Source organism: Streptomyces sp. NPDC006339 (assembly GCF_040612775.1).
Taxonomy (GTDB): Bacteria; Actinomycetota; Actinomycetes; order Streptomycetales; family Streptomycetaceae; genus Streptomyces.
Genome location: NZ_JBEXQW010000017.1, coordinates 55,567 through 144,950, shown reverse-complemented (window position 1 = coordinate 144,950; position 89,384 = coordinate 55,567). Strand labels below are relative to the sequence as shown.

71 protein-coding genes, 2 pseudogenes and 1 riboswitch (1 of these 74 running past the window's edge) are annotated in these 89,384 nt (G+C 73.1%); of the genes and pseudogenes, 21 read left to right on the top strand and 52 right to left on the bottom strand.

From position 1 onward, the window contains the following. Positions 1-116 precede the first annotated feature (116 nt). The 13 genes from gatB to ABZ135_RS16355 form a co-directional block, all read right to left on the bottom strand. Positions 117-1,628 carry an Asp-tRNA(Asn)/Glu-tRNA(Gln) amidotransferase subunit GatB gene (gatB, locus tag ABZ135_RS16415; protein ID WP_356696169.1) on the bottom strand — a complete coding sequence of 504 codons (1,512 nt, stop codon included), beginning with the start codon at positions 1,626-1,628 and terminating at the stop codon, positions 117-119. 16 nt (positions 1,629-1,644) lie between these two features. Next, positions 1,645-1,878 (bottom strand): hypothetical protein, encoded by a 234-nt coding sequence (locus ABZ135_RS16410; RefSeq protein WP_356696183.1) that lies wholly within the window; start codon positions 1,876-1,878, stop codon positions 1,645-1,647. A gap of 5 nt (positions 1,879-1,883) precedes the next feature. After that, positions 1,884-3,386 carry an Asp-tRNA(Asn)/Glu-tRNA(Gln) amidotransferase subunit GatA gene (gene gatA / locus ABZ135_RS16405; RefSeq protein WP_356696167.1) on the bottom strand — a complete coding sequence of 501 codons (1,503 nt, stop codon included), beginning with the start codon at positions 3,384-3,386 and terminating at the stop codon, positions 1,884-1,886. A gap of 7 nt (positions 3,387-3,393) precedes the next feature. Further along, positions 3,394-3,690 carry an Asp-tRNA(Asn)/Glu-tRNA(Gln) amidotransferase subunit GatC gene (gene gatC, locus ABZ135_RS16400; RefSeq protein ID WP_010984178.1) on the bottom strand — a complete coding sequence of 99 codons (297 nt, stop codon included), beginning with the start codon at positions 3,688-3,690 and terminating at the stop codon, positions 3,394-3,396. 166 nt (positions 3,691-3,856) lie between these two features. Continuing rightward, positions 3,857-6,028 carry a bifunctional diguanylate cyclase/phosphodiesterase gene (locus ABZ135_RS16395; protein ID WP_356696165.1) on the bottom strand — a complete coding sequence of 724 codons (2,172 nt, stop codon included), beginning with the start codon at positions 6,026-6,028 and terminating at the stop codon, positions 3,857-3,859. Between the two features lie 273 nt (positions 6,029-6,301). Next, on the bottom strand, positions 6,302-8,479 hold the full coding sequence (gene ligA, locus ABZ135_RS16390) for an NAD-dependent DNA ligase LigA (protein WP_356696163.1): 2,178 nt from the start codon (positions 8,477-8,479) through the stop codon (positions 6,302-6,304). Between the two features lie 43 nt (positions 8,480-8,522). Then, a complete protein-coding gene (locus ABZ135_RS16385) occupies positions 8,523-9,563 on the bottom strand; it encodes a methionine synthase (RefSeq protein WP_356696161.1) in 1,041 nt (346 codons plus the stop codon). Beyond that, positions 9,560-11,605 (bottom strand): tetratricopeptide repeat protein, encoded by a 2,046-nt coding sequence (locus ABZ135_RS16380; RefSeq protein WP_356696159.1) that lies wholly within the window; start codon positions 11,603-11,605, stop codon positions 9,560-9,562. Before ABZ135_RS16380 ends, ABZ135_RS16385 begins: the two co-directional genes overlap by 4 nt. 7 nt (positions 11,606-11,612) lie before the next feature. Further along, positions 11,613-12,311, bottom strand: coding sequence for an SDR family oxidoreductase (locus ABZ135_RS16375; protein WP_356696157.1), 699 nt, complete (start codon positions 12,309-12,311; stop codon positions 11,613-11,615). Positions 12,312-12,315: 4 nt separating this feature from the next. Continuing rightward, positions 12,316-12,774: a hypothetical protein gene (locus tag ABZ135_RS16370; RefSeq protein WP_356696155.1), complete on the bottom strand. Its 459-nt coding sequence runs from the start codon at positions 12,772-12,774 to the stop codon at positions 12,316-12,318. A 101-nt stretch (positions 12,775-12,875) separates the two neighbouring features. Then, positions 12,876-14,651, bottom strand: a complete 1,776-nt coding sequence (locus ABZ135_RS16365) for an alpha/beta hydrolase (protein ID WP_356696153.1) — start codon at positions 14,649-14,651, stop codon at positions 12,876-12,878. Further along, the gene (locus ABZ135_RS16360) at positions 14,648-15,013 is read right to left on the bottom strand and encodes a hypothetical protein (RefSeq protein WP_356696151.1); all 366 of its coding nucleotides are present in this window, start codon (positions 15,011-15,013) and stop codon (positions 14,648-14,650) included. The genes ABZ135_RS16365 and ABZ135_RS16360 overlap by 4 nt, the downstream gene beginning before the upstream one ends. 154 nt (positions 15,014-15,167) lie before the next feature. Further along, positions 15,168-15,704 carry a TIGR00730 family Rossman fold protein gene (locus ABZ135_RS16355; RefSeq protein WP_356696149.1) on the bottom strand — a complete coding sequence of 179 codons (537 nt, stop codon included), beginning with the start codon at positions 15,702-15,704 and terminating at the stop codon, positions 15,168-15,170. A 97-nt stretch (positions 15,705-15,801) separates the two neighbouring features. On the opposite strand from ABZ135_RS16355, the gene ABZ135_RS16350 reads away from it, so the two are divergent. Beyond that, positions 15,802-16,398, top strand: a complete 597-nt coding sequence (locus ABZ135_RS16350; RefSeq protein ID WP_356696147.1) for an alpha/beta fold hydrolase — start codon at positions 15,802-15,804, stop codon at positions 16,396-16,398. A 99-nt stretch (positions 16,399-16,497) separates the two neighbouring features. Here ABZ135_RS16350 and mnmA read toward each other — a convergent pair whose 3' ends face one another. Further along, positions 16,498-17,643, bottom strand: a complete 1,146-nt coding sequence (gene mnmA / locus ABZ135_RS16345) for a tRNA 2-thiouridine(34) synthase MnmA (RefSeq protein WP_356696145.1) — start codon at positions 17,641-17,643, stop codon at positions 16,498-16,500. Between the two features lie 61 nt (positions 17,644-17,704). Here mnmA and ABZ135_RS16340 point away from each other — a divergent pair, with 61 nt between their 5' ends. Further along, positions 17,705-18,400 carry an N-acetylmuramoyl-L-alanine amidase gene (locus ABZ135_RS16340; protein WP_356696181.1) on the top strand — a complete coding sequence of 232 codons (696 nt, stop codon included), beginning with the start codon at positions 17,705-17,707 and terminating at the stop codon, positions 18,398-18,400. On the opposite strand, the gene ABZ135_RS16335 is transcribed toward ABZ135_RS16340, so the two are convergent. The 12 genes from ABZ135_RS16335 to ABZ135_RS16280 all read right to left on the bottom strand — a co-directional run bounded on the left by ABZ135_RS16335 (position 18,393) and on the right by ABZ135_RS16280 (position 31,211). Further along, entirely contained in the window at positions 18,393-19,556 is a 1,164-nt protein-coding gene (locus tag ABZ135_RS16335) for a cysteine desulfurase family protein (protein ID WP_356696143.1), read from the bottom strand. The two genes, ABZ135_RS16340 and ABZ135_RS16335, sit on opposite strands and share 8 nt — an antisense overlap. Positions 19,557-19,755: 199 nt before the next feature. Then, positions 19,756-20,742, bottom strand: coding sequence for a YafY family protein (locus ABZ135_RS16330; RefSeq protein WP_356696141.1), 987 nt, complete (start codon positions 20,740-20,742; stop codon positions 19,756-19,758). A 42-nt stretch (positions 20,743-20,784) separates the two neighbouring features. Further along, a complete protein-coding gene (locus ABZ135_RS16325) occupies positions 20,785-21,651 on the bottom strand; it encodes a thioesterase family protein (protein WP_356696139.1) in 867 nt (288 codons plus the stop codon). Between the two features lie 19 nt (positions 21,652-21,670). Then, positions 21,671-22,351: a trimeric intracellular cation channel family protein gene (locus tag ABZ135_RS16320; protein ID WP_356696137.1), complete on the bottom strand. Its 681-nt coding sequence runs from the start codon at positions 22,349-22,351 to the stop codon at positions 21,671-21,673. Between the two features lie 123 nt (positions 22,352-22,474). Beyond that, the gene (locus ABZ135_RS16315) at positions 22,475-23,821 is read right to left on the bottom strand and encodes an oligopeptide/dipeptide ABC transporter ATP-binding protein (RefSeq protein WP_356696135.1); all 1,347 of its coding nucleotides are present in this window, start codon (positions 23,819-23,821) and stop codon (positions 22,475-22,477) included. Continuing rightward, on the bottom strand, positions 23,818-24,810 hold the full coding sequence (locus ABZ135_RS16310) for an ABC transporter ATP-binding protein (RefSeq protein ID WP_356696133.1): 993 nt from the start codon (positions 24,808-24,810) through the stop codon (positions 23,818-23,820). Before ABZ135_RS16310 ends, ABZ135_RS16315 begins: the two co-directional genes overlap by 4 nt. A gap of 4 nt (positions 24,811-24,814) precedes the next feature. Then, positions 24,815-25,777 (bottom strand): ABC transporter permease, encoded by a 963-nt coding sequence (locus tag ABZ135_RS16305; protein WP_356696131.1) that lies wholly within the window; start codon positions 25,775-25,777, stop codon positions 24,815-24,817. Further along, the gene (locus ABZ135_RS16300) at positions 25,777-26,772 is read right to left on the bottom strand and encodes an ABC transporter permease (protein ID WP_356696129.1); all 996 of its coding nucleotides are present in this window, start codon (positions 26,770-26,772) and stop codon (positions 25,777-25,779) included. The genes ABZ135_RS16305 and ABZ135_RS16300 overlap by 1 nt, the downstream gene beginning before the upstream one ends. 93 nt (positions 26,773-26,865) lie before the next feature. Then, entirely contained in the window at positions 26,866-28,536 is a 1,671-nt protein-coding gene (locus ABZ135_RS16295) for an ABC transporter substrate-binding protein (protein WP_356696127.1), read from the bottom strand. A 233-nt stretch (positions 28,537-28,769) separates the two neighbouring features. Then, positions 28,770-29,549 carry an enhanced serine sensitivity protein SseB C-terminal domain-containing protein gene (locus ABZ135_RS16290; RefSeq protein WP_356696125.1) on the bottom strand — a complete coding sequence of 260 codons (780 nt, stop codon included), beginning with the start codon at positions 29,547-29,549 and terminating at the stop codon, positions 28,770-28,772. Positions 29,550-29,663: 114 nt separating this feature from the next. After that, the gene (locus tag ABZ135_RS16285; protein WP_356696123.1) at positions 29,664-30,401 is read right to left on the bottom strand and encodes an enhanced serine sensitivity protein SseB; all 738 of its coding nucleotides are present in this window, start codon (positions 30,399-30,401) and stop codon (positions 29,664-29,666) included. A gap of 123 nt (positions 30,402-30,524) precedes the next feature. Continuing rightward, a complete protein-coding gene (locus tag ABZ135_RS16280) occupies positions 30,525-31,211 on the bottom strand; it encodes an AAA family ATPase (protein ID WP_356696121.1) in 687 nt (228 codons plus the stop codon). A 152-nt stretch (positions 31,212-31,363) separates the two neighbouring features. Beyond that, positions 31,364-31,475, top strand: a riboswitch (glycine riboswitch). Positions 31,476-31,636: 161 nt separating this feature from the next. Here ABZ135_RS16280 and gcvT point away from each other — a divergent pair. The 4 genes from gcvT (at position 31,637) to ABZ135_RS16260 (ending at position 36,065) form a co-directional block, all read left to right on the top strand. After that, positions 31,637-32,761, top strand: coding sequence for a glycine cleavage system aminomethyltransferase GcvT (gene gcvT, locus ABZ135_RS16275; RefSeq protein ID WP_356696119.1), 1,125 nt, complete (start codon positions 31,637-31,639; stop codon positions 32,759-32,761). A gap of 119 nt (positions 32,762-32,880) precedes the next feature. Further along, entirely contained in the window at positions 32,881-33,258 is a 378-nt protein-coding gene (gcvH, locus tag ABZ135_RS16270; protein WP_356696117.1) for a glycine cleavage system protein GcvH, read from the top strand. A 24-nt stretch (positions 33,259-33,282) separates the two neighbouring features. Continuing rightward, on the top strand, positions 33,283-34,542 hold the full coding sequence (gene glyA / locus ABZ135_RS16265; protein ID WP_356696115.1) for a serine hydroxymethyltransferase: 1,260 nt from the start codon (positions 33,283-33,285) through the stop codon (positions 34,540-34,542). Between the two features lie 152 nt (positions 34,543-34,694). Then, positions 34,695-36,065 (top strand): L-serine ammonia-lyase, encoded by a 1,371-nt coding sequence (locus tag ABZ135_RS16260; RefSeq protein ID WP_356696113.1) that lies wholly within the window; start codon positions 34,695-34,697, stop codon positions 36,063-36,065. Here ABZ135_RS16260 and ABZ135_RS16255 read toward each other — a convergent pair. The 4 genes from ABZ135_RS16255 to ABZ135_RS16240 all read right to left on the bottom strand — a co-directional run bounded on the left by ABZ135_RS16255 (position 36,052) and on the right by ABZ135_RS16240 (position 39,408). After that, entirely contained in the window at positions 36,052-36,699 is a 648-nt protein-coding gene (locus tag ABZ135_RS16255; RefSeq protein WP_356696111.1) for a hypothetical protein, read from the bottom strand. The genes ABZ135_RS16260 and ABZ135_RS16255 overlap by 14 nt on opposite strands. Then, the gene (locus ABZ135_RS16250) at positions 36,696-38,078 is read right to left on the bottom strand and encodes a hypothetical protein (protein WP_356696109.1); all 1,383 of its coding nucleotides are present in this window, start codon (positions 38,076-38,078) and stop codon (positions 36,696-36,698) included. The genes ABZ135_RS16255 and ABZ135_RS16250 overlap by 4 nt, the downstream gene beginning before the upstream one ends. A 110-nt stretch (positions 38,079-38,188) precedes the next feature. Then, entirely contained in the window at positions 38,189-39,097 is a 909-nt protein-coding gene (locus ABZ135_RS16245; RefSeq protein ID WP_356696107.1) for a CopD family protein, read from the bottom strand. Between the two features lie 95 nt (positions 39,098-39,192). Then, the gene (locus tag ABZ135_RS16240; protein WP_356696105.1) at positions 39,193-39,408 is read right to left on the bottom strand and encodes an EF-hand domain-containing protein; all 216 of its coding nucleotides are present in this window, start codon (positions 39,406-39,408) and stop codon (positions 39,193-39,195) included. Between the two features lie 74 nt (positions 39,409-39,482). On the opposite strand from ABZ135_RS16240, the gene ABZ135_RS16235 reads away from it, so the two are divergent. After that, entirely contained in the window at positions 39,483-40,130 is a 648-nt protein-coding gene (locus ABZ135_RS16235) for a GNAT family N-acetyltransferase (RefSeq protein WP_356696103.1), read from the top strand. Between the two features lie 20 nt (positions 40,131-40,150). On the opposite strand, the gene ABZ135_RS16230 is transcribed toward ABZ135_RS16235, so the two are convergent. The 4 genes from ABZ135_RS16230 to ABZ135_RS16215 all read right to left on the bottom strand — a co-directional run bounded on the left by ABZ135_RS16230 (position 40,151) and on the right by ABZ135_RS16215 (position 43,563). Next, entirely contained in the window at positions 40,151-41,341 is a 1,191-nt protein-coding gene (locus tag ABZ135_RS16230) for a hypothetical protein (RefSeq protein ID WP_356696101.1), read from the bottom strand. Continuing rightward, positions 41,341-42,105 (bottom strand): polysaccharide deacetylase family protein, encoded by a 765-nt coding sequence (locus ABZ135_RS16225; RefSeq protein ID WP_356696099.1) that lies wholly within the window; start codon positions 42,103-42,105, stop codon positions 41,341-41,343. Before ABZ135_RS16225 ends, ABZ135_RS16230 begins: the two co-directional genes overlap by 1 nt. A gap of 394 nt (positions 42,106-42,499) precedes the next feature. Further along, the gene (locus tag ABZ135_RS16220; RefSeq protein WP_356696097.1) at positions 42,500-42,814 is read right to left on the bottom strand and encodes an AzlD domain-containing protein; all 315 of its coding nucleotides are present in this window, start codon (positions 42,812-42,814) and stop codon (positions 42,500-42,502) included. Then, positions 42,811-43,563 carry an AzlC family ABC transporter permease gene (locus ABZ135_RS16215; protein ID WP_356696095.1) on the bottom strand — a complete coding sequence of 251 codons (753 nt, stop codon included), beginning with the start codon at positions 43,561-43,563 and terminating at the stop codon, positions 42,811-42,813. Before ABZ135_RS16215 ends, ABZ135_RS16220 begins: the two co-directional genes overlap by 4 nt. A 69-nt stretch (positions 43,564-43,632) precedes the next feature. Between ABZ135_RS16215 and ABZ135_RS16210 the strand changes: the two genes are divergently transcribed. Next, positions 43,633-44,277 carry a CGNR zinc finger domain-containing protein gene (locus tag ABZ135_RS16210; protein WP_356696093.1) on the top strand — a complete coding sequence of 215 codons (645 nt, stop codon included), beginning with the start codon at positions 43,633-43,635 and terminating at the stop codon, positions 44,275-44,277. Positions 44,278-44,463: 186 nt separating this feature from the next. Here ABZ135_RS16210 and ABZ135_RS16205 read toward each other — a convergent pair whose 3' ends face one another. The 4 genes from ABZ135_RS16205 to ABZ135_RS16190 form a co-directional block, all read right to left on the bottom strand. Beyond that, complete coding sequence (locus tag ABZ135_RS16205) at positions 44,464-44,967, bottom strand: ATP-binding protein (protein WP_356696091.1); 504 nt, start codon at positions 44,965-44,967, stop codon at positions 44,464-44,466. 134 nt (positions 44,968-45,101) lie between these two features. Next, on the bottom strand, positions 45,102-45,869 hold the full coding sequence (locus ABZ135_RS16200; RefSeq protein ID WP_356696089.1) for an enoyl-CoA hydratase-related protein: 768 nt from the start codon (positions 45,867-45,869) through the stop codon (positions 45,102-45,104). Between the two features lie 88 nt (positions 45,870-45,957). Further along, the gene (locus ABZ135_RS16195; protein ID WP_356696087.1) at positions 45,958-47,196 is read right to left on the bottom strand and encodes an Ig-like domain-containing protein; all 1,239 of its coding nucleotides are present in this window, start codon (positions 47,194-47,196) and stop codon (positions 45,958-45,960) included. A gap of 163 nt (positions 47,197-47,359) precedes the next feature. Then, positions 47,360-48,532 carry an Ig-like domain-containing protein gene (locus tag ABZ135_RS16190; protein WP_356696179.1) on the bottom strand — a complete coding sequence of 391 codons (1,173 nt, stop codon included), beginning with the start codon at positions 48,530-48,532 and terminating at the stop codon, positions 47,360-47,362. Between the two features lie 212 nt (positions 48,533-48,744). Here ABZ135_RS16190 and glgX point away from each other — a divergent pair, with 212 nt between their 5' ends. After that, positions 48,745-50,961: a glycogen debranching protein GlgX gene (gene glgX, locus ABZ135_RS16185; RefSeq protein ID WP_356696085.1), complete on the top strand. Its 2,217-nt coding sequence runs from the start codon at positions 48,745-48,747 to the stop codon at positions 50,959-50,961. Between the two features lie 7 nt (positions 50,962-50,968). On the opposite strand, the gene ABZ135_RS16180 is transcribed toward glgX, so the two are convergent. The 5 genes from ABZ135_RS16180 to gdhA form a co-directional block, all read right to left on the bottom strand. After that, entirely contained in the window at positions 50,969-51,649 is a 681-nt protein-coding gene (locus ABZ135_RS16180) for a response regulator transcription factor (protein ID WP_356696083.1), read from the bottom strand. Continuing rightward, the gene (locus ABZ135_RS16175; protein ID WP_356696081.1) at positions 51,642-52,952 is read right to left on the bottom strand and encodes a sensor histidine kinase; all 1,311 of its coding nucleotides are present in this window, start codon (positions 52,950-52,952) and stop codon (positions 51,642-51,644) included. Before ABZ135_RS16175 ends, ABZ135_RS16180 begins: the two co-directional genes overlap by 8 nt. Positions 52,953-52,972: 20 nt before the next feature. Continuing rightward, on the bottom strand, positions 52,973-53,746 hold the full coding sequence (locus ABZ135_RS16170) for an ABC transporter permease (protein WP_356696079.1): 774 nt from the start codon (positions 53,744-53,746) through the stop codon (positions 52,973-52,975). Next, positions 53,743-54,645 (bottom strand): ABC transporter ATP-binding protein, encoded by a 903-nt coding sequence (locus ABZ135_RS16165; protein ID WP_356696077.1) that lies wholly within the window; start codon positions 54,643-54,645, stop codon positions 53,743-53,745. Before ABZ135_RS16165 ends, ABZ135_RS16170 begins: the two co-directional genes overlap by 4 nt. 237 nt (positions 54,646-54,882) lie before the next feature. Then, positions 54,883-56,223 (bottom strand): NADP-specific glutamate dehydrogenase, encoded by a 1,341-nt coding sequence (gene gdhA, locus ABZ135_RS16160; protein WP_356696177.1) that lies wholly within the window; start codon positions 56,221-56,223, stop codon positions 54,883-54,885. A 266-nt stretch (positions 56,224-56,489) separates the two neighbouring features. Between gdhA and ABZ135_RS16155 the strand changes: the two genes are divergently transcribed. Together ABZ135_RS16155 and ABZ135_RS16150 are read left to right on the top strand one after the other, a co-directional pair. Next, positions 56,490-58,334 carry an ABC transporter ATP-binding protein gene (locus tag ABZ135_RS16155; protein WP_356696075.1) on the top strand — a complete coding sequence of 615 codons (1,845 nt, stop codon included), beginning with the start codon at positions 56,490-56,492 and terminating at the stop codon, positions 58,332-58,334. Next, the gene (locus ABZ135_RS16150) at positions 58,331-60,241 is read left to right on the top strand and encodes an ABC transporter ATP-binding protein (RefSeq protein WP_356696073.1); all 1,911 of its coding nucleotides are present in this window, start codon (positions 58,331-58,333) and stop codon (positions 60,239-60,241) included. The genes ABZ135_RS16155 and ABZ135_RS16150 overlap by 4 nt, the downstream gene beginning before the upstream one ends. 55 nt (positions 60,242-60,296) lie before the next feature. On the opposite strand, the gene ABZ135_RS16145 is transcribed toward ABZ135_RS16150, so the two are convergent. Then, positions 60,297-61,784: an MFS transporter gene (locus ABZ135_RS16145; protein WP_356696071.1), complete on the bottom strand. Its 1,488-nt coding sequence runs from the start codon at positions 61,782-61,784 to the stop codon at positions 60,297-60,299. 126 nt (positions 61,785-61,910) lie between these two features. Between ABZ135_RS16145 and ABZ135_RS16140 the strand changes: the two genes are divergently transcribed. From ABZ135_RS16140 to ABZ135_RS16125, 4 genes and pseudogenes are all read left to right on the top strand, one after another. Further along, the gene (locus ABZ135_RS16140; protein ID WP_356696069.1) at positions 61,911-62,825 is read left to right on the top strand and encodes a TetR/AcrR family transcriptional regulator C-terminal domain-containing protein; all 915 of its coding nucleotides are present in this window, start codon (positions 61,911-61,913) and stop codon (positions 62,823-62,825) included. Positions 62,826-63,042: 217 nt separating this feature from the next. Beyond that, positions 63,043-65,073, top strand: a complete 2,031-nt coding sequence (locus ABZ135_RS16135; RefSeq protein ID WP_356696067.1) for a M4 family metallopeptidase — start codon at positions 63,043-63,045, stop codon at positions 65,071-65,073. Positions 65,074-65,146: 73 nt separating this feature from the next. Beyond that, positions 65,147-65,803 (top strand): response regulator transcription factor, encoded by a 657-nt coding sequence (locus ABZ135_RS16130; RefSeq protein WP_356696065.1) that lies wholly within the window; start codon positions 65,147-65,149, stop codon positions 65,801-65,803. After that, positions 65,796-66,911 (top strand): annotated as a pseudogene (locus ABZ135_RS16125) (histidine kinase); the annotation flags it as partial. The gene ABZ135_RS16130 and the pseudogene ABZ135_RS16125, both read left to right, overlap by 8 nt. 449 nt (positions 66,912-67,360) lie before the next feature. On the opposite strand, the gene glgP reads toward ABZ135_RS16125, so the two are convergent. The 7 genes and pseudogenes from glgP to ABZ135_RS16090 form a co-directional block, all read right to left on the bottom strand. After that, entirely contained in the window at positions 67,361-69,916 is a 2,556-nt protein-coding gene (gene glgP / locus ABZ135_RS16120; RefSeq protein WP_356696063.1) for an alpha-glucan family phosphorylase, read from the bottom strand. Positions 69,917-69,991: 75 nt separating this feature from the next. After that, positions 69,992-71,347: an FAD-dependent monooxygenase gene (locus tag ABZ135_RS16115; RefSeq protein WP_356696061.1), complete on the bottom strand. Its 1,356-nt coding sequence runs from the start codon at positions 71,345-71,347 to the stop codon at positions 69,992-69,994. A 25-nt stretch (positions 71,348-71,372) separates the two neighbouring features. Then, positions 71,373-72,473, bottom strand: coding sequence for a monodechloroaminopyrrolnitrin synthase PrnB family protein (locus ABZ135_RS16110; RefSeq protein ID WP_356696059.1), 1,101 nt, complete (start codon positions 72,471-72,473; stop codon positions 71,373-71,375). A gap of 65 nt (positions 72,474-72,538) precedes the next feature. Beyond that, a complete protein-coding gene (locus ABZ135_RS16105; protein WP_356696057.1) occupies positions 72,539-74,047 on the bottom strand; it encodes an MFS transporter in 1,509 nt (502 codons plus the stop codon). Then, positions 74,044-75,456: a 4-hydroxyphenylacetate 3-hydroxylase N-terminal domain-containing protein gene (locus ABZ135_RS16100; RefSeq protein ID WP_356696055.1), complete on the bottom strand. Its 1,413-nt coding sequence runs from the start codon at positions 75,454-75,456 to the stop codon at positions 74,044-74,046. Before ABZ135_RS16100 ends, ABZ135_RS16105 begins: the two co-directional genes overlap by 4 nt. Positions 75,457-75,672: 216 nt before the next feature. Beyond that, a complete protein-coding gene (locus ABZ135_RS16095; protein WP_356696175.1) occupies positions 75,673-76,074 on the bottom strand; it encodes an AraC family transcriptional regulator in 402 nt (133 codons plus the stop codon). A 30-nt stretch (positions 76,075-76,104) separates the two neighbouring features. After that, a pseudogene (locus ABZ135_RS16090) lies at positions 76,105-76,691 on the bottom strand (cupin domain-containing protein); the annotation flags it as partial. A gap of 118 nt (positions 76,692-76,809) precedes the next feature. Here ABZ135_RS16090 and ABZ135_RS16085 point away from each other — a divergent pair. From ABZ135_RS16085 to glgB, 5 genes are all read left to right on the top strand, one after another. Next, entirely contained in the window at positions 76,810-77,739 is a 930-nt protein-coding gene (locus tag ABZ135_RS16085) for an NmrA family NAD(P)-binding protein (protein WP_356696053.1), read from the top strand. Positions 77,740-78,093: 354 nt separating this feature from the next. Continuing rightward, entirely contained in the window at positions 78,094-80,079 is a 1,986-nt protein-coding gene (locus tag ABZ135_RS16080) for an alpha-1,4-glucan--maltose-1-phosphate maltosyltransferase (RefSeq protein WP_356696051.1), read from the top strand. Beyond that, positions 80,076-81,770: a maltose alpha-D-glucosyltransferase gene (treS, locus tag ABZ135_RS16075; protein WP_356696050.1), complete on the top strand. Its 1,695-nt coding sequence runs from the start codon at positions 80,076-80,078 to the stop codon at positions 81,768-81,770. The genes ABZ135_RS16080 and treS overlap by 4 nt, the downstream gene beginning before the upstream one ends. A gap of 244 nt (positions 81,771-82,014) precedes the next feature. Further along, positions 82,015-83,364, top strand: a complete 1,350-nt coding sequence (locus ABZ135_RS16070) for a maltokinase (RefSeq protein WP_356696048.1) — start codon at positions 82,015-82,017, stop codon at positions 83,362-83,364. A gap of 387 nt (positions 83,365-83,751) precedes the next feature. Further along, positions 83,752-85,905 carry a 1,4-alpha-glucan branching enzyme gene (gene glgB, locus ABZ135_RS16065; protein ID WP_356696173.1) on the top strand — a complete coding sequence of 718 codons (2,154 nt, stop codon included), beginning with the start codon at positions 83,752-83,754 and terminating at the stop codon, positions 85,903-85,905. Here the strand turns inward: glgB and ABZ135_RS16060 are convergent, their stop codons facing one another. Next, entirely contained in the window at positions 85,906-88,140 is a 2,235-nt protein-coding gene (locus ABZ135_RS16060) for a UvrD-helicase domain-containing protein (RefSeq protein WP_356696046.1), read from the bottom strand. It lies immediately after the preceding gene. Between the two features lie 371 nt (positions 88,141-88,511). Between ABZ135_RS16060 and thrS the strand changes: the two genes are divergently transcribed. Beyond that, on the top strand, positions 88,512-89,384 hold the 5' portion of the coding sequence (gene thrS / locus ABZ135_RS16055; protein ID WP_356696044.1) for a threonine--tRNA ligase. Its footprint extends 360 nt past the window's final position; 873 of the gene's 1,233 nt are visible here — the first part of the coding sequence; the start codon lies at positions 88,512-88,514; the stop codon falls past the right edge of the window.

Sequence of the window (89,384 nt, the reverse complement as noted above, 5' to 3'; positions counted from 1 at the left end):
CGCGGCCGGCGTTCTGGCCGAAGCTCCGCTTCCACGCCTGCCGCTGAAGCTCGGCCAGCTCGGCGAGCGGGTCGCGCTCGTAGTGCCGCATGGTGGTACGCGTACGAAACCCGACGTCAGCCCTCGCTGACGCCCAGCTTCTCCAGGATCAGGTCCTTGACCTTCGCCGCGTCGGCCTGGCCGCGGGTGGCCTTCATGACCGCGCCGACCAGGGCGCCGACCGCGGCGACCTTGCCGCCGCGGATCTTGTCGGCGATGGCCGCGTTGCCCGCGATGGCCTCGTCGACCGCCGCGCCGAGCGCGCCGTCGTCGGAGACGACCTTCAGACCGCGCTTCTCGACGACCTCGTCCGGGGTGCCCTCGCCGGCGAGGACGCCCTCGATGACCTGACGGGCCAGCTTGTCGTTCAGGTCGCCGGAGGCGACCAGGGCCGACACGCGGGCGACGTCCGCCGGGGTGATCGGGAGCTCCTCCAGGGAGACGCCCTGCTCGTTGGCGTTACGGGCCAGCTCGCCCATCCACCACTTGCGCGCCGCCGCGGCGTCCGCGCCCGCCTCGATGGTGGCGACGATCGGGTCGACCGCACCCGCGTTGAGGATGGCCTGCATGTCCACCTCGGACACGCCCCACTCCTCGCGCAGCCGGTTGCGGCGCACCCGCGGCAGCTCCGGAAGACCCTTGCGCAGCTCCTCGACCCACTCGCGGGAGGGGGCCACCGGCACCAGGTCCGGCTCCGGGAAGTAGCGGTAGTCCTCGGCGTTGTCCTTGATGCGGCCGGAGGTGGTCGTGCCGTCGTCCTCGTGGAAGTGACGGGTCTCCTGCACGATCGTGCCGCCGGCCTCCAGGACCGCCGCGTGGCGCTGGATCTCGAAGCGCGCCGCCCGCTCCACGGAACGGAGCGAGTTCACGTTCTTCGTCTCCGAGCGCGTACCGAAGGTGGTGGACCCCTTCGGCATCAGCGACAGGTTCACGTCGCAGCGCATCTGGCCCTTGTCCATGCGCGCCTCGGAGACGCCCAGGGCACGGATCAGCTCGCGCAGCTCGGCCACGTACGCCTTGGCGACCTCGGGCGCGCGCTCGCCCGCGCCGACGATCGGCTTGGTGACGATCTCGATGAGCGGGATGCCGGCCCGGTTGTAGTCGAGCAGCGAGTGCGAGGCGCCGTGGATGCGGCCGGTCGCGCCACCGATGTGGGTGGACTTGCCGGTGTCCTCCTCCATGTGGGCGCGCTCGATCTCCACGCGGAAGACCTCGCCGTCCTCGAGCTGGACGTCCAGATAGCCGTTGAAGGCGATCGGCTCGTCGTACTGCGAGGTCTGGAAGTTCTTCGGCATGTCCGGATAGAAGTAGTTCTTCCGGGCGAAGCGGCACCACTCGGCGATCTCGCAGTGCAGCGCGAGGCCGATCTTGATGGCGGACTCGACGCCGACCGCGTTGACGACCGGGAGCGAGCCCGGCAGGCCGAGGCAGGTCGGGCAGGTCTGCGTGTTGGCGTCCTGGCCGAGCTCGGTGGAGCAGCCGCAGAACATCTTCGTCTTGGTGCCGAGCTCGACATGGACCTCCAGGCCCATGACGGGGTCGTACTCGGCGAGCGCCGCTTCGTACGACAGCAGTTCAGTGACAGTCACGGTGGAACTTTCCCTCTCAGCCCAGCAGGACGTCGTCGTCGCCGAGGCGCTTCAGCTCGCGGTACAGGATCGCGAGGCCGGTGACGATGGCGGCGGCGGACACGGCGGCGTCGACCAGACGCAGCATGTCACCGTCGCTGCGGGCCAGCTTGGCCTGCTTGGCGACGCTGACCGCGCCGAACGCGGTGGTGGCCAGCGACACGTACACGCCGGTCTTCGACTTCTTGAAGTTCTTCGCCTTCTTGGCCATGGCGTTCACAGCGACGGAGCCTCCTCGATCAGCGGGTGCCCCCACCTTTCCACGAAGGCGGCCTCGACGGCGGCACCGACCTTGTAGAGGCGGTCGTCCTTCAGGGCGGGGGCGATGATCTGCAGACCGACCGGGAGACCGTCCTCCGGCGCCAGGCCGCAGGGCAGCGACATGGCGGCGTTGCCGGCCAGGTTGGTCGGGATGGTGCACAGGTCCGCGAGGTACATCGCCATCGGGTCGTCGGCGCGCTCGCCGATCGGGAAGGCGGTGGTCGGGGTCGTCGGGGAGACGATCACGTCGACCTGCTCGAACGCCTTCTCGAACTCGCGGGTGATGAGGGTGCGGACCTTCTGGGCCGAGCCGAACCACGCGTCGTAGTAGCCGGAGCTCAGGGCGTACGTGCCGAGGATGATGCGGCGCTTGACCTCGGGGCCGAAGCCGGCCTCGCGGGTGAGCGCGGTGACGTCCTCGGCGGACCGGGTGCCGTCGTCGCCGCTGCGCAGGCCGTAGCGCAGGCCGTCGAAGCGGGCCAGGTTGGAGGAGCACTCCGACGGAGCGATCAGGTAGTACGCGGAGAGCGCGAGGTCGAAGGACGGGCAGTCCACCTCGACGATCTCGGCGCCCAGCGACTTCAGCAGCTCGACGGACTCGTCGAAGCGCTGCATCACGCCGGCCTGGTAGCCCTCGCCGCGGAACTGCTTGACGACGCCGACGCGCATGCCGGCGACCGAGCCGTTGCGGGCCGCCTCGACCACCGGCGGGACCGGCAGGTCGATGGAGGTCGAGTCGAGCGGGTCGTGCCCGGCGATGGCCTCGTGCAGCAGCGCCGCGTCGAGGACCGTACGGGCGCAGGGGCCGCCCTGGTCGAGGGAGGAGGAGAACGCCACCATGCCGTAGCGGGAGACCGCACCGTAGGTCGGCTTGACGCCGACGGTGCCGGTGACGGCGGCCGGCTGGCGGATGGAACCGCCGGTGTCCGTGCCGATGGCCAGCGGGGCCTCGTACGCGGCGAGGGCGGCCGAGGAGCCGCCGCCGGAGCCGCCGGGGATACGGGTCAGGTCCCAGGGGTTGCCGGTGGGACCGTAGGCGCTGTTCTCCGTGGAGGAGCCCATCGCGAACTCGTCCATGTTGGTCTTGCCCAGGATGACCACGTCGGCCGCCTTGAGCTTCTTGACCAGGGTGGCGTCGTACGGCGGGATCCAGCCCTCGAGCATCTTCGAACCGACCGTCGTGGGCACGCCCACGGTGGTGAAGATGTCCTTGAGCGCCAGCGGCACACCGGCGAGCGGGCCCAGCTTCTCGCCGCGGGCCCGCTTCTCGTCCACGGCACGGGCCTGGGCGAGGGCGCCCTCGCGGTCGACGTACAGGAAGGCGTGGACCTTCTCGTCGACGGCCTCGATGCGGGCGAGGTGGGCCTCGGTCACCTCGACGGCGGTGAGCTCGCCGGAGGCGATCTTCGCCGCGATCTCGGCGGCGGTGAGCTTGATGATGGTGCTGTTGTCCGTCATGACGTTCTTAGTCCTCCCCCAGGATCTGCGGCACCTTGAAACGCTGCTGCTCCTGGGCCGGGGCGCCGGAGAGCGCCTGCTCGGGGGTGAGCGACGGACGGACCTCGTCCGCGCGCATGACATTGGTCAGCGGCAGCGGGTGGGAGGTCGGCGGTACGTCTTGGTCGGCGACCTCGGAGACGCGGGCGACCGCGCCGATGATGTCGTCGAGCTGACCGGCGAAGTGGTCGAGTTCTTCGGCCTTCAGCTCCAGACGCGCCAGCCGTGCGAGGTGTGCGACCTCCTCGCGCGTGATGCCAGGCATGCGGATCCTCACGGGGTGAGTTTGTTGGTGTTGGCCCAATCCTATGGGGCCCGCACCGCTGCCCGTGAAACGGTTTGCCCCCGGGGGCGGCCCGGGGGCGGGGACGGGGCCCGCCCGGGGGCGGCCCGGGGGCGGGGGCGAAGCTCGGACGGGGGCGGGGACGGGGCTACGGGACCACGTGGCCGGAGGGCTGTTCGACGTCCACGATCGCCGGGGCCGCTGTGGTGCCGGTCGCGTTCGCGGCGGCGGCCGCGGCCGCCGCGTTCGCCGCGATCTCGGCGGGGCGGCGCCAGCCGTGCTCGCCGCGGGCCAGCAGCCAGGCGGTGGTCTCGGCGGGCGGCATGGCGGCGGCGACCAGCCAGCCCTGGACGGCGTCGCAGCCCAGGTCGCGCAGCCGCTCCCAGGTCTCGTCGTCCTCGACGCCCTCGGCGACGACGAGGAGGCCGAGGGAGTGGGCGAGGTCGACGGTGCAGCGGACGATCTCGGCGTCCTCGGTGTCCACGGCGAGCCGGGCGACGAAGGAGCGGTCGATCTTCAGTTCGCTCACCGGGAGGCGGCGCAGGTGGACCAGGGAGGAGTAGCCGGTGCCGAAGTCGTCGAGGGACATCTTGACGCCGTGGCCGGTGAGCCCGGCCATGGTGTCGGCGGCCCGCTGCGGGTCCTCCAGGAGCACGTGCTCCGTTATCTCGAGCTGGAGCGCGCCGGCCGGCACGCCGTGGCGGGCGAGGCGGGCGGCGACGGCGCCGGCGAAGCCGGGGGTGTGGACGTCGCGCGGGGAGACGTTGACGGCGACGGGCACGTCGAGGCCCTGGGCGCGCCAGCGGGCCACCTGGGCGAGGGCGGTCTCCAGGACGTACTCGGTGAGGTGGGGCATCAGGCCGGAGGACTCGGCGATGGCGATGAACTCGTCCGGCGGGACCTTGCCGCGCTCGGGGTGGACCCAGCGGACCAGGGCCTCCAGGCCGGCGACCTGGCCGTCGAAGCGGACCTTGGGCTGGTAGTGCAGCTCGACCTCGCCGGCGTCGAGGGCGCGCCGCAGGTCGCCGAGGAGGCCGAGGCGGTCGGGGGTGTTGGAGTCGCGCTTGGACTCGTAGACCTCGACGCCGGTGCGGTCGCGCTTGGCCTGGTACATGGCGACGTCGGCGCGGCGCAGCAGTCCCTCGGCGTCGAGGGCGTGCTCGGGGAAGACGGCGACGCCGGCGCTGGCCTCCAGGACGAGGGTGAGCCCGTCGAGGTCGAGCGGCGAGGACAGCTCGGCGACGAGGTGGCGGGCGACGCGCTGGGCGCTGGTGGTGGAGTCGGCGGTGGGCAGCAGGACGGCGAACTCGTCGCCGCCGAGCCGGGCGGCCTCGGCGCCCCGGGGCAGGGCGAGGCGGAGCCGTTCGGCGATCTGGAGGAGCAGCCGGTCACCGGCGAGGTGTCCGAGGGTGTCGTTGACCGAGCGGAAGCGGTCGAGGTCGATCAGGACCAGGGCCGAGCGGACGCCCTCGCCCTCGGCCTCCTCCAGGGCGGTCCAGGTGCGCTCCAGGAGCCACTGCCGGTTGGGCAGTCCGGTGAGCGGGTCGCGAAGCTGCTCCTCGGCGCGGGCGCGGGCGATCCACAGGGTGGAGTCGAGCGCGATCAGCGGCACGGCGAAGAGCGGCAGCAGCGGGGGCCGGGAGGCGGCGACGACGCAGATCAGGGGCGCGATGCCGAGCAGGGCGACGGCGACGAGGCCCTGCCGGACCAGGGCGGTGCGGGCGACGGTGGGCAGCGCGCCGCCCTGGGGGGCGAGGGCGTACCACAGCAGCAGCCGGGTCGCCACAAGATAGGCGACGGCGGCGAGCGCCACTTCCGGTACGTCGGCGATCCCCCAGTCGAGGGGTCGCCAGGGTGCCGCGACGGTCGGCACGTCCCCGAAGGTGGCGAGGACGAGGGCGGCGGCGCCGGTGCCGATGACGTCCACGGCGCCGTGCAGCAGGCCCTGGCGCCAGCGGTGGCGGCGGGCGGCGGCGACGAGGACGACCACGGTGAGGGACACCAGGGAGGCGGCCACCCAGCCGTAGAGGAGCAGGACGGCCAGGGTGAGGGCGGCGCCGGAGCCGGTGCCGCCCCACCAGCGGTCGCGGCCGAGCGCGACCAGGTGGCCGACGATGAGGCCGGTGAGGACGGCGAGGGACCAGCCGGCGGCTCCGCCGGGGAAGAGTCCCTCGCCGGTGCTCAGCGCCCGGTACAGTCCGGCGGCGAGCACGACGGCGGCGATGCCCACCAAAGCTCCGGGCAGCCCGGAGGTGATGCCCACGAACGCCGCGCGGCCCTGGGGCCGTGCGACCGGGGCGGCACTCTCGGTCGGTTTCATTCCCGTCCCTCTCACAGCCGGCGGTGCCGTCGCATCGCGGGGCCGTCGTCATGCCACTGGGCCGTCGTCCCGTCGCGTGCCGTACCGCGTGTTCTGCTCCTGCGCGCCGGCAGGGCTCTCGCACGGCCGTGCGCGACGGACGCACGGTCACCACACTAGGCCGAGGAGGGCTGCTACGGGCACCGCTCTCCATGTCTTGCCCGAATGCGACCAGGCCACCCGTAACGATCTGGTATGCGCCGAACGGGTGAGCCTCGGCGGCCCGTCGGAGGGTTACCCGGCGACCGGCAGTGCGACCTCCGCGGCGGCTTCGGGACCCTGTTCGAGCAGCACCGCGAACCCTTCCTCGTTCAGAACCGGAACCTTTAGCTGCATGGCCTTGTCGTACTTCGAGCCCGGGTTGTCACCCACAATGACGAAGGCGGTCTTCTTCGAAACGGAACCGGTCACCTTCGCACCCAGGGCTTGCAGGGACTCTTTTGCGCCATCCCTGGTGTAGTTCTGGAGCGTTCCCGTCACCACCACGGTCAGACCGTCCAGCGGACGCGGCCCCCGCTCCTCACCGGCACCCTCGTCCTCGAAGCTCACCCCGGCCGCACGCCACTTGCGCACGATCTCCCGGTGCCACTCCTCGGAGAACCACTGCTTCACCGCCGCCGCGATGATCGCGCCGACCCCCTCGGTGTCCGCCAGCTCCTTCTCCGTCGCCTGCTCGATCCGCTCCAGGGAGCGGAACTCGCGGGCCAGCGCCTCGGCCGCGACCGGACCCACATGGCGGATCGACAGACCGTTGAGGAACCGGGCCAGCGGACGCGTCTTGGCCGCCTCGATGTTCGCCAGCATCGCCAGCGCGTTCTTCTTCGGCTCGCCCTTCTGGTTGGCGAAGACCGAGACGATCTTCTCCTCGCCCGTCTTCGGGTCCCGCTTGGGCAGCCCGCTGTCCGGGTCGAGGACATACGCCTTGATGGGCAGCAACTGCTCGATCGTCAGATCGAACAGATCGCCCTCGTCCTTCAGCGGCGGCTGCGCCGGCTCCAGCGGGCGGGTGAGCGCCGCCGCCGCGACCATGCCGAAGTTCTCGATGTCCAGGCTCTGCCGGCCCGCCAGATAGAACAGCCGCTCCCGCAACTGCGCCGGACACGTCCGCGCGTTGGGGCAGCGCAGATCGATGTCCCCCTCCTTCATCGGCTTCAGCGGCGTCCCGCACTCCGGGCACTCGGCCGGCATCACGAACTCCCGCTCGCTGCCGTCCCGCAGGTCCGCCACCGGCCCCAGGATCTCCGGGATCACGTCACCGGCCTTGCGCAGCACGACCGTGTCCCCGATGAGCACGCCCTTGGCCTTCACCACCTCCTGGTTGTGCAGGGTGGCGAACTCGACCTCCGAACCGGCCACCGTCACCGGCTCCACCTGCGCGTACGGCGTGACACGGCCGGTGCGGCCGACACCGACCTTGATGTCGAGCAGCTTGGTGTTGACCTCCTCCGGCGCGTACTTCCACGCGATGGCCCAGCGCGGGGCGCGCGCCGTGGAGCCGAGCCGGCCCTGGAGCGGGATCTCGTCCAGCTTGACGACGACGCCGTCGATCTCGTGCTCCACCGAGTGCCGGTTCTCCCCGAAGTACGCGATGAACGCGCGCACCTCGTCGAGACCGGACACCACCTTGTTGTGCCGGGCGGTGGGCAGACCCCACTCCCGCAGCAGCGCGTACGCCTCCGAGAGCCGGGAGATCTCGAAGCCCTCCCGGGCGCCGATGCCGTGCACCACCATGTGCAGCGGGCGGGTCGCCGTCACCTTGGGGTCCTTCTGGCGCAGGGAACCCGCCGCCGCGTTCCGCGGGTTGGCGAAGGGCTTGTCACCGGCCTCCACCAGACGCGCGTTCAGCCCCTCGAACGCCTCCATCGGGAAGTAGACCTCGCCGCGGATCTCCACGAGATCCGGGATGCGCTCGCCGCGCAGCCGGTCCGGGACGTCGGCGATCGTCCGCACGTTCGGCGTGATGTCCTCACCCGTACGGCCGTCGCCGCGGGTCGCCGCCCGGGTCAGCCGCCCGTGCTCGTACGTGAGGTTCACCGCCAGGCCGTCGACCTTGAGCTCGCACAGGAAGTGGTGGTCGCTCGCGCCGACGTCCTTGGCGACCCGCTCGGCCCAGGCCGCCAGCTCCGCGTCGTCGAACGCGTTGTCCAGCGACAGCATCCGCTCGCGGTGCTCCACGGACGCGAAGTCCGTCTCGTACGTCCCCGCGACCTTCTGGGTCGGCGAATCCGGCGTCCGCAGATCCGGATACTCCTCCTCCAGCGCCTCCAGGGATCTCAGGAGCTTGTCGAACTCCGCGTCGCTGATGACCGGCTGGTCCTTCACGTAGTACCGGAAGCGGTGCTCCTCGACCTGCTCCGCCAGCTCGGCGTGCTTCTCCCGCGCCTCGGCGGGGGCCCCCTGCTCGACTGCCACCGTTCCTCGTCCTCCCGTAGCCTGAAAGCCGGTCACCTTGCCGTCACTCTGGGTTGTCCGCGAGCGATCGTGCCGCCCGGGCGCAGTGGGCGAGGGCCTTGCGGGCGTACGCCGGCGAGGCACCCGCGAGACCACAGGTCGGGGTGACCACCACGGACTCGGCGAGAGTCCCCGGATTCAGCCCCAGCCTGCGCCACAGCGTCCTGACACCCATGACGCTACCGCCCGGGTCCGACAATGCCCCCGACGCCGGGTCCGTCGACGGCACCACACCGGCGAAGAGCACGGTCCCCGCCTCCACGGCCTCCCCGATCGGCTCCTCGTCACGCTCGGTGAGCAGTCCGAAGTCGAACGACACGCCCGCGGCCCCGGCCCGGCGCAGCAGCGCGAACGGCACGTCCGGGGCGCACGAGTGCACCACCACCGGCCCGTCGTGGACCGCGATCACGTCCCGCAGCGCGCTCTCCACCACCTGCCGGTCCACCGCCCGGTGGGTGCGGTAGCCGCTGGCGGTACGGACCTGGCCGCGCAGCACGGCGGTGAGCGAGGGCTCGTCGAGCTGGAGCACCGGCCGCGCGCCCGGGACCCGCCTGCGGAGCTCGGCGAGATGTCCGCGCAGTCCCTCCGCGAGCGAGGCGGCCAGGTCCCGGCAGGCACCCGCGTCCCCGAGGGCCGCCTCGCCGCCGCGCAGCTCGAGGCCCGCGGCGAGCGTCCACGGCCCCACCGCCTGCACCTTCAGCGGCCCCTCGTACCCCTGGGTGAACTCCTCCAGGGCGTCCAGGTCCTCCCCCATCCACGACCGCGCCCGCCGCGTGTCCCGCCCCGGCCGGTCGCTGATCCGCCAGCCGCTGGGCTCCACGTGCGCGTACAGCTCGACCAGCATCCCGATCGTCCGCCCGATCATGTCCGCCCCGGGCCCCCGCGCGGGCAGCTCCGCCAGGAACGGGAAGTCCTCGAAGGACCCGGCGACGGTCTTGGCGGCCTCCCGGGCGTCCCCACCGGGCATGGACCCGACGCCGGTGGCGGGGCCCCAAGGGAAGTCGTTCTTCTCGCTGTCGTGGCTGATGGCGCTGTTGTCGGTCACTCCGGCAGGGTACGTGCCGTGTGCTCCAGGACCTCGCGGGTGGCGAGGGTGACGGGGTGGTCGGCGCCGAGGACGCGGGTGCGGGCTTCGAGGACGGCGGTGAGTTCGGGGAGGGCGCGGTCGGGTGGCAGAACGGTGGCGAGGTTGAAGCGGGTGGCGAGGGTGAAGGGGTGCTCGGGCCCGAGGAGCCGCTGCCATGCCTCGAACACGGTCCGCAGCTCCGCGCCGGCCTCGTCCAGTTCGCCGAGTTCGCGCAGGAGGCAGGCGCGGCTCTCGCGGGTGACGAGGGTGTCCTGGTGCCACGGACCACGCGTCCGGGTCTCGGCGGCCAGCACCACCGCCATCTCGGCCAGGGCCTGCTCGATCCGGCCCAGGCCCGCGAGGTCCATCGCGAGGTTGTGGTGCGTGACGAGGGTCAGCTCGTGGTTCGGCCTCAGGACGAATATGCGGGCCATGAGGACCTCGGTGTTCTCGGCGAGGGCGCCCTCGAAGTCACCCGTCAGCCGGCGGGCGACGGCCCGCTCGTGCCGGACCGTGAGGGTGTACGGGTCCCGGTCGCCGAGCGCGTCCGTGCAGTCCTCGACGAGCGCGTCGAGAACGGCGAACGCGTCCCGGCCGCGGCTGAGGCCCAACAAGGCGCGGCCCTCTTCGAGGCGGGCCTGCCGGGCGACGGGGTGACGCTCGGTCAGGTCGGCCACGGCCCCGTCCCGTACGGCCCGTCCGGCCTCGGCAGCCTCCAGGACCAGCCCGCGCGTGGCCAGCGAGCGCACGGCGAGCACGGCCGCCTCCCAGACCTCCGGCGGAGTGCCGGGCCCGAGTCCGTCGAGCAGGTGCGGCACGAGCGCCGGCCACATCCGCCCGTGGTCCTCCGGCACCCCGAGAGTGAGGGCCGACGCCGCAGACAACCGCTCCCGCTCCCCCCGGTACGCGTCCCGCACCAGCGGATGCAGCGTCACCACCGGCTCCCCGTCGGTCCGCAGGGACGCGAGGCCGAGCCGGTCCAGGGCCTGGAGGCAGGTCCACAGCTCCCCCGGCGGGATGTCGACCCGCTCGGGGGCGAAGACCCGCAGCGGTACGGGCGCGTCGGCGAAGCCGGCGAGGAGGCGGAGCAGGGTCTCCGCGTGGACGTGGCCGCGGTCGCGGAGCAGGTGGAGGGACATCGCCCAGATACGGGCGAGGGTGCCGTCCCCGTCGACGGTGACGTCCCCCGTACCGAGGGCGTCGAGGTACGCGGCGTACGTGGCGGGTTCGCCGGGCGTACGGAGGAAGGCGGGGCGCTCGGCGACCGAGGCCAGGTAGCGCCCGGCGCTGTCGAGGGCGAGCGGCAGGCCCCCGAGCCGTACGGCGAGCCGCTCGGCGTCGGACGCGGACCCGGCCTCGGGGGTGGCCCGGTCCGCGAGGACGCGGGCGCCGTCGGGACCGGGCAGGGCGCCGAGCCGGTGCAGGACCGGCCCGGTTCCCCAGGCGGCCGGGTCGCCGTCGCGGGTGGTGACGAGGACGAGCCCGCCCGCCCCGGCCGGGGCGCGGACCCAGCCCGTACCGGCGGCGAGGGAGCCGGGCCCGTCGAGGAGGGCGAGGTCGTCGGCGTTGTCGAGGACGAGGAGCCAGCGGCCGGGCAGGGCGGCGAGGCGTTCCCACAGCAGGTCGGCGGTCTGCCCGGCGGCCAGCTCGTCCTCGCGCAGCCCCAGGCGGCGGGCGACCACGCGCAGACCGCCGGCGAGCCGACCGGCGTCCTGGGCGGCCACCCACCACACGGGCGCGCCGTCGCGGGTGAGGCGGTCGGCGGCCTCCAGGGCGAGGCTGGTCTTCCCGGCGCCGCCGAGCCCGTAGAGGACGTGGGTGCCGGTGGCGCCGAGGAGCAGGTCGAGCAGGTCGCCGCGCCCGCGCAGCGGGGTGCCTCGGCGTCCGAACGGCGGGGCGACGGTCACCTCGTCGGCCGGCGGCGGGGCCTGGTGGACGACGAGGTTCTCGATGTGCCCGGCCTGGACGACGGTCCCCTGTGTGCCGCCCGATACGACGTTGCCGCCCGCCCCCGTGGTCATCGCGTCGTCAGCGCCCCGGCCGGACCGTCAGGTCGTTCACCTCGGCGTCGCGCGGCAGGTCGATCGCCATGACGATGGTCGTGGCCACGGACTCGGGGTCGATCCAGCGCTCGGGGTCGTACTCCTTGCCCTCCTGCTGGTGCACCTTCGCCTGCATGGGGCTCGCGGTCCGCCCCGGGTACACGGACGTGACCCGCACCCCGTTGCCGTGCTCCTCGTGGCGCAGCGAGTCGGCGAGCGCCTTCAGGCCGTGCTTGGAGGCGGCGTAGGCGCTCCACTCGGCGTGGGCGTTGAGCCCGGCGCCCGAGTTCACGAAGACGACGTGCCCCTTGGAGACGCGCAGTTGGGGCAGGAAGTGCCGGGTCAGCTCGGCGGGGGCGACGAGGTTGACGTTGAGCTGGTGGTGCCAGGTCTTGGGGGTGAGCTCACCGACCGGCCCGAGGTCGACGACGCCCGCGATGTGCAGCAGCGAGTCGACCCGCTCGGGCAGGCTCTGGTGCGAGAACGCCCACGACAGCCGGTCCGGATCGGCGAGGTCCCCCACGAGCGTGCGGGCCCCGGGAAACTCGGCAGCGAGCTCCTTGGCCCGCCCCGCGTCCCGCGCGTGCAGCACGAGCTCGTCCCCGCGCGCGTGCAGGCGCCGCGCGACGGCGGCGCCGATGCCGGAACCGGCTCCGGTGATCACATGAGTAGCCATGGGACTCATGTTCTCAGGGAAGGGGCGCGGCGGCGGACCAGAAGGCGGAACGGACGTTCGGGGCGGGGATCCGGCCGAGGGGGTGGGCGGGGCCGTTGGGCGGGGTGGTGGGGTCGGCGACGGCGGACTTGGCGACGCAGGGGGTGTCGGCCCTGAAGACGATCTGCCCCTCGTAGCCGACGGTCAGGGTGAGCTGGAACCCCTCGGGCGTCTTGGCGAAGATCGCCGGCATCTCCTGGTCCCGGTTGACGCCGGTGATGTCGTACCCGCTCTTCTTCCAGAAGCGCTCGACCACTCCGAGGAAGGCGCCTCGCCTCTGCTCGGAGATGATCGTCATCACCTTTCGGCGACGCGTCACCGTACAACTGCCGCTGGTCCAGGTGTGGTGGGTCCACTGGATCTCCGGTACGACAGCCTTGATGGTCGCGTCCAGCAGCGAGTCGGCGCGGGCCGCCGCGGCCTGCATGTTCATGTCTCCCCTTGCTCCCCGGTCTCTCGGTGTTCCGCAACCCGCGAGCACCACGCCCGCCAGGAAGACGAGGAGGGCGGCACGAGCTTGTCGGACCGGTCGCCTCATCGGTGTTCCTCCTTGCTGATCCTGTGGGAACTCCCGCCGACGATCAGCGCGATGTTGTTGGCCGACTCCGCGTCCACATCTGGCGTGAAGTACTGCGAATGGGCCTGAAAAAGACCCCCTTCCACCACCATGCGAGGACCGTCGTCCACCTCGAAGCGCCGCGCCCCGAACGCCTCGCTCGCCGGGTCCTTGCCGAAGTAGACGTCGTCGTTCCCACGGTCGAGCAGGTCCCTCGCGACCAGGACGCCGGTGGATCCGCCGAGGTGCATGCCGACGGCGGATTCCGTCTTGGAGGGGAGGTGGGTGACCGGATCGTTGTCCGCCGCCCCGACGAAGACGTGCTCCTTGCTCACGCCGAGGTCCTCGGCCCTGTCCACGCCCACACCCGGGCTGCCGAGCAGGATGACGTCGTCCACGCCGGGGATACCGCCCGACTGCCGCGCGGCCGTGCCCACGGTGAGGGACCCGTACGAGTGGCCGATGGCGGTCACATGTGGGTCCGGGTGTGCGTTCGTGGCGGAGAGTCCGGCCATGAACCGGTTGTACGCGGGGGCTCCGCGCTCGGCGTCGCCCGTGAGCATGACGTCACCGTGCTGGGGCGCGTCGTAGCCGAGCCAGACGATCGCGGCGCTGGACGGGTCGACGGACCGCGCCCCCTTGGCCGTGTCCTGGGCCCGCACCATGGTGTCGTCGACGAATCCGGCGTCCAGCTTCGTCCCCAGGCCCGGCACGTACGCCGACACGTTCCGCGACGTGTCCGGGTCCCCGTACGCCACGATCGCGCGGCCGTTGCCCTCCGTTCCGATGCCGAGCAGGAGCATCGGCGGGTCGCTTGGCCGGGCCAAGGTGGCCTGGATCTTGCGGAGCGCCTCCAGCTTCGTCTCCGCGTCCCCGCCGCCCGTCCGCTCCAACTCGGCGATCAGCAGCGGCAGGTAGCGCCGGTTCGCCTCGTCCCGTACGGCGGCGGGGATGCCGTCCAGGTTGCCGATCAGGTCCGGGGCGATGTCGAGGTACTCGCGGCGCTGCTCCTCGGGGAGGGCGTCCCACCATGCCTTGCGTGCGGCGGGGCTGCCGTCCTTCGGGACGGCGGCGGCGAGGTGGTGGCCGGCGGTGTCGCGGACGGCGGCGGTGTCCCGGGCGACGTCCCGCAGGGTGGCCTCGGTGACGTCGAGGCCCCCGGCCGCGCGCAGGGCGTCCAGCGTGCGGGCGTACCGGGCGTCGATGGAGGCGGCCGCGAGGACGGCCCGGCCGATGCGGTCGGCGATGTCCTGGGCCTTCTCGGCGTGCGGGTTGAGCGGCCCGAGCGGGGTGGCGTCGGCGAAGGGGGAAGGGTCGCGCAGGAGCCGGACGCGGGCCAGGCCGCCGGGCGCCTCCTGGTCTCCGAAGGCGGTCCGGACGGGCGCGGCGGGGTAGGCGACGGAACCGTCCTCGTGGACGGTGAACCGCAGGGCTCGCGCCTCCTCCAGGGCCAGTTTCACCTGGCGCTGGGGTTCGGCCAGATCGCCGGCCAGGCCGTTGAGGGCCGTGCGGGCGAGCCCGCACTCCGTGTGCAGGTACTGGAAGTTGCGGCTCAGGCGGCGGAGCCTGGCGAGGGCGGCCTCGGCCGACTCGCTGCACTGGGTCTCGCGGAGCTTCGCGGACATCGCGCGGTCGACCCGTACACGGTCGGCGTCCGCGCGGCCGGAGACCTGGTGCCAGGCGTCGCCCGCCTGCTCGAACTCCGCGAGCCGGAGGTCCCTGAGCTGCCGCCAGGTGAGAGCGGTCCCGCTCATCGCCGCCCTCGCCCCGCGAAGGAGTTCCCGACGGCGCTGTCGGTCTCGCCCATCTCCCTGGCCACGGTGAGCAGCGCGCCCCGCAGGGCCTCGCACTCGTCGCGTACGGCCGCGAGCCGTTCCTCCCAGGACGTCCGTAAGCCGGCGAGCGCGGCGACGGCGGTCAGTCCGGCCGCGGCGGGCGCGCCGGCCGCGAGGCCCTCGTGGCCGCGGCCGAGGGCGGAGCGGCTGGTCTCGGTGCTCGTACGGAGTTCGGCGGCGGTGGCGGAGGCGCGGCTCCAGGGCCCGCCGCTGTGTCTGAGCTCCCCGACCGCACCGGTCCTCGGCCCGGACGACTGCTGCCGGCACACCGCTTGGGACACGGCTCCCCCGCTCTCGACGGCGACCCCTCGTCGCTCCAGGGCGAGGAGGCTAGCGCAGCCGCGTCCGCTCGTACGCAGTCGCGAAGACTTCCCACCATCGAACCTGCTCAGGCGGCCGTACGGGCGTGCGATCCGCGATTGCGGGCGCAGATCGTCAGCTTCGCACCCACGACTCCAGGTAGGCCAGCGCCTCCGCCGCGTCCTCCGCGAAGAAGACCAGGTCGGTGAGCGGGACCGGCAGGAAGCCCTCTTCCTCCATGCGGCGGAACTGGGTCTTCAGGCCGTCGTAGAAGCCGGCCGCGTTGAGGAGGACGACGGGCTTGGTGTGCTTGCCGTGCTTCTTCAGTTCCAGGATCTCGGTGGCCTCGTCGAGGGTGCCGGTGCCGCCGACCATGATCACGACGGCGTCGGACCTGGCGAGGAGGAGGGCCTTGCGCTCGGCGAGGTCCTTGGCGAACACCATCTCGTCCGCGACCGGGCGGGCCTTGGCGGCGAGGAAGTCCACCGAGACGCCGACCAGGCGTCCGCCGGCCTCCTCGACACCGTCCGCGACGACCTTCATCAGGCCGGTGTCGGACCCGCCCCAGACCAGCGTGTGGCCGCCCTTGCCGAGACGGGTCGCGAAGTCCCGGGCCGGGGCCGTGTACCGCTCGTCGAGGTCGGCGGCGGACAGGAAGACGCAGATGTTCATGCGCTCCACCGTAGGCCCTCGCACCGACAGCGGGATTTTTCCGGGAAGTTCGGCCGCCGAGCGATGAGTTCCCGCGGCGGCGCCGGTCTGCCCTTCCATGGACGAGGTGAAGACCACTCTCTGCCGGGCCCGGGGCCTGGTCAGGTCGCAGGACGGGACGCGGATCGCCTACGAACGGTACGGGGAGGGGCCGCCGGTGATCCTGGTGAGCGGGGCGCCGGGGGCGGCCGGGGGCGAACGGCCGCTGGCCGGGCTGCTCGCCCGGCACTTCTCGGTCGTCGCGTACGACCGGCGCGCCGCCGCGGACCGCGTGGAGCGGGAGATCGAGGACCTGGCGGCGCTCGTCGACGCGGTGGGCGGCCCGGGCGGTACGGCGGCGGTGCACGGCACGGCGTCCGGCGGGGCCCTCGCGCTGGCCGCCGCGGCGGCCGGGGTGCCGGTCGGGCCGTTGTCGGTGTACGAGCCGCCGTACGGCGCGGAGCGGGCGGACGGGCTCGACCGCGTACGCGCGCGCGTGCTGGTGGTCGACGGAGGCGCCAGCCCCGCCCCGACGCGCCGGGCCGCCCGTACGATCGCGGCGGCCGTCCCGCGCGGACGGCACCGCACCCTCACCGGCCAGACCCACGAGGTGGCCCCGCACGTCCTCGCTCCGGTCCTGGAGGACTTCTACGCGCAGGAAGCCGCCGGGGAGTGAGACCGGTCCGGGCCCCGGCCTCGCCTCAGGCCCGCCTCGGGCCGGGGCCCCGCCTCGGGCCCCGGCCTCGCCTCAGGCCGGCCGCGCCCGCCTCACGTCTCACGCCTCGGCCGGGGCCGTCGCGCGGCGGATCGTCGAGGCGATCGTGGCCGAGCCGACGACGCGGGTGCCGTCGTAGAGGACGATCGCCTGGCCGGGGGCGACCCCGCGCACCGGCTCGTCGAAGGTGACCTTCAGCTCGCCGGCCTCCATCACCGCGCTGACCGGCGTCTCGCCGCCGTGCGCGCGGAGCTGGGCGGTGTAGCGGCCGGGGCCCTCGGGGGCGGTGCCGCACCAGCGGGGCTTGATGGCGGTGAGGCCGGTGACGTCGAGGGCCTCGGCCGGGCCGACGGTGACGGTGTTGTTCACCGGCGAGATGTCGAGGACGTAGCGGGGCTTGCCGTCCGGGGCGGGGTGGCCGATGCGCAGGCCCTTGCGCTGGCCGATGGTGAAGCCGTACGCGCCCTGGTGGGTGCCCACCTTCGTACCGGACTCGTCGACGATGTCGCCCTCCGCCGTGCCCAGGTGGGAGGCGAGGAAGCCCTGGGTGTCGCCGTCGGCGATGAAGCAGATGTCGTGGCTGTCGGGCTTCTTCGCCACGGCCAGGCCGCGGCGCTCCGCCTCGGCCCGGATCTCGTCCTTGGTGGTGAGGGTGTCGCCGAGCGGGAACATGGCGTGCGCCAACTGCTTCTCGTCGAGGACGCCGAGGACGTACGACTGGTCCTTGGCCATGTCGGAGGCCCGGTGCAGCTCGCGGGTGCCGTCCTCGCGCAGCACCACGGTCGCGTAGTGGCCGGTGCAGACGGCGTCGAAGCCGAGGGCGAGCGCCTTGTCGAGGAGGGCGGCGAACTTGATCTTCTCGTTGCAGCGCAGGCACGGGTTGGGCGTGCGGCCCGCCTCGTACTCGGAGACGAAGTCCGCCACGACGTCCTCGCGGAAGCGCTCGGCGAGATCCCACACGTAGAAGGGGATGCCGATGACGTCGGCGGCCCGCCGGGCGTCGCGCGAGTCCTCGATCGTGCAGCAGCCCCGCGCTCCGGTACGGAAGGACTGCGGGTTCGCGGAGAGGGCCAGGTGCACGCCGGTGACGTCGTGGCCGGCCTCGGCGGCGCGGGCGGCGGCGACGGCGGAGTCCACTCCGCCGGACATGGCGGCGAGTACCCGGAGGGGTCGGGGCTGGGTGCGCGGCGGCGGGGTCTGAGTCATAGCCCTACCAGGGTACGGGGCGCCGGGAACCGGGGTCGTGCGAGTGAGCGTTCTCGCTCACATGGGGAAAAAGGCGAGGGGCGGGGCGGCGGGGCGGAGCACCGGCCGCGGCGCGGGGCGGCGGGCGTTCCTGGTGGGCGGCACGGTCGCGGTGGTGGGCACGGTCGCGCTCGCGCGCGAGGAGCTGGCCCGCTTCTGGTGGCGGCTGCCGGGGACGGAGAAGGAGCGGGTCGAGGGCGAGCTGGATCACAAGGGCGCCGAGTGGACGGGGGCCTCGCGGGCGAACTGGCGGCGGGCGGACCGCCCGGACGACTTCACCATCGACCGGGTGGTGATCCATGTCGTGCAGGGCAGCTACGCCTCCGCCGTGAAGGTTTTCAAGGACCCGGGGCACGGGGCCGCCACGCACTACGTCGTGCGCAAGGACGGGCACGTCGCGCAGATGATCCGGGAGCTCGACGTGGCCTTCCACGCGGGGAACCGGGACATGAACGAGCGGAGCATCGGCATCGAGCACGAGGGCTTCGTCGACCGGCCGCAGGACTTCACGGCGGCGATGTACGGGGCGTCGGCGCGCCTGACGGCCGGCATCTGCGCCCGCCACGGGATACCCGTGGACCGTGAGCACGTCATCGGGCACGTGGAGGTGCCGGGGACGGACCACACGGATCCCGGTCCGCACTGGGACTGGGACCGCTACATGGCGCTCGTGCGGCGGGAGCGGGCGAAGCTCGGCCCGGCGGGCCCGGTCAACTGAGGCCGGCCGTCCGGGCGCGCTCCACGGCCGGGCCGATCGCCTCCGCGACCGCCGCCACGTCCTCCTTGGTGGAGGTGTGGCCGAGGGTGAAGCGCAGGGTGCCGCGGGCCAGGTCGGGGTCGGTGCCGGTGGCGAGCAGGACGTGACTGGGCTGGGCGATGCCGGCCGTGCAGGCGGAGCCGGTGGAGCATTCGATGCCGGCGGCGTCGAGGAGCAGCAGGAGGGAGTCGCCCTCGCAGCCGGGGAAGGTGAAGTGGGCGTTGGCGGGGAGCCGGTCGACCGGGTCGCCGCCGAGGATGGCGTCGGGGACGGCGGCGCGGACGGCGGTGACGAGCTCGTCACGCAGGCCGCCGACGGTGCGGGCGAACTCCTCGCGGCCCTCGGCGGCGAGCCGGCCCGCGACGGCGAAGGCGGCGATGGCGGGGGCGTCGAGGGTGCCGGAGCGGACGTGGCGCTCCTGGCCGCCGCCGTGCAGGACGGGTACGGGGGTGTGCTCGCGGCCGAGGAGGAGCGCGCCGATGCCGTAGGGGCCGCCGATCTTGTGGCCGGAGACGGTCAGGGCGGCGAGTCCGGAGGCGGCGAAGTCGACCGGAATCTGACCGAATGCCTGGACCGCGTCGGCGTGCAGGGGGACGTCGAACTCGGCCGCCACGTCGGCGAGTTCGCGGATCGGCATGATGGTGCCGATCTCGTTGTTGGCCCACATGACGGTGGCGAGGGCGACCGACTCGGGGTCGCGCGCGACGGCCTCGCGCAGGGCCTCGGGGTGCACGCGGCCGTAGTGGTCGACCGGCAGGTACTCCACGGTGGCGCCCTCGTGGCCGGCGAGCCAGTCCACGGCGTCGAGGACGGCGTGGTGCTCGACGGGGCTGGCCAGGACGCGGGTGCGGCGCGGGTCGGCGGCGCGGCGGGACCAGTAGAGGCCCTTCACGGCGAGGTTGTCGGCCTCGGTGCCGCCGGAGGTGAAGACGACCTCGCTGGGCCGGGCCCCGAGCGCGCCCGCGAGCGTCTCGCGGGCCTCCTCGACAGTCCGCCGGGCGCGACGGCCGGCCGCGTGCAGCGAGGAGGCGTTGCCCGTGACGGCGAGCTGGGCGGTCATCGCCTCGATCGCCTCGGGGAGCATGGGCGTGGTCGCGGCGTGGTCGAGGTAAGCCATGGTGGGAACGATTCTACGAGGCGGCTCGGGCGGCTCCGCCGGGTGGCTGGATCCAGTATCCGGTTCGGCATCGGAGAGGGGCGAGCGGATATCGGATATCGGATCCGATCACCGGGTGGATACCGGGTTCTGGGTATCAGGGATCGGATGTTGGATATTGGATATTGGATCCGATCACTGTCGGGAGATCGGATCCGCTTCAGCCGTGGGACCCGGGTCCGGTGCCGGCGGCCTGATAGAGAGCGGCGGTCTCCCTCGCGACCTCGGCGACGTAGGCACGGGCGGCCGGTGGGGTGAGGACCTCCAGGCTGGCGCCCATGGCGAGGAGCGGCCGGAGTTCGCCGAGCTCGGCGAAGGCCAGTTCGAGGGTGGTCCACTCCTCGGCGGCCCGCGGCGGGGGCGGGGTGGTGAGGCGGTCGCCGTGCAGGCGCAGGAAGCGGTCGTAGCGGTCGCGGTGGACGCGGGCGGTGACGACGAGATCCGCCGGACGCTGCTCGACGCGGGTGCGCAGCACGTCCCAGACGTCGGCGAGTTCGACGCCGGGCCGGCGCCGGACGGGCTCGTCGAGGAGCTCGGCGCGCTGGACGCGCTCGGCGCGGAAGAGCCGGGGTTCGGCGTCGCGGTCGGCCACGAGGTACCAGACGCCGGCCTTCACGACGAGCCCGTACGGGTCGACGGTGTACGTCTTCGCGGCGGGGGCCCCGCTGCCGCGGTAGGTCAGGGCGAGCCGGCGGTCGGCGAACACGGCCCGGTGGAGGACGTCGAGGTCGACGTCGGCGCGCGGCCCGCTCATCCAGCGGTCCGGGTCGACGAGGATGCGGCGGCTGGTCAGCTCGGCGGCCGGGCGGTGCGGGGCGGGCAGCGCGGCCATCACCTTGCGCAGCGCCGACGCGAGCGCCGCGTCGAGGCCGAGCGCGCTGTGGGCACCCTGGGCGGCGAGCACGAACAGGGCGCGGGACTCGTCGGCCGTCAGGCCGGTGACGTCGGTGCGGTAGCCCGGGAGCAGGGCGATGCCGCCGTGCCGTCCCCGCTCCGCGTAGACCGGGACGCCGGAGGCCGAGAGGGCCTCGACGTCCCGGTAGATGGTGCGCACCGACACGTCGAGCCGTTCGGCGAGCTCGCTCGCCGGCACGAGCCCCCGGGTCTGGAGGAGCAGGAGCAGGGACAGCAGCCGGTCGGACTTCACCCACCGGACTCTCTCACGCCCCGCTCACCGGGGTCGGCCCGGTCAGCCGCGCGGGGCGCGGGCCAACTGGCGGGACTGGGCGACCAGGCGGTCGGCGCTGTCCCAGACCTCGGCGTCCTCCTCCAGGAAGCCGCCCGCGAGGTTGCGGGTGGTGATGGAGACCCGCAGCGGGCCGGGGGCCGGGCGGCAGCGGACGTGGGTGGTGAGCTCGACGGTGGGGGTCCAGCCCTTCAGGCCCAACTCGAAGGAGGTCGGCGGCAGGGCGTCGACGGTGAGGAGCAGGGAGAGCGGGTCCGGCTCGCGGCCGTCGGCCAGGCCGAACCAGCCGCGCATCTCGCCCTTGCCGGAGGGCGCGCCGACGGCCCAGCCGACGGTCGCCGGGTCGAGGCGGATGTCGAGCCGCTCGGTGATGGCGGAGGAGCCGGGGATCTGCGGGGTGGGTCCGTCGGAGGCGCCGAAGCACTGGTCGATCGGGGCGATCGCGGGCGGGGTCGCGGAGGTGCGGACGTCGTCCGGGAGGGCGTCGAGGTCTCCGTACGAGGCGAGGACGCGGATCCGTTCGACCTCGGTGCCGTCCTCGGCGTACTGGAAGAGGGACGCCTGGCCGGTGGAGAGGGTGCGTCCGGTGCGGACGGTCTCCGTGCGGATCACCGCGGGGCCCGGCGCGGAAGGCGTCAGGTAGTGCGCCGAGATGGTGAAGGGGTCCGGGTGGGGCAGGTGGTCGCCGAGCGCGCGGCCGAGGAGGGCGAGGAGGTAGCCGCCGTTGACGGCGTGGATGATCGTCCAGCCGGCGGAGAGTTCGGCGTCGTAGACGCCGGGGGCGCGGAGGGTGACGGCGGTGTCGCGGTCGAACTCGCTCGTCGCGTCGCCCGTCGTACCGTTCGCCGTCTCGATGCTGCTCGTGCTCATGGCGGCGACGGTACAGGATTCAGCTACTGAGCGGTAGCTTTTCGGGCTCCTCGCTGGTGGAGGAGCGCCGGTTCCAGGCACGCGGCGCCCGCCAGTGGTAGCGCATCGCGAGCAGCCGCAGGAGGAAGGCGGTGAGGACGGCGGCGGCGCTGGTGTACGCGTTGAGCACGTCGAAACGGATGCTGAGCACGACCATCGTGGCGCCCACGATCGCGGGGACGGCGTAGAGGTCGCGGTCCCAGCGGAGCAGCGACGGCACCTCGTTGGCGAGCACGTCCCGCAGGACGCCGCCGCCGACGGCCGTGGCCAGGCCGAGCGCGGCGGAGGAGGTGAGGCCGAGACCGTAGTCGTACGCCTTGGTGGTGCCGGTCACGCAGAACAGGCCGAGGCCCGCCGCGTCGAAGACGTTGACGGCGGCCTGGGTGCGCTCGACCTGCGGATGGAGGAAGAAGACCAGCACGGTCGCGACGAGCGGCATGAGGAAGTAGCCGAGGTCCGTGAAGGCGGCCGGGGGGACGGCGCCGATGATGAGGTCGCGGAGGAGGCCGCCGCCGAGGGCCGTGACCTCGGCGAGGACGGCGATGCCGAAGACGTCGAAGTTCTTGCGGACGGCGAGGAGGGCGCCGGAGATCGCGAAGACGAAGATGCCGACGAGGTCGAGGGCGTGTTGGACGGACGGGTTGAACAGATCGTGGAGCACGGGGCCATTGTCCAGGGTGCGCGGGGGTGGGCCGCGCGCCGTGCCGCACGGTGCGGAGGCCCCCGCCGTACGACGGCGAGGCCCCCGCAGCCAGCGGCTGCGGGGGCCTCGGAGACGGGCCGGTCAGGCCCGCGACGCGTCGCCCTTCGCCGCCGGGGCCGTCGGGGCCTCGTCAGGCTTTTCGGCCTTGTCGCTGTCGGCGGCCTCGCTGGTGTCGGCAGGCTCGCTGGCGTCGGCGGGCTCGTCGCGCTCGACGGCCTTCGCCGACTCCTCCGAGCCGGCCGAGCCGGCCGAGCCGGCCGAGCCCTCGGCGCCCTCCGAGCCGTCCGAGCCCTCTGACCCGGCCGAGCCCTCGGGTACCGCGTCCGCCAGTTCCGCCGCCGGGGTCGTCGGGGAGGTCAGCGGGGTCGCGTCGGCCGGGTCCGGGGTGATCTGGGCCGGGATGACCACCGCGTCCGTCGTGCCGGTGCGCTGGATCGTGCCGTCGTGGATCTCCTTCGCGAAGTGGCAGGCCACCTTGTGGCCGCCGCCCACGTCCGTCAGCTCGGGGCGCTCCGTCGCGCACCGCGACTCCTGCTTCCAGGGGCAGCGGGTGTGGAAGCGGCAGCCGGTCGGGGGGTTGGCCGGGGAGGGGAGGTCGCCGTGGAGGAGGATGCGTTCGCGGCGGTCCTCGACCTCCGGGTCCGGGACCGGGACCGCGGACATCAGGGCCTTGGTGTAGGGGTGCATCGGCTCCGCGTACAGCGCGTCGCTCGGGGCCTCCTCCACCAGCGATCCGAGGTACATCACGCCGATGACGTCCGAGATGTGGCGGACCACGGCCAGGTCGTGGGCGATGACCAGGTAGGTCAGGCCCATCGACTCCTGGAGCTCTTCGAGCAGGTTGATGACCTGGGCCTGGATGGAGACGTCCAGGGCGGAGACCGGCTCGTCGCAGATGATGACGTCCGGTTCGAGCACCAGGGCGCGGGCGATGCCGATGCGCTGGCGCTGGCCGCCGGAGAACTCGTGCGGGTAGCGGGAGAGCGCGTTGGTGGGCAGGCCCACCTTGGCGAGGATCTCCCGGATCTTCTCCCGCCGCTCGTCCTGGTTCGCCCCGATCCCGTGCGCGGCCATGCCCTCGCTCAGGATCGACTCGATGTTCTGCCGCGGGTTGAGGCTGCCCAGCGGGTCCTGGAAGACCATCTGGAGCCGGCGGCGGAAGGAGCGCAGGTCCTTCTCGGAGAGCTTGGCCACGTCCGTACCGTCCAGGACGACCGAGCCGTCCGTGACGTCGACCAGGCGCAGCACCGCGCGACCGAGGGTCGTCTTGCCGCAGCCCGACTCGCCGACCAGGCCGTAGGTCTGGCCGGCCTCGACCGACAGCGACACGCCGTCGACGGCGTAGACGTGGCCGACCGTGCGGTCGAAGAGGATGCCCTTCTTGACGGGGAAGTGGACCTTCACACCGTCGAGTTCGAGCAGGCTCATGCCGGGACCTCCGTCGTGGCCAGGACCGGGTTGACGCAGCGGGCGCGGTGTCCGGCCTCGCGTGGTTCGGTCAGTTCGGGGGTGCCGGTGAGGCACTCCATCTCGTACCGGTCGCAGCGCGGGGCGAAGGCGCAGCCGTCGGCCCAGGCGATCTGGTCGTTGATGGACCCGCGGATCGGGTGGAGCGGTTCGCCGCGGGGCGCGTCGAGCCGGGGGATGGAGCCGAGCAGCCCGTGGGTGTACGGGTGGGTGGGGTGCGCGAACAGCTCGCGCCGGGCGGCGGACTCGACGACCTTGCCGGCGTAGAGCACGTTCACCTCGTCGCACAGGCCGGCGACGACACCCAGGTCGTGGGTGATCATCAGGAGGGCGGTGCCCTCCTGGTCCACGAGCTCCTTGAGGAGCTCCAGGATCTGGGCCTGGATGGTGACGTCGAGCGCGGTGGTCGGCTCGTCGGCGATGAGCAGGCGCGGGGCGCAGGCCACGGCCATGGCGATGAGGGCGCGCTGCCGCATGCCGCCGGAGAGCTGGTGCGGGAACTCCTTCAGGCGCCGCGTCGGGTCGGGGATGCCGACCCGGTCGAGCAGGTGGGCGGCCTCCTTGCGGGCGGCCTCGCCCTTCAGGCCCCGGTGGCGCTGGAGGATCTCGGTGACCTGGACCCCGATGGGGATGACCGGGTTCAGCGAGGACAGCGGGTCCTGGAAGATCATCGCCAGGTCCCGGCCGCGCAGGTCGCGCATCCTGGACGTGCTGAGCTTCAGCAGGTCCGTACCGTCGAAGTCGGCGCGCCCGCCGAGGGTGACGCCCTTGTGCGGAAGGAGTCCCATCAGGGCGAGCGAGGTGACGGACTTGCCGCAGCCCGACTCGCCGACCAGGCCGACGACCTGGCCCCGGTCGACGCCGAAGGAGACGCCGTTGACCGCCCGGACGTCCTTGCGGCCGCGGCCGCCGAAGGTGACGGTGAGTTCGTCCACGGTGAGCAGTGGCATGACATCAACCTCGCAGCTTCGGGTCGAGCGCTTCGCGCATGGCCTCGCCGAGCAGGGTGAAGCCGAGGGCGGTGATGATGATGCCGACCGCCGGATACACGGACATCATGGGCTCGTTGTCGAAGAAGCGCTGAGCCTGGGTGAGCATGACGCCCCACTCGGGGACCGCCGGGTCGGGGTTGCCGAGGCCGAGGTACGACAGCGCCGCGGCCTCGATGATGGCGGTGGCGAGGCTGAGCGTGGCCTGGACGATCACCGGGCTCACCGAGTTCGGCAGGATCTGGGTGAGCACGATGCGCCGCTTGCGGATGCCGAGGGAGCGGGCCGCGAGGACGTAGTCGCTGCTGCCCTGGGCGAGCATCGAACCGCGCAGCAGGCGGGCGAAGATCGGGATCTGCACCACGCCGACGGCGATCATCACGGTGGTGAGGGACTGGCCCATGACCGCGGCGATGGAGACGGCGAGGAGCAGCGAGGGCAGCGCCAGCATGATGTCGGTGACGCGCATGATCGCGTTGTCGAAGCGTCGTCCCATCGGGCCGCCGAGGGTGGCGGCGGCGCCCGACACGGCGCCGACCAGGGCGCCGACGAGCAGGCCGATGAGCATGGAGACGACACCGACGAGCAGCGTCTGGCGCGCGCCGACCAGCATCCGGGAGAACATGTCGCGGCCGAGGTGGTCGAGGCCGAACCAGTTCTCGGCGCGCGCCCCGACGAACTGGCCCCGGTTGGAGAAGACTTCGCCGCGCCAGGTCTGGTCGGTCGGCGCGTGCGGGGCGATCCAGGGGCCGATGATCGCGACCAGGACGAACGCCGCGATGATCACGGCGCCGATGATCGCCATCTTGCTGGAGCGCAGCCGGCGCATGGCCTCGCGCCACAGGCTGGCGCCGCTGGCGGTCTCGCTCTTCGCCGTGAGCTGGGCGAGACGGTCGATCTTCGACGTGTTGGTGGATACCAGGCTCATCAGTGCACCCGCACCCTCGGATCGATGACGCTGTACATGAGATCGACCAGCAGGTTGATCAGGACGTACACCATCGCGATGAACATGATGAAGCCGACGAGCACCGGGTAGTCGCGGGCGTCGATGGCGGTACGGATGAAGGAGCCGATGCCGCCGAAGGAGAAGACGGACTCGGTGAGGACGGCGCCGGAGAGCAGGCTTCCGGTGAGCAGGCCGACGGCGGTCACGACGGGCAGCATCGCGTTGCGCAGGATGTGCCGGCCGCGGACGACCCGGCGCTCGAGTCCCTTGGACTCGGCGGTGCGGACGTAGTCCTCGCCGAGGACCTCCAGGACGCTCGCGCGGGTCATGCGCACGATGACCGCGAGCGGGATGGTGGCCAGGGCGATGCCGGGCAGCACCAGGTGCATGAGGGCGTCCCAGGCGGCGTCGAACTCGCCGGTGAGGATGCCGTCGAGGACGGCGAAGCCGGTGACGCTGGTCGCGTCGAGGCCGGTGGACTGGCGTCCGTAGGTGCCGAAGACGCCGCCGAGGGCGCCCTTGAGCAGTTGGGCCAGGAAGAAGACGGGAATGCAGATGCCGACCAGCGAGCCGGAGACCGAGGCCACGTCGAGCCAGCCGCCGCGCTTGCGGGCGGCGAGGTAGCCGAGGGGGATGCCGACGGCGGTGGCGATGAACATGGCGGCGATGCTGAGTTCCACCGTGGCGGGGAAGCGCAGCACGAACTCGTCCCAGACCGGCTGTCCGGTCTGCACCGAGGTGCCGAGGTCGAGTTCGAAGAGCCGCTTGAGGAAGCGTCCGTACTGGACGTAGAGCGGCTGGTCGAGTCCCAGCGCCCGGTTGATGCGCGCTACGTCGGCTTCGGTCGCCCGCTCGCCCAGGATCGCTGAGGCGGGTCCGCCGGGCAGTCGGTTCAGCCAGACGAAGAGCAGAACCGACAGGCCGAGCAGGGTGGGTATGAGCTGGAGAAGTCGTCGTACGACGAGTCGCAACACCCCGCGTGCCCCTTTCTTGCGTACGAGAGTCGGATGCGGGTCCGCCCGGCCACGTGTCGTGCCTACGTGGCCGGGCGGACCGCTTGCGGTGCGTTACTTGAAGGAGACCTCGGCGAAGTTCTCCTGCGTCAGCGGGGAGACCTTCGGCGGGTTGACGTTCTTGCCGAACGCGATGGCGGGCGGCGAGGAGGTCAGCGGGAGACCGGGCAGGTACTCCATGATGGCCTCGTTGGCGGCCTTGTACAGGTCGGTGCGCTTGGCCGGGTCGCCCTGGAGCGAGCCCGCCTTCACGGCGTTGAAGACCTTGTCGTCCTTGAAGCCCCACTGCTTGTCGGGCTCGGCGAACCAGGTGCCGATGAAGTTGTAGCCGTCGTTGAAGTCACCGGTCCAGCCGAGCATGTGCAGGGCGCAGGAGCCGGCCTCGACCGCGTCCAGGTAGTCCGGGTTCCACTTCAGCGGCTTCGGGGTGACCTTGATGCCGGCCTTCTCCAGGTCGGCCTTGATCAGCTCGAAGATGTCCTGCGGCGCCGGCATGTACGGGCGGGTGACCTCGGTCGGGTAGCACATCTCGATCGAGAGGTTGCTGGCACCGGCGGAGGCGAGGAGTTGCTTGGCCTTGGCCGTGTCGAAGGGGTACTTCTTCACGTTCTCGGAGTAGCCGGCGACGGTGTGCGGCATGAACTGGGTCGCGACCTTGCCGCCCTCGGGGAGCTGGGTCTTGACGATGTTCTCGCGGTCGACGGCGTGCGCGATGGCCTGGCGGACCGCGGGCTTCTGCAGCGCCGGGTTCTTGGTCTGCGTCATGCCGAGGTAGAGCAGGTTGAAGACGTCGCGGGTCGGCACCTGGGCGCCGGCGGCCTCGAGCGTCTTGATGTCGGCGGGCGCGACCAGGTCGTAGCCGTCGATGTCACCGGCCTGCAGCGCCTGGCGGCGGGCGTCCTCGGTGTCGATGGTGCGGATGACCAGGTTCTTCACCTTGGCCTTCTCGCCCCAGTAGTCGTCGAAGCGGGTCAGGGTGACTTCCTTGTTGCCCTTGTTCCACTTCGCGATCTTGTACGGGCCGGTGCCGGCGACCGTGCCGGCCTCCTGGCTGTACTTGGGGTACGTGATGGCGTCGCCCTTGGCGGTCGCCTCCTGCTTCTCGTACTCCTTGATCGCCTTCGGCGAGTGGATCGCGAGGGCCTGGAGGGAGAAGCCGCCGGGCAGGTTGGCCGAGGGCTTGAGGACCTCGATGACCGCCGTGTTCTCGTCCTTGGCCGTGCAGGACTTGTAGTTGGGCGCGGGGGCTTCCTTGTCCTCGTTCTTCGCGAAGCCACCCATGATGTCCTGCCAGTAGGTGGAGATCGCGCTGGACTGGTAGGTGCCCTTCCAGTTGAACCAGTGGTCGTAGTTCGCGCAGACCGCGGCGGCGTTGAACGCCTCGCCGTCGTGGAACTTGACGCCCTTGCGCAGGTTGAACGTCCAGACCGTGCCCTGGGGGTTGCTCGACCAGGTCTCGGCGAGACCGCCGACGAGCTTGCTGCCTCCGGACTCGTGCTCAAGGAGTGCTTCGAAGGCCTGGCGGGTGACCCGGAAGGTCTCACCGTCGGCCGCGAGGGACGGGTCGAGGGAGGCCGGGTCGCCGGGGGCGCCGAAGACGAAGGTGTCCTTCGCCCCGCCCTTGTCCCCGTCCTTGCCCCGCTCGCTCGCGCAGCCCGTGGCGATGAGGCCGACCGTGAGGGTCGCCGTCAAAGCCCGGGCCGCCCGGGACTTGAATATTCGCATGGGTCCACCCCTGGGTCGCCATGTGTGGTCTTGACCGGCCGAACGCTACTGGCGAGTGACGCGGCAGAGAACAGTCCGCATAGCGGTGATACCAACCTGAGACCCGGACAGTTGCCAAAACGGTCCGATGCGGGACATCGCAGCGCGTCCGCCGGGAAGCGGAGGCAAAACCTCTGTTTGGCAAGGGATTTCGGCGGTGTTTCCGTGCCGTGTCGCCGGCGGCGCGGGGTGGGTCAGGGGTGCCGCGCGGGCGGGTAGCCGTATCCCGGCTGGTGAGACGGGGCGGCGTGCGCCTCGCGGTCGTAGAACGGGCGGGCGTGGGCGCCCAGCCACATCGCGACCGGGTCGTAGGGGTCGGACATCGTCACCGTGGAGACGGGCAGGCCGTCGGGGACGGCGCCGACCGTCTGGTGCATCATCGCGCGGACCGCCTCGACGGAGGCCGGCGAGGAGTCGTACAGGTCGAGGCCGATGGCGAGGTACGGGGAGCCGAGCGCGGGCTGCACCCAGGCGCGGCGCAGCGAGCGCACGGCGGGGGTGCGGTGGGCGTTCTGGGTGAGCAGGGCGTAGAACTGCGGGATCTCCAGGGCGGGCTCGGACAGCCGCAGGGGGCCGGCGGGCATCCGGTCCAGGCCGGTGGCGATGCGGCGCAGGTCGGCCCAGGGGATGCCGACGCCGCCGCCGGGGGCGTGCGGGTTGAGCCAGATGCCCCAGCGGTCGGGGTAGAGGGCGCGGGCGATCTCCAGGCCGGGGACGAGCTCGTGGGCGCGGTTCCAGCCGGAGGCGGCGAGCTCCTGGGCGGAGGTGACGCACGGGGCGTAGCCGTAGCCGTCGATCTCCATGTTGCCGTACTGGGCGTCGGGGGATCCGGGGGCGCCGTTCCAGAGCAGCATCCAGACCTCGGAGCCGGCGAGGGCGTGCAGCAGTTGTTCGTAGGCGTCGTGGCGTCCGGGTGCCACCTGGCGCAGCATGTGCTCGACCTGTCCGGTCGCAGCGGTGCCTGACGCGCTCACCCTGGGTCCCGCCCCTCTTGTTCGTACGGCCGTACGGCTCGGTTGCTCGTTGCTCGTCGCTCGGTCTGCGAAGTCGCTCGGTTCTGAATCAGTTCAGCTTAAACAGGGGGACCGTCACACGGCGGCGCGCTGGAAGAAGGGGCGCACCTTGTCCAGCATCCAGTCGGCGACGGGGTCCTGGGCCACGTCGAGCAGGATCAGGTTGACCGGCCAGGCGACCTCGACCCGGCCGAGGGCGCGGCCGAGGGCGTCCAGCGGGGTGTTCAGGTCGGCCTCGGCGTGGAGGAGCTGGACGCCGACGAAGAGGGCGGGTTCGGTGCCCTCGACGCTGGCGAGGGCGCGGCGGGCGGTGGCGACCGTGCCGACGGCCTCGAACTCGGCGGAGGCGGCGGCGAGGAAGTCGACCGGGTCGTCCTGCCAGTCGGGCTCGAAGAGGCGGACGCGGCCGCCGCTGGCGGGCCCGTCGAGCGGGGTGCGGCCGGTCCGGCAGAGCTCGGCGACGGCGGGCGGGGGCAGCGGGACGCCGACGGTGCCGCCGGGGTTCACGGCGATGCCGAGCTGCGGGGGCAGGCCGCGGGCGAAGTCGCGGGCGGGGGCGACGGTGTACGACATGTGCTCGCCGACGCAGGCGAGGAACTGTTCCCGGGAGCTGAAGACGGGCACGTAGGCCGAGCCGTCTATCTCCAGGGTGGGCAGGTCGAGGTCGGGGCTGTCGGGGCCGCCGCCGTTGGGCAGGGGCACCCACACGGGGCTGCGGCCGAGGACCTCGACCAGCCTGCCTCCGGCGGCGGGGTTGCCGAGCGAGGCGGCCAGTACTTCCTCGAGCTCATTGCCCGGCCACGTCACGTCCACGGTTCTCGTCGTCCCCTTCCGGCACACGGTGCGGTGGCCTGGTCCGCCGGACAGGCCATAGGCACCTTAATGGCGGCTCGCCGCCCCTGTGACCGAAAAGGACGCCGGAGGAGCGGGAGTGGTTCACGCCACGTCGCGGAATCCGATCCTGCGCAGGGCGTCGGCGGCGTCCCGGTCGAGCAGGGTGACCGAGGCGCAGCCGGGCGGCAGGGCGCCGCTCTCGGCGGTGCGCACCAGGCGGCCGACGGCGCGGCGGTGCCGGGCGAAGGCGTAGCCGGAGACGCCGCGGCCGCGGGAGCGCTGGCCGGCGCGGGCGGTGTCGGGGTCGACGTCGAGCAGGATCAGGTGCAGGGCGGCGCCGCGCCGCCGGGCCTCGCGGGCGAGCCAGCCGCGGACCCAGGACTGGGTGCCGCAGTCGTGGACGATCACCCCGGCGCCGGAGCGCAGGGCGCGGCGGAGGCCCGCGTAGTGCGCGAGGCGGGCGAGGGGGCGCCACAGGGCGTACGGCAGGAAGCGGGGCAGCCGGGCCTCCCAGCGCTCGCGGGTGTGCTGGGAGTCGATGGCGCGGCCCTCGGCGGCGCGGCTCATGAGCGTCGACTTGCCCGCGCCGGGCAGTCCGGAGACCACCACGACGTCGCCGGCGGCGAAGGTCAGCACGCGGGGGCTGCGGCCGCCGCGCTCGCGCAGGTCGCGCAGCAGCCGGGCCCGGCGCCGGCTTCTGACCCGCTCGCGGGCGCGGGCCCGCGCGGCCGCCCGCTGAAGAGGTATCCCCGTATGCGGCGCGTAGGCGCCGGTGCGCTGGATGGTCATCGTCTGCTCCCCCTGTCGGGCCTGCCGGGACCCTGCCCACGAAGTGTAAAGAAACGGTAATGGGACACAAGCGATTTGCCCGGCGGACCCGCCGTGCAATGATGAGCGCGCCACGCGCTCGCCGCAGCGCGCACAACCGCATATCGGCCGCTCGAATCCGCGCGGGAGAGTCCCGGTCGCCAGGCGCAGTCGCGCCGCGCGTCCGGGCGCCGAAGGAGCAAGAACCTCCCTTGAATCTCTCAGGCCCCGTACCGCGTGGATGAGGCAGATCTGAAAAGCGGGCCGCACCGTGTCGCGGCCCCACCCAAGGTGCAAGCCGGGGATGCCCTCGGTGAACCTCTCAGGTTCCATGACAGATGGGGAGGATCGTCCTCACCGTCATGTCACGTCGTGCCCCGCACGCCCTGGGACCCGGGAGCCACCCCATGAGCACTGCCCCCCGCCTGACCGCCCTCGACGCGCTGCACCGTTCGCTGGGCGCGACCATGACCGACTTCGCCGGCTGGGACATGCCACTGCGCTACGGCAGCGAGCGGGACGAGCACAACGCCGTCCGCACCCGGGCGGGCCTCTTCGACCTGTCCCACATGGGCGAGATCACCGTCTCCGGCCCGCAGGCCGTGGACCTCCTGGACTACGCGCTGGTCGGCAACATCTCCACGGTGGGCAACGGCCGCGCCCGCTACACGATGATCTGCCAGGAGGACGGCGGCATCCTCGACGACCTGATCGTGTACCGGCTCCAGGAGCAGGAGTACATGGTCGTCGCCAACGCCTCCAACGCCCAGGTCGTCCTCGACGCCCTCACCGAGCGCTCCGAGGGCTTCGACGCCGAGGTCCGCGACGACCGCGACGCGTACGCGCTGATCGCCGTCCAGGGCCCGGAGTCCCCCGGCATCCTGAAGTCCCTCACCGACGCCGACCTGGACGGTCTGAAGTACTACGCGGGTCTGCCCGGCACCGTCGCGGGCGTGCCCGCGCTGATCGCCCGGACCGGCTACACCGGCGAGGACGGCTTCGAGCTGTTCCTGAAGCCGGAGCACGCCGAGGGCGTGTGGAAGGCGCTGACCGAGGCGGGCGCGGGCGTCGGCCTGATCCCCTGCGGCCTGTCCTGCCGTGACACGCTCCGCCTGGAGGCGGGCATGCCGCTGTACGGCCACGAGCTGACCACCTCGCTCACCCCGTTCGACGCGGGCCTCGGCCGGGTCGTGAAGTTCGAGAAGACCACCAACGAGGGCCGCTTCGTCGGCCGCGAGGCGCTCGAGAAGGCCGCCGAGCGCGCCGAGACCGCCCCGCCGCGCAAGCTGGTCGGTCTGATCGCCGAGGGCCGCCGGGTCCCGCGCGCCGGCATGTCCGTCGTGGCGAACGGCGAGGTGATCGGTGAGATCACGTCCGGCGCGCCGTCCCCGACCCTGGGCAAGCCGATCGCCATGGCCTACGTGGACGCCGCCTTCGCCGCGCCCGGCACCGAGGGCGTCGGCGTGGACATCCGGGGCACCCACGAGCCGTACGAGGTCGTGGCGCTGCCGTTCTACAAGCGTCAGAAGTGACAGGCGACTGACAGGGATAGGCCAGAAGTGACGTTTCCCTCAGCGATTCGTCTCATTCTGCATCTCACCTCGCAAGACCCACGTTCATCAGCACTCCCCCGATCCAGGAGAATCAGGTCATGAGCAACCCCCAGCAGCTTCGCTACAGCAAGGAGCACGAGTGGCTGTCGGCCGTCGAGGACGGCGTCGCCACGGTCGGCATCACCGAGCACGCGGCGAACGCCCTCGGCGACGTCGTCTACGTGCAGCTCCCGAACGTCGGTGACACGATCACCGCGGGCGAGTCCTGTGGCGAGCTGGAGTCCACGAAGTCCGTCAGCGACCTGTACGCCCCGGTGACCGGCGAGGTCGTGGAGGCCAACCAGGACGTCGTCGACGACCCCTCGCTGGTGAACTCCGCCCCGTTCGAGGGTGGCTGGCTGTTCAAGGTGCGCATCGAGGCCGAGCCGGAGGACCTGCTCACCGCCGACGAGTACACCGCCTTCACCGCCGGCTAACCGAGACCCCCCAGGGATCGAAACATGTCGCTTCTGAACACCCCTCTCCACGAGCTGGACCCGGACGTCGCCGCCGCCGTCGACGCCGAGCTCCGCCGCCAGCAGTCCACCCTCGAGATGATCGCCTCGGAGAACTTCGCTCCGGTCGCGGTCATGGAGGCCCAGGGCTCGGTCCTCACCAACAAGTACGCCGAGGGCTACCCGGGCCGCCGCTACTACGGCGGCTGCGAGCACGTCGACGTGGCCGAGCAGATCGCGATCGACCGGATCAAGGACCTGTTCGGCGCCGAGTACGCCAACGTGCAGCCCCACTCCGGCGCCTCCGCCAACCAGGCCGCCCTCTTCGCGATCGCCCAGCCGGGCGACACGATCCTCGGCCTGGACCTGGCCCACGGCGGCCACCTCACCCACGGCATGCGCCTGAACTTCTCCGGCAAGCAGTTCAACGTGGTCGCCTACCACGTGGACGAGGCCGGTCTGGTCGACATGGCCGAGGTCGAGGCCCTCGCCAAGGAGCACCGCCCCAAGGTGATCATCGCGGGCTGGTCCGCCTACCCGCGCCAGTTGGACTTCGCCGAGTTCCGCCGGATCGCCGACGAGGTCGAGGCATACCTGTGGGTCGACATGGCCCACTTCGCGGGCCTGGTCGCCGCCGGTCTGCACCCGAACCCGGTCGAGTACGCGGACGTGGTGACCTCCACCACGCACAAGACGCTCGGCGGCCCGCGCGGCGGCGTCATCCTGGCGAAGAAGGAGTTCGCGAAGAAGCTGAACTCCTCCGTCTTCCCCGGCTTCCAGGGCGGCCCGCTGGAGCACGTGATCGCGGCCAAGGCGGTCTCCTTCAAGGTCGCCGCCTCGGAGGAGTTCAAGGAGCGCCAGCAGCGCACCCTGGACGGCGCCCGCATCATCGCCGAGCGCCTGGTCCAGGACGACGTCAAGGAGCACGGCGTCTCCGTGCTGTCCGGCGGCACCGACGTGCACCTGCTCCTGGTCGACCTGCGCGACAGCGAGCTGGACGGCCAGCAGGCCGAGGACCGCCTCCACGAGGTCGGCATCACGGTCAACCGGAACGCCGTTCCGAACGACCCGCGCCCGCCGATGGTCACCTCCGGCCTGCGCATCGGCACGCCGGCCCTCGCCACCCGCGGCTTCCAGGCCGAGGACTTCCGCGAGGTCGCCGACATCATCGCCGAGACCCTGAAGCCCGGCTTCGACGCCGCGGCCCTGGGTGCCCGGGTGACCGCTCTGGCCGAGAAGCACCCGCTGTACCCCGGCCTGAAGTAATTTCGTACCCTTTTGTTGGTATGAAGCTCCGGGGCACCACGCACACTGGACAGTGAGCGCGGTGCCCCACCCCTTTACCGCACTGCCCGCTCTTCCTGCTCGTTCTGCACCACCCCGGCAGACAACGGCGTCGCCCCCACAAGGAGTCCCCCGTGGCCATCTCGGTCTTCGACCTGTTCTCGATCGGCATCGGTCCGTCGAGCTCCCACACGGTGGGCCCGATGCGCGCGGCCCGCATGTTCGCCCGCCGCCTGAAGAACGAGGGCCTGCTGGCCCACACCGCGTCGATACGGGCGGAGCTGTACGGCTCGCTGGGCGCCACCGGCCACGGCCACGGCACCCCGAAGGCGGTCCTGCTCGGCCTGGAGGGCCACTCGCCGCGCACGGTGAACGTGGAGACCGCCGACGACGAGTTCGAGCGGATCAAGCGGAGCGGCCGGATCAACCTGCTCGGCGCGCACGAGATCCCCTTCTCCTTCGACGACGACCTGATCCTGCACCGGCGCAAGGCGCTGCCGTACCACGCCAACGGCATGACCGTCTTCGCCTACGACGCCACGGGCGCGCTGATCCTGGAGAAGACGTACTACTCGGTCGGCGGCGGCTTCGTCGTGGACGACGACGCGGTCGCGGGCGAGAACCCGATCATCCCGGACGACACCGTCCTGACGTACCCCTTCCGCACCGGCGACGAGCTGCTCCGCCTCACCAAGGAGACCGGCCTGTCGATCTCCTCGCTGATGCTGGAGAACGAGAAGGCATGGCGCACCGAGACGGAGATCCGCGAGGGCCTGCTCGAGATCTGGCGGGTCATGCAGGCGTGCGTCTCGCGCGGCATGTCCCGCGAGGGCATCCTGCCGGGCGGCCTGAAGGTCCGCCGCCGCGCCGCGACCTCGGCCCGCAAGCTGCGCTCCGAGGGCGACCCGGCCGCGCACGCGATGGAGTGGATCACCCTCTACGCGATGGCCGTGAACGAGGAGAACGCGGCGGGCGGCCGTGTGGTCACCGCCCCGACGAACGGCGCGGCCGGCATCATCCCCGCCGTCCTGCACTACTACATGAACTTCGTGCCGGGCGCGGACGAGGACGGGGTGGTCCGCTTCCTGCTCGCCGCCGGCGCGATCGGCATGCTCTTCAAGGAGAACGCCTCGATCTCCGGCGCCGAGGTCGGCTGCCAGGGCGAGGTCGGCTCCGCCTGCTCCATGGCGGCGGGCGCGCTCGCCGAGGTCCTGGGCGGCTCCCCCGAGCAGGTGGAGAACGCGGCCGAGATCGGCATGGAGCACAACCTGGGCCTGACCTGCGACCCGGTCGGCGGCCTGGTCCAGATCCCGTGCATCGAGCGCAACGGCATGGCGGCGGTCAAGGCCGTCACGGCGGCGAAGATGTCGATGCGCGGCGACGGCAGCCACATGGTCTCCCTCGACAAGGTCATCAAGACCATGAAGGAGACGGGCGCGGACATGAGCGTGAAGTACAAGGAGACCGCGCGCGGCGGTCTCGCGGTGAACATCATCGAGTGCTGACACCCGGCACGGTCGGGGCGCCCGGGGCGGTGGGGGCGCCCTGGGCCGGCTGCGGTTCGTCCCGCAGCAGCGGGACCGGGCCGCGCGGGGCGAAGCCGCCGGGGAGGTCGAGCGGCTTCCCCCGGCGCTCGGTGATGATCTCGCCCTGCACGGCGAGGCTCGCGTCGACCGCGCAGTTCCCCGATTCGACCCGGGTCAGATGGGCGTCCCGCACCACGCAGACGAAGCCCGAGATCCAGAAGACCACGTCCAGGCCCACCTCCAGGGTCCCGATCCTGGCGCCGTCCACGTAGACGTCGACGGTCGGCCGGTGGGACGAGGTGACCCTGTGCGTGGCCAGCGCGACGACCTCCTCGCTGCCCGGCAGGTCGCGGGTGCGGCGGGCCGCCGAGCGCAGCGCCGTGTGGCCGCGCCAGCCGGCGGCGACCAGGTCGAGGGCGTCGAGCCCGAGGAAGTCGTCGACGACGGTGGCGAGCTCGTGCTCGACCGCCCGGTCGGCGGCGGGCGTGCGCCGGCGTACGGGGGCGAGCAGCGGCCCGGTCGTGCCGTGGGCGCGCAGCGGACCGTCGAGGTCCTCCCCCTCTCCGAGCAGGAACGAGCGGACGGTCGTCGGGGCCGGAGCGGTCGTGGTCATCGCCCCTCCTCCTGCTCCTCGATGGTCTGCCGGCCGGGATCCGGATGCGGATCGAGCCGGGTGGTGTGGCTGGGCGGCTCCCCCGGCGCCCGGTGCTCGGTCAGCACGCTGCGGCCGGCGGCGGGCCGCAGCGTCGCCCGTACGTGGGTGCGGACCCAGCGGGGGCCGCGGTAGGGCAGCCGCCCGAAGTAGGCGAGCGCCCCGAGGGCGAGCGCGAGGGCGATCCCGCCCGTGGACCCGACGACCAGGGCGACGGGCATGCCCGTACCGCTGCCGCCGCCACCCGTGGTGCCCCCGGTCTCCGTCCCGCCCGTACCGGTACCGCCCGTCTCCGTCCCCCCGGTCTCCGTCCCACCCGTACCGGTGCCGCCCGTCTCCGTCCCGCCGGTCTCGGTGCCGCCCGTCGTCGTCCCGCGCGTGGTCGCGGGGTCGGTGACCTCGTACGCCGCCTCGTCGTACCGCTCCGGGTCCTCGGCGCACTGCGCCCGTACGGTGTGGGCGCCGGGCTCGGCGTCGGCCGGGACCGTGATCTCGACCGCGTCGAAGCTGCGGTCCTCCCGGGTCTCGGCGGTGCCCAGCGGCGGCTCGTCGCCGTCCCACAGCAGGTCGACGGCCGGGCAGGCGAACCCGGTCCCGGCGGCCCGCACCGTCTCGCCCGGGGCGCTCTCGGCGAGGTCGAGGGTGAGCACCGGTTCGCCGTGGGCCGTGCCTTCGACAACCAGCGGGGCCTCCGCGAAGACGTCCGGGCCGACACAGACGGCGCGGACGGTGTAGGTGCCGGGGTCGGCGGCGTCGGGGACGGTCACCTGCTCGCTGAAGGTGCCGGTCTCCGCGCCGACGTCGATCCGGTAGTCGAGGACCCGCTGGTCCTCCACGTACAGCTCGACGTCGTCCGTGGAACACCGGCCGAACCCCGAGCCGTCGACGGTGAAGGACCCGCCCGGCCGCACCGTGCCCGGGTCGAGCGTGATGCCGGCGGTCTCGTCCGTGGTCCCACCGGTGTCGCCGTCGCCGTCACCCCCGACGCCGGTCACGGTGAAGACGGCCTGGCCGTAGAAGGTGTCGCCGCCGGTGTCGACGTGCGGCTTGCACAGCGCCGCGATCGTGTGCGGTCCGGGGGTGGCGTCCTGCGGGACCCTGATCTCGCCAGAGATCAGGGGAAGGTTCGCCGTGCCCGCCACCGCGTGCCCGCCGTCGAAGGTGATCGTCACCTTGCCGCAGCCGTCGAACCCGCTGCCGGTGACCACCACGTCCGTACCGGGCGGCCCCGACGCCGGGCTCAGCGAGATGGACGCGGCGGCGGCCCGCAGCAGCAGCGGGGCCAGAGGGGTCGGGACGACCGGTCCCACGCTGATCGCTGCGCTCAGAAGCACCGCCATCAGGAGTCGAGGCATCAGCCGCGCGGCAGTGAGCATGAGGGTCGGGGGTGGGTGGGATCACGTCCCATTCTCCTCCCCGCCTCCCGGCACCGCCCCTCGGGCCGGCTCCCTCAGGGCAGCAGCCAGTGCGGGTCCGGTACGACGGTGAGCAGCGCGGAGACGACCATGACGGCCGCCAGGACGCCCAGCTCGACCCGGGCGGGGGGCTGGGCGTCGCCGCCGGCCAGCATCCGGCGGCGGGCGGTCAGGGCGAGCAGCGCGGCCAGGCCGAAGAGGGCGAGCTTCACCAGCAGGACCCTGCCGTAGGCGGTGGTGAGGACGCCGTCGAGCGGGAGGCGGCGGAGGGTGGAGCAGGTGCCGGTGACGGCGAGGGCGGCGAAGACCCAGGCGGCCATCCTGGCGTACCGCAGGAGGACGTCCCGGCCGCCGCCGCGCAGCCACATGGTGCGCAGGACGTACAGCAGGGTGCCGAACCAGAGCGAGGCGGCCGTCAGGTGGACGACGGTGAGGGTGACGCCGACCGCCGGGCTGTACGCCTCGGGGTGGGCGCGCAGGGCCTCGGCCCCGATGGCGACGGCGAGCGGCCCGAGGGCGAGCGCGGGCCGGCGGCCGGCGGCGCACAGGGCGGCCAGGGCGAGGGCGTTGGCGGTGACGAGGAGCAGCCGGCCTTCGCGGAGCCCGTAGACGGTGGTCAGCTTGAGTCCGCTGATCACGGCGAGCAGGACGAGGAGGCCGGCGGAGGCGGCGCAGCCGACGGTGGCCGCGGGCAGTGACCAGCGGCGGGGCAGCGGGCCTTCGCGGGCGATCCGGACGCCCGCGATCTCGCCGATCTGGACGGCGAGGGCGGTGAGGACGAGGAGCCGCAGCAGGGTGATGCTGCCGGCGGCGGGGATCTCCAGTTCACCGGTGCCCGTCCGGGCGAGCGAGCCGCCGAGGAGGGCGACGGTGAGGACGGCGAGAACGGCGAGAACGGCCGCCGTCAGACGGATCGGGGTGCCGAGGGGACCGGGGAGCGTCACCTCATGAGCGTCACCGGGGTCCGGACGGGCGGCAACTCAACGGCGTACGCATGGTCGTACACCCGATGGTCCGGGGCCGCCCGCCCGGCCGTGGCTCAGGCCCTGCCGAGGTGGGCCCAGAACTCGTCCCAGGACAGGACGCCGTCGCCGTTGGCGTCGCGCTGCTTGATGAGCGCCTCGGCGACCGTCTCGGTCACGTTGAAGTCGCCCAACTGGGCCATGACGCTCTTGTACTCGGCGGCCGTGATGAAGCCGTCCCCGTCCACGTCGAACTTGTCGAATGCCGTACGTGCCGACTCGATGTCCGCCACTGTTTCCGCCCCTTCATGGTGCTTCGATGTCGGGGGTCAGATTAGCGGGCGCGGCCGTATCGGATGATGGGGGTATGAACAGCGAGGTCACCGAGGTGGCGGACATCCTGGCGGCGGCGGCACGCGGGGTGTTCCCGCCGCCGGACGGGTCGACGACGATTCTGCGGCAGCCGACCGCCCGGGACGCGGGGGTGCTGTCGTTCACGGCGCACTCGGTGGTCTTCCTGGACGAGGACCCGGAGTGGATACGGGCGGAGCTGGCGGCGGCGTCGACGGACCCGCTGGTGGCGAGCATGACCCCGCCGTTCCTGTCGGCGCTGACGGCCCGCACCGGCCGGTACGTGAACACGATCGACCTGCTGACCGTCGCCGACGCCCTCCCGGGCGACCCCGGGATCGGGCTGCGCGAGATCGACGACCCGGAGCACCCGCGGGTGGCGCGGGCGCTGAAGTACCGGGACGAGGTGCGGGTGTGGGCCGCGGACGGCGGCGTGCTGATCCTGGGCCGGGGCGTCGCGGGCCGCATGGAGGCGGCGATCGAGGTGGACGAGGACGTGCGCCACCGGGGCCTGGGCCGGGCCCTGGCGACGGCGGCGCGCCATCTGACCCCGGACCCGGTGGTGTGGGCCCAGCAGTCCCCCGGCAACGCCCGCAGCGTCCGCGTCTTCCAGGCGGCGGGCTACCGCCCGGTCGGCGCGGAGGCCCTGCTGGTGGCGCGCTAGGCAGCTCGGGAACCGGACGATTACCGGAACACACCCGTGTGGCCGAGGGAGTAGCGGCCCGGCTGGGGGTAGACGGCGAGGCCGTGGGGGCCGCCGCCGACGGGGATGCGGGCGAGTTGCCTGCCGGTGGTGGTGTCGATCGCGTAGACCTCGGAGTCGTAGCGGCCGGAGAGCCACAGCACCTTGCCGTCGGCGGAGACGCCGCCCATGTCGGGGGATCCGCCGTCCGGCAGCCACCACTTCTTGGTGAGCTTGTTCTGCTTGAAGTCGAAGACGGAGATGGAGCCCTCGCCGCGGTTGGGGACGTACATCTCCCGGGAGTCGCGGGAGACGTAGAGCCCGTGGCAGCCCTTGCCGGTGGGCAGCAGCTTGGGGGTGGTGAACTTCTCGCCGTCGAGGACCCACATGCCGTGGGCCATCATGTCGGCGATGTAGAAGGTCTTGCCGTCGGGCGAGATCTTCACGTCCTGCGGCATGGCGCCCGCGAGGGGGAGCTTCTGCTGGCCGATGACCTCCATCTTCTCGGTGTCGACCTTGAGGAGCTCGGCGGAGAACTCGCAGGAGACGATGAAGTAGCGCCCGTCGGCGGAGAAGTCGGCGTGGTTGACGCCGTAGCAGGAGACGGGGACGGTCTTCTTCCGTTCCATGGTGTGCGGGTCGCGGAAGACGAGTTCGCGGTCGAGCGAGGCCATGACGACGGCGTATTTGCCGTTCGGCGTGAAGTAGAGGTTGTACGGGTCGTGGACCTCGACCGGTTTGCCGGCGACGCCGGTGGCCGGGTCGATGGGGGTGAGCGTGTGGCCGCGGTTGTTGTTGACCCAGAGGGTCTTGAGGTCCCACGAGGGGACGACGTGCTGCGGCTGGATGCCGACGGGGATGGTCTCGATGACCTTGTAGGTGGCCGGGTCGATGACGGAGACGGTGTTGGAGTTGGTGTTGGGGACGTAGACCCGGGAGGGGAAGTTCCTGACGACCGGGGAGAGCTTGTTCGGCCGGTCGGCAGCGTAGACGTCGTTCGGGTCGAGCAGCGGCGGCATGCCGGGCAGCCCGTCGGGGGCCGCGGCGGGTTTCGGTACGGCGGGGACGGCGGCGGCCTTCTTGGCGCCGCCGCCGCTCTCGGCGGGGCCGGTGCCGGAGCAGCCGGCGAGGGCGAGCAGCAGGGCGGTGGCGGCGAGGACGCGCCGCGTACGGCGCGGGGCGGGGGTCGGCATCAGGTCAGCAACTCCGTGGTGGTCACCGCGGAGAGCCCGCGGCGGTCGAGGTCGGCGAGGAGGACGGGCAGCGCGGCGACCGTGTCGGCGTAGCCGAAGTGGAGGCTCACCACCGATCCGTTGCGGATCTCCCGGGTGATGTTGGCGACGACGGCCGCGGGGCCGGGCGAGGTGAAGTCGAGGGAGTCGACGTCGTACGAGAGGACGTGCGGGTATCCGGCGCGGCGGGCGGCCCGGCGGACGGTCTCGCCGGCGTGCCGGGTGCGGGAGGGCCGGAACCAGGTGCCGATGGAGCCGGTGAGGCGGCGCAGCCGCTGGGCGCATGCCTCGATCTCGGTGTGGGCGCGGTCCTCGGTCATGGCCGTGATGTCGAGGTGGTGCTGGGTGTGATTGCCGAGGTCGTGGCCGCCGTCGAGGACGCGTCGGGCGAGTCCGGGGTGGTGGTCGAGCCAGTCGCCGACGGCGAGGACGGTGACACGGGCACCGGCCCGCTCGGCCCGGTCGAGGATCGCGTGGGCGGTGGCGGGGTCGCCCTGCCCGTGGAAGGTGAGGGCGACGCGGGGCCGGTGCCGGGGGCCGGAGGTGATCTCGACGGGGCGGCCGGGGTAGTGGCGGGGGGCCGGGGCGGCGGGTGCGGGCGCGGGGCGCTGGGTGCGCGGGGCGGGGCGGTCCGTGCCGCAGGCGGTGGCGAGGGCTCCCGCGAGGGCGGCGGCCGTGCCGGCCCGGAGGGCTCCGCGGCGGTCGGTCGGCGTCACGGGCACCATTTAAAGGCCGTTACGCCCTGAAGGTGACGATTGGGCCGTTTCCGGGCGTTTGCGGGTCGCGGTCGGCCGTCCACCATGCGGACGGGGCGAGGAAACACCCGATGAACCCCATACTTATTCATCGTTTACAAGGTCGGTGCTCTAGGTCACCAACGATTCATCGGTAAACCGTCCGTTTATGTCCCGCTGTGTCCCGGTAAGGACTTTTGGCACCGAGGCCACCTGTCTGCCATAGTCGGGGACACGGCCCCCATTGACCCGGGTTCAGGTCGTCAGAGCGGCCGTGGATACCACCCCCTTGATCCACGGCGCACCACACGGAAGCCCCCAGGCGCCTCATCACGGCGGACGGGGGCTTTCGTGCGTCCGGGGCGCGCCAAGGCCCCGTGGGCGTCTAGAACGCCCAGCGCAGCAGTGCCGTCGCCACCACCGCGCCCGCCATCACCACCGGGAACGGGGCCCCGCACAGCCGCAGACCCAGCCCGGCCGCGACACCGCCGGCCACGGCGGGGTCGAGGCCCGACCAGCCCGGCCCCGCCAACTGGACCAGGACGAAGCCCGCGAGCAGCGCGGGGGCCGTCACGGCCAGGACGGACCGGACGCGGGGCGGCAGTTCGCGCCCGCCGACGACGGCGGGGCCGACCGCCTTGAAGACGAAACCGAGCAGGGCGACCGCGGCGATCAGGGCCCACGGCTGCGCCGCGTTCACCGCGCCGCCCCCGCACGGCTCCGGCCGGTCCGGCGCGTGCCCGCGAGCGCGGTGAGGACCGCCGCGCCCGCGCCCGCGACCAGGGCGACGCCGGCGGGCGCGACGGCGATCACCGTGCCCGCGACCACCGCGCCGGCACCCGCGGCGATCCGGCCCTCCCGCCCCCGCCTCAGCTCGTCGAGGAGCATCACGGCGAACAGCGCCGGGGTGAGGACGTCCAGGCCGAGCGCGCGCAGGAGTGTGGCGTCCGGGGCGAAGACCACGCCGACGGCCGTACCCGCCACCCAGGCCGGCCACTGGACGGCCGTCGCACCGAACAGCAGCGGCCGGTCGAAACGGCCGCCCCCGAGGTGGGCGGCAGCCCAGGAGCCGTCGACCACGGCCTGCCCCTCCAGCGCCCGGCGCAGCCGGCCGCCCCGCAGGTCGCCGGCGACGGCCACGCCCATCGGGATGTAGCGGACGTTGACCAGGGCGGCGGCGACCACGGCGGCCCAGCCGCCGCCTCCCGCGCCGAGGGTCGCGACCATCACGAACTGCGCGGAGCCGGAGAACACGAGGAGCGAGCAGACGACCGGGGCGACCGGCCCCCAGCCCTGGGCCCGGGCGAGCGCGCCGAAGCTGATGGCGAGGAGGAACGAGGCGGCCGCGAGGCCCGATCCGGCGCCGAGCCCGGCCCGGAAGCCGCCGGCGCTTCCGGGCACGCCGGTGTCCGTCGGCACGCCGCGGGCGCGCCGGAGTGAGGAGTCCATGCCGGGACTCTAACAAGTAAAACGCTCTTAGCTCGTTAGGCTTCGCTCGAAGCCCGTTAAGGTGGGCGTGTGACCGACGAGCGGAACCCCCTCACCACGACGACCGGTACGACGGAGGACATCGGGCCGTCGCACATCGCGGGCCACCCCGTCCTGGACTTCACGAACACCGTCGCCTGGCGCACCGACGAAAGCCGCCGCGCCGAGCGCGTGCCGGACGCCGCCGCCTGGGCCCGCTGGGCCGCCACGGCCGGCCTCGGCGCGGCCCCGCCCTCCGACGAGGACGAGGCGGTGCTGAACGGCCTGCGGGGCCTGCGCGAGGCGCTCGCCGCGGTGCTGGACGCCCTCGTCGACGGCACCACGCCGCCCGCCCCCGCCTGGGAGACGCTGCGCCGGGCCGCCCTCGCCGCGCGCGAGGCGGCCGCGCTGCCGCCCGCCTTTCCGCTGCGCCCGGTCCCCGCGTCGCTGCCCGACGCCCTCGCCCTGCTCGCCGAGGAGCTGCTGTCGGACGCCCGGGCACTGGCCCGCGTACGCCGCTGCGCGGGTCCGGGCTGCGGCTGGTTCTTCCTGGACCGCAGCCGCAACGGCGCCCGCCGGTGGTGCAGTTCGAGCGACTGCGGCAACCGCGACCGCGCCCGCCGCCACTACGCGCGGACCCGCCCGGCGGCACGGGAGACTCCGCGAGAGACCCTCCAGGCCGTGTCCGGAAGGTAGCGCCGTCTGCCCGAAGGGCAGGGCCTGCGGCGTCTGGTGCGTGCGATCGCAAGGCGGAGGGTCGCCCTCGTACTGGGCGTACTTGGGTGATCCCGACAACGCAGCGAGCGTGCGTGCGCATGGGGGCACCTCCCAGGCGAAGCCCTGGGGGGAGTCGCCGGCCAGGCGGGACTTTCCGGACACGGCCTAGCGGTCGCTGACCCGCATCTCGAACCAGGTGGTCTTGCCGCGCGGGGCCAGGTCGACGCCCCAGCGGTCGGAGAGCTTGTCGACCAGGAAGAGGCCCCGGCCGCTGGTGTCCAGCTCGTGCACCGGCATCAGGCAGGGCAGCCCGCGCGAGGGGTCGCGGACCTCGATCCGGATCCAGCCTCGGCGGCGCAGCATGCGCAGGGCGAAGACGCGGGCCCCGGTGTGCCGGACGGCGTTGCCGACGAGCTCGGAGACCAGCAGCACCGCGTGCTCGGCGATCTGCGGGGTGAGCGCCCACTGGCGCAGCACGACCCACTGGGTGAGCCGGCGGGCGACCGCGGCGGACTCGGGACGGGACGGCAGCCGGACGTCCTCCTCCGCCGGGTTCCCGTACAAGTGCAGCGCTTCCGCGGCCTGTTCGTCCTCGGCGGCCGGCACCCACCGTGCGGCGGTCGTCCCGCCGTGCTGCCGCGGTTGATCCATACCCTCCAGGCCCGCCATGCCCTCCATCATGGCCGCACGGAGCCGGACGCGGGGCCGTTCCGGGGGAATCGACCCCCCGGAATCGACAATTCCGCAGGACTGCCTCCGGCACATGCCAAGGTCAGCGGAAGCCTGTCCGAAGTGCGGGGAGATCAGACGAACTTGGCCTTCCCCGGGCCCTCCTCGACGAAGCTGCGCATCCCGCGCTCGCGGTCCTCGGTGGCGAACAGGCCCGCGAACCAGGTGCGCTCGATGGCGAGACCGGTGTCGATGTCCGTCTCCAGGCCCTGGTCGATCGCCTCCTTCGCCGCGCGCAGCGCGATCGCCGGGCCCTGGGCCAGCTTCGCGGCCCAGGCGTGCGCCTGCTCGTACACCTCGGCGGCCGGCACCACCCGGTCGACGAGACCGATCCGCAGGGCCTCGTCGGCCTTCACCATGCGGCCGGTGAAGATGAGGTCCTTGGCCTTGGAGGGGCCGACGAGCCGGGACAGGCGCTGGGTGCCGCCGGCGCCCGGGATGAGGCCGAGCAGGATCTCGGGCTGGCCCAGCTTGGCGTTGTCCGCGGCGATCCGGTAGTCGGCGCACAGCGCCAGCTCGCAGCCACCGCCCAGGGCGTAGCCGGTGACGGCCGCCACGACCGGCTTGGGGATGCGGGCGACCGCGGTGAAGGAGTCCTGCAGGGCGCGGGACCGCTTGACCATGGCGGCGTGGTCCATGACCTGCATCTCCTTGATGTCCGCGCCGGCCGCGAACACCTTCTCGCCGCCGTACAGGACCACGGCCCGCACGTCGTCGCGGTCCGTCGCCTCCTCGGCCAGCTCGCGCAGCCGGTCCTGGGTGGCGATGTCGAGGGCGTTCATCGGGGGGCGGTCGAGGCGGATGGTGCCGACGCCTTCGGCGACTTCGAGGTTCACAGTCATACGGGGCAGGTTAGCCGCCGTTAACGACAACGGACCCGGTGCTGTTGCTCACAGCACCGGGTCCGGTCAGGCGTCGAAAGGGGACGGACTACTTGATCCATTCCTCCCAGGACATGTTCCAGCCGTTGAGGCCGTTGTCCGGCTGGATCTGCTTGTCCTTGGAGTTCTTCACGATGATGACGTCACCGATGAGGGAGCGGTCGTAGAACCAGGCCGCCGGCGTGGAGCTGTCGCCCGCGCCCCGGGTGTCGCGCAGACCGACGCAGCCGTGGCTGACGTTGGCCGAGCCGAACGTCGAGGCGGAGGCCCAGTAGTTGCCGTGCACGAAGGTGCCCGAGGTGGACAGGCGCATCGCGTGCGGCACGTCCTTGATGTCGTACTCGCCGCCGAAGCCCACGGTGGCCCCGTTCATGCGGGTCACCTTGTACTTCTCGCTGATGACCATCTGGCCGTTGTACGTGGTCGTGGACGGCGCGCCCGCGGTGATCGGCAGGGTCTTGATGATCTTGCCGTCGCGCTCGACCTTCATCGTCTTGGCGCTCGCGTCGACCGTGGAGACCTGACGGCGGCCGATGGTGAAGGAGAAGGTCTTCTTCTGCTTGCCGTAGACGCCGGGGCGGCCCTCGACGCCGTCCAGGTTGAGCTTCACGGTCACCTTGGTGCCCGCGGCCCAGTACTCCTTGGGCCGGAAGTCCAGCCGGTCGTTGCCGAACCAGTGGCCCTCGATCTGCACGGCCGGCTCCGCCGTCACCGTGATGGCCTTCTCGACGGCCTCCGGGTCGGTGATGCCGCGGGTGAAGTTGATCGAGACCGGCATGCCGACGCCGACGGTCTGGCCGTTCTCCGGCGTGTAGTGGCCGATGAAGGTGTTCTTCGGGGTGAGCGTGGAGAAGGTGGTGTCCTTCGCCGACTCGCGCCCCGCGGCGTCCTTGGCGATGGCGTGCACCTTGTACTGGGTGCTCGCGGCCAGGTGACCCAGCGGCTCCCAGGTGCTGCCGTCGCCGGAGATCCTGCCCTCGACCTTGTTGCCCTCGGTGTCGGAGACCGTCACCGTGGACAGCTTCCCCTGCTGGGCCGTCACCTTCAGCGCCCCGCTGGTGGCGACCGCGTCGGCGCCGTCCTTCGGAGTGATCGTGACCACCGCCTGCGAGGCCGCGATCTCCTCCTTGCCGCCGCCGCCCGCGCCCTGACCGCCCTTGTCGCCGCCGGCGGCGTCACCGCCGCCGCACGCGGTCAGGACGAGGAGCAGCGCTCCCGTCGCCAGGGCCCCCAGGCGGGTGCGGCGCCGCCGTCCGGCGTTCCCTCCGGGTATCGGCTGCCCGTTCACTATGGTCTTCTCCCCTCGCACGACCCGGCATCGCCTGGGCCCCACCCCCGTGCGCATCCTCCCGCGCACACGGCGTTAGATAATCACACCGCCGGACACGAAAGTTCCACGCGAATGTCACCGTTCAGTCCCAGTTCGGGCGAGGTGCGGACCGGGTCCCGGGTCAGCGCAGCGCGGACCCCGCCTTCCAGGCGCCCCAGTCCATGTTCCAGCCGCCGAGGCCGTTGTCCGGGGCCACCCGCTTGTCGCGCGAGTTGACCACCTCCACCACGTCGCCGATGAGGGTCCGGTCGAAGAACCAGCCGGCCGGGGTGTCCGCGCCGCCGCCCTTCACGTCCCGCAGACCGACACAGCCGTGACTGACGTTCGCCGAGCCGAAGGTCGAGGCCGGGGCCCAGTAGTTGCCGTGCAGGAAGGTCCCCGACTCGGTCAGCCGCATCGCGTGCGGCACGTCCTTGATGTCGTACTCACCGCCGAAACCGACCGTCCGCCCGTCCATCCGCGTCACGTCGTACAGCTCCGTGACCACCATCTTCCCGTTGTACGTGGTGGTCTTCGGCGCCCCGGCCGTGATCGGCAGGGTGGTCAGCAGCTCGCCGTCCCGGCGGATCTCCATGGTGTGCTTCTCGGCGTCGACCAGCGAGACCTGGGAACGGCCCACCGTGAAGCCGACCTTCTTGCGCTGGATCCCGTACACGCCCGGCGCCCCCTCGACGTCGCGCAGGGCGAGGTCGACGGTGACCCGCGTGCCCGGCTGCCAGTACGCGGCGGGGCGGAAGTCGAGCCGCTCCTTGCCGAACCAGTGGCCGGCCACCTCCACCGGCGGGTCGGAGGTGATCCGGATGGCCCGCTCGACCTCGGCCCGGTTCTCGATCGGCCGGTTGAAGGAGAAGGAGACGATCATCCCGGTGCCGACCGTGGAACGGTTCTCCGGCTTGAAATAGCCGATGAAACGGTGCTCGGGCACCACGGTGGTGAAGGTGGTGTGCCGGGCCGAGCGGCGGCCGTGCCCGTCGAGCGCGACCGCGTCCACGCTGTACTTCGCGGCGAGCGCGAGCCGGGTGCCGGGCGCGGGCCGCCAGCGCAGCCCGTCCGGGGAGATCTCCCCCGCCACCCGGGTCCGCTGCGCGTCCTCCACCTGGACCACCGTCACCCGCTCCAGACGCCCGCTGTCGACCCTCACCTCCACCGGGCCGTCGGCGGCCACTCCCCGGCTGCCGTCCTCCGGGCTGACCCGGATGACGTCCCCCGGCGCCCGGGCCTTGCCGGGCAGGGTGATGTCGATCCCGGGCGGCCCGTCCCCGGTGCACGCCGCAAGCCCCGCGAGGCCCGCCATCACGCCGGCCACCACCAGGAAGGCCCTCGCCCGCTTCAGTACAAGAGTCACGCTCAGCCCAACGACGGCCACCCTCCAGGGGAAACGTGCCCGCGCGGCATGTTGGGAGCACGGCCGTGCGGGCAGAACAGGTGGAGGACCACGTGCGGGAAGCCGCGGCCGGGACGCCGCACCCTTCTGTCGTACGGGGAGAGCCGCGGGAGGCCGGGACGGTGTCGAGCGCAGCCGAGCAGCAGGCGGTAAGGGAACGGGCCGGTGCCCCGAAGGGGCCGGGCCCGGTGGTGTGGCCGGGGGCGCCGACGCCGCTCGGCGCGCGGTGCCGGGTCGGGCCGGACGGGGTCGCCGGGACCAACTTCGCGCTGTGGGCGGGCGGGGCCGAGGCCGTCGAGCTGTGCCTCTTCGAGGCCGACGGCACCGAGACCCGGCTCGCCCTGACCGAGCTCACCCACGAGATCTGGCACGGCTTCGTGCCCGGCGTCGGCCCGGGGCAGCGTTACGGCTACCGGGTGCACGGCCGCTGGGACCCGTGGACCGGCGCCCGCTGGAACCCGGCGAAGCTGCTGCTCGACCCGTACGCGCGGGCCGTCGACGGCGACTACGCCCGCCACGGACTGCCGCCCGAGGTGTACGGGCATGTCCGGGACTGGCCCCAGCAGCAGGTCGCCGACACCGTCCGCGACGAGCGGGACTCCGCCCCGTTCGTCCCCAAGGCGGTCGTCGTCCACGACGACGACGACTGGTCCGACGACCGCAGGCCGAAGACGCCCTGGCCCGACTCGGTCATCTACGAACTGCACGTCAAGGGCTTCACCGCGCTCCACCCGGGCGTTCCCGAGCACCTGCGCGGCACCTACGCGGGCCTCGCGCACCCGGCCGCGATCGAGCATCTCGTACGGCTCGGGGTGACGGCGGTCGAACTGCTGCCCGTGCACCAGTTCGCCCACGAGGACCATCTGCTGCGCCGGGGCCTCACCAACTACTGGGGCTACAACTCCATCGGCTACTTCGCCCCGCACGCCGCCTACTCCTCCTCCGGGACGGCCGGGCAGCAGGTCGGCGAGTTCAAGCGGATGGTGCGGGCCCTGCACGCGGCCGGCATCGAGGTCATCCTCGACGTCGTCTACAACCACACGGCCGAGGCCGGCGAGCTCGGCCCGACCCTGTCCCTCAAGGGCATCGACAACCGCGGCTACTACCGGCTCCAGTCCGACGCCCGGCGCTACGCCGACTACACCGGCTGCGGCAACACCCTGCACGTGGTGCAGCCCCAGGTGCTGCGGCTCATCACCGACTCCCTGCGCTACTGGGTGACCGAGATGGGCGTGGACGGCTTCCGCTTCGACCTGGCGGCGGCCCTCGCCCGCTCCTTCCACGACGTCGACATGCTCTCGCCGTTCCTCGCCGTCATCGCCCAGGACCCGGTGCTGCGCCGGGTCAAGCTGATCGCCGAGCCCTGGGACGTCGGCAACGGCGGCTACCAGGTGGGCGCCTTCCCGCCGCTGTGGACCGAGTGGAACGACCGCTACCGGGACGCCGTACGGGACTTCTGGCGCGGGGCGCTGCCCGACGTGCGGGAGATGGGCTACCGGCTGTCCGGCTCCAGCGACCTCTACGCCTGGGGCGGCCGCCGCCCGTACGCCTCCGTCAACTTCGTCACCGCCCACGACGGCTTCACCCTGCGCGACCTCGTCACCTACGAGCACAAGCACAACGAGGCCAACGGCGAGGGCAACCGGGACGGCACGAACGACAACCGCTCCTGGAACTGCGGGGCCGAGGGCGAGACCGACGACCCCGAGGTGAACGCGCTGCGGCTCCGGCAGGTGCGCAATCTGCTGACCACGCTGCTGCTGTCGACCGGGGTGCCGATGCTCGTCGCCGGCGACGAGATGGGCCGCACCCAGGGCGGCAACAACAACGCCTACTGCCAGGACAACGAGATCGGCTGGCTGGACTGGACGCTGCCCGAGGACCCGGGCCGCGCCCAGCTCCTCGCCCTCACCCGCCGCCTGCTCTCCCTGCGCCACCGGCACCCCGTGCTGCGCCGCCGCGCCTTCTTCTCGGGCCGGCCGCAGCGCGCGGACGGGCTGCGGGACCTGGCCTGGTTCACGGCGGAGGGCACCGAGATGACCGAGGGCGACTGGTACGCGCCCGCCGCGACCCTCGGCCTCTACCTGTCGGGCCGCGACATCCCGGGCCGTGACGACCGCGGCGAGCAGGTCACCGACGACAGCTTCCTCGCGGTGCTGCACGCCGACCACCGCCCGGTGGACTACCGCCTGCCGGGGCCGCCGTGGGCGGAGTCGTACGAACTGGTCCTCGACACCGCCCGGGAGGACCAGTCCCGCGCCCCGGGCACGGTGCACCGGGGCGGGGAGACGCTGACGGTGGCGGGGAGGTCGGTGGTGCTGCTGCGGGTGCGCGGGTGAGGGCCGGTCAGCGGCCGGAGGTGGTGCGGCCGAGGATGCCGCGCTCGTAGGCGACCGCGACGGCGGCGGCGCGGTCCTTGGCGCCCAGTTTGGCGTAGATGTGGGTCAGATGGGTCTTCACGGTGGCCTCGCTGATGAAGAGCTCGGCGGCGATCGCGCGGTTCGAGGTGCCCTTGGCGACGAGCTCGATGACCTCGCGCTCGCGCGCCGAGAGCGACTCGTCGACGGGTGCCACGGGGGTGCGGACCCGGGTGAGGAGCCGGCCGGCGACGGCCGGGGAGAGGACGGTGCGGCCCTCGGCGGCGGCGCGGACGGCGGCGAAGAGCTCCTCGCGGGGCGCGTCCTTGAGGAGGTAGCCGGTGGCGCCCGCCTCGATGGCGGGAAGCGTGTCGGTGTCCGTGTCGTACGTGGTGAGGACGAGGACCCGGGCGCGGGCGCCGCCGCGGGTGAGCGCGGCGATGGCGTCGACGCCGCCGCCCCCGGGCATCCGCAGGTCCATCAGGACGACGTCCGGGTCGAGGGCGCGGACGAGGGCGACGGCCCGGACGCCGTCGGCGGCCTCGCCGAGGACGCGGAAGCCGGGGTCGGCCTCGAACATGCCGCGCAGGCCGTCACGGACGACCGGGTGGTCGTCGACGATCACCAGAGTGATGGGCGCGGAGGGCGGGGCCGGGGTGGTCTCAGTCATGGCGGCCCAACGGTACGCGAGCGCCGATCGCGGTGCCATGCCCCGGTTCCGTCTCCAACGCCAGGGTGCCGGCGAGGCGTTCGGCGCGGGCCCGCATGCCGTCGAGGCCGAATCCGCCGTCGCGGTCGCGGGCGGGCACGGCGGCCGGGTCGAAGCCGCGGCCGTCGTCCCGTACGTCGAGGGTGATCTCGTCGCCCATGTACGAGAGGGTGACGCCGGCCCGGGAGGCACCGGAGTGGCGTTCGGCGTTGGCGAGGGCCTCCTGGGCGATCCGCAGCAGGGTGGCGGCGATCTCGTCGTGGAGCGGCAGTGCGGTGCCGGTGACGGTGAACCGGGCGGCGATGCCGGTGCGTTCGGACCAGGTGGCGACGGTCTTCGCCAGCGCCTCGGGCAGGGCGTCGTGCTCCAGGGCCACGGGGCTGAGGTTCTGCACGGAGCGGCGGGCCTCGCCGAGGCTCTGCCGGGCGAGGGCGGCGGCACGGCGCAGGTGCGTGTCGGCGACGGCGGGGTCGGAGGTGGCGGTGACGGCCTGGAGCTGGGCGATGACACCGGTCAGGCCCTGGGCGATGGTGTCGTGGATCTCGGCGGCGAGCCTGCGCCGCTCGTCGGCGACGCCCGCCTCGCGGGCCTGGACGAGGAGTTGGGTCTGCAGGGCGGCGTTCTCGGCGAGGGCCTGCTCCAGGCGGGCGTTGGCGCGGGCGAGGGCGGTGGCCTTCTCGGCCTCCTTCGTGCCGAGGTGCGAGAGGCCGATGGCGAGACCGGCGTTGAGGACGAACAGCGCGCCGAAGGCGACCCACTGGAGGGTGGAGCGGGGCGGCAGTCCGCCGGCCTGGGATCCGGCGAGGGTGAGGGCGACGGCGAGGAGTCCGGCGCGGGCGAGGACCGGCCGGGGCGGCAGCAGGTGGACGGCGTCGAAGTAGCCGACGCAGGCGAAGACGGCGAAGAAGGGGGTGAGCCACGTGAGGGCGAACGCGAGCGCGGTGCGGAGGAGGAAGTACGTGACGGAGGCGGGCCCCGGCGCGCCGGGGACGAGAGCCACGTGCCCGTCGGCGCGGTCCGGCTCGGTCCCGCCCGCGGACCGGGGCGGCCGGCTCCGCGGGGCACGGTTCTGGTGGGCGGTCCACCAGAGCTGGAGGGCCAGGACGGCCGCGCCGAGGACGGCGGCCAGGGTCTTGCGGGGGCCGTCCATCACCTCGTCCGCCGAGGCCACGGCGAGGACGGCGGCGACGGCGAAAAGCCCGTACGGCCCCCAGCGGAAGAACTGCCGCCAGCGTTCCTCGACCGTCGTCGTGCGCGCGGTCACCGTCCCCACCCCCGTGCCCCTCACTCCCAGCGGAACCAGCGGACGGCCAGCCCGGTGAGCAGGACCGCCCACAGGGCCATCACCCCGAGGGCGGACGCGTCCGGCCAGGCACCGCCGGCGGCCGCGTCGAGGGCCCGGGAGGCGGCGCCGTACGGGCTGAACTCGACGATGCGGCGCAGCGTATCGGGCATGGCCTGCACCGGGACCCACACCCCCGCCGTGAACATGGTCGGGAAGAAGACGGCGGTGCCGACCGCGGTGGTGATCTTCTGGGTGCGGGAGACGGCGCAGACCGCCGCGCCGAGCGCGAGACCGCCGGCCGTGGCGAGGAGCAGGGCGAGGAGATAGGCCGGTACGTTGCCGGGCAGGGCGACGTCGTACGCGAGCCGGCCGGTGACGACGACCAGCAGGGCGGACAGCAGGGCCCCGGCCCCGTGCAGGGCGAGCTGGGCGCCGAGGAGCGCGCTGGGACGGACCGGGGTGGTGGACATCCGGCGCAGGATGCCGCGTTCGCGGTAGCCGGACAGGACCGGCGGCATCGCCTGGAGGCCGGCCGTGATCAGGGCCAGGAGGACGGAGACGGGGACGTAGAGGTCGATCACCCGGCGTCCGCCGAGGTCGGCGCTCGGCTCGCGGAAGGAGGGCACGAGCCCGAGGATCACCAGGAGCAGGGCGGGGAAGACCAGCACCCAGAACAGGGTGCCGGGTTCGCGCAGCAGGAGGCGGGCCTCGGTGCGGAGCAGGGTGCGCCCGGCGGTGCCGGTGACGGCGGTGGTGGCGGTGGTGGTGGTCACTGGTCGGCTCCGGTGAGGTCGAGGTAGGCGTCGTCGAGGGTGGCGTCGGTGACGCGCAGGCCGTGGGCGGTGACGGCGCGGCGGGCGAGGAGCTGGACGAAGGCGCCGACGGTGGCCTCGGTGCCGGTGAGGACGGTGCGGCCGTCGCCGGTCCGCACCCCGGCGGCGCCGGGCAGGGCCAGGAGGTCGGCGTCGTCGAGGGGCGTGCCGGCGTCGAAGGAGACGAGGGTGGCGGTGCTGCTGCGGCCGATGAGGCCGGCCGGGGTGTCGAGCGCGGTGACCCGGCCCCGGTCGATGACCGCGAGGCGGTCGCAGAGCCGCTGGGCCTCCTCCATGAAGTGGGTGACGAGGAGGACGGTCACGCCGCTGTCCCGGATCGACTCGACGAGGGCCCAGGTGTCGCGGCGGGCGCGCGGGTCGAGGCCGGTGGTGAGCTCGTCGAGGACGACGGCGCGCGGGGCGCCGACGAGGGCGAGGGCGATGGACAGCCGCTGCTTGCGACCGCCGGAGAGCTTCGCGTAGCGGGTGTCCAACTGGTCGTCGAGGCCGAGGCGTTCGGCCAGGGCCCGCCAGTCGGTGGGGTGCCGGTGGAAGGAGGCGTACAGTTCGAGCGCCTCGCGGACGGTGAGCTTGGCCTGGAGCTCGTTCTGCTGGAGCTGGACGCCGAGGAGGCGGGTGACCTCGGCGTGCCGGGCGACCGGGTCGAGTCCGGCGACCCGTACGGTGCCGGCGTCGGGGACGCGCAGTCCGGCGACGCTCTCGACGGTGGTGGTCTTGCCGGCGCCGTTGGGGCCGAGGATGCCGAAGATCTCGCCCTCCTCGACCGCGAAGGTGACGCCGTCGACGGCCTTGCGCTCGCCGTACGCCTTGTGCAGGTCCTGAACCTCGATCATGGGCATGGCTCAAGACTCGTGGGGGGCGGGCCGCGCCGGTATCGGCCATCGCGCTCGAAGCCGGATCAACCGATCGGTTGACCGGGACTACGACGACGGGAAGGTCTTCGGCCGGCCCGGCTCATTGGGCCGCCCCTCGGCCCGGACCGGCCGTCACGGACGCGCCACCCGCGGCCGGTACGGACCCGGGGGCGTCGCCCCGGTCCGGACCGGCCGGTGTGGGGCCGTCGTCGCCGGGGTCGGTCAGACGACGCCCTGGGCGAGCATCGCGTCGGCGACGCGTTCGAATCCGGCGATATTGGCGCCCACGACGTAGTCTCCGGGGGCCCCGTAGCGCTCCGCGGTCGCACGGACGGTCGCGTGGATGTCCTTCATGATGCCCGCGAGGCGGGTCTCGACCTGCTCGAAGGTCCAGGACTCGCGGGCCGCGTTCTGCCGCATCTCCAGGGCGCTGGTCGCCACGCCGCCCGCGTTGGCGGCCTTGCCCGGGCCGAAGAGGACCCCGGCCTCGCGCAGGACGCGGACGGCTTCGGGGGTGGTGGGCATGTTGGCGCCCTCGGAGACCGCCTTGACGCCGTTGCGGACCAGGGTCCGGGCCGCGTCGGCGTCCAGTTCGTTCTGGGTGGCCGAGGGGAGGGCGACGTCGGTGGGGACGTCCCACACGCTGCCGCCGGCCACGTACCGCGCCGAGGAGCCCCGGCGCTCGGCGTAGTCGCTGACGCGACCGCGCTCGTGCTCCTTGATCTGCTTGAGGAGGGCGAGGTCGATGCCCTTCTCGTCGACGACGTAGCCGCCGGAGTCGGATGCGGTGAGCACGTGCGCGCCGAGCGCCTGCGCCTTCTCGATCGAGTAGAGGGCGACGTTGCCGGAGCCGGAGACGGTGACCTGACGGCCCTCCAGGTCCTCGCCCCGGGTCCGCAGCATCTCCAGGGCGAAGAGGACGTTGCCGTACCCGGTGGCCTCGGCGCGGACCAGGGAGCCGCCCCAGCCGATGCCCTTGCCGGTCAGGACGCCGGCCTCCCAGCGGTTGGTGATGCGCCGGTACTGGCCGAAGAGGTAACCGATCTCGCGGCCGCCGACGCCGATGTCGCCGGCGGGAACATCGGTGTGCTCGCCGAGGTGGCGGTACAGCTCGGTCATGAAGGACTGGCAGAAGCGCATCACCTCGGCGTCGGAGCGGCCGTGCGGGTCGAAGTCGCTGCCGCCCTTGCCGCCGCCGATGCCGAGGCCGGTGAGGGCGTTCTTGAAGATCTGCTCGAAGCCGAGGAACTTCACGGTGCCGAGGCCGACCGTCGGGTGGAAGCGCAGACCGCCCTTGTAGGGGCCGAGCGCGCTGTTGAACTCGACGCGGAAGCCCCGGTTGACCTGGACGCGGCCGGCGTCGTCCTGCCACGGCACGCGGAAGATCACCTGCCGCTCGGGCTCCACGAGCCGCTCCAGGACCCGGGCCTCGAGGAGTTCGGGGCGCGCGGTGAGCACCGGTTCCAGGGACTCCAGGACCTCGCCGAGCGCCTGGTGGAACTCGGGTTCGCCCGGGTTGCGCCGCAGGACCTCCGCGTGGAGGGGGCGGAGCAGGGCCGGCATGTCCCGGTGAACGGGCTGGGTGGAGAGCGCGGTCATCTGGTTCTTCCTCTTCGGTGGGACGGTGCGGTCCCCGGGTGGTGCGATGTGCCTCGTACCCCGTGCACCCCCGGAGAGGGACGTGGTACGGACGGTACAAGGGCCGTGCGGCGGCGCGGGAAGAGGGTGAGGTCGCGGGCCCGGCGCGGGGCTCGTCCGCCCCGGGCCGGTCCCCCGTGGCCGGAAAAGCACATGAGCGATGTCAGGGGTGAACCCTAGGCTCGGACCTGATGCCCTCCGAACCCGCACTCCTCAAGGATCCGCACGGCCGCCGCTCGGCCGTGCGCACGCTGCTGCGCCTGTGGCCGTACGTCCGGCCCGTGCGCGCACGCCTGTTCACGGCCGCCTTCGTCGCGATCGTCGCCTCCTGTCTGTCGCTCGTCATCCCCCTCGTCCTGAAGTGGCTGGTCGACGGACCGGTCACGGACGGCGACACGACCGGGGTGTGGCTCGGCGCGCTGTATCTGCTGCTGCTCGGCATCGCCGAGGCGGTCCTCTTCGGCTTCCGCCGCTGGCTGGTGGCCCGGCCGCTCGCCGGGGTCGAGGCGGGCATGCGGGCGGATCTGTACGGGCGGCTGCAACGGCTGCCGATCGCCTTCCACGACCGGTGGGCGTCCGGACAACTGCTGTCGCGCGGCACGACCGACCTGATGATGGTCCGAATGTTCCTGGCCTTCCCGCTGACCTTCCTGCTGGTCAACGGCGTGACCATCCTGGCCGGTTACGCGGTGCTGCTCGCCCAGGACTGGACGCTCGGGCTCGTGCTGCTGGTGCCGGTGGCGCCCATGGTGGTGCTCTGCTCGGTCTTCGAGCGGCGCTACGCGGTGGTGGCGCGCAGGGCGCAGGACCAGGTGGGCGATCTGACGACGGTGGTCGAGGAGAGCGTGCTCGGCATCCGGATCGTCAAGGGCTTCGGCCGCCACCGCAGCCAGGCGGAGGCGTTCCGGACCCTGGCGGAGCTGCTGCGCACCACGGAGCTGGGCAAGGCCCGGCTGCTCGCCGGGATCTGGGCGCTCATCACGCTGCTGCCGGAGCTGGCGGTGGGCGCGGCGCTGGTGGTCGGCACGGTGCAGGTGGCGGACGGGGAGCTGTCGGCGGGCACGCTCGTGGCGTTCCTGTCGACGGCGCTCGCGCTGCGCTGGCCGGTGGAGTCGATCGGCTTCCTGCTGGCGATGAGCCAGGAGGCGGCGACGGCGACGGAACGGTACTTCGAGGTGATGGACGCGGCGGAGGAGTCGGAGACGGCGCCCGGGCGGCCGGGGGCCGGGGCGAGGACGGGGGACGCCGACGAGGCCGGGGCCGGGGCGGGGGCCGGGAGCGCCGACGGGGTGCGGTTCGAGAACGTCACCTTCCGCTACCCGGACGCGCCGGCGGACGCCCCGCCGGTCCTGGACGGGATCGACCTGCACATCCGGCCCGGCGAGACGCTGGCGCTCGTCGGCGGGACCGGTTCCGGCAAGACCACGCTCACCGCGCTCGTACCGCGCCTGCACGAGGTGACCTCCGGGCGGATCCTGCTCGACGGCGAGGACATCACGCTGATGCCCCGGGACCGGCTGCGGTCCCTGGTGTCGGTGGCGTTCGAGGAACCCACCCTGTTCTCGGCCAGTGTCGGCGCGAACGTCCTGATGGGGGCCGGTGCGGACGCCGCCGGGCCGGAGCTGCGGCGCGCGCTGGCCGTCGCCCAGGCCGACGGCTTCGTGGACCGCCTCCCCGAGGGCGCCGCGACCGAGGTCGGCGAGCAGGGCCTGAGCCTCTCCGGCGGTCAGCGCCAGCGGCTGGCCCTGGCCCGCGCGGTCGTCGGCCGCCCGCGCTTCCTTGTCCTGGACGACCCCCTGTCGGCCCTCGACGTCCACACCGAGGCCCGGGTCGAGGCCGCCCTGCGCGAGGTGCTCCGCGACACCACCGCCCTGGTCGTCGCCCATCGCCCGTCCACGGTGCTGCTCGCGGACCGGGTGGCGCTGTTGTCGTCCGGCCGCATCGCGGCCGTCGGCACCCATCACGAACTGCTGCGCACCTGCGCCGAGTACGCCTGGCTGATGACCGGCGAGCGGTACGAGGAGAAGAACCGATGACGGACGCGCACACGGAGACGGGGACGCAGGCGGGGACGAGGGCGGAGAAGGGGAGGGAAGCCGAGGGCAGGGCCCGGGCCGGGGCCCAGGGCGGGACCGGTCCGGCGGGGGCCGGCGGCGATCCCTTCGACCGGGACGACCTGCCCGCGGCCCCCGGTGCCACCGGACGCCTGCTGCGCTCGCTGCTCGCCCCGCACCGGGGGCGGGTCGTGGTCGCCGCGCTGGTGCTGCTGGTGCAGCAGGCCGCGTTGCAGGCGGGGCCGCTGCTCGTGGCGTACGCGATCGACCGGGGCGTGCCGGCGTTCCGGAGCGGGGACCACGGGCCGCTGGTGGCCGTGGCGCTCGGGTATCTGGCGTGCGCGGTGGCCGGCGGGCTGTTGCAGTACGTGTTCGTCCGGGGCGCCGCCCGGGTCAACCAGGACGTGCTGCTCGATCTGCGCGGACGGATCTTCCGGCACGCGCAGGCCCTCAGCGTCGACTTCCACGAGCGCTACACCTCGGGCCGGCTGATCTCCCGCTCCACCACCGACGTCGAGTCGCTGCGCGAGCTGCTGTCCGAGGGACTCCAGGAACTCATCGGCGTCGTCCTCTCCTTCGTGGCGATCTCGGCGATGCTGCTCTGGCTGGACCTGGGCATCGGGGCGGTCGCCGTGGCCTCCTTCGGGCCGCTGTACCTCCTCGTACGGCTCTATCGGCGCCGCTCCGCCGTGGTCTTCGCGGCGCGCTCCACGGCCATCGCCTCGGTGATCGTGAAGTTCGCGGAGACGATGAACGGCATCCGGCCGGTGCGGGCGTTCCGCCGGGAGCGGGCCAACGACGCCGAGTTCGCGGCCCTCAACCGGCGGCACGAGCGCAGCAACGGCGACGCGCTCCTGGAGATGGCCCGCTATGTGGTCGGCTCACGGCTCGTCGCCAACACGGCGGTGGCCGGAATGTGTCTGTGGGGCGCCTGGCGGGTCGCGGCCGGGACGCTGGAGCTCGGTGTGCTCGCGGCGGCCGTGCTCTATGTGCGGCGGCTCTACGACCCGATCGACCGGCTCGGGATGTTCCTCAACTCCTACGAGTCGGCGGCGGCCTCGCTGGCCAAGATCGCGGGCCTGCTGGCCCAGCAGCCGGGCGTCCCGGAGGCGGCGGCGCCCCGCGAACTGCCCGCGCGGACGGGCCGGCCGGGGCGGGAGGTCGTGTTCGAGGGCGTGCGGTTCGCGTACCGGACCGGCGGGGAGGTGCTGCCGCGCTTCGATCTGACGATTCCGGCCGGTCAGACGGTCGCCGTCGTCGGGGCGACGGGCGCGGGCAAGTCGACGCTGGCGAAGCTGCTCGCCCGCTTCTACGACCCGACGGAGGGCAGGGTGCTGCTCGACGGGGTCGATCTGCGGGACCTGTCGGCGGCCGAACTGCGGCGGGGCGTGGTGATGGTGACGCAGGAGGCGTTCCTGTTCTCAGGCACGGTCGCGGACAACATCGCGATCGGCCGGCCGGACGCGTCCCGGGCCGAGATCGAGCAGGCCGCGAAGGCGATCGGGGCGCACGACTTCATCGCGGGTCTGCCGGACGGCTACGACACGGACGTCCGCAAGCGCGGTGGCCGGATCTCGGCGGGCCAGCGGCAGTTGGTCGCGTTCGCGCGGGCGCTGCTGGCGGATCCGGCGGTGCTGATCCTGGACGAGGCGACGAGTTCGCTGGACGTGCCGGGCGAGCGGGCGGTGCAGCGGGCGATGGACACGGTGCTGGCGGGCCGTACGGCGGTGGTGATCGCGCACCGGCTGTCCACGGTGGAGGTCGCCGACCGGGTGCTGGTGATGGAGGCGGGCCGGGTGGTGGAGGACGGCTCGCCGGCCGAGCTGGTGGGCGGCGAGGGCCGTTACGCGGGTCTGCACCGGGCCTGGCGGGACAGCCTGGTGGGCTGACCGCCCCGGTTCCCCGGCGCACGTCCGTGGGCCGGTCCCTCCGGGCCGCCGTCGCTCAGCCACGGCGGCGCAGCAGCCCGTACGCGAGTGCGGCGGCGAGCAGGCAGAGCAGGGCCGCGCCGGTCGCGGCGGCGGCGAGCGCGTCGGTGAAGGCCGTGCGGGCCGCGGCCAGGACGGGCGGCGGCGCGGTCAGGGCGCCGCCCAGGGTCTCGCGGGCCGCGGCCGGGGCTCCCTCGGGCATGGCCGCGGTGTAGACGGCGGCGCCGACCGAGCCGAGGAGCGCCATGCCGAGGGCGCCGCCGAGTTCCTGGCCGGACTCCAGGACGGCGGCCGCCGCACCGGCCCGCTCCGGCGGGGCGGCGCCGAGGGCGAGTTCGTTGCCGAGCGTCATGACGGTGACCAGACCGGCCGCGTACACGGCGCAGGCGGCGAGCACGACCCACAGCGGCGTGTCCGGGCCCACGGAGGTCAGCCACGCGAAGCCGGCCGCGGCGACGAGGAACCCGCCCGTCACCACGTACGCCCGGTCGGTCCTGCGGGCGAGCGCCGCACCCGCGGGTGCGGCGGCCATGACGCCCACGGTGGGCACCACGCTCCACAGGGCGGCCTCGAACGGGCTGAGGCCGAGGACGGACTGGAGGTACTGGGTGAGGAAGACCGCGAAGCCGACGGTCGCCGCCATGGCGAGCAGGTTGACCAGGACGGAGCCGCCGTAGGCCGGGCGGCACAGCAGGGCGAGGTCGATCATGGGGTGGGTGAGGCGCCGCTGGCGGCGGAGGAGGACGACGCCGAGGCAGAGGCCGGTGACGACGGCGAGCGCGGGCTCGGCCGCCGGGCCGTCCTTGGCGAACTCCTTGACGCCGTACACGGCCGGCAGCACCGCGCCGAGCGAGAGGAGCGCGCTCGGCCAGTCGAAGCGGCCGGCGGTGCCCTCGGGCGTCCGGGAGGCGGGCAGCAGCACGGGGCCGAGGAGCAGCAGCAGGGCCATGGCGGGCAGGTTGACGAGGAACACCGAGCCCCACCAGAAGTGTTCGAGGAGGGCGCCGCTGAGGACCGGTCCGAGGGAGATGCCGCCGGCCATGACGGCGGTCCAGGTGGTGACGGCCTTGGCGCGCTGGGTCTCGTTCCGGAAGAGGGTGCGGATCATGGCGAGGGTGGAGGGCATGAGGCAGGCGCCGCCGGCGCCGAGGAGCGCGCGGGCGGCGACGAGGGTGCCGGAGCTGTCGGCCAGGGCGGCGGCGAGCGAGGCGGCGCCGAAGAGGGCGGCGCCGGCGAGCAGCATCCGGCGGCGGCCGACGCGGTCGCCGAGGGCGCCCAGGGGGATGAGGAGTCCGGCGAGCACGAAGCCGTACATGTCGAGGATCCACAGTTGGGCGGTGGCGCCCGGGCGGAGCTCGGCGGCGATGGCCGGGATGGCGAAGTAGAGGACGGAGACGTCCATGGAGACGAGGAGCAGGGGCAGCATCAGGACGGCGAGGGCGGTCCACTCGCGGCGTCCGGCGCGGTCGCCGGGGCCGGTGCGCGGGGTCGTGGTGAGCGTCATGCGGGGAGGGAAGCAGCGCGGTGCGTACGCCGCCAGCCGCGTGCTAGTGCACCGGACGGGAGAGGACGGAAAAGTCCGCGTCGGAGCGGTGTATGGCGTGTGGGCGCACTAGTACGCTGCCCGGTCGTGACCACGCAGCCGCCCTACCTCGCCATCACCGCCGAGATCGGCCGCCGGATCCGCTCGGGCGAACTCTCCCCGGGGGACCGGGTGCCGTCCACGCGGGCGATCACCCGGGAGTGGGGGGTGGCGATGGCCACGGCCACCAAGGCGCTCGCGGCGCTGCGCCGGGAGGGGCTGGTGCGGCCGGAGCCCGGGGTCGGCACCGTGGTGGTGGCGGCGACGGCGGCGGGCGGGCCGGCGGGCGGGGCCGCGGCCGGCCTCTCGCGGGAGCGGATCGTGCGGGCGGCGCTCGAACTCGCGGACGCCGAGGGTCTGGACGCCCTCAGCATGCGGCGGCTCGGGACCGCCCTGTCGACCTCGACGATGGCGCTGTACCGCCATGTGCCGGGCAAGGGCGAGCTGGTGCGGCTGATGACGGACGCGGTCTGCGGCGAGGTCCCGATGGGGCCGGTTCCGGCCGACTGGCGGACGGGTCTCGAACACGCGGCGCGGTGGCTGCGCGGGGTGTACGCGCGGCACCGCTGGATGGCGCCGGCGATGGCCTCGTTCACGCGGCCGGTCGCCGCGCCCAACGCGATGGCGTACACGGAGTGGGTGCTCACGGCCCTCCAGGGCACCGGTCTGACGGCGGCGCAGAAGATCTACACGCATCTGACGCTCTTCGCGTATGTCCAAGGGGTGGGACTGGCCGACGACCTGGAGGAGCGGGCGCGGCAGGATTCCGGGATCTCGGACGGGGAGTGGATGGAGCGGAACGAGCCACGGTTCGACGCGATCCAGTCGGCCGGTTCGTACCCTCTGCTCACCACGCTGACGGAGGCGGACGGCTTCGACCTGAGCCTGGAAACGCTCTTCGAATTCGGCCTGCGCAGAACCCTGGACGGCATCGCGGCCCTGATCGGCGAAACGTCCGCTTAACGAACGCCCCCCTTCGGACAGCGGACGATTTCCGGCCAAGTTGTTGACGCGGTCCTGACAGCCGGGGTCCACAACTGCCACTCTCTCCCCGGCTCTTCGCACCGATGTTCACCGCATCACCCGCACACGTTCATCCGTACGTGCTCCACAGCTCTGCTTGCTCCGCCCGGGCGGCCTCACCCAGCCCCCCGGTACCCCCCTCGCAAAAGGAGTCTGCGTGAGATCCACGCCCAGCCGCCGCGCCACCGCGACCGGCGCTCTGATCGCCGCCGCCGCCATGGTCGCCGTGACCGTCCAGACCGGCACCGCCACGGCCGACGGCGGTTCGACCGTCGCCCCCAAGGCGCAGGCCGCCGCCCAGGCGAACCCCGGCAAGCTGCCGGCCGACCTCTCCCCCGCCCAGCGCGCCGCGCTGATCCGCGCCGCCCAGGCGGACACCGCCGCCACGGCCAGGCAGCTCGGTCTCGGCGCCCAGGAGAAGCTGGTCGTCCGCGACGTCGTCCAGGACCGCGACGGCACGACCCACACGCGCTACGAGCGCACCTTCGCGGGTCTCCCCGTCCTCGGCGGTGACCTGATCGTCGCCGAGACCAAGGCCGGCGCCACCACCTCCGTCGCCAAGGCCACGCGCGCGGACATCACCAAGGTGGACACGTCCGCGGCGACCATCGCCCCGGCCGCCGCCGAGAAGCAGGCCGTCGGCCTCGCGCAGGCCGAGGGCTCCAAGGAGACCAAGGCCGAGCGCGCCCCGCGCAAGGTCGTCTGGGCCGCGAACGGCACCCCCGTCCTCGCCTACGAGACGGTCGTCGGCGGCATCCAGCACGACGGCACCCCGAGCGAGCTGCACGTCGTCACCGACGCCAGGACCGGCGCGAAGCTGTACGAATGGGAGGGTGTCCACACCGGCACCGGCAACACCCAGTACAGCGGCCAGGTCACCCTCGGCACCGCCCCGTCGTACACGCTGACGGACACCACCCGCGGCAACCACAAGACGTACAACCTCAACCGCGGCACCTCCGGCACCGGCACGCTGTTCACCAACAGCACCGACGTCTGGGGCAACGGCCTGCCGTCGAACCTGGAGACCGCCGGCGCCGACGCGCACTACGGCGCCGCGCTCACCTGGGACTACTACAAGAACGTGCACGGCCGCTCCGGCATCCGCGGCGACGGCGTCGGCGCGTACTCCCGGGTCCACTACGGCAACGCGTACGTCAACGCCTTCTGGTCCGACTCCTGCTTCTGCATGACGTACGGCGACGGCGCGAACAACAGCAAGCCGCTCACCTCCATCGACGTGGCCGCGCACGAGATGACGCACGGCCTCACGTCCAACACGGCGGGCCTGGTCTACAGCGGCGAGTCCGGCGGCCTCAACGAGGCGACCTCCGACATCTTCGCGGCGGCCGTCGAGTTCTACGCCAACAACACCAAGGACGTCGGCGACTACCTGGTCGGCGAGAAGATCGACATCCGCGGCAACGGCACCCCGCTGCGCTACATGGACAAGCCCAGCAAGGACGGCTCGTCCAAGGACTACTGGTACTCCGGCATCGGCTCGATCGACGTCCACTACTCCTCGGGCCCGGCGAACCACTGGTACTACCTGCTCTCCGAGGGCAGCGGCGCCAAGACGGTCAACGGCGTGGCCTACGACTCGCCGACCTCCGACGGCCTGCCCGTCACCGGCATCGGCCGCGACAAGGCGTCGCTGATCTGGTTCAAGGCGCTCACCACCAAGTTCAACTCGAACACCAACTACGCCGGCGCCCGCACGGGCACCGTCGCGGTGGCGACCGAGCTGTACGGCGCGGGCAGCGCCGAGGTGAAGGCGGTCGAGCACGCCTGGGCCGCCATCAACGTCGGCTCCCGCCCCGGCGGCGGCGACCCGGGCACCGGCAAGGTCTTCACCAACGACGCCGACGTGTCCATCCCGGACAACGGCGCCGCGGTGACCTCCTCGGTGACCGTCTCCGGCATCGCCGGCAACGCCCCGACCAACCTGGCCGTCGGCGTGGACATCGTCCACCCCTACAAGGGTGACCTGGTCGTCGACCTGATCGCCCCCGACGGCTCCGTCTACAACCTGCACAACCGCTCCGGCGGCAGCGCCGACAACATCGTCCAGACCTACACGGTCAACGCCTCCAGCGAGGTCGCCAACGGCACCTGGAAGCTCCGCGCCCAGGACCGGGCCTCGGCCGACGTCGGCTACATCAACAGCTTCAAGCTGACCTTCCCGTAAGCGGGAGCACGACCACGGGCGCCCGGAGGGAACTCTCCCTCCGGGCGCCCGCCCGTCTGCGTAGGCTGGCCGGATGATCAGGGTCCTCCTTGCCGACGACGAGACGATGATCAGGGCCGGGGTGCGGGCGATCCTCGCCACCGACCCCGGGATCGAGGTGGTCGCCGAGGCGGGCGACGGCCACGAGGCGGTCGAGCTCGCGCTCGTCCACCGGCCCGACGTCGTCCTCCTCGACATCCGCATGCCCCGGCTCGACGGCCTCGGCGCCGCCGAGGAGCTGCGGCGGACGCTGCCCGAGGCCGCGGTCGTCATGCTCACCACCTTCTCCGAGGACGCCTACATCGAACGGGCGCTGGGCAGCGGCGTCGGCGGTTTCCTGCTGAAGTCCGGCGATCCGCGCGAACTGGTGGCGGGCGTCCGGGCGGTGGCCGAGGGCGCCGCGTTCCTCTCCCCCGTCGTCGCCCGCCGGGTCATCGACACCCTCGGCGGCGCCCGCCTCACCCGGGCCGCCGACGCGCGCGCCCGGCTCGCCCCGCTGACCGGGCGGGAGCGGGAGGTGGTGGCCCTGGTCGGCGCGGGCCTGTCCAACCAGGAGATCGCCGAGCGCCTGTACGTGGTCGAGGCCACCGTCAAGGCCCATGTGAGCGCGGTCCTCGGACGGATCGGGCTGCGCAACCGGGTGCAGCTCGCGGTGCTCGCGTACGAGGCGGGCCTGGTCCCCGATGCGTGAGCGGGCCCGGCGGCGCACCGCCGACGTCCTGCTGTGGCTGCTGCTGTGCGTGCCCGTCCTGCTCACCTCCGACCCGGGCGGCGGCTCGTGGACCCGGACGGCCGCGGACGCCGGCCTCGCGGCGGTGTGCGTGGCGCTCGCCCGGCGGTGGCCACTGGCGCCGCTCGCGCTCACGGTCGCGGTGTCCCTGACCTTCGGGCCGGAGCTGTTCACGCCCTCGTACGTCCTCGCCCTGGTCGCCTTCGGCTATCTCGCCGGCCGCCGCCAGGAGCGGACCCGGCCGGCCCTGTGGCTGTTCGCGGCGGTGCCGGTGGCCGGTCTCGTTCCGGTCCTCGTGGCCGGCCGGGCGCTCGCGCAGTGGTTCGCGCTGCTCCTGGCGCTCGCGCTCGCCGTCGTCGCCCCCTGGCTGATCGGGCGCTACGCCCGGCAGTACGACCGGCTGGTGCGCAGCGGCTGGGAGCTGGCCGACCGGATGGAGCGCGAGCAGGCGGCGGTCGCCGACCGGGAGCGGCTGCGGGAGCGGTCCCGGATCGCGGGCGACATGCACGACTCGCTCGGCCACGACCTGGCCCTGCTCGCCCTGCGGGCGGGCGCGCTCGAACTCGATCCGGGGCTCGGTGCGGCCCAGCGGGAGGCGGCGGGCGAGCTGCGGCGGGCCGCGGCGGACGCCACGGCCCGGCTGCGGGACATCATCGGCGTGCTCCGCGAGGACGGCGAGGCCCCGCCGGTCGCCCCGCCGGGCGAGACGGTCGCCGAACTGGTCGCCCGCGCGCGGGCCTCCGGCATGTCCGTCACCCTCACCGATGCGGTGGGGGTGACGGAACCCCTGCCGGAGATGGCCGCCCGCGCGCTGCACCGGGTGGTGCAGGAGGGCCTGACGAACGCGGCCAAGCACGCGCCGGGCGCGCCCGTGACGGTGGTCGCCGAGCGGGACGCGGGCACCGTGCGGGTGCGGGTCACGAACGGGCCGGGAGCCTCCTCGGGACCACCCGCCGGGGCCGCGTCCGGCGGGACCGGCCTGGTCGGTCTCGACGAGCGGGTGCGGCTCGCGGGCGGCTCGCTGACCCACCGAACCACCGAGGACGGCGGTTTCGCGCTCCGCGCCGACCTGCCGCTGCGCCCGCCCGCCCCGCGCCCCGCCGCCGCGCCCCGGTCGGCGCGGGAGCTGGACCTGGCGCGCCGCCAGGTACGGCGGGGCCTCGCCCGGGCGATCTGGATCCCGCTGGCGCTGCTCACCGGCCTCGGCCTGCTGATGGCGGGCGTCGCCCTGTACACCCAGCACCGGTCCTATCTGGAGCCGGAGGACTACGCCCGCATCGAGATCGGCCTGACCCGCGCCGAGGTCGCCCCGCACCTGCCCGCCCAGCCCCTCGACGGGCCCCCGCACCGCGCCCCGGCCGAGCCGCCCGGCATGGACGAGTGCCTCTACTACCGCTCGGTCATGCTGGCGGCGGTGCCGGTGTACCGGCTGTGCTACGCGGACGGGCGGCTGGCCGACAAGGCGACGGTGGCTGAGGGGCGGGGGCGGGGGCCGGGGCCGGGGCCGACGGTCGCCCCTCAGCGCATCAGCAGTCCCGCCCCCACCCCCTTCGTCTCCTCCGGCAGCGCCACGAGTCCCAGCTCCGCCGGGTGCGCGAGGGCCGGGTGGGCGGGCAGGACGCGGACCGTGCAGCCGAAGGGGCCGGTGCGGTCCAGGGAGAGGGCGCCCGCGTAGGGGATGCGGCCCTCCAGGTCCGGGCCGCCGGCCGGTTTGAGGACGCTCGTGCGCGCGTCGAGGAGGCGGTCGTCCGCGTCCACCCGGCCCGTGACGGCCTGCACCTCGACGTCCTCCGGGCTCAGTTCGCCCAGCGCCACCCGGACCCGGACGGCCGGGGTCGCCCCCAGCTCCGCGTCCGCGTCCTCCAGGTCGTCACCGACCTCCACGTGGTCGACGGACACCTTCGGCCAGGCCGCGCGCACCCGGGCCTTCCAGGCGGCCAGCGCCCGCGCCGCGTCCGGGCCGAGCGCCCGGTGGTCGGCGGCGGCGGGGGCGTACAGCCGCTCCACGTACTCCCGGACCATCCGGTCGGCGAGCACCTTCGGGCCGAGGTCGGCGAGGGTGCGCCGGACCATCGCCGTCCAGCGGGCCGGCACCCCGTCCGGGCCCCGGTCGTAGAAGCGCGGCGCGACCCGGTGCTCGATCAGGTCGTACAGCGCGGCGGCCTCCAGGTCGTCCCTGCGGTCCTCGTCGAGGGCGGCGGCGCCGTCGGCGGTGGGGATGGCCCAGCCGAAGTCGGACTCGAACCACTCGTCCCACCAGCCGTCCAGGACGGACAGGTTGAGGCAGCCGTTGAGGGCGGCCTTCATCCCGCTGGTGCCGCACGCCTCCAGGGGCCGCAGCGGGTTGTTGAGCCAGACGTCGCAACCGGGGTAGAGCCCGCGGGCCATGCCCATCCCGTAGTCGGGCAGGAAGACGATCCGGTGCCGCACCCGCGGGTCGTCGGCGAACCGGACCAGCTCCTGCACCAGCTTCTTCCCGCCGTCGTCGGCCGGGTGCGCCTTGCCCGCGACGACCAGTTGCACGGGCCGCTCGGGGTGCAGCAGCAGCGCCCGCAGCCGGTCCTTGTCGCGCAGCATCAGCGTCAGCCGCTTGTACGAGGGGACGCGGCGGGCGAAGCCGATGGTGAGCACGTCGGGGTCGAGGATGCCGTCGGTCCAGCCCAGTTCGGCGGCCGCGGCGCCCCGCTGCCGCCAGGACTCCCGCACCCGCCGCCGCACGTCCGTCACGAGCCGTTCGCGCAGCGTGCGGCGCAGCTCCCACAGCTCCCGGTCGCCGGCGTCGGGGCCGAGGCGGGCGACCTCGGGGGCCGTCCAGGTGGGGGCGTGGACGCCGTTGGTGATCGAGGTGAGCGGCAGCTCCTCGGGGTCGAAGCCCGGCCACAGGCCGGCGAACATGGCGCGGCTGACCGCGCCGTGGAGGGTGGACACGCCGTTGGCGCGGCGGGCGAGGCGCAGGCCCATGGCGGCCATGTTGAAGAGGCCGGGCTCGCCGCCGAGCGCGGTCTCGTCGCCGAGGGCGAGGATCCGGCCGGTGTCGACGCCGGGCAGGGCGCCGTCCTCGCCGAGGTGGCGGGCGACCAGGCTCCGGTCGAAGCGGTCGATGCCGGCGGGCACGGGGGTGTGGGTGGTGAACACGGTGCCGGCCCGCACGACCTCCAGGGCGGTGTCGAAGTCGAGGCCCTGTCCGCCGAGTTCGCGGATGCGTTCAAGGCCGAGGAAGCCGGCGTGGCCCTCGTTGCTGTGGAAGACCTCGGGTGCCGGGCCGCCGGTGAGCCGGGTGTACGCGCGGACGGCGCGGACGCCGCCGATGCCGAGCAGCATCTCCTGGAGGAGCCGGTGCTCGCTGGCGCCGCCGTAGAGCCGGTCGGTGACCCCGCGTTCGCTGGGGGCGTTCTCCTCGACGTCGGAATCGAGCATGAGCAGCGGCACCCGGCCCACCTGCGCGGTCCAGATGTGGGCGTGCAGGCTCCGGCCGCCGGGCAGGGCGAGGGTGACCCGGGCGGGGCTGCCGTCGGGCTCGCGGAGCAGGGCGACGGGGAGCTCGCCGGGGTCGAGCACCGGGTAGTGCTCCTGCTGCCAGCCGTCGCGGGAGAGGGACTGGCGGAAGTAGCCGTGGCGGTAGAGCAGTCCGACGCCGATGAGCGGGACGCCGAGGTCGCTGGCCGCCTTGAGGTGGTCGCCGGCGAGAATGCCGAGGCCGCCGGAGTACTGGGGCAGCGCGGCGGTGACGCCGAACTCGGGCGAGAAGTACGCGATGGCGGCGGGCGGCTCGCCGGGCTGCCGCTGGTACCAGCGGGGTTCGGTCAGATAGCGGTCGAGGTCCTCGGCCGCGTCCCGCAGCCGGGCCAGGAAGTCCTGGTCGGCGGCAAGTGCGGCGAGCCGCCCGGCGTCGATGGCGCCGAGCGCGCGGACCGGGTCGCCGTCGGCGGCGCGCAGCACCTCGGGATCGACGGTCTCGAAGAGTTCACGGGTGGGTTCGTGCCAGGACCAGCGCAGGTTGCGCGCCAGGTCGGCGAGGGGTCGAAGGGTGTCGGGGAGGACGGGACGCACGGTGAATCGACGGATAGCCTTCACGTGTTCCACCTTGGCAGGCCGTGACGGACCGGAGCGGAAGCACCACGCTGTGCGTCCGCGGTTCCGTCCGGGAGCCTAGGCGACGGGGGCCCGGCCCGCCACGGCGCGTGCGGGGTGGCAGGGGGTGCCGTAGGGGGAGCCCTGGTTCACGGTGGCCGGGTCGAAGGCGCCGGTGGCGGCGTAGCGGGCGGCGACGGCGGCCAGTTCCTCGGCGGGGACGACCTGGTGGATGTCGGTGAAGCCGTGCGGCGCGCGCCGGTGCACGAGGTCGATGACGACCTCGGGGCCCTGTCGGCGGGCCGCCTCCTGGAGGGCGGTGGTGACGGGCCGCCGGTGGTCCTCGTAGGCGCGCAGCGCCTCGGCCGGGTCGGCGTGGACGGCCAGGGCGTGGGCGAGGGCGCGGGCGTCGACGATCGACTGGCTGGCGCCGTTGGAACCGACCGGGTACATGGCGTGGGCGGCGTCGCCGATGAGGGTGGTGCGGCCGTGGCTCCAGCGGTCGAGCGGGTCGCGGTCCACCATCGGGTAGGCGTGGGCGCTCTCGGCGGCGCGCAGCACGTCGGTGACGCGGACGCCGTCGAACTCCCAGCCCTCGTAGTGGTGCAGGAAGGTGTCGACGTCGACGGCGCGGTTCCAGTCGCCGAGGGTGTGGGCGCCGGGCGTGTCGTCGGCGGGCCGGGCCAGCGCCCAGTTGACCAGGACGCGTCCGCCGGTGGGGCGGCTCATGGGGTAGACGACGGCCTTCTGCCGGTCGTCGCCGGCGATGAGCATGAAGCGGGCGGCGGCCTCGGCGGGCATCGGGGAGACGCCGCGCCATATGACCATGCCGTTCCAGGGCGGGCGGCCCTCGCCGGGGTTGAGGGCGGCGCGGACGGCGGAGCGTATGCCGTCGGCGCCGACGAGCACGTCGGGTTCGAGGGACGCGCGGCCGCCGCGGCCGCCGCCGTCGCGGTGGGCGAGCCGCAGCCGGGGCCGCCCGTCGGCCCGGACGTCCACGCCGGTGACCCGTACGCCGGTCAGGACGGCGGCCGGTCCGACCCGCTCGCGTACGGCGTCGGCGAGCACCCGCTGGAGGTGGGCGCGGTGTACGGAGAGCTGGGGCCAGCGGTATCCGGCGCCCAGGCCGCGGGGTTCGCGGGAGATCAGGCCGCCGGAGCGGTGGTAGTAGCGCAGTTCGCGGGTGCGCAGGGCGGCGCCGGACTCCAGGGCGGCGAGCAGGCCGAGCGCGTCGAGTTCGCGGACGGCGCCCGGCATGAGGTTGAGTCCGGCGCCGGCCGGCCGGGGCGCGCGGGCGGCCTCGACGACGGTGATCCGGGGGAAGCCGGCGGCGTGCAGGGCGAGCGCGGCGGTGAGCCCGGCGATGCCGCCGCCGGCGATCACGATGTGGGGGGTGTGGGGGGTGTGGGGAGTGTGGGCTGTGTGGGGGGCCATGGGGTCTCCGGGGTCGGTCGGGGTCTCAGGCGACGGCGCGGCGCACCAGCGTCTCGTTGTCGCGGGTGAGGTCGAGGATCGTGCGGAGCAGGCTGACGGGGGCGCCTCCGCTGCCCTCGTCGTAGCGGCGCAGTTCTTCGGCGTACGCCTTGCGGGCGAGGGTGAGGTGCCGGGCGCGGAAGGACTTGAGCAGGCGCAGGACCCGGGCCAGTGAGCGGGCGGAGGCGGCGAGCCGTGGGGGCAGGTCCCCGCCGCTCTCCCAACTGACGGCGGCGGACAGCTTGCCGACGGCGGAGACACCGCCGGCGTACCGGGCGTGGAAGTCCCGCCAGGCCGGCAGGGCGTAGGGCAGGGAGTCGGCGAGGAAGGCGTCGTAGGCGGGGTCGGGGCGGTCGCACTGCCAGAGGGTCAGGTCGACGAGCCAGAGGGGTATCTGGGCGGCGGCGGGGCCGAGGTAGCTGCGGCCGTCGACGTCGATCTCCTCGAAGTAGGGCCGCAGGGTGCGGGCGAAGTACTCGGGCGAGACCTGGGCGGCGGTGATGTCGATGGCGTCGACGACGGACTGGACGTGCTGGGCGGTGCGGTCGAGGGCGAGGGCGAAGCCGGGGTCGTACGGTTCGAGGCGGGCGACCCGGGCGCAGGTGTCGAGGGCGGCGACGAGCCCGGGGAAGGCCATCCGGACGGCTTCCTGGAGGTGGGCCTCCATGGGGTGGCCGGTGTAGGTGCGCCGGCGCGGGCCGGTCGGGTTCCAGGCCGTGTAGTGGTGGACGGTGTCGCGGGGCACCATGTCGGTGCGGCGGCCGATGAGTTCGAGGACGGGGAGGACCTCGGGCACGGCGGCGACGGGCTGCACGCCGTGACGTTTCAGCGAGCCGAGCAGGATGCCGAGGTCCCGCATGGCGGCGAGGGCGTCGACGACGCTCCACTGGGCGGCGCGGTCGAGGTCGGGGACGAGGGCGCGCAGGGCGACGGTGAGGGCCGGGGTGTCGGCGTCGGCGTTCATGGCGGGCAGGGCGGCGAGCACCGCGTCCGCGCCGAGCGGGTCGGCGGCGCGGATCTCGGCCGTCCGGTAGCGCGGGTCGGTGCGTTCGTCGAGTCCGGGCACGACGAGGTCGTACAGCGTCACGGGAAGCCCCCTCGGGAGCGGTAGGAGAGGTGTCGGGGGAGGCGCCGGACCGCTCGGGGCAGCGGTCAGCGCGGGTCGCCCACCCGGTCCGGGCGCGGTGGCGCCGTGGCAGGGGCGGGCGGACGCGGCCGTGCGGACAGGAGCGCGGCAGCGGCTGCGCAGGCCGCGCCCACGAGGAGCGCGGCACGGAAGCCGCCGGTCTCGGCGGCGGGGGTGGGGGTGCCCGGGGTGTCGGGCGTTCCGGGGATTCCGGTGACGGCGGTGGCGACGGCGACCAGGACGGCGAGTCCGAGCACCGAGCCGAACTGCTGGGCGGTGTTGACGAGTCCGGACGCCAGTCCGGTCTCCTCGGGCGCGGCGTCGGCGGTCGCGGCGACGTTGGTGGTGACCATGACGAGCGGCAGTGCGGCGCCCAGGAGCAGGCTGGGCGCGAGCACGGTGGTGGCGAAGCCGCCGTCGGGGGTGAGGGCGAACCCGAGCCAGAGCATGCCGGCGGCGAGGAGGGTGAATCCGGCGGTCATGGCGCGGGGCAGACCGAGCCGGGAGATCAGCCGCCCGGTCCGCGGGGCGACCGCCACGACGACCAGGGACAGCGGCAGCAGCCCGAGCCCGCCGCCGAGCGGGCCGTGTCCGAGCACCCGCTGAAGGTAGAGGCTGACCAGGAAGAACATCGGGAACAGCGCGGTCTGCGCGAGCGCGGCCAGCAGATTCGCCCGCCGCCGCGCGCCCCCGCGCCACACCGAGGGCGGCACGAGCGGCGCCGCGGCCCGCCGTTCGACGACCACGAACAGCCCGAGCAGCCCGAGCCCGCCGCCCGCGCAGACGAGCGTCACGGGGTCCAGCCACCCGTGCTCGCCCCCGCCGACCAGCGCGTACGCGAGCATCCCGAGCCCGCCGGTGACGGTGAGCGCCCCGGCGAGATCGAACCGCCGCGCGCCACCGGGCCCGGCGCCGCCACCGGCCGCCCGCCCACCGGCCGCCTGTGCGCCCGCGCCCGCGCCCGCGTCGGCCGGTGCCGGGAGGACGCGGATCGCCAGTGCCGCCAGCGCGGCCGCCGCCAGGACGTTCAGCCAGAAGGTGGAGCGCCAGCCGAGGAGGGCGGTGAGGGTGCCGCCGAGGGTGGTGCCGAGGACACCGCCGAGGCCGCCGGTCGCGGCGAAGACGCCGAGCGCGCGGTGGCGGGCTGGGCCGTCGGGGAAGAGGGCGAGCAGCAGGGCGAAGGCGGCGGCCGCGGCGAGGGCGGCGCCGACGCCCTGGGCGGCCCGGGCGGCGATCAGCGCGGCCGGGGCCGGGGCGAGCGCGCCGGCCGTGGAGGCGGCCGCGAGGAGGCCGAGGCCGGCGAGCAGCAGCCGGCGGTGACCGAGCAGGTCGGCGGCGCGCCCGCCGAGCAGCAGCAGCCCGCCGAAGGTGATCAGGTACGCGTTGGCGACCCAGGACAGGCCCGCCGAGCCGGAGCCCAGGTCGGCGCCGACCGACGGCAGGGCGACGTTCACGATCGCGGTGTCCATGATCAGCAGCAACTGGACGGTGGCGAGGACCGGGAGCGCGCCCCGGGACGCGGTGGGGCTGCTCACCGGCTCGTCCCCAGGTCGTAGCCGTCGAGGCAGGCGCGGGCCAGCGCCTCGCAGTCCTCGGCGGCGCCCGCGCCGGTCTGCATGGCGAGGTAGACGTGCGGCGCGCCCTGGTAGAAGCGCTCGTACTGCTCGTGCCGGCCGGCGAACTCGGAGCCGAGCGCGTCCCAGGCGAGCTTGAGGAGCTTGATCCGGTCCTCGGCCGGGTCGCCGGCGGTGCGGACGTACTGCCGCACCAGCGGCCCGAGTTCGGGGTGCAGCAGGTCGCGGCCGCTGGCCGGCAGCGCCAGGAGCGCGCCGCCCGCGAGCAGTTTGATGTCCTGGACGGCCCGGGGGTACAGCTCACCGGCCATGATCCGCTGGGCGAAGGAGATCTCCTGCCCGGTCCGTACGCCGCCGCGGCCGCCGTCGACCTGCTCCCAGGACGCCTCGGCGGCCAGGACGAACGCCTTGGCCTGGGCGACCATGCCGAGCAGCCGGCCGAGGGCCTGGGTGACGGCGGGCAGCTTGTCGGTGCCGTGGGAGCGGGTGATCAGGATCGCGAGGCCGGTGAGGAATTCCAGCTTGGTCCAGAAGCGGGTCGCCGACTGGTGGGTGAGGTTGAGGTAGGCGGGGGTCTTCCACCACATGGCGGCGGTGGTGACCGGGTCGCGGTAGGTGAGCACCCGTTCCCAGGGCACGAAGACGTCCCGGCAGACCAGGAGCGCGTCGTTCTCGTCGAAGCGCGCGGACAGCGGCTGGTCGAAGACGGAACGGGCCCGCTGCTCGTAGGAGGTGCGGGAGATCAGGGTGAGACCGGGGGTGTCGAGCGGCAGGGAGAAGGCGACGGCGTGCTCGGTGTCGTCGGCGGCGAGGGGTTCGATGGTGCCGACGAGGATCTCGTCGGCGAGGACGGCGCCGGTGCCGACGGTCTTGGCGCCGCGCACGACGATGCCGCCGTCGCGTTCCGCGACGACCCGCACGGCCTCCTCGGCGGGGTCGGTCAGCGTGAAGGCGCAGTGCAGGTCGCCTTCGGCGAGCCTGCGGTGGAAGGCGAGGGCGTTCTCGGCACCGTCGAAGGACTCCCCGGTGAAGGCGGCGGGCAGGGCGGCGAACCCGGCGGCGCCGGAGGCCATGTGGTCGGGCGTACGGCCGAGGAAGCCGTAACTCGCCTCGGCCGTCACCTTGTAGGCGCGGCGGCGGGCGACCAGGTCCTCGTACGAGCGGGGCACGGCGTAGGCCCGGTGCACCCCGCCGGTGACCAGGACGGGGCGCAGCGCCGGGTCGGCGGGGAGGTCGTGGAGCCGGGCGAAGGAGGCCGCCGCGGAGCGGAAGGCGGGGTGGGTGGTGACGTCCTTGACGCGTTCTCCGTCGAGCCAGATCTCGCGCCCGTCGCGTAACGCCTCCAGATACTCCTGCCCGGACCTCGTCACCGGTTCGTCGCCTCTCCTCGGGGTGCCACGGGGGTGCCGCGGGAGCGGTGCTCGCAGGGACGCCGCGGCCGTGCCGCCCCCGAGCCTCCACGGGCCGGGGCCCCGGAGGCAATGAACGTCCGTCCAGGGCTCCTTAAGAACCGTCCACGGTTCCTTGAGGAATCAACCGGGTGCGGCAGGACGGTGACCGCCCCGCCGGATCCGGCCGGCCGCCGCTCAGGCCGCCCGCTCCTCCCCCGCCCGGTATTCGCCGGGGGTCATGCCGAACCACTTGCGGAAGGCGAGGTGGAAGCCGACCGCGCTCTGGTAGCCGACCCGTTCCGGGACGCACGACTGGGGCAGGGTGGTCTCGGTGAGCAGCCGGGCGGCCTCCTGCATGCGGCGGCCGGTGAGGTGGCGGGCCGGGGACTCGCCGACGAGGTCGCGGAAGGCGGCGGTGAAGGCGGAGCGGGACATGCCGGCCTCGCGGGCCAGGGAGTCGATGGTCCAGGGTTCGGCGAACCGGGTGGCGATGACCACCAGGGCGCGGCTGATGCCGGGGTGGCGCAGCACGGGCAGGGAGTCGGGGTTGTCGGCGAGCTCGCGCAGCAGCGGGCGCAGGGCGAGGACGAGGGCCATCTCGAAGGCGCGCAGGGTGATGAGCCGGTCGCCGGGGCCGACGGGCCGGTCGGTGGAGGCGAGCAGCCGCAGGGTGTCGCGGAGCAGGGGTTCGCGGTCGACCTGGGCGCCGTCGAGGACGAGGGCCCAGGGCAGTGCGCGGTAGAGGCCGGTGGCGGCGCTGGCGTCGTAGTGGAGTCCGGCGCACAGCAGGCGGCTGGGGCCCCGGTGCCGTCGATGCGGATCTCGCCGGAGGTGCCGGGGGTGCGTTCGGGCAGGACGGCCTTGAGCGGCAGGCCCTGGCGTTCGGGCCGGTCGGAGAGCCGGTGGGCGACTCCGGTGGGGAAGACGATGAGGTCGCCGGCGCGCAGCTCGATCGGGGTCTGGCCGGCCGCGGTGATCCAGCAGCCGCCCTCGACGATGTAGTGCAGGACGGCGCAGCCCTCTTCGGCGTCGCCCTCGATGGCCCAGGGGGCGCTGACGTGCCAGCGGCTGTCGAAGACCCCGGTGAGGCGCAGCGGTGTGAGGAGTTCGCTCAGGAGGTCGTCGCGCTCGGCCTCGTTCCGGCCGGCCTCGCTCCGGCCGGCCTCGTCGCGGTCGGTACGACGGTCAGTGCCCTGGGTTCCCACGGTGGCCATGGACGATCCCTCAACTTCCGCCCCTGTTTGTTAATTGAACGGACGACACCGTCGCGACCAGCCTGGAGTGCAGCCGGACCGGCGGCGGTCACAGCCTATCGAAGGGCCTCATCGACACATGTCCAGTCAGAATCCGATACGGGTGGCGGTCGTGGGGGCGACCGGTTTCCAGGGCGGTGCCGTGGCCCGGCTGCTGGCCGGGCATCGGCACGTGGTGCGCACGCTGACGCGCCGCCCGGAGGGGGACCGCCCGCCGCTGCCGGGGGCGGAGTTCGTGGCGGGCGAGCTCGCGGCGCCGCACGACGTGATGCGGCTGTTCGACGGGGTGACGCACGCGTGCGTGACGATGCCGCTGGTGTACGAGGAGGAGCGGATCGGCCTGTACGCGGCGAACATCGCGCGGGCGGCGCGCGCGGCGGGCGTCGAGCGGCTGGTGTTCAACGCGAACACGCGGGTCCCGCCGGAGGTGACGACCGTACCGGCGTTCGAGACGCGGCGGCTCGCGGAGCGGGTCCTGCGGGACAGCGGGGTGCCGCTGGTGGTCGTGCGGCCCCCGGTGTATCTGGACAATCTCTTCTCGCCGTGGAACGGGCCGGCGCTGGTCGACGAGGGCGTCCTCGCCTATCCGCTGCCGGCGTCCGCGCCGGCCGCGTGGCTCTCGCACCAGGACCTGGCCCAGGCGGTGTACGCGGCGCTGACCGGGGACGGCCTGGTGGGGCGCACCTTCGACATCGGCGGGTCGGTGTCGCTGACGGGCCCGGATCTGGCGGCGGCGTTCGGCCGGGGCCTGGGGCGTGCGGTGCGGTACGTGCCACTGCGGCCCGAACTGTTCGAACGTGGAGTCGCACAGTTGCTCGGGCCGGAGACGGCGGCCGGGGTGGCGGGTGTCTACCACTACCTGGCCGACGGCGGTGATCCGCTGCTGATGGCGGGTGACGACGGGGTGTCGGCGGAGGCCCTCGGGGTGGCACCGGCGCCGGTGGAGGAGTGGGTGACCCGTCAGCCCTGGCAGGTGTGGTCGAACGACACGGAGGGTCAGCCCGCCTGAGCCGCCGCCGAGGTGCGGCCGTTCGGCCGTTCGGAGGACCTCCCGGACCCGGAGCCACGGACCGGATCCGGGGGGAACCGGCCCCGTCCCACAAGGACGGGGCCGGTTTCTTGTCCGGGACGCGTTCTTGTCGGTACGGCTACGCCCTAGTAGTTAACAAAGCGCCGGATTGCGCACCCGAAATCCGGGGGAAGGCTCCTTTCCGTACCCCGCAGGACTGTCTTCAGCCCCGCTATCCGAGTGAACGCGCACAGGAGCGGCGATGCCCGCGAGTCGCGGGCCGTCGACGGAGCTACAAAGAGCGCACACCACCCGCACCCTCGCGAACCGTCAGGTGATGCCGTGAATCCGCTCATGGGACGTATTCCCGTACTGGACGTCCGCCCGCTGGTCGACTGTGGCCGCCGTCCCGCGAAGGCGGTGGTGGGCGAGACCTTCGAGGTCACGGCCACCGTCTTCCGGGAGGGGCATGACGCGGTCGCCGCCAATGTCGTGCTGCGCGGCCCGTCCGGCCGGCCCGGCGCCTGGACCCCGATGCGGGAGCTGGCGCCCGGGACCGACCGGTGGGGCGCCGAGGTCACCCCCGATGCCGAGGGGCTGTGGACCTATCAGGTCGAGGCGTGGAGCGATCCGCTGACGACCTGGCGGCACACCGCCTCGATCAAGATCCCGGCCGGGATCGATTCGGAACTGGTGCTCGCCGAGGGCGCCGAGCTGCACGAGCGGGCCGCCAAGGGCGTGCCGAAGAAGGGCGGCGGCCGGGAGGCCGTGCTCGCCGTCGCGGACACGCTGCGCGACGAGTCCCGGCCGGCCGCGGTGCGGCTGGCGGCGGCGCTCGCGCCCCGGGTCCTCGAGACCCTGGCCCGCCACCCGCTGCGCGAACTGGTCAGCGCCTCTCCGAAGTTGCCGCTCCGGGTGGAGCGGGAGCGGGCCCTGTTCGGTTCCTGGTACGAGTTCTTCCCGCGCTCCGAGGGCGTACGGAAGGTGCGCGGGCGGACGGTGCCGGGCACCTTCCGTACGGCGGCCGAGCGGCTGCCGGCGATCGCCGCGATGGGTTTCGACGTGGTGTACCTGCCGCCGATCCACCCGATCGGCGTCACCCACCGCAAGGGCCCGAACAACTCGCTGTCGGCGAGCCCGGAGGACGTGGGCGTGCCGTGGGCGATCGGTTCGCCGGAGGGCGGGCACGACGCCGTCCACCCGGACCTGGGCACGATCGAGGACTTCGACGCCTTCGTGGCCCGGGCCCGTGAGCTGCGGCTTGAGATCGCCCTGGACTTCGCGCTGCAGTGTTCGCCGGACCATCCGTGGGTGGAGAAGCACCCGGAGTGGTTCCACCGCCGCCCGGACGGCTCGATCGCGTACGCCGAGAACCCGCCGAAGAAGTACCAGGACATCTATCCCATCGCGTTCGACAAGGACATGCACGGGATCGTCGCCGAGACGATCCGGGTGCTGCGGCACTGGATGGACCACGGGGTGCGGATCTTCCGCGTGGACAACCCGCACACCAAGCCGGTGGTGTTCTGGGAGCGGGTGATCGGCGAGATCAACCGCGCCGACCCGGACGTGATCTTCCTGGCGGAGGCGTTCACCCGGCCCGCGATGATGCACACCCTGGGCGCGATCGGCTTCCAGCAGTCGTACACGTACTTCACCTGGCGCAACACCAAGCAGGAGATCACGGAGTACCTGACGGAACTCTCCGGGGAGGCCGCCGCGCACATGCGGCCGAACCTCTTCGTGAACACCCCGGACATCCTGCACGCCTACCTCCAGCACGGCGGCCGGCCCGCGTTCGAGGTGCGGGCGGTGCTCGCCGCCACCCTCTCCCCCACCTGGGGCGTGTACGCCGGGTACGAGCTGTGCGAGAACACCCCGCTGCGCGAGGGCAGCGAGGAGTACCTGGACTCCGAGAAGTACCAACTGCGGCCGCGTGACTGGGAGTCGGCCGAGCGCTCGGGGGCCTCGATCGCGCCGCTGATCACCACCCTGAACCGGATCAGGCGCCGCCACCCGGCCCTGCGCCGGCTGCGGAACCTGACCTTCCACTCGACCGACAACGACTCCGTCATCGCGTACAGCAAGCGTTCGGGGCCGAACACCGTCCTGGTGGTCGCCAACCTCGACCCCCACCACACCCAGGAGGCCACGGTCTCGTTGAACATGCCGGAACTCGGGCTGGCCTGGCACGAGACCGTGCCGGTGCGCGACGAGCTCACCGGCGAGACCTATCACTGGGGCAGGGCCAACTACGTGCGTCTAGAGCCGGGTGTCACGCCCGCGCACGTACTCGTCCTGCGACCGTCCCCGCAGACCGGAGGGTCACCCACATCATGACTGTCAACGAACCCGTCCCCGACACCTTCGAGGACACCCCCGCCAAGGACCGCGATCCCGAGTGGTTCAAGCGGGCGGTCTTCTACGAGGTCCTGGTCCGCTCCTTCCAGGACAGCAACGGCGACGGCGTCGGCGACCTGAAGGGCATCACGTCCCGCCTGGACTACCTGCAGTGGCTGGGCGTGGACTGCCTCTGGCTGCCACCGTTCTTCGACTCGCCGCTGCGGGACGGCGGCTACGACGTCGCCGACTACACCTCCGTGCTGCCCGAGTTCGGGGACCTGGCCGACTTCGTGGAGTTCGTCGACGCGGCCCACCAGCGCGGCATGCGGGTGATCATCGACTTCGTCATGAACCACACCAGTGACGCCCACCCGTGGTTCCAGCAGTCGCGCACCGACCCGGACGGCCCGTACGGGGACTACTACGTCTGGGCCGACGACGACAAGCAGTTCGCGGACGCCCGGATCATCTTCGTCGACACCGAGACCTCCAACTGGACCTTCGACCCGGTCCGCAAGCAGTACTACTGGCACCGCTTCTTCTCCCACCAGCCGGACCTCAACTACGAGAACCCGGCGGTCCAGGAGGAGATCCTGTCCGCGCTGCGCTTCTGGCTCGACCTCGGCATCGACGGCTTCCGGCTCGACGCGGTGCCGTACCTGTACCAGCAGGAGGGCACCAACTGCGAGAACCTGCCGGCCACCCACGCCTTCCTCAAGCGGGTCCGCAAGGAGATCGACGACCACTACCCGGACACGGTGCTGCTCGCCGAGGCCAACCAGTGGCCGGAGGACGTCGTCGACTACTTCGGCGACTTCCGCTCGGGCGGCGACGAGTGCCACATGGCCTTCCACTTCCCGGTGATGCCGCGCATCTTCATGGCCGTGCGGCGCGAGTCCCGCCACCCGGTCTCAGAAATCCTGGCCAAGACCCCGGCGATCCCCTCCGGCTGCCAGTGGGGCATCTTCCTGCGCAACCACGACGAGCTCACCCTCGAGATGGTCACGGACGAAGAGCGCGACTACATGTACGCCGAGTACGCCAAGGACCCGCGGATGCGGGCCAACATCGGCATCCGGCGAAGGCTCGCCCCGCTGCTCGACAACGACCGCAAGCAGATGGAGCTGTTCACCGCCCTGCTGTTCTCGCTGCCGGGCTCGCCGGTGCTGTACTACGGCGACGAGATCGGCATGGGCGACAACATCTGGCTCGGCGACCGGGACGGGGTGCGCACCCCGATGCAGTGGACGCCCGACCGCAACGCGGGCTTCTCGTCCTGCGATCCGGGACGGCTCTACCTGCCGGCCATCATGGACCCGGTGCACGGCTACCAGGTCACCAACGTGGAGGCCGGGATGGCCTCGCCGTCCTCGCTGCTGCACTGGACGAAACGGATGATCGAGATCCGTAAGCAGAACCGTGCCTTCGGGCTCGGCTCGTACACCGAACTGCCCTCGTCCAATCCGGCCGTGCTGGCCTTCCTCCGCGAGGATGCCGACGACCTGGTGCTGTGCGTGAACAACTTCTCCCGGTTCGCGCAGCCGACGGAGCTGGACCTGCGGCGCTTCGACGGGGCGAAGCCGGTGGAGCTGATCGGCGGGGTGGAGTTCCCGCCGATCGGCCAGTGGCCGTATCTGCTGACGCTCGCCGGGCACGGCTTCTACTGGTTCCGCCTCAAGCAGTCCTGAAGTACCGTCGATTCAGTGCTGTCCCCTGTGGGGCGGTTTCCCCCGCCCCACTCTGGGCACTGTGTGACACAACGCTCACTCCCTGTACTTCAGGTCCATACGGGCCTTCTTGCCGGGCCCATACGGATCTTCCCCTCCGACACGTCCCGCACAGCCGGACAGCCCAAGCCGCCATCCGGGACACTCTGCGCATTTGAACGCTTACGAACACCCCTTGCGCACCCCGGGGAAAGGACGCGATGCCATGCCGGAGACCGCATCCACCACCCGGGCCCCGGACGCCCTCCTACCGTCGCTCACGCCCCTGCTGCACACCTGGCTGCCCCGGCAGCGCTGGTTCGCGGGCAAGGGCCGCCGGGTCACCGGGTTCACCCTGGACGCGGCCACCGAGTTGCTGCCGCTGGACGGCACCGGGCCCGGTCTCCTCCATCTGCTCGTACGGGTCGAGCAACCCGGCCGGCCGGCCGGCACGCCCGCCGACTGCTACCAGGTACTCCTGGGCGTACGCGGCCAGTTGCCGCCACGCCTCGCCCCCGCCCTGATCGGGCGGATCCGCCAGGGGCCGCTCGCCGGCCGGGCGGTCTACGACGGGCTGCGCGACCCGCGGCTCGCCGGACTGCTCTACGAACGGCTGCGCAGCCCCGGCCGGATCGGCCCGCTGCGCTTCCACACGACGGCCCCGCTGCCGCCCGCGCTCGCCCCGAGGGTCCTGGACGCCGAGCAGTCGAACTCGTCCCTCGTCTACGGAGATTCGTTCATCCTCAAGCTCTTCCGCCGGGTCAGCCCGGGCGCCAACCCGGACCTGGAACTGCCGCTGGCGCTCTCCCGGGCCGGTTGCGCCCGGGTGCCGGCGCCGGTCGCCTGGTTCGAGACGGACACGGCGACGCTGGGCGTGCTCCAGCCGTATCTGCGCGAGTCGCGGGACGGCTGGCGCCTCGCCCTCGACGCGCTCGCCGACGGACGGGACTTCACGCGGGAGGCGCACGCCCTGGGCCGGGCCACCGCCGAGGTGCACCTCGCCCTGGCGACCGCCCTGCCCACCGAGCGGCTGCCGCGCGACCGGGCGGAGCACCTGGCCGCCGCGATGGACGCCCGGCTGCACAGCGCCGCCCAGGCCGTCCCGGCGCTGCTGCCGTACGTGCCGGGGCTGCGGGCCGTGTTCGCGGCGGCCGGCGACTCCCTCGGCTCGGGCCGGCTCCAGCGGATCCACGGCGACCTGCACCTCGGGCAGACGCTGCGCGGCTCCGACGGCGCCTGGGCGGTGATCGACTTCGAGGGCGAGCCCGCGAAGCCGCTCGACGAGCGGCGCAGTCCGCAGCCGCCGGTCCGCGACATCGCCGGCATGCTCCGCTCCTTCGACTACGCGGCGCGCACGCACCGCCCCTGGAACGCGGAGTGGGCGGCCCGCTGCCGGGCCGCCTACTGCACCGGATACGCGGAGGCGTCCGGCACGGACCCCCGCGACCACCCGGCGCTGCTGCGCGCCTACGAGACGGACAAGGCCGTCTACGAGGTCGTCTACGAGGCCCGCCACCGCCCGGACTGGCTCCCGGTCCCGATGGCGGCGATCCACCGCCTGGCGGGCCGCGAGTGATGTCCCGCGCCCGCGCCGGACGCGCCCTCCGCACCGGTGCGGGCGGCGCGCCCCGGGGGCGACCCGTTCGGAGCAACGGCGGCCCGCGCGGCGGGCGTCCCGCCTGCGGGGGAACGGACGGGGCCCGTTCGGCCGAGTGTCCCGAGCGGAACGCGCCGCGTTGCGCTTGCGTGGAAAGCGCCACTCCCCCGCTCGACCCCGTCTTTCCCCCTTCCCGTTCCCTTCCCCTTCCCTTTTTCTGGAGGCATCCCGGTGACCGCCCGATCCGCAGGCAGGACAGCCCGCAAGCCGAAGACGCCCGCTCCCCGGGCCGAGGCCAAGCCGGAAGGCCAGGACCGGGCCGCCGTACGGAAGGCTCCGCCCCTCGACGCGGGCGACCGGGCCCGGCTGCTCGCCGGTGAGCACCACGACCCGCACGCGCTGCTCGGCGCCCACCCCGTGCGGGGCGGCATCGCGGTGCGGGTGCTGCGCCCGTGGGCCCGGGAGGTCGTCGTCCTGGCGAAGGGGAAACGGTACGTCCTGCACGACGAGGGCGACGGCCTCTTCACCGGCGTGCTGCCGCTCCTGCGCAAGGTCCCGGACTACGAGCTCCGGGTCCGCTACGACGGCGACGAGATCGCGGTCGACGACCCGTACCGCTTCCTGCCCGCCCTCGGCGAGCTCGATCTGCACCTGATCGGCGAGGGCCGCCACGAGGAGCTGTGGACGGCGCTCGGCGCGCGGGTCATGACCCACCAGGGGGTGACCGGCACCCGCTTCACGGTGTGGGCGCCGAACGCGCGCGGCGTGCGGGTCACCGGCGACTGGACGTACTGGGACGGCACCGCCCTGCCGATGCGCTCGCTCGGCTCGGCGGGTGTGTGGGAGCTGTTCGTGCCGGGGATCGGCGAGGGCGCGGTCTACAAGTTCGACATCGCCCGCCCGGACGGCTCGCACACCCTGCGGGCCGACCCGATGGCCCGCCGCACCGAGTGCCCGCCGAACACCGCGTCGATCGTGACCGCCGACCACCACGTGTGGCAGGACGAGGAGTGGATGGCCCGGCGCGGGGCGCGGCCCCACCACGAGGCGCCGCTCTCCGTCTACGAGGTGCACCTGCCGTCCTGGCGGCCGGGGCTCACGTACCGGGAACTGGCCGAGCAACTTCCCGCGTACGTCGCCGATCTCGGCTTCACGCACGTGGAGTTCATGGCCGTCGCCGAGCACCCCTTCCACGGCTCCTGGGGCTACCAGGTCACCGGCTTCTACGCGCCGACGGCCCGCATGGGCACGCCCGACGACTTCCGCTTCCTGGTGGACGCGCTGCACCGGGCCGGCATCGGCGTCCTGATGGACTGGGTGCCCGCGCACTTCCCGCGCGACGACTGGGCCCTCGCCGAGTTCGACGGGCGCCCGCTGTACGAGCACGAGGACCCGCGCCGCTCGGCCCACCCGGACTGGGGCACCCTGGAGTTCGACTACGGCCGCAAGGAGGTGCGGAACTTCCTCGTCGCCAACGCGGTCTACTGGTGCGAGCAGTTCCACCTCGACGGCCTGCGGGTGGACGCGGTCGCCTCGATGCTCTACCTGGACTACTCGCGGGAGCACGGCGAGTGGCTGCCGAACGAGTTCGGCGGGCGGGAGAACCTCGACGCGGTGGCCTTCCTGCAGGAGATGAACGCCACCGTGTACAAGCGCTGCCCCGGCGTCATCACCTTCGCCGAGGAGTCCACCGCCTGGGACGGGGTGACCCGGCCGACCGACCAGGTGGGCCCGGGCGGCTTCGGCGGGCTCGGCTTCGGCATGAAGTGGAACATGGGCTGGATGCACGACTCCCTCGGCTACGTCCAGAAGGATCCGGTGCACCGCAAGTACCACCACCACGAGATGACCTTCTCGATGGTGTACGCGTACAGCGAGAACTACATCCTGCCGATCTCCCACGACGAGGTCGTGCACGGCAAGCGGTCCCTGGTGTCGAAGATGCCGGGCGACTGGTGGCAGCGGCGCGCCAACCACCGCGCGTACCTGGGCTTCATGTGGGCCCACCCGGGCAAGCAACTGCTGTTCATGGGCCAGGAGTTCGCGCAGGGCGCGGAGTGGTCGGCGGAGCACGGTCCCGAGTGGTGGCTGATGGACGAGACGTACCACTCGGCCGGTGACCACCGGGGCGTACGGGATCTGGTGCGGGACCTGAACACGGTGTACACGGCGACGCCGGCGCTGTGGGAGCGGGACACCTCCCCCGAGGGCTTCCAGTGGATCGCGGGCGACGCGGCCGAGGACAACGTCTTCGCCTTCCTCCGCTTCGACGCGGCCGGTTCCCCGCTCCTCGCGGTGTGCAACTTCTCCCCGGTGGTGCGGCACGACTACCGGCTCGGCGTGCCGGACACCTTCGCCGCCTGGTCGGAGGTGCTCAACACGGACGCGGCCCGCTACGGCGGCGGCGGCGTGGTGGGCACCGACCCGGTGAAGACCGAGTCGGTGCCGTGGCACGGCCGTCCGGCGAGCGTACGGATGACGCTGCCGCCGCTGGCGACGGTCTGGCTCAGGCCGGCGTGATCAGGCCGGCCTGATCACGCCGAGGCGCTGGGTGGCCCGGGTCAGTGCCACGTACAGGTCGTTGATCCCGTGCGGGGCGCCGGCCCGGATGCCGTCGGGGTCGACGACGAGGACGGTGTCGAACTCCAGGCCCTTGGCCTGGCGCGGGTCGAGCAGGACGACCGGGCGCGTCAGGTCGGGCGTGGGGCCGTAGGAGGCGTCGGGCAGGGCCTCGATCAGCCCGGGGTGGAGTGCGGGCGGCGCGATCACGGCGAGCCGCCCCTCGGGCCGTGCCTCGGCCGCGACCGCGTCGGCGGCCTCCTTCACCGGATCCTCGACGGTGCGGTCCCAGGGCTCGACGCCCGTGGACCGCACCGAGCTCGGCGGCTCGAAGTCCGGGTCGGCCTCGCGGCGCACGGCGGCGGCGACCGCCATGATCTCGGCCGGGGTGCGGTAGTTGACGCCCAGCCGGACGAGCTCCCAGCGGTCCTGCACGTACGGCGCGAGGATCTCCTCCCAGGCGCCGACGCCGGCCGGGTCACCGGTCTGCGCGGGGTCGCCGACCAGGGTCATGGAGCGGGTGGGGCTGCGGCGCATCAGCAGCCGCCACAGCATCGCGGACAGCTCCTGCGCCTCGTCGACGATGATGTGCCCGAACGCCCAGGTGCGGTCGGCGGCGGCGCGTTCGGCGGCGCTGCGGTGGTCGGCCTCCTCGTGCCGTTCGGCGAAGCGCTCGGCGTCGATGATGTCGTGCGCGGACAGCACCTCGGAGGCGTCCTTGTCGAGCTCCTCCTTGTCCTCGAACTCGTAGGTGCGCGAGGCGTAGGAGACGTCGAGGACGCCCTGCGCGTACTGGATCCGCTTCTGCCGCTCGGCCTCCTCGGCGGCGCGGGCGGCGGCGTCGTCCTCGCCGAGGAGCTCGGCGGCCTCGTCGAGGAGCGGGACGTCGGCGGGGGTCCAGGCGCCGCCCTCGCGGCGGATGGCGGCGGCGTCCTCCTCGTCGAGGTGGGTGGGCTCGGCGAGGTAGTCGGCGAGGAACTCCTGCGGGGTGAGGGGCGGCCAGAGGGTGTCGAGGGCGCTGTGCACCTCGGGGTTGGCGGCGACGCCCTTGGCGAGCAGGGCGCGGTCGTCGGGGCCGAGGAAGTTGGGGCCGCCGTAGGGGTCGGCGCCGATGCGGTCGGCGAGCTGCTCGGCCAGCGCGTCGAGGATCGCGAAGACGAAGTAGGGCCGGGCCAGGTTGTGCGGCAGGAAGGTCTCGCGGGCCCGGTGGCGGGCTTCGAGGGCCATGTCCCAGTCGATGACGAGGTCGCCGTCCTCGTGCGGGACGATCAGCGGCGCGCCGCGCTCGGGGACCTGCTGGCAGTCCCGTACGGCCCGCGCGAGCGCCTCGGCCATGGCGGCCGAGCCCTTGACGGCGGCGGCGCGGGGCGTGTCGGTGCCGGTGGCGCGGACGCCGGGGAAGAGCTCGCCGGGGGTGGCGAGGAGGACGCCGGTCTCGCCGAGGGAGGGCAGCACGTTGCCGATGTAGCCGAGGAAGGCCGGGTTGGGGCCGACGATGAGCACGGCCCGCTTGGCGAGCTGCTCGCGGTGGGCGTAGAGGAGGTACGCGGCGCGGTGCAGGGCGACCGCGGTCTTGCCGGTGCCGGGGCCGCCCTCGACGACGAGGACGCCGCCGTGCGGGGAGCGGATGATGGCGTCCTGCTCGGCCTGGATGGTCTGCACGATGTCGTGCATGCGGCCGGTGCGGGCGGCGTCGAGCGCGGCGAGCAGCACCTCGTCGGCGTCGCGGTTCTCGTGGCCGGTGCGGGTGGCGTCGGCCAGGTCGAGGACCTCGTCGTGGAGCGAGACGACCTCGCGGCCCTGGGTGGTGATGTGGCGCCTGCGCCGCAGCCCCATCGGCTCGTAGCCGGTGGCGAGATAGAAGGGGCGGGCGACCTCGGCGCGCCAGTCGATGACGAGCGGGGTGCGGTGGGGGTCGTCCTTGCGAATGCCGAGGCGGCCGATGTGGTGGTCGCGGCCGTCCCGGAAGACGAGCCGGCCGAAGCAGAGGCCGCTCTCGCCCGCGTTGAGGGCGGCGAGCAGCCCGGACTGCTCGGCGACGAGCACGTCCCGCTCCAGACGCGCCTGCGCGCTGCCCGCACCGGGCGTGGCGAGCGCCGTCGCGACACCGGCCTCGGCCTGGTCCCTCAGGGCGTCGAGTCGGGCGTAGAGCTCGGTGATGAATTTCTGCTCGTTCCGAAATTCTTCGGTTGACAATTCGACTCCCGCCGCGATACAGTGCGTATTACTGAATACGTGAGCGCGCTTTGCTGTGCACACGCAGAGCCAACCAATATAGTCGCCGAATTACCCCGCCTGTCAATTCTAGGTCGGGGTATTTTTGTGTGCCATGAGCAGCAGCGGCCCGCCGGGTGGGTGGGCTGGTGCCCGGCGGATAAATGCCGGGCGCGGTGGGGCCGGGCCTTGTACGGTCGGGCGTATGAAGCGCGCTGCCGTTCTCACGACGACGCCGGAGAGTGTCCCGGCGCGCTGACAGGTGTCCTTGTCCGAAGCCCCGGGGCGAACGCCCCGGGGCTTCGTCGTGTCGGCGCCGGGGGCCGTTCCCCCGACCCACACGAGGAGTGACCGTGAACGAATCCGGAAACGTCGTCGACCACCGCAGGCTCGGCCGGGAGCTGGACCTGTTCGACACCGATCCGCTGATCGGGGCCGGGCTGCCGTACTGGCTGCCCGACGGGGCCGTGGTCCGGGCCGCGCTGGAGGAGTACGTGCGGGAGGCGGAGCGGCGGGCCGGGTACCGGCACGTGTACTCGCCCGTGCTCGGCAAACGCGAGCTGTACGAGATCTCCGGGCACTGGTCGCACTACGGCGACGACATGTTCCCGCCGATGGAGGTCGGCGGAGAGCACTTCGTGATGCGGCCCAGCCTCTGCCCGCACCACGCGGTGATCTTCCGCTCCCGGCCCCGCAGCCACCGCGATCTCCCCCTGCGCATGGCGGAGTTGGGCGGCATGTACCGCTCGGAGCTGTCCGGCGTGCTCGGCGGGCTCACCCGCGTCCGGGCCATCCAGCTCAACGACGCCCATGTCTTCTGCACCCTCGACCAGGTCGCCGAGGAGGCCGCCGGGGCCCTGGAGCTGATCCGCCGGGCGTACGCGGTGATGGGCATCGAGCCGGCCCGGTACCGGCTCTCGCTGCCCGGTCCTGGCGGGAAGTACGTCGCCGCGCCCGAGAAGTGGGAGCGGTCGACCGCCCTGCTGCGCGAGGTCCTGGACGCCTCCGGGATCGCCTACGAGGAGGGCGAGGGCGAGGCCGCGTTCTACGGACCCAAGATCGACGTGCAGGTCGCCGACCCGGCCGGCCGCGAGTCGACCCTGTCCACCGTCCAGGTCGACTTCCACCAGCCCGAGCGGTTCGACCTGCGCTACATCGGCCCGGACGGCGGCAGGCACCGTCCCGTGATGGTCCACCGCTCCGTCATCGGCAGCGTGGAGCGCGCC

Bases quoted from the DNA above. Each gene is read 5' to 3' on its own strand.
- ABZ135_RS16410 (WP_356696183.1), bottom strand. From the start codon at position 1,878: ATGGCCAAGAAGGCGAAGAACTTCAAGAAGTCGAAGACCGGCGTGTAC.
- gatA (WP_356696167.1), bottom strand. From the start codon at position 3,386: ATGACGGACAACAGCACCATCATCAAGCTCACCGCCGCCGAGATCGCG.
- gatC (WP_010984178.1), bottom strand. From the start codon at position 3,690: ATGCCTGGCATCACGCGCGAGGAGGTCGCACACCTCGCACGGCTGGCG.
- ABZ135_RS16395 (WP_356696165.1), bottom strand. From the start codon at position 6,028: ATGAAACCGACCGAGAGTGCCGCCCCGGTCGCACGGCCCCAGGGCCGC.
- ABZ135_RS16380 (WP_356696159.1), bottom strand. From the start codon at position 11,605: ATGACCACGGGGGCGGGCGGCAACGTCGTATCGGGCGGCACACAGGGG.
- ABZ135_RS16375 (WP_356696157.1), bottom strand. From the start codon at position 12,311: ATGAGTCCCATGGCTACTCATGTGATCACCGGAGCCGGTTCCGGCATC.
- ABZ135_RS16370 (WP_356696155.1), bottom strand. From the start codon at position 12,774: ATGAACATGCAGGCCGCGGCGGCCCGCGCCGACTCGCTGCTGGACGCG.
- ABZ135_RS16365 (WP_356696153.1), bottom strand. From the start codon at position 14,651: ATGAGCGGGACCGCTCTCACCTGGCGGCAGCTCAGGGACCTCCGGCTC.
- ABZ135_RS16355 (WP_356696149.1), bottom strand. From the start codon at position 15,704: ATGAACATCTGCGTCTTCCTGTCCGCCGCCGACCTCGACGAGCGGTAC.
- ABZ135_RS16350 (WP_356696147.1), top strand. From the start codon at position 15,802: ATGGACGAGGTGAAGACCACTCTCTGCCGGGCCCGGGGCCTGGTCAGG.
- mnmA (WP_356696145.1), bottom strand. From the start codon at position 17,643: ATGACTCAGACCCCGCCGCCGCGCACCCAGCCCCGACCCCTCCGGGTA.
- ABZ135_RS16340 (WP_356696181.1), top strand. From the start codon at position 17,705: ATGGGGAAAAAGGCGAGGGGCGGGGCGGCGGGGCGGAGCACCGGCCGC.
- ABZ135_RS16335 (WP_356696143.1), bottom strand. From the start codon at position 19,556: ATGGCTTACCTCGACCACGCCGCGACCACGCCCATGCTCCCCGAGGCG.
- ABZ135_RS16325 (WP_356696139.1), bottom strand. From the start codon at position 21,651: ATGAGCACGAGCAGCATCGAGACGGCGAACGGTACGACGGGCGACGCG.
- ABZ135_RS16315 (WP_356696135.1), bottom strand. From the start codon at position 23,821: ATGAGCCTGCTCGAACTCGACGGTGTGAAGGTCCACTTCCCCGTCAAG.
- ABZ135_RS16310 (WP_356696133.1), bottom strand. From the start codon at position 24,810: ATGCCACTGCTCACCGTGGACGAACTCACCGTCACCTTCGGCGGCCGC.
- ABZ135_RS16305 (WP_356696131.1), bottom strand. From the start codon at position 25,777: ATGAGCCTGGTATCCACCAACACGTCGAAGATCGACCGTCTCGCCCAG.
- ABZ135_RS16295 (WP_356696127.1), bottom strand. From the start codon at position 28,536: ATGCGAATATTCAAGTCCCGGGCGGCCCGGGCTTTGACGGCGACCCTC.
- ABZ135_RS16280 (WP_356696121.1), bottom strand. From the start codon at position 31,211: ATGACCATCCAGCGCACCGGCGCCTACGCGCCGCATACGGGGATACCT.
- gcvT (WP_356696119.1), top strand. From the start codon at position 31,637: ATGAGCACTGCCCCCCGCCTGACCGCCCTCGACGCGCTGCACCGTTCG.
- gcvH (WP_356696117.1), top strand. From the start codon at position 32,881: ATGAGCAACCCCCAGCAGCTTCGCTACAGCAAGGAGCACGAGTGGCTG.
- glyA (WP_356696115.1), top strand. From the start codon at position 33,283: ATGTCGCTTCTGAACACCCCTCTCCACGAGCTGGACCCGGACGTCGCC.
- ABZ135_RS16255 (WP_356696111.1), bottom strand. From the start codon at position 36,699: ATGACCACGACCGCTCCGGCCCCGACGACCGTCCGCTCGTTCCTGCTC.
- ABZ135_RS16250 (WP_356696109.1), bottom strand. From the start codon at position 38,078: ATGGCGGTGCTTCTGAGCGCAGCGATCAGCGTGGGACCGGTCGTCCCG.
- ABZ135_RS16235 (WP_356696103.1), top strand. From the start codon at position 39,483: ATGAACAGCGAGGTCACCGAGGTGGCGGACATCCTGGCGGCGGCGGCA.
- ABZ135_RS16230 (WP_356696101.1), bottom strand. From the start codon at position 41,341: ATGCCGACCCCCGCCCCGCGCCGTACGCGGCGCGTCCTCGCCGCCACC.
- ABZ135_RS16225 (WP_356696099.1), bottom strand. From the start codon at position 42,105: ATGGTGCCCGTGACGCCGACCGACCGCCGCGGAGCCCTCCGGGCCGGC.
- ABZ135_RS16215 (WP_356696095.1), bottom strand. From the start codon at position 43,563: ATGGACTCCTCACTCCGGCGCGCCCGCGGCGTGCCGACGGACACCGGC.
- ABZ135_RS16205 (WP_356696091.1), bottom strand. From the start codon at position 44,967: ATGGCGGGCCTGGAGGGTATGGATCAACCGCGGCAGCACGGCGGGACG.
- ABZ135_RS16200 (WP_356696089.1), bottom strand. From the start codon at position 45,869: ATGACTGTGAACCTCGAAGTCGCCGAAGGCGTCGGCACCATCCGCCTC.
- ABZ135_RS16190 (WP_356696179.1), bottom strand. From the start codon at position 48,532: ATGGCGGGCCTCGCGGGGCTTGCGGCGTGCACCGGGGACGGGCCGCCC.
- ABZ135_RS16180 (WP_356696083.1), bottom strand. From the start codon at position 51,649: ATGACTGAGACCACCCCGGCCCCGCCCTCCGCGCCCATCACTCTGGTG.
- ABZ135_RS16165 (WP_356696077.1), bottom strand. From the start codon at position 54,645: ATGCCCATGATCGAGGTTCAGGACCTGCACAAGGCGTACGGCGAGCGC.
- gdhA (WP_356696177.1), bottom strand. From the start codon at position 56,223: ATGCCGGCCCTGCTCCGCCCCCTCCACGCGGAGGTCCTGCGGCGCAAC.
- ABZ135_RS16155 (WP_356696075.1), top strand. From the start codon at position 56,490: ATGCCCTCCGAACCCGCACTCCTCAAGGATCCGCACGGCCGCCGCTCG.
- ABZ135_RS16150 (WP_356696073.1), top strand. From the start codon at position 58,331: ATGACGGACGCGCACACGGAGACGGGGACGCAGGCGGGGACGAGGGCG.
- ABZ135_RS16145 (WP_356696071.1), bottom strand. From the start codon at position 61,784: ATGACGCTCACCACGACCCCGCGCACCGGCCCCGGCGACCGCGCCGGA.
- ABZ135_RS16130 (WP_356696065.1), top strand. From the start codon at position 65,147: ATGATCAGGGTCCTCCTTGCCGACGACGAGACGATGATCAGGGCCGGG.
- ABZ135_RS16115 (WP_356696061.1), bottom strand. From the start codon at position 71,347: ATGGCCCCCCACACAGCCCACACTCCCCACACCCCCCACACCCCCCAC.
- ABZ135_RS16095 (WP_356696175.1), bottom strand. From the start codon at position 76,074: ATGGCCCTCGTCCTCGCCCTGCGCCCGCTGCTGCGCGAGCTCGCCGAC.
- ABZ135_RS16085 (WP_356696053.1), top strand. From the start codon at position 76,810: ATGTCCAGTCAGAATCCGATACGGGTGGCGGTCGTGGGGGCGACCGGT.
- ABZ135_RS16080 (WP_356696051.1), top strand. From the start codon at position 78,094: ATGGGACGTATTCCCGTACTGGACGTCCGCCCGCTGGTCGACTGTGGC.
- treS (WP_356696050.1), top strand. From the start codon at position 80,076: ATGACTGTCAACGAACCCGTCCCCGACACCTTCGAGGACACCCCCGCC.
- ABZ135_RS16070 (WP_356696048.1), top strand. From the start codon at position 82,015: ATGCCGGAGACCGCATCCACCACCCGGGCCCCGGACGCCCTCCTACCG.